The 113340-nt window shown below is 63.7% G+C and carries 109 protein-coding genes (2 of these 109 running past the window's edge); 56 read left to right on the top strand and 53 right to left on the bottom strand.

The features are described 5' to 3' along the window. The 3 genes from NO347_RS13570 to NO347_RS13560 form a co-directional block, all read left to right on the top strand. Positions 1-1119: the 3' portion of a methyl-accepting chemotaxis protein gene (locus tag NO347_RS13570; RefSeq protein WP_256290150.1), read on the top strand. It extends 210 nt beyond the left edge of the window; only the last 1119 of its 1329 coding nucleotides appear in the window; its start codon lies beyond the left edge, outside the window; the stop codon is at positions 1117-1119. Between the two features lie 192 nt (positions 1120-1311). Beyond that, positions 1312-1452, top strand: coding sequence for a hypothetical protein (locus tag NO347_RS13565; RefSeq protein WP_256290148.1), 141 nt, complete (start codon positions 1312-1314; stop codon positions 1450-1452). Positions 1453-1495: 43 nt separating this feature from the next. Continuing rightward, complete coding sequence (locus NO347_RS13560) at positions 1496-2503, top strand: YeiH family protein (protein WP_256290147.1); 1008 nt, start codon at positions 1496-1498, stop codon at positions 2501-2503. Between the two features lie 42 nt (positions 2504-2545). Here the strand turns inward: NO347_RS13560 and NO347_RS13555 are convergent, their stop codons facing one another. Further along, on the bottom strand, positions 2546-2920 hold the full coding sequence (locus tag NO347_RS13555) for a rhodanese-like domain-containing protein (RefSeq protein ID WP_256290146.1): 375 nt from the start codon (positions 2918-2920) through the stop codon (positions 2546-2548). A 225-nt stretch (positions 2921-3145) separates the two neighbouring features. Here NO347_RS13555 and NO347_RS13550 point away from each other — a divergent pair, with 225 nt between their 5' ends. From NO347_RS13550 to NO347_RS13540, 3 genes are all read left to right on the top strand, one after another. After that, positions 3146-4018: a universal stress protein gene (locus NO347_RS13550; RefSeq protein ID WP_256290145.1), complete on the top strand. Its 873-nt coding sequence runs from the start codon at positions 3146-3148 to the stop codon at positions 4016-4018. Between the two features lie 3 nt (positions 4019-4021). Continuing rightward, on the top strand, positions 4022-4186 hold the full coding sequence (locus NO347_RS13545) for a hypothetical protein (RefSeq protein ID WP_256290143.1): 165 nt from the start codon (positions 4022-4024) through the stop codon (positions 4184-4186). A gap of 61 nt (positions 4187-4247) precedes the next feature. Continuing rightward, positions 4248-4523, top strand: coding sequence for a hypothetical protein (locus NO347_RS13540; RefSeq protein WP_256290142.1), 276 nt, complete (start codon positions 4248-4250; stop codon positions 4521-4523). 26 nt (positions 4524-4549) lie between these two features. On the opposite strand, the gene NO347_RS13535 is transcribed toward NO347_RS13540, so the two are convergent. Together NO347_RS13535 and ppsA are read right to left on the bottom strand one after the other, a co-directional pair. Further along, positions 4550-5191 carry a phosphoribosyltransferase gene (locus NO347_RS13535; protein ID WP_256290140.1) on the bottom strand — a complete coding sequence of 214 codons (642 nt, stop codon included), beginning with the start codon at positions 5189-5191 and terminating at the stop codon, positions 4550-4552. Positions 5192-5300: 109 nt separating this feature from the next. Continuing rightward, a complete protein-coding gene (gene ppsA / locus NO347_RS13530; protein WP_256290139.1) occupies positions 5301-7583 on the bottom strand; it encodes a pyruvate, water dikinase in 2283 nt (760 codons plus the stop codon). Positions 7584-7713: 130 nt separating this feature from the next. Here ppsA and NO347_RS13525 point away from each other — a divergent pair, with 130 nt between their 5' ends. Next, the gene (locus NO347_RS13525) at positions 7714-9105 is read left to right on the top strand and encodes an ADP-dependent glucokinase/phosphofructokinase (RefSeq protein ID WP_256290138.1); all 1392 of its coding nucleotides are present in this window, start codon (positions 7714-7716) and stop codon (positions 9103-9105) included. A gap of 10 nt (positions 9106-9115) precedes the next feature. Here the strand turns inward: NO347_RS13525 and NO347_RS13520 are convergent, their stop codons facing one another. Continuing rightward, a complete protein-coding gene (locus NO347_RS13520; protein WP_256290137.1) occupies positions 9116-10690 on the bottom strand; it encodes a hypothetical protein in 1575 nt (524 codons plus the stop codon). A 201-nt stretch (positions 10691-10891) separates the two neighbouring features. On the opposite strand from NO347_RS13520, the gene NO347_RS13515 reads away from it, so the two are divergent. After that, the gene (locus NO347_RS13515) at positions 10892-11293 is read left to right on the top strand and encodes a high-potential iron-sulfur protein (RefSeq protein WP_256290136.1); all 402 of its coding nucleotides are present in this window, start codon (positions 10892-10894) and stop codon (positions 11291-11293) included. 178 nt (positions 11294-11471) lie between these two features. Then, the gene (locus tag NO347_RS13510) at positions 11472-11735 is read left to right on the top strand and encodes a DUF8152 family protein (protein WP_256290135.1); all 264 of its coding nucleotides are present in this window, start codon (positions 11472-11474) and stop codon (positions 11733-11735) included. A 171-nt stretch (positions 11736-11906) separates the two neighbouring features. Here NO347_RS13510 and NO347_RS13505 read toward each other — a convergent pair whose 3' ends face one another. Beyond that, positions 11907-13502, bottom strand: coding sequence for an aldehyde dehydrogenase family protein (locus tag NO347_RS13505; protein WP_256290134.1), 1596 nt, complete (start codon positions 13500-13502; stop codon positions 11907-11909). A gap of 223 nt (positions 13503-13725) precedes the next feature. Here NO347_RS13505 and NO347_RS13500 point away from each other — a divergent pair, with 223 nt between their 5' ends. Further along, positions 13726-15243 carry a phosphoenolpyruvate carboxykinase (ATP) gene (locus NO347_RS13500; protein WP_256290133.1) on the top strand — a complete coding sequence of 506 codons (1518 nt, stop codon included), beginning with the start codon at positions 13726-13728 and terminating at the stop codon, positions 15241-15243. Positions 15244-15360: 117 nt separating this feature from the next. On the opposite strand, the gene NO347_RS13495 is transcribed toward NO347_RS13500, so the two are convergent. The 3 genes from NO347_RS13495 to NO347_RS13485 form a co-directional block, all read right to left on the bottom strand. Further along, positions 15361-16383 carry a phosphotransferase family protein gene (locus tag NO347_RS13495; protein ID WP_256290132.1) on the bottom strand — a complete coding sequence of 341 codons (1023 nt, stop codon included), beginning with the start codon at positions 16381-16383 and terminating at the stop codon, positions 15361-15363. After that, a complete protein-coding gene (locus NO347_RS13490; RefSeq protein ID WP_256290131.1) occupies positions 16380-17051 on the bottom strand; it encodes an HAD family hydrolase in 672 nt (223 codons plus the stop codon). The genes NO347_RS13495 and NO347_RS13490 overlap by 4 nt, the downstream gene beginning before the upstream one ends. A gap of 100 nt (positions 17052-17151) precedes the next feature. Beyond that, positions 17152-17490 (bottom strand): rhodanese-like domain-containing protein, encoded by a 339-nt coding sequence (locus tag NO347_RS13485; protein WP_256290129.1) that lies wholly within the window; start codon positions 17488-17490, stop codon positions 17152-17154. Between the two features lie 199 nt (positions 17491-17689). Here NO347_RS13485 and NO347_RS13480 point away from each other — a divergent pair, with 199 nt between their 5' ends. The 4 genes from NO347_RS13480 (at position 17690) to NO347_RS13465 (ending at position 21449) form a co-directional block, all read left to right on the top strand. Next, entirely contained in the window at positions 17690-17908 is a 219-nt protein-coding gene (locus NO347_RS13480) for a YgaP family membrane protein (RefSeq protein ID WP_256290128.1), read from the top strand. Positions 17909-18502: 594 nt separating this feature from the next. Then, a complete protein-coding gene (gene proC, locus NO347_RS13475) occupies positions 18503-19288 on the top strand; it encodes a pyrroline-5-carboxylate reductase (protein WP_256290126.1) in 786 nt (261 codons plus the stop codon). Further along, a complete protein-coding gene (proB, locus tag NO347_RS13470; RefSeq protein WP_256290125.1) occupies positions 19285-20112 on the top strand; it encodes a glutamate 5-kinase in 828 nt (275 codons plus the stop codon). The genes proC and proB overlap by 4 nt, the downstream gene beginning before the upstream one ends. Beyond that, complete coding sequence (locus NO347_RS13465; protein WP_256290123.1) at positions 20112-21449, top strand: glutamate-5-semialdehyde dehydrogenase; 1338 nt, start codon at positions 20112-20114, stop codon at positions 21447-21449. The genes proB and NO347_RS13465 overlap by 1 nt, the downstream gene beginning before the upstream one ends. Before the next feature lie 119 nt (positions 21450-21568). On the opposite strand, the gene msrA is transcribed toward NO347_RS13465, so the two are convergent. Then, positions 21569-22096 (bottom strand): peptide-methionine (S)-S-oxide reductase MsrA, encoded by a 528-nt coding sequence (msrA, locus tag NO347_RS13460; RefSeq protein WP_256290121.1) that lies wholly within the window; start codon positions 22094-22096, stop codon positions 21569-21571. Positions 22097-22240: 144 nt separating this feature from the next. Then, positions 22241-22729, bottom strand: coding sequence for a dihydrofolate reductase (locus NO347_RS13455; RefSeq protein WP_256290119.1), 489 nt, complete (start codon positions 22727-22729; stop codon positions 22241-22243). A 176-nt stretch (positions 22730-22905) separates the two neighbouring features. On the opposite strand from NO347_RS13455, the gene NO347_RS13450 reads away from it, so the two are divergent. From NO347_RS13450 to NO347_RS13425, 6 genes are all read left to right on the top strand, one after another. Continuing rightward, positions 22906-23244, top strand: a complete 339-nt coding sequence (locus tag NO347_RS13450) for a rhodanese-like domain-containing protein (protein ID WP_121569646.1) — start codon at positions 22906-22908, stop codon at positions 23242-23244. Between the two features lie 42 nt (positions 23245-23286). Continuing rightward, entirely contained in the window at positions 23287-23700 is a 414-nt protein-coding gene (locus NO347_RS13445) for a desampylase (RefSeq protein WP_256290118.1), read from the top strand. Positions 23701-23949: 249 nt separating this feature from the next. After that, positions 23950-25254, top strand: coding sequence for an RNA-guided endonuclease InsQ/TnpB family protein (locus NO347_RS13440; RefSeq protein WP_256290117.1), 1305 nt, complete (start codon positions 23950-23952; stop codon positions 25252-25254). A 171-nt stretch (positions 25255-25425) separates the two neighbouring features. Then, the gene (locus tag NO347_RS13435; RefSeq protein WP_256290116.1) at positions 25426-26664 is read left to right on the top strand and encodes an MFS transporter; all 1239 of its coding nucleotides are present in this window, start codon (positions 25426-25428) and stop codon (positions 26662-26664) included. Between the two features lie 84 nt (positions 26665-26748). Then, positions 26749-27597 (top strand): SDR family oxidoreductase, encoded by an 849-nt coding sequence (locus NO347_RS13430; protein WP_256290114.1) that lies wholly within the window; start codon positions 26749-26751, stop codon positions 27595-27597. Between the two features lie 289 nt (positions 27598-27886). Next, positions 27887-29485: a class I adenylate-forming enzyme family protein gene (locus NO347_RS13425; RefSeq protein ID WP_256290112.1), complete on the top strand. Its 1599-nt coding sequence runs from the start codon at positions 27887-27889 to the stop codon at positions 29483-29485. A 140-nt stretch (positions 29486-29625) separates the two neighbouring features. On the opposite strand, the gene NO347_RS13420 is transcribed toward NO347_RS13425, so the two are convergent. From NO347_RS13420 to NO347_RS13410, 3 genes are read right to left on the bottom strand one after another with little or no spacing between them, the layout of a single operon-like run. Further along, the gene (locus NO347_RS13420; RefSeq protein WP_256290111.1) at positions 29626-30177 is read right to left on the bottom strand and encodes a Zn-ribbon domain-containing OB-fold protein; all 552 of its coding nucleotides are present in this window, start codon (positions 30175-30177) and stop codon (positions 29626-29628) included. Continuing rightward, on the bottom strand, positions 30174-31370 hold the full coding sequence (locus NO347_RS13415) for a thiolase family protein (protein ID WP_256290110.1): 1197 nt from the start codon (positions 31368-31370) through the stop codon (positions 30174-30176). Before NO347_RS13415 ends, NO347_RS13420 begins: the two co-directional genes overlap by 4 nt. Before the next feature lie 3 nt (positions 31371-31373). Beyond that, a complete protein-coding gene (locus tag NO347_RS13410) occupies positions 31374-33320 on the bottom strand; it encodes a 3-hydroxyacyl-CoA dehydrogenase/enoyl-CoA hydratase family protein (protein WP_256290108.1) in 1947 nt (648 codons plus the stop codon). A gap of 399 nt (positions 33321-33719) precedes the next feature. On the opposite strand from NO347_RS13410, the gene NO347_RS13405 reads away from it, so the two are divergent. The 5 genes from NO347_RS13405 to NO347_RS13385 are packed head-to-tail and all read left to right on the top strand — an operon-like array spanning position 33720 to position 38622. After that, positions 33720-34964, top strand: coding sequence for an ABC transporter substrate-binding protein (locus NO347_RS13405; protein ID WP_256290107.1), 1245 nt, complete (start codon positions 33720-33722; stop codon positions 34962-34964). An 8-nt stretch (positions 34965-34972) separates the two neighbouring features. Beyond that, the gene (locus NO347_RS13400; RefSeq protein WP_256290105.1) at positions 34973-35992 is read left to right on the top strand and encodes a branched-chain amino acid ABC transporter permease; all 1020 of its coding nucleotides are present in this window, start codon (positions 34973-34975) and stop codon (positions 35990-35992) included. Next, on the top strand, positions 35989-37113 hold the full coding sequence (locus NO347_RS13395) for a branched-chain amino acid ABC transporter permease (RefSeq protein WP_256290104.1): 1125 nt from the start codon (positions 35989-35991) through the stop codon (positions 37111-37113). Before NO347_RS13400 ends, NO347_RS13395 begins: the two co-directional genes overlap by 4 nt. Next, positions 37106-37918 carry an ABC transporter ATP-binding protein gene (locus NO347_RS13390; RefSeq protein WP_256290102.1) on the top strand — a complete coding sequence of 271 codons (813 nt, stop codon included), beginning with the start codon at positions 37106-37108 and terminating at the stop codon, positions 37916-37918. The genes NO347_RS13395 and NO347_RS13390 overlap by 8 nt, the downstream gene beginning before the upstream one ends. Next, positions 37915-38622, top strand: coding sequence for an ABC transporter ATP-binding protein (locus NO347_RS13385; protein ID WP_256290100.1), 708 nt, complete (start codon positions 37915-37917; stop codon positions 38620-38622). The genes NO347_RS13390 and NO347_RS13385 overlap by 4 nt, the downstream gene beginning before the upstream one ends. Positions 38623-38714: 92 nt before the next feature. Here NO347_RS13385 and NO347_RS13380 read toward each other — a convergent pair whose 3' ends face one another. The 10 genes from NO347_RS13380 to NO347_RS13335 form a co-directional block, all read right to left on the bottom strand. After that, on the bottom strand, positions 38715-39236 hold the full coding sequence (locus tag NO347_RS13380; RefSeq protein WP_256290098.1) for a winged helix-turn-helix domain-containing protein: 522 nt from the start codon (positions 39234-39236) through the stop codon (positions 38715-38717). A gap of 248 nt (positions 39237-39484) precedes the next feature. Next, the gene (locus NO347_RS13375; RefSeq protein ID WP_256290165.1) at positions 39485-40609 is read right to left on the bottom strand and encodes an MFS transporter; all 1125 of its coding nucleotides are present in this window, start codon (positions 40607-40609) and stop codon (positions 39485-39487) included. Positions 40610-40729: 120 nt separating this feature from the next. Then, positions 40730-41527: an SDR family oxidoreductase gene (locus NO347_RS13370; protein WP_256290096.1), complete on the bottom strand. Its 798-nt coding sequence runs from the start codon at positions 41525-41527 to the stop codon at positions 40730-40732. Positions 41528-41605: 78 nt separating this feature from the next. Beyond that, a complete protein-coding gene (locus tag NO347_RS13365) occupies positions 41606-41929 on the bottom strand; it encodes a hypothetical protein (RefSeq protein WP_256290094.1) in 324 nt (107 codons plus the stop codon). 107 nt (positions 41930-42036) lie between these two features. Beyond that, a complete protein-coding gene (locus tag NO347_RS13360; RefSeq protein WP_256290092.1) occupies positions 42037-43050 on the bottom strand; it encodes a CPBP family intramembrane glutamic endopeptidase in 1014 nt (337 codons plus the stop codon). Between the two features lie 33 nt (positions 43051-43083). Beyond that, the gene (locus NO347_RS13355; protein WP_256290091.1) at positions 43084-43980 is read right to left on the bottom strand and encodes a DMT family transporter; all 897 of its coding nucleotides are present in this window, start codon (positions 43978-43980) and stop codon (positions 43084-43086) included. Positions 43981-44127: 147 nt separating this feature from the next. After that, a complete protein-coding gene (locus NO347_RS17285) occupies positions 44128-44718 on the bottom strand; it encodes a universal stress protein (RefSeq protein WP_256290090.1) in 591 nt (196 codons plus the stop codon). Between the two features lie 34 nt (positions 44719-44752). Continuing rightward, positions 44753-45745 carry a hypothetical protein gene (locus NO347_RS13345; RefSeq protein ID WP_256290088.1) on the bottom strand — a complete coding sequence of 331 codons (993 nt, stop codon included), beginning with the start codon at positions 45743-45745 and terminating at the stop codon, positions 44753-44755. A gap of 375 nt (positions 45746-46120) precedes the next feature. Further along, entirely contained in the window at positions 46121-47203 is a 1083-nt protein-coding gene (locus NO347_RS13340; protein ID WP_256290086.1) for an AI-2E family transporter, read from the bottom strand. A gap of 120 nt (positions 47204-47323) precedes the next feature. Next, on the bottom strand, positions 47324-48073 hold the full coding sequence (locus NO347_RS13335) for a PGF-pre-PGF domain-containing protein (protein ID WP_256290084.1): 750 nt from the start codon (positions 48071-48073) through the stop codon (positions 47324-47326). Positions 48074-48266: 193 nt separating this feature from the next. Between NO347_RS13335 and NO347_RS13330 the strand changes: the two genes are divergently transcribed. Beyond that, complete coding sequence (locus NO347_RS13330; RefSeq protein WP_256290082.1) at positions 48267-48425, top strand: hypothetical protein; 159 nt, start codon at positions 48267-48269, stop codon at positions 48423-48425. Between the two features lie 575 nt (positions 48426-49000). Here NO347_RS13330 and NO347_RS13325 read toward each other — a convergent pair. The 3 genes from NO347_RS13325 to NO347_RS13315 all read right to left on the bottom strand — a co-directional run bounded on the left by NO347_RS13325 (position 49001) and on the right by NO347_RS13315 (position 51354). Continuing rightward, complete coding sequence (locus tag NO347_RS13325) at positions 49001-49786, bottom strand: IclR family transcriptional regulator (protein ID WP_256290080.1); 786 nt, start codon at positions 49784-49786, stop codon at positions 49001-49003. A gap of 75 nt (positions 49787-49861) precedes the next feature. Further along, the gene (locus NO347_RS13320) at positions 49862-50239 is read right to left on the bottom strand and encodes a Rieske (2Fe-2S) protein (RefSeq protein WP_256290078.1); all 378 of its coding nucleotides are present in this window, start codon (positions 50237-50239) and stop codon (positions 49862-49864) included. Beyond that, positions 50236-51354 (bottom strand): amidohydrolase family protein, encoded by a 1119-nt coding sequence (locus NO347_RS13315; RefSeq protein ID WP_256290077.1) that lies wholly within the window; start codon positions 51352-51354, stop codon positions 50236-50238. Before NO347_RS13315 ends, NO347_RS13320 begins: the two co-directional genes overlap by 4 nt. Before the next feature lie 669 nt (positions 51355-52023). On the opposite strand from NO347_RS13315, the gene NO347_RS13310 reads away from it, so the two are divergent. Together NO347_RS13310 and NO347_RS13305 are read left to right on the top strand one after the other, a co-directional pair. Then, on the top strand, positions 52024-52656 hold the full coding sequence (locus NO347_RS13310) for a TetR/AcrR family transcriptional regulator (protein WP_256290076.1): 633 nt from the start codon (positions 52024-52026) through the stop codon (positions 52654-52656). After that, positions 52653-54119: an MATE family efflux transporter gene (locus tag NO347_RS13305; protein ID WP_256290074.1), complete on the top strand. Its 1467-nt coding sequence runs from the start codon at positions 52653-52655 to the stop codon at positions 54117-54119. The genes NO347_RS13310 and NO347_RS13305 overlap by 4 nt, the downstream gene beginning before the upstream one ends. A gap of 58 nt (positions 54120-54177) precedes the next feature. Here NO347_RS13305 and NO347_RS13300 read toward each other — a convergent pair whose 3' ends face one another. The 3 genes from NO347_RS13300 to NO347_RS13290 all read right to left on the bottom strand — a co-directional run bounded on the left by NO347_RS13300 (position 54178) and on the right by NO347_RS13290 (position 55818). Continuing rightward, positions 54178-54417 (bottom strand): DUF7120 family protein, encoded by a 240-nt coding sequence (locus NO347_RS13300; protein WP_121569674.1) that lies wholly within the window; start codon positions 54415-54417, stop codon positions 54178-54180. A 122-nt stretch (positions 54418-54539) separates the two neighbouring features. Further along, complete coding sequence (locus tag NO347_RS13295; RefSeq protein WP_256290073.1) at positions 54540-55298, bottom strand: ZIP family metal transporter; 759 nt, start codon at positions 55296-55298, stop codon at positions 54540-54542. Between the two features lie 31 nt (positions 55299-55329). Continuing rightward, a complete protein-coding gene (locus tag NO347_RS13290; RefSeq protein WP_256290072.1) occupies positions 55330-55818 on the bottom strand; it encodes a DUF6789 family protein in 489 nt (162 codons plus the stop codon). Positions 55819-55967: 149 nt separating this feature from the next. Between NO347_RS13290 and mftA the strand changes: the two genes are divergently transcribed. From mftA to NO347_RS13270, 4 genes are read left to right on the top strand one after another with little or no spacing between them, the layout of a single operon-like run. Continuing rightward, positions 55968-56126, top strand: coding sequence for a mycofactocin precursor MftA (mftA, locus tag NO347_RS13285; RefSeq protein ID WP_256290071.1), 159 nt, complete (start codon positions 55968-55970; stop codon positions 56124-56126). 1 nt (position 56127) lies between these two features. After that, positions 56128-56370 carry a mycofactocin biosynthesis chaperone MftB2 gene (gene mftB2 / locus NO347_RS13280; RefSeq protein ID WP_256290070.1) on the top strand — a complete coding sequence of 81 codons (243 nt, stop codon included), beginning with the start codon at positions 56128-56130 and terminating at the stop codon, positions 56368-56370. Beyond that, positions 56360-57319 carry a mycofactocin radical SAM maturase gene (gene mftC, locus NO347_RS13275; protein WP_256290069.1) on the top strand — a complete coding sequence of 320 codons (960 nt, stop codon included), beginning with the start codon at positions 56360-56362 and terminating at the stop codon, positions 57317-57319. Before mftB2 ends, mftC begins: the two co-directional genes overlap by 11 nt. Before the next feature lie 8 nt (positions 57320-57327). Beyond that, entirely contained in the window at positions 57328-59061 is a 1734-nt protein-coding gene (locus NO347_RS13270; protein ID WP_256290068.1) for a glycosyltransferase, read from the top strand. Here NO347_RS13270 and NO347_RS13265 read toward each other — a convergent pair. The 6 genes from NO347_RS13265 to NO347_RS13240 form a co-directional block, all read right to left on the bottom strand. Continuing rightward, positions 59039-59902 carry an electron transfer flavoprotein subunit beta/FixA family protein gene (locus NO347_RS13265; RefSeq protein WP_256290067.1) on the bottom strand — a complete coding sequence of 288 codons (864 nt, stop codon included), beginning with the start codon at positions 59900-59902 and terminating at the stop codon, positions 59039-59041. The two genes, NO347_RS13270 and NO347_RS13265, sit on opposite strands and share 23 nt — an antisense overlap. Further along, a complete protein-coding gene (locus NO347_RS13260; protein ID WP_256290066.1) occupies positions 59899-60690 on the bottom strand; it encodes an SDR family NAD(P)-dependent oxidoreductase in 792 nt (263 codons plus the stop codon). The genes NO347_RS13265 and NO347_RS13260 overlap by 4 nt, the downstream gene beginning before the upstream one ends. A 2-nt stretch (positions 60691-60692) precedes the next feature. Next, positions 60693-60983 (bottom strand): ferredoxin family protein, encoded by a 291-nt coding sequence (locus NO347_RS13255; RefSeq protein ID WP_256290065.1) that lies wholly within the window; start codon positions 60981-60983, stop codon positions 60693-60695. Between the two features lie 106 nt (positions 60984-61089). Further along, a complete protein-coding gene (locus NO347_RS13250) occupies positions 61090-62403 on the bottom strand; it encodes an FAD-dependent oxidoreductase (protein WP_256290064.1) in 1314 nt (437 codons plus the stop codon). Further along, positions 62400-63473, bottom strand: coding sequence for an electron transfer flavoprotein subunit alpha/FixB family protein (locus NO347_RS13245; protein ID WP_256290063.1), 1074 nt, complete (start codon positions 63471-63473; stop codon positions 62400-62402). The genes NO347_RS13250 and NO347_RS13245 overlap by 4 nt, the downstream gene beginning before the upstream one ends. After that, positions 63470-65410, bottom strand: coding sequence for an oxidoreductase (locus NO347_RS13240; protein WP_256290061.1), 1941 nt, complete (start codon positions 65408-65410; stop codon positions 63470-63472). Before NO347_RS13240 ends, NO347_RS13245 begins: the two co-directional genes overlap by 4 nt. Positions 65411-65543: 133 nt before the next feature. On the opposite strand from NO347_RS13240, the gene NO347_RS13235 reads away from it, so the two are divergent. The 7 genes from NO347_RS13235 (at position 65544) to NO347_RS13205 (ending at position 73213) form a co-directional block, all read left to right on the top strand. Next, complete coding sequence (locus NO347_RS13235) at positions 65544-67544, top strand: VWA domain-containing protein (protein WP_256290060.1); 2001 nt, start codon at positions 65544-65546, stop codon at positions 67542-67544. Positions 67545-67668: 124 nt separating this feature from the next. Then, positions 67669-68760 (top strand): magnesium chelatase ATPase subunit I, encoded by a 1092-nt coding sequence (locus NO347_RS13230; protein WP_256290059.1) that lies wholly within the window; start codon positions 67669-67671, stop codon positions 68758-68760. 297 nt (positions 68761-69057) lie between these two features. Continuing rightward, positions 69058-69879, top strand: a complete 822-nt coding sequence (locus tag NO347_RS13225; protein WP_256290058.1) for a mycofactocin-coupled SDR family oxidoreductase — start codon at positions 69058-69060, stop codon at positions 69877-69879. A gap of 9 nt (positions 69880-69888) precedes the next feature. Next, positions 69889-70710 carry a mycofactocin-coupled SDR family oxidoreductase gene (locus NO347_RS13220; RefSeq protein ID WP_256290057.1) on the top strand — a complete coding sequence of 274 codons (822 nt, stop codon included), beginning with the start codon at positions 69889-69891 and terminating at the stop codon, positions 70708-70710. A gap of 7 nt (positions 70711-70717) precedes the next feature. Then, the gene (locus NO347_RS13215) at positions 70718-71545 is read left to right on the top strand and encodes a mycofactocin-coupled SDR family oxidoreductase (protein ID WP_256290056.1); all 828 of its coding nucleotides are present in this window, start codon (positions 70718-70720) and stop codon (positions 71543-71545) included. Between the two features lie 12 nt (positions 71546-71557). After that, positions 71558-72379, top strand: coding sequence for a mycofactocin-coupled SDR family oxidoreductase (locus tag NO347_RS13210; RefSeq protein ID WP_256290055.1), 822 nt, complete (start codon positions 71558-71560; stop codon positions 72377-72379). Between the two features lie 9 nt (positions 72380-72388). Further along, complete coding sequence (locus NO347_RS13205; RefSeq protein ID WP_256290053.1) at positions 72389-73213, top strand: mycofactocin-coupled SDR family oxidoreductase; 825 nt, start codon at positions 72389-72391, stop codon at positions 73211-73213. 37 nt (positions 73214-73250) lie between these two features. On the opposite strand, the gene NO347_RS13200 is transcribed toward NO347_RS13205, so the two are convergent. Together NO347_RS13200 and NO347_RS13195 are read right to left on the bottom strand one after the other, a co-directional pair. Further along, entirely contained in the window at positions 73251-73565 is a 315-nt protein-coding gene (locus tag NO347_RS13200; protein WP_256290052.1) for a hypothetical protein, read from the bottom strand. A gap of 18 nt (positions 73566-73583) precedes the next feature. Then, entirely contained in the window at positions 73584-73889 is a 306-nt protein-coding gene (locus NO347_RS13195; RefSeq protein WP_256290051.1) for a putative quinol monooxygenase, read from the bottom strand. Between the two features lie 57 nt (positions 73890-73946). On the opposite strand from NO347_RS13195, the gene NO347_RS13190 reads away from it, so the two are divergent. Beyond that, on the top strand, positions 73947-74792 hold the full coding sequence (locus NO347_RS13190; protein WP_256290050.1) for a mycofactocin-coupled SDR family oxidoreductase: 846 nt from the start codon (positions 73947-73949) through the stop codon (positions 74790-74792). A gap of 48 nt (positions 74793-74840) precedes the next feature. Here the strand turns inward: NO347_RS13190 and NO347_RS13185 are convergent, their stop codons facing one another. Next, a complete protein-coding gene (locus tag NO347_RS13185) occupies positions 74841-76781 on the bottom strand; it encodes an oxidoreductase (protein ID WP_256290049.1) in 1941 nt (646 codons plus the stop codon). A gap of 231 nt (positions 76782-77012) precedes the next feature. Between NO347_RS13185 and rdfA the strand changes: the two genes are divergently transcribed. From rdfA to NO347_RS13160, 5 genes are all read left to right on the top strand, one after another. After that, the gene (rdfA, locus tag NO347_RS13180) at positions 77013-77639 is read left to right on the top strand and encodes a rod-determining factor RdfA (RefSeq protein ID WP_256290047.1); all 627 of its coding nucleotides are present in this window, start codon (positions 77013-77015) and stop codon (positions 77637-77639) included. Positions 77640-78290: 651 nt separating this feature from the next. Beyond that, positions 78291-80306 (top strand): hydantoinase/oxoprolinase family protein, encoded by a 2016-nt coding sequence (locus tag NO347_RS13175; RefSeq protein WP_256290045.1) that lies wholly within the window; start codon positions 78291-78293, stop codon positions 80304-80306. Continuing rightward, a complete protein-coding gene (locus tag NO347_RS13170; protein ID WP_256290044.1) occupies positions 80303-81976 on the top strand; it encodes a hydantoinase B/oxoprolinase family protein in 1674 nt (557 codons plus the stop codon). Before NO347_RS13175 ends, NO347_RS13170 begins: the two co-directional genes overlap by 4 nt. Positions 81977-82041: 65 nt before the next feature. Beyond that, positions 82042-82737 carry a triose-phosphate isomerase gene (locus NO347_RS13165; RefSeq protein ID WP_256290043.1) on the top strand — a complete coding sequence of 232 codons (696 nt, stop codon included), beginning with the start codon at positions 82042-82044 and terminating at the stop codon, positions 82735-82737. A 76-nt stretch (positions 82738-82813) separates the two neighbouring features. Beyond that, complete coding sequence (locus NO347_RS13160; protein ID WP_256290041.1) at positions 82814-83509, top strand: HAD-IB family phosphatase; 696 nt, start codon at positions 82814-82816, stop codon at positions 83507-83509. Positions 83510-83607: 98 nt separating this feature from the next. Here NO347_RS13160 and NO347_RS13155 read toward each other — a convergent pair whose 3' ends face one another. Then, the gene (locus NO347_RS13155) at positions 83608-84678 is read right to left on the bottom strand and encodes a PEP/pyruvate-binding domain-containing protein (RefSeq protein WP_256290040.1); all 1071 of its coding nucleotides are present in this window, start codon (positions 84676-84678) and stop codon (positions 83608-83610) included. Positions 84679-84710: 32 nt separating this feature from the next. Continuing rightward, positions 84711-86621, bottom strand: a complete 1911-nt coding sequence (locus tag NO347_RS13150) for a PEP-utilizing enzyme (RefSeq protein WP_256290039.1) — start codon at positions 86619-86621, stop codon at positions 84711-84713. Positions 86622-86788: 167 nt separating this feature from the next. Here NO347_RS13150 and NO347_RS13145 point away from each other — a divergent pair, with 167 nt between their 5' ends. After that, positions 86789-87493: a metallophosphoesterase family protein gene (locus NO347_RS13145; protein WP_256290038.1), complete on the top strand. Its 705-nt coding sequence runs from the start codon at positions 86789-86791 to the stop codon at positions 87491-87493. A 45-nt stretch (positions 87494-87538) separates the two neighbouring features. Here NO347_RS13145 and NO347_RS13140 read toward each other — a convergent pair whose 3' ends face one another. The 4 genes from NO347_RS13140 to NO347_RS13125 all read right to left on the bottom strand — a co-directional run bounded on the left by NO347_RS13140 (position 87539) and on the right by NO347_RS13125 (position 91591). After that, positions 87539-89041 carry an aldehyde dehydrogenase family protein gene (locus NO347_RS13140; RefSeq protein WP_256290037.1) on the bottom strand — a complete coding sequence of 501 codons (1503 nt, stop codon included), beginning with the start codon at positions 89039-89041 and terminating at the stop codon, positions 87539-87541. 140 nt (positions 89042-89181) lie between these two features. Then, positions 89182-89664: a hypothetical protein gene (locus NO347_RS13135; RefSeq protein WP_256290036.1), complete on the bottom strand. Its 483-nt coding sequence runs from the start codon at positions 89662-89664 to the stop codon at positions 89182-89184. After that, complete coding sequence (locus NO347_RS13130) at positions 89661-90194, bottom strand: aromatic-ring-hydroxylating dioxygenase subunit beta (RefSeq protein ID WP_256290035.1); 534 nt, start codon at positions 90192-90194, stop codon at positions 89661-89663. The genes NO347_RS13135 and NO347_RS13130 overlap by 4 nt, the downstream gene beginning before the upstream one ends. Beyond that, positions 90194-91591 (bottom strand): aromatic ring-hydroxylating oxygenase subunit alpha, encoded by a 1398-nt coding sequence (locus NO347_RS13125; RefSeq protein WP_256290034.1) that lies wholly within the window; start codon positions 91589-91591, stop codon positions 90194-90196. The genes NO347_RS13130 and NO347_RS13125 overlap by 1 nt, the downstream gene beginning before the upstream one ends. 246 nt (positions 91592-91837) lie before the next feature. Here NO347_RS13125 and NO347_RS13120 point away from each other — a divergent pair, with 246 nt between their 5' ends. The 5 genes from NO347_RS13120 (at position 91838) to NO347_RS13100 (ending at position 96187) form a co-directional block, all read left to right on the top strand. Then, positions 91838-92932 (top strand): zinc-binding dehydrogenase, encoded by a 1095-nt coding sequence (locus tag NO347_RS13120; protein WP_256290033.1) that lies wholly within the window; start codon positions 91838-91840, stop codon positions 92930-92932. A gap of 181 nt (positions 92933-93113) precedes the next feature. Continuing rightward, positions 93114-93716 carry a helix-turn-helix domain-containing protein gene (locus tag NO347_RS13115; RefSeq protein WP_256290032.1) on the top strand — a complete coding sequence of 201 codons (603 nt, stop codon included), beginning with the start codon at positions 93114-93116 and terminating at the stop codon, positions 93714-93716. A 627-nt stretch (positions 93717-94343) separates the two neighbouring features. Further along, positions 94344-94484 (top strand): hypothetical protein, encoded by a 141-nt coding sequence (locus NO347_RS13110; RefSeq protein ID WP_256290031.1) that lies wholly within the window; start codon positions 94344-94346, stop codon positions 94482-94484. Positions 94485-94610: 126 nt separating this feature from the next. After that, complete coding sequence (locus NO347_RS13105; protein ID WP_256290030.1) at positions 94611-95378, top strand: proteasome assembly chaperone family protein; 768 nt, start codon at positions 94611-94613, stop codon at positions 95376-95378. Between the two features lie 386 nt (positions 95379-95764). Beyond that, the gene (locus NO347_RS13100; protein WP_121569712.1) at positions 95765-96187 is read left to right on the top strand and encodes a CBS domain-containing protein; all 423 of its coding nucleotides are present in this window, start codon (positions 95765-95767) and stop codon (positions 96185-96187) included. Positions 96188-96566: 379 nt separating this feature from the next. Here the strand turns inward: NO347_RS13100 and NO347_RS13095 are convergent, their stop codons facing one another. From NO347_RS13095 to NO347_RS13080, 4 genes are read right to left on the bottom strand one after another with little or no spacing between them, the layout of a single operon-like run. Further along, positions 96567-97466 carry a hypothetical protein gene (locus NO347_RS13095; RefSeq protein WP_256290029.1) on the bottom strand — a complete coding sequence of 300 codons (900 nt, stop codon included), beginning with the start codon at positions 97464-97466 and terminating at the stop codon, positions 96567-96569. A 59-nt stretch (positions 97467-97525) separates the two neighbouring features. Beyond that, positions 97526-100177, bottom strand: a complete 2652-nt coding sequence (locus NO347_RS13090; protein WP_256290028.1) for a PKD domain-containing protein — start codon at positions 100175-100177, stop codon at positions 97526-97528. Then, positions 100174-100494, bottom strand: coding sequence for a hypothetical protein (locus tag NO347_RS13085; RefSeq protein WP_256290026.1), 321 nt, complete (start codon positions 100492-100494; stop codon positions 100174-100176). Before NO347_RS13085 ends, NO347_RS13090 begins: the two co-directional genes overlap by 4 nt. 14 nt (positions 100495-100508) lie before the next feature. Beyond that, positions 100509-107507 (bottom strand): malectin domain-containing carbohydrate-binding protein, encoded by a 6999-nt coding sequence (locus tag NO347_RS13080; protein WP_256290025.1) that lies wholly within the window; start codon positions 107505-107507, stop codon positions 100509-100511. Between the two features lie 278 nt (positions 107508-107785). Here NO347_RS13080 and NO347_RS13075 point away from each other — a divergent pair, with 278 nt between their 5' ends. The 3 genes from NO347_RS13075 (at position 107786) to NO347_RS13065 (ending at position 109705) form a co-directional block, all read left to right on the top strand. Next, positions 107786-108238, top strand: coding sequence for an Hsp20/alpha crystallin family protein (locus NO347_RS13075; RefSeq protein WP_256290024.1), 453 nt, complete (start codon positions 107786-107788; stop codon positions 108236-108238). 489 nt (positions 108239-108727) lie between these two features. After that, positions 108728-109072: an ArsR/SmtB family transcription factor gene (locus NO347_RS13070; protein WP_121569717.1), complete on the top strand. Its 345-nt coding sequence runs from the start codon at positions 108728-108730 to the stop codon at positions 109070-109072. A gap of 15 nt (positions 109073-109087) precedes the next feature. Then, the gene (locus NO347_RS13065) at positions 109088-109705 is read left to right on the top strand and encodes a phosphoribosyltransferase (protein ID WP_256290023.1); all 618 of its coding nucleotides are present in this window, start codon (positions 109088-109090) and stop codon (positions 109703-109705) included. Between the two features lie 35 nt (positions 109706-109740). Here the strand turns inward: NO347_RS13065 and NO347_RS13060 are convergent, their stop codons facing one another. Together NO347_RS13060 and NO347_RS13055 are read right to left on the bottom strand one after the other, a co-directional pair. Continuing rightward, positions 109741-110115 carry an Hsp20/alpha crystallin family protein gene (locus tag NO347_RS13060; protein ID WP_256290022.1) on the bottom strand — a complete coding sequence of 125 codons (375 nt, stop codon included), beginning with the start codon at positions 110113-110115 and terminating at the stop codon, positions 109741-109743. 103 nt (positions 110116-110218) lie between these two features. Next, a complete protein-coding gene (locus NO347_RS13055; protein ID WP_256290021.1) occupies positions 110219-110383 on the bottom strand; it encodes a hypothetical protein in 165 nt (54 codons plus the stop codon). Positions 110384-110621: 238 nt separating this feature from the next. Between NO347_RS13055 and NO347_RS13050 the strand changes: the two genes are divergently transcribed. Next, positions 110622-111629 carry a pyridoxal phosphate-dependent aminotransferase gene (locus tag NO347_RS13050; RefSeq protein ID WP_256290019.1) on the top strand — a complete coding sequence of 336 codons (1008 nt, stop codon included), beginning with the start codon at positions 110622-110624 and terminating at the stop codon, positions 111627-111629. 70 nt (positions 111630-111699) lie between these two features. On the opposite strand, the gene NO347_RS13045 is transcribed toward NO347_RS13050, so the two are convergent. Both NO347_RS13045 and NO347_RS13040 read right to left on the bottom strand, forming a co-directional pair. Further along, a complete protein-coding gene (locus tag NO347_RS13045; RefSeq protein WP_256290017.1) occupies positions 111700-112308 on the bottom strand; it encodes a plastocyanin/azurin family copper-binding protein in 609 nt (202 codons plus the stop codon). A gap of 107 nt (positions 112309-112415) precedes the next feature. Next, positions 112416-112559 (bottom strand): DUF7557 family protein, encoded by a 144-nt coding sequence (locus NO347_RS13040; protein WP_256290016.1) that lies wholly within the window; start codon positions 112557-112559, stop codon positions 112416-112418. A gap of 140 nt (positions 112560-112699) precedes the next feature. On the opposite strand from NO347_RS13040, the gene NO347_RS13035 reads away from it, so the two are divergent. After that, positions 112700-113092, top strand: a complete 393-nt coding sequence (locus tag NO347_RS13035) for a secondary thiamine-phosphate synthase enzyme YjbQ (RefSeq protein ID WP_256290015.1) — start codon at positions 112700-112702, stop codon at positions 113090-113092. A 24-nt stretch (positions 113093-113116) separates the two neighbouring features. On the opposite strand, the gene NO347_RS13030 is transcribed toward NO347_RS13035, so the two are convergent. Continuing rightward, positions 113117-113340, bottom strand: the 3' end of a protein-coding gene (locus tag NO347_RS13030) for an ester cyclase (protein ID WP_256290014.1). 238 nt of this gene lie beyond the right edge of the window; only the last 224 of its 462 coding nucleotides appear in the window; the start codon falls outside the window, past its right edge; the stop codon is at positions 113117-113119.

Here is a 113340-nt window from a genome sequence, read left to right as displayed (position 1 = left end):
GTCGGCCAACAGGCCTACGACGTGTTCCAGACCGAGGGCGAGAGCGAAATACTCGCAGAGAAGGTCGCCAGAACGGGGGAGACCATTCGCGAAGACGACATCCGGACCGGCACGAACGCCGATGGAGACACGTGGCACATCCGAGCAGCCGCCTTTCCACTGACAGATTCGGACGGGACCGTGATCGGCGCGTTCGAGGTCACGCCGCAGGTCACCGAACTCGTCGAGCAGCGACTGTTGCTCGAAGACCTCCAAGCGCAGATGTCCGACGAAGTCGGGGCCGCAGTTGCGGAGTTACAGGACTCCGCCGAAAATGTCGCTGCAAGTTCCGAGGAGATCAGCGAGTACACGCAGGCGCAAGTGGACGACCTCGAAGAGGTCTCAAGCGAGATTGCGACGTTCAGCGCGACCATCGAGGAGATCGCTTCGAGCGCCGAGGAGGTGAACACCCAGAGCGACGAAGCACGGAAACTGGCCGAGGAGTCTCAAGAGGCCGGACAGGCTGTGTTGGACGTCACACAGCAAGTCGCGGAGGCCGGCGAAAACGTCGGCAGGAGTACCCAAAGTCTCGTCGCAAAGCTCGACGAGATCGACCAGCTCGTCGAGGTCATCACCGATATCGCAAACCAGACTAATCTCCTCGCGCTCAACGCGAACATCGAGGCCGCGCGCGCCGACAAGGACGGCAACGGGTTCGCCGTGGTCGCGAACGAGATCAAGGAACTCGCCGAACAGTCGAAGTCCGAGGTCGACGAAATCGAGCGAATCGTCTCGGAAATCCGCCAGTCGACAGACGAAGTGACGACGCACGTCGGGACGGCGAACACGCACGTTCAGGACGCCGTCGAGCACACCGAATCCCTCGTCGAGAACCAGGTCGCGATCGTCGAGACGATCCAAGAGACGGCTTCGGGGATGGACGAGATCGCCGACGCAACCGACGAACAAGCGGCGAGTGCCGAGGAACTCGCCGCCACGGTCGACACGGCGGTCGGTCGTGCGGAGACGATCTCGACAGAGATCGAAGACGTCGCTGCGGCCAACGAAGAGCAGACGGCGATGGTACAGGAGATCCGCGAGAGCATCGATCGGGTCGAACGCCAGCTCGATTCGAACTGATAGGGGTTATCGTAAGTCTCCATAGATTTCTCGCCGGACGGTACGGCGAGAATCTCCGAACAGTTACGATAACCCCTATGAGTCGCAAGCCCGTTCGTTTGCGGCGTCGCCGGACGCGTAGGTCATCGACGCTGATCTGTATCCCGCCAATTATTTCCGCTATCTCTGACACGGTAGAGATACCTGTAAGCGATGTCGAACGAAGACTCCTCGAACACGGCGGCCGGACCGGACCCGATCGATCTGGCGTTCGACCGGTGGACGGCACTGGATCGTGACTGGAAAGCAGTGATCCTTGGAACTCTCGTGCTCTCGGTCGTCCTTGTCTCGTAGCCAGGAATATAACTGATCTGACTGTACACAACCGATCATCTCAATGATAGCTCGAAACACGGCGCGAGTGGTCCCCGGAGTGGCAGTTCTCGTTGCTGGGGCGGCCGTCGCACACGTTCTCTCGACGGCCGTCGGCGTCAACAGACTGATTTTGGCCGTCGGGCTGGGGGTCGTCGTCGCCAACTCTGTCGGGACCCCCGAGTGGGCCGAAGACGGCCTCGCGACGCACAAACTCTGGCTGGAGACCGGTATCGTGCTGATGGGTGCGCGGATCGCGGTCGACCAGCTGCTCTCGGTCGGGCTCTCCTTACTGGTGCTCGTCGTCAGCTTCCTCGGCTTCAGTCTCCTGTTCGTCGAACTGGTAGCGCGGAACGTCTTCGAGATCCCGGACCGATTAGGCTCGCTGCTGGCCGCCGGATATTCCATCTGTGGCGTCTCTGCGATCGTCGCCGTCTCCAGCGGCGTCCGCGCGAAGAGCGAGCAGATCGCCTACGCGGTGGCGACGATTCTCCTGTTCGACGCGGTCACGCTGGCGACGTATCCGGCGATCGGTCGCCTGTTGGATCTCCCGGACATCGTCTTCGGTATCTGGGCCGGGATCAGTATGGTGAGTACGGGACCGGTCGTCGCGGCCGGATTCGCGTACTCGCCGACGGCCGGCCAGTGGGCGACGGTCACGAAACTCGGACGGAACGTCTTCATCGGCGTCGTCGCGATCCTCTATGCGGTCTACTACGCCCGGCAGAACGGCGGCGACGGCGAGACGTCGGTAGCGAGTTGGCGGTACTTCTGGGGCCAGTTCCCGAAGTTCGTCCTGGGATTCGTGCTCGTGGCCGGCGTCGCCAGCGCCGGTCTCCTCTCGGACGCGGAGGTTGCCCTGCTGGAACGCGGCTACCAACTGCTGTTCCTCGTCGCGTTCGTCGGTCTCGGAACGAGCATCGAAATTCAGGGGATGCGGCGAACCGGTATCAAACCGCTCTTGGTCGTCCTGAGCGCGCTCGTGGCCGTCAGCGTGCTGTCGCTCGGCGCCGCAATGCTCGTCTTCGCCTGAGACGACTCGGTGCCACCTCACGCGCTCGTTGCGATCCGCTCCCTACGAGAGTTTCCAGATGAGCGAGCGGAGCTTGTAGCCCAGGGAGCCCTTCTGATAGCCGTTCCACCCGCCCATCCCGCCGAGGAGCGTCATCGCGTCGTACCCCTCCTCACGGAGGATGCTCGTCGCCCGTTTCGCGACCATCCCCTGCTTGCACACGACGACGACGTCCTTGTCGGCGGGGATCTCGTCGAGGCGACCGCGTAGCGTGGAGTCGTCACCACTCCGCAGGTCCTCGTAGACCGGGACGTTCCGACTCCCGTCGATCGAACCTGCCCGATAGGCAGACGTCGGGCGGATGTCCACCACCAAAAGGTCCTCTGTCGACCCGGAGTCGAGTCGTTCGTCGAGTTCGGCCGGTCGGATCGTACTCATTGGATGTATATTGCGCTCAGAGTACAAAGCTAATCTGCTTCGGTCGATCGGCGGTCCGCGTCGGCGGCGAGTCGCCCGCTCGCGAGGATTAACAGTAAGCACGGGCTAACAAAACGACTTCCCCGCCTCTCGTCAGCCAGCGATGCGACCATCCCAGCCGGCGAACCGACGGCAGCACCCAGCGCGTGGGCAGTCTTCCTAGCCCGTGATCACGCAGGTCCATCTATGTACGACGACATCCTCATCCCGACCGACGGAAGCACTGGCGCAGAAAACGCAATCGCCCGAGCTCTGGACTTGGCACGGACGAGCGAAGCCACAGTCCATATCTTGCACGCCGTCGACACCGGTGCGGAGCCGGCGGGGCTGGAAGCGGCTGCTCGCGAGAAGCTCCGAGGACAGGCCGAGAAACGCGGCCGGGACGCGGCCGTTCGAATCCAGGAGCGAGCCGACGACCTCGGACTCGAAACGGTCCGGGTCGTCGAAACCGGGCGTCCGCACCGGGTGATCCGCCACTACGTCGACGAGAACGGGATCGACCTGGTGGTGATGGGAACGCACGGCCGCGCGGGTGCCGAACGGTCCCGACTCGGAAGTACGACAGAGCGTGTGGTGACGTCCACCAGCATCCCGGTGATGGCCGTCCGATTCTCTGCGGAACCGGCCCCGGAGTCAGGCTACGCGATGTATGACCACGTCGTGATCCCCACCGACGGCAGCGACGCCGCTGAACGGGCGGCGGAACACGGCCTCGGTATCGCCGAGCGGTACGGTGCCGACGTTCACGTCGTCTACGTCGTCGACACGACGACCTACGAATTCGACGACGTTCCGCAGAGCATCGTCGGGATGCTCAAGCAGGGTGGCGAGAACGCGGTCGAATCGATCGCCGCCGCGTCGCGCGAACGAAATCTGCCCGTGACGTCGAACGTGCTCCGCGGGGTCCCCCACGAAGAACTCCTCGACTACGCCGACGGGGTCGACGCCGACCTGGTCACGATGGGAACGCGCGGCCACGGGGAGGCCGACAGGTACCTCGGCAGTACGACCGCCCGCGTGCTCAGACGCTCGGAGATGCCGATCCTGACCAGCAATTGAACGATGAGCGTCGAAGGCCTCTGTCAGATCTGCGAGTCGGCTCCGGCCGAACACCAGTGTCGCCGGTGCGGCGCGCTCGTCTGTGATACGCATTACGACGCGGAGGCGGGACTGTGCACGGACTGTGCGGCGGCGGTCGACGGTGGCGAGTCCGACTCGATCAGGTGATGTGGACGCCACCGTCTCAGGCACTGGGACATTAATTAGCACGGCGCGCGTCTGTAACGGTATGGCGACTGTCTACTTCCGTGACGACGCCGAACCGGTCGAGAGCGAGCGCGTGTTCGTCGCCGAGAACGGTTGGGTCGCGGTGACCGACGAGGGTCGGGAGCCAGTGATGTATCCGGCGGACCGAGTCGCGCGGATCGAAGGAACCGACGACATCTACTACGACACAGCCGTCCTCACCGAGGAGGTCGGGTCCAGAACCGTCGACGACGGGGGACACGTGCTGCAGGAACCGACTGTCGTCCGGCGAATGGTGACCGAAATCGAGATTTACTGAGCCCAATCGGACACTCCTCGACGACGTCAGCGATCCGGCGATTCGAGGTACGCCATCGCCTCCCCGTCCGACACTTGGCTGAAGTTCTCGTAGAAGCCGCCGACGCCGATGAACCGACTCGGCGTTTCGAGACAGACGACCTCGTCAGCCATCGACTCTAACTCTCGGACCGTTTCGGGCGGTCCGACTGGAACCGCCAGCACGATCCGCGCTGCGTCTCCGTCTCGGAGCATCTGGAGGCAGGCTTTGGCGGTCGAGCCGGTGGCGACGCCGTCGTCGACGACCGCGACGGTCTTCCCCGCGAGATCGGGAGCCGGCCGGTCGCCCCGGTAGCGCTCGGCCTTCTGCTCGGCTTCCTCGGCGATTCGCTCGCGCTCGCGCTGGAAGTACTCTTCGTCGTACCGGTGGCGCGCGTCCTCGTTCCGCCAGACGGAGCCGTCGCTGGCGACGGCGCCGACCGCGAACTCCGGATTTCCCGGTGCTCCGATCTTCTTGGCGACGACGACGTCCAGGGGTGCATCGACCGCGTCGGCGACGGCCCGTCCGAGCGGGAGGCCACCGCGAGGGATGGCGAGCACGAGGTCGACGTCGGTGTCGCGCTCTTCGAGCGCCTCACCGAGCAGTTCTCCGGCCTCGGTGCGGTCTGCGAATCGACGGGTGGATGTCATAGCTATGTTCGAACTACGAACTCCACCGACCTGTAATGTGTGGGTGAACTCACAGGATCGAGATCGGGGTCGGGATGGGGACTAGTGCCGGAAGCCCGACTACCCGCCGTTACGACGGGGGGTTCTCGGCTTCGCTGACCTTCTGGATCGTTTCGATCGCGACGTCGGGCGTGACAGAGATCGAATCGACGTCGGCCTCCAGTAGGAGGTCGACGAAGCCGGGAACAGTCGAGGGAGCGTCGCCGCAGATACCGACGGGTCGGTCGTGCTCGTGCGCCTCCTTGACCAGCGACTCGATCGACCGCGCGACCGCCTCGTCGCGCTCGTCGAACAGCGAGGCGAGTTTCTCGGAGTTGCGGTCGACGCCCAAGAGGAGTTGCGTGAGGTCGTTCGAACCGATCGAGAAGCCGTCGAACAGCTCCGAAAAACGATCGGCGAGCACGACGTTCGACGGCACCTCGGCCATCACGAAGACATCGAGGTCAGTCTGGGAGAGGCCGTGTTCGTCCATCATATCGAGGACGCGTCTTCCCTCTTCCGGCGTCCGACAGAAAGGCACCAATACCGTCACGTTGTCGAGGCCGACCTCCTCGCGAACGCACCGCAGCGCCTCGCATTCGAGGCGGAACGCCTCCCGGAAATCCTCGTCGTAGTACCGCGAGGCACCACGCCAACCCAGCATCGGGTTCGCCTCGTCGAACTCGTACTTCCAGCCGCCTTCGAGCCGCTGATACTCGTCCGTCTTGAAGTCACTCAGTCGGACGACGACCCGATCGGGGTAGAATGCCGCCGCGATCTTCGCGATCCCGGTCTGGAGCGCGGTGATGTACTGCTCGCCCTCGCCGCGTTCGAGCATCGCGAGCGGGTGCGTGCCGACGTGGGAGGTGATGATGAACTCCTCTCGGACGAGTCCGACCCCGTCGACCGGCAGGCTGGCGAGCGAGAAGGCGCGACTGGGATCGCCCAGGATGAGCATCACGTCGGTCTCCGTCTCCGGCACGTCGGTGATCGTTTCCTCGCGGGTCTCGAATTCGAGTTCACCGTCGTACACGTACCCCGTTTCGCTGGTACAGTCCACCGTGACCGCGTCGCCGTCCCGGAGGACTTTCGTGGCGCGCTGGGTCCCGACGACCGCGGGCACGCCCAGCTCCCGCGAGACGATTGCCGCGTGGGAGGTCTTTCCACCGCGCTCGGTCACAATCGCGCTCGCCTTCTTCATAATCGGAACCCAGTCGGGAGCGGTCATCTCGGTGACGAGGACGTCGCCCGCCTGGAAGCGGTCCATCTGGCTGACGTCGTCGAGCAGCTTGACCCGGCCGGTGGCGATCGCACTGCCGATCGCGACGCCGTCGAGAAGCGTCTCGCCCTCCTCGAGGAGTCGATACGACCGGATCACGTTCGCCTCGGACGCGCCGTGAACGGTCTCGGGACGCGCCTGCACGACGAACAGTTGCCCGAGGTCGCCGTCCAAGAGCCACTCGACGTCCATCGGTCGGTCGAAGTGGTCCTCGATTCGCTCGGCGTACGTCGCCAGCGTCCGGATCTCGTCGTCCGAGAGCGCGTACTGGTTTCGTTCTGGCTCGGGAACGTCTTCGACCACTGTGTCGCCGTTCTGCCGGACCATTCGCTGTGCTTTCCCCCCGAGCCGTTTTTCGAGAATCCCGTTCGTCGGCTTGAATACGACGTACCGATCGGGATCGACCTCTCCCTGGACGATCAGTTCTCCGAAACCGTACGCGGCTTCGACGACGACGACGTTCTCGAAGCCCGAGTCGGGGTCCAGCGTGAACAGCACGCCCGAGGAGCCGAGGTCCGCCTGACCCATCTTCTGTACGACACAGGCGAGTCGTACGTCGAAGTGGTCGAAACCCTTGTTCTCCCGATAGACGATCGCCCGATCGGTAAAGAGCGAGGCGTAACAGCCCTTGACAGCGTCGAGTAACTCCTCCCGGCCGGTCACGTCCAGAAAGGTGTCCTGTTGGCCAGCGAACGATGCGGTCGGCAGGTCCTCTGCCGTCGCGGAGGACCGAACGGCGACCGCAGGATCGCGTGTGTCGAGTTCTCGCGCGACGGCCTCGTACTGTTCGGCGATTTGGGTTTCGAGGTCTGGCGGCATCGTCGCCTCCCGGATCAGCCGTCTGACCCGCTCGCCGCGCGACTGGAGGTCACTCACGTCGTCCACGTCCAGGCCATCGAGCGCCGATTCGATGTCCGAGCGGATGCCCGTCTCGTCGACGTAGTACTCGTAGGCCGCCGCAGTCGTCGTAAAGCCCGGCAGAACGGGGACGTCGAGGCCTGCGAGCTCGCCGAGGTTCGCGGCCTTCCCGCCGACTGAGCCCACGTCGTCGCCGCCGACGTCCTCAAGTGATCGAACGAATGGTTGGCTGGTCATCACTTGAGACTACGTGGTCATCCGTGTTAACGTTCGGCAGGAAATCGACAGGAGCGTCGCCGATGCCACAGCGGACGAGACACGGACTGTCGTTACTGATTTGTCACAACGGACGAAACACAGAACCAATATGTCCCCGCAAGACGACCTCGACGCCGACCTCAGCGCACTCCGTGACCTGCCGGTCTTTCTCGCGTACAACGCGAACGTCGACGCGGTCGTCGATGTCGGCCCGGCCCTCGAAGCCGAACTCCCGCGGCCTGACGAACCGGGCACGGCGGCCCCGCCCGCCCGCCTCGCTTCGGCGTCGGACCTCGCGACGGCGATCACACACACGATGGCGACGGGGGAAGGCGACGAAGTCGCGATGACGTCCGAACTCGCGGACGAACTGGAGACGCGACTGGAACCGGATGCGATGCAGATGGGCGGACAGGCGGGGATTATGACGAATCTCCTCTCGACGCTCGACGCCGCCCCGATACTGTACACGTATCTCCTGTCTGAGACCCAGCAGTCGATGTTCGAGCGACCCGAGGGCGTCAGATATCCACGCGTCGAAGACGGAACGGTCTCGTTCGTCCCGGTCGCCGAGGCGACGAACACCGAACGGACCAAGATCAACTGGATCTTCGAGTTCCGGGAGGGAGCAGAGTTGTTCGGCGTCCGCGCGACCGGCGACACCCGATTCATCGCGGCGTCGCGACCGCCGGAGTTCGACTTGCACGCCGGCGACCTAGATCCGGTCGTCGACCAGGTGGGTGCTGAGATCGACGGTGCCCTACTGGCGGGCTATCACAACCTGACGCCTGAGAACATCGACGACGGCTACGTGGAGACGCTACGACACGCCCGCGAGACCCTGGCTCGACTACGGTCCGGCGGCGACTTTCCGGTCCACGTCGAGTACGCCGTGACCCACGACGACGACCTCCGCGCGGCGATCACCGAGATAATCCTCCCGGAGGCGAACGTCATCGGTCTCGATCCGAACGAACTGGGGTTGTTGCGGGGTGACGTCGACCGCGACGGCGCGACGACGGATTCGTCGGCCTCCGGTGGGGATCTGCCGGATCGGGACTCGCCTGCGGCGGAGATCCTCGAACACTACCGAGTCCTGCAATCCCTCGTCGACCACCTCGGCGTCGACTGCATCCGACTGCACGCGATGGACTACCATCTCGCGGTGATGGACGAGTACCTCTCTCCGGACGCCGTCCGCCGGGGGCTCGAATTCGCCGCGATCAACGCGGCGACGAAGGCGGCCACCGGCCGTATCAGCGCCCCGGAGGATCTCGAAGCGGGGCTCGACTACGACCCCGCAGAGTCGGGAAAGCACGCGATCGAGACGCTCGCAGACGCTGTCGGTGCCAGCGCCGAAGACGGCGTGTTGACGACGCCGAGGGTCGTGGCCGCCCCCAACCGAGTCGTCGCAGACCCCGCGAGCACGGTCGGCATCGGCGACATCGTCTCCGCGGCCAGTTTCGCGCTCGAAGTGGCCGTCACAGGTGGGAAGAGGTGATTCGAGGTCGCTAGCTCGCCTGGGCGGTGGAGTTGTTCGCCGTCCGATCCCGGACGTTGATCGAGACGCCACCGCCCTCGGGGACAGTGACGTTCCGCGTGCCCACGATCTCGCCGTCGGCGTTCGTCACCACGACCGTGACTGTCGTCCCACCGGCCCGGTCGTCAGTCTCGTCCTGGACGTTCTCGAACTCCGACTGCGTCAGGAAGGCGTAGATCGGTTCCGTGCCTTCGACGAGCGTGACGTCGCCGCTCTCGGCGTTCACGAACGCCGTGTACACGACGCCGGAGCGGCTTCGCGGCACGACCTTGACGTGCCAGTAGAGAGTCTCTCCCTTCACGACTGGCACGGGCGCAATCGCGTCGGCGTTCGAGAGGCGATTGACCTGCGGCCGACGCTCGACGAAGTCGACCGCCTTCTGTGGCCCGATCTGGGACTCGTCGTAGCCCTGCACGCCGATCGCTCCGGTCTGGCCGTCGATCGTCCAGACCTCGTACACGCCGTTGCCGCTCCCGGTGGGTTCGGTGGCGACGAAGTACGTCAATTCGGGGTCGTCGCCGTCGGTCGGGACGACGATCGGCCACCTGTTGCCCGCTTCGGGGAGATCGGCGATCGCCAACACGTCCTCCTTCCAGAACCACTTGTTGAGCGCGCCGTTGACGTACTGCATCGACTCGACTTTGAACATCGTGAGTTCGTAGGGGTAGAAGTTCTGCCCGCGGAGGAGCGGCGACGACCGAGCCGCCTCGGGTGACAGACTCTCGATCGACCCATCGGAGCGCATTAGCTCGACGGACCCGTGTCGGGGGGTTGCATAGAGCTGTGGGATGGGTGCGAGCCGGAACTTCCAGTCGTAGACGGTCGTCGAGTGCGCGATGTAGGAGGTCCCGTTCGCTCGGGCGTTGAACGTCGTCTCCCAGTTGTGGCGCTTCAGCGGGGAGTGCAGCACCTGTTGGTACTGATAGGAGTCGAAAAAGAGCTGGCCGCGGCCGTGGGTGAACGTCCGCTCTTCCACTTGGACCCGCTTCTGCGTCGTCGTCATATCGACGTACAGCGCGCCTCTCTGTGTGCCGAACCACGCCACCATAAAGTTGTCAGGCGCGAGTCCGTGCGACCACGCGTACGAACCGTTGTGGTAGGCGATGTCCGAGCCCGTGAGCCGGTACTGCGGATACTGCATCGACGATTGCGCGTAGTTGTCGGAGACGCTCCGGGGCAGCACACGCACGTTCTCCGTGGACGTATTTGGCAACGTGTCCAACCGCGTCGCGTCCTGCTGCACCTGCGTCGCCATATCGGTGTGCGCGTAGACGCCGCCCACGACCGGGCCGACGAAGACGCCGAGGACGACGAAGACGACGACGCCGAGCAGCAGCAGTTCCTGCCGCTCACGCACCACCCCGACGGCAGCAATCACTGCCGACACTATGCCCCACTGGAGAATGCTGGGCGTGCCGACGAGGGCACCATAGAGTACGGACTGTACTGCTGGGAGGGTGAGTACCGCGCCGACGAGGGCGACGACCGCAGCAAGCCCCAACTGGGCCCGCGTCAGGTCGGAATCGAAGGTATCGGGGACACTCATACCTACGCCTCGGAGTGCCAGTTTTGAGTGCTTACTGGTATCGCGATCCATCAACCCGAGGCGAACGTCTGTCTGAGTGGCACCGCGCTCGCCCCTATGAGAACACGGTATTATGCTTCCTGACGTAATCAACGTATGGGTACTTCCCGTGCCGCAGGAACTGCCCGCAGCGGTAAGCCGATTCCAGCCTTCTGTGTGAGTATGGCAGACGGAAACGGTAACTCACGTCGACGGTTCTTGCAACTGACCGGCACGACAGCAGTGGTTGGTCTCGCTGGGTGTTCCGGTAACGGCGGCGGCGACGGAGGCGGCGAGGAAACGACCGAAGCACCGACGACGACGGCGCCGCCGTCTGACGACGACACCGTGCCCGAGCAGTACGCCACGGCAACGTCGCTGGGCGGGCAAGAGCGCGACCCCGACAGCCTGTCGGCTAAATCGGACGTACAGTACCAAGAGGAACCGAAAGAGGGCCAGCAGTGTTCCGGCTGTACGTTCTACATCGAGGACAAGAACGGCGACGGGTTAGGGGCCTGTGCCATCGTCGAGGGGACGATCGACCCCGAGGCGTGGTGTATAAGCTACGCACCGTACCAGGAATAGTAGCTACGCCGGCGACACGACGAACACCACGTCGGTCTTTCTGCGCCGACACGTCGAGAGCCGCTTGAATTCGGCCCCGCACCCATCCAGCAGGACCGCTCAGTGGGACAACGGACGATCGCGGGGCGACCGAGAACACCCGCAATGCTATTTCCGGCCCGGACTGTACCTCAGTTCGATGACTGCCGATCCACGCGTCGAATTGTACGAGTCACTGGCGGCGACGGCCGAACTTCCGGTCGACCGGACGCCCAGTCGTGTACTGGGTGAAGCTGAATCTATCGCGTCGGACCTCCGTGACATAGACGATCCGACCGTCGCCGCCGGCCGGGCACAGACGATCGTCGATCTCTTAGCTGAAATCGACGAAACGGGCAATTCAGAAGCGGACGCACACGTCGACCGGGCTCGTGAACTGGCCATCCAACTGTCCGACCAGTGACCTCGTCGATTCGAGATTACAAGCCGGGGCAACCCACCAGCCCGTACGGGACGGTCAGATCCGGCGTCTGAGCCGGGTAAGAGGTTCGACTCGTCGATAGGGTGCGTCTCGAGGGCCGGGAGTCGAGGGGCACCGCGAGCAGGTCGTCGAATTCGCTCTGTGCGACGCCGATCACTCCCGAGCGTCCCTCACGTGCGTCCGACTCTGTTCGCGCATAAACTGCGGGAGGTACCAGTAGCCGCCGGCGAACTTCCCGGTCGTCCCCGAGAACTTCCAACCGCCGAAGGGCTGAGCCTGGACGAGCGCGCCGGTCGTCGCGCTCTGGGCGCGATTGACGTAACACATCCCGGAGTCGATCCGATCGAACCACGTCTCGATCTCGCTCTCGTCCTCGGAGAAGAGGCCGGCACAGAGGCCGTAGTCGCTGTCGTTGGCCTTGTCGATTGCCTCCGCTAAGTCCGTGACCGGATGGACCGTCACGAACGGGAGGAAGTGTTCTTCACGCGCCAGCGCGTGGTCGTGCGGGACGTCGGTGACGACGGTCGGTTCGACGTATCGCCCGTCGGGGAGGTCGGAGGCGTCGACGACGTCGCCGCCCGTGTGGATCGTGCCCTCGGCGGCCGCCTGCTCGCAGATGTCGGCGTACCGTTCCAGTGCCCGGTCGTCGATGACCGGGGAGACGACCGTCTCCTCGGCCTCGGTGGGTCCGATTCCGAGCGACTCCGTTTTCTCGACTAGTCGGGAGAGGAACTGATCGAACACGTCTTCGTGGACGTAGACGCGGGAAGTCGCCGAACACTTCTGCCCGCTGAACGAGAACGCACCCATCGCCACGCCGGAGACGGCCTTCTGTATATCTGCCGCGGTGGTCACGATCACGGAGTTCTTCCCGCCGAGTTCGGCGATGACGGGGCCGCGCTTGCCGAGGTCTTGGAACGTCCGCTCGATCGAGAGCCCGACCTCTCGCGAGCCGGTGAAGACGATGCCTGCGACGTCCTCGTGTTCGACGAGGGGTTGGCCGACGGTGCTGCCGCCCCCGGTGACGAGATTGATGACGCCGTCGGGCAGGCCGGCGTCGGTCAGGATCTCGACGAATTTGTGCGCGATCAACGGTGTCGCACTCGCGGGTTTGACCACGGCGGTGTTGCCGGTGATGACTGCCCCCGTCGTCATCCCCGCGAGGATCGCGATCGGGAAGTTGAACGGCGCGATGACGCCGAACACGCCGTACGGTCGCAAGAGGTTGCGACAGTGCTGTCCCGGCGTCGGTTCGCCGGTATCGAACTCGTAGCCGTCGTGTCGTTCGAGTTCGCGGCTGTAGAACCGGAGGAAGTCGATCGCCTCGTCGACGTCCGCGATGGATTCGGTGCGGTTCTTGCCGTTTTCGAGCGAGACCGTCGCAGCGAGTTCGAACTTCCGTTCACGGAGCTCCTCGACAGCGTCGCGGAAGATCTCGACGCGCTCCTCGACAGCGGTGTGCCGCCACTCGTCGAACGCGGCGGCCGCCGCTCGGACCGCGCGATCGACGTCGTCGGGGGTCCCCGCAGCGAACTCCCCGATCGTGACGTCGAAGTCGCCCGGACTCGTGACTGTGAACTGCTCGTCGGCGTCGACGGGACCGCCGTCGACCCACAGCGGATGTGATTTCCCGAGCGTGGCTCGGACGTCCGTGACTGCGTCCTCGTACGACTGGTGGAACTCCTCGACGGTGTCGTTCTGGCGGTGTGTCTCGAACGTGAGCTCGTTCTCGAAGGGGACGGGGTCCATACGTTACGTTTCGCTCCGGAAGCTAATATTATTGCGCAGTCATATCATATATTATCTATTTTCGAGACAGGAGCCCCGTTTCCGACTCGAAGCCGCGGTCGCAGGCGTCCGCGGGCATCTATAGGAGAGCGATTATATAGTACTGAAGAAATAAAACGAATTTTATTATTTGATACACGGCATTCAACAATCTTATGAGAGCAAATCGCGGATCGTACCCTATATGGCAAATTCGACCCGCTGGCCGACAGTCGCCGACTTTCCTGATCCGGTGGCGGCGGACCACGTCACATACAACCCCTCGTTTGCGGACCTTCGGGAGTTCTCCGCGCCCCTCGAAACGACGACCGAGTTCGGAGCACCCTCCTACGTGAGTGAGTACCGCTCCCGGAGCGCAGACCGGACGGTAAACAACGTCGACGGGTCGTTCGATGCCGAGGACATCGACGTCTTCGAGCAGGGCATCGACTGGGTCAACGATGCCTCCAACGACGTCCTCTGTGTCGACCGGGTCGTCGGCCGACACGAGGAGGTCGCCGCCGTGTGTCGCCTCTTCGTCCCCAAGGAGTACGGACGAATCGCGCTGGCGTGGGCGAAACTCCTCGAACCGGCCCCGGAGGACGCGTCGCCCGACTTCGTCACCGTCCAACTACCTGACGCGACCGACGAGCCACGCATCCGCGTACTTCCCGACGAGGGGCTGACGACGGTGCTCGGAAGCGACTACACGGGCGAGGCGAAGAAGTCGTTCCTGCGGCTCTTTATGCGCCGCGCGAAGCAGGCGGGCGGTCTCGGACTGCACGCCGGCAGCAAACGCGTCACCCTCGACGACGAGGACGGCGATCGGGAGGTCGGGCAGTTGTTCCTCGGACTGTCCGGGACGGGCAAGTCCACGCTGACCAGTCACGGACTCTGGCTCGACGATCCCGAAGGTGCCGAGATGCTGCAGGACGACGTCTGTGCGCTGCTGCCCTCGGGCACCGTCGCTGGGAGTGAAGGAAGCGGGCTCTACATCAAGACCCTCGGCCTCGACGCCGACGAACAGCCCGAACTCCACAGCGCGGCGACCGACGAGAGCGCCGTCCTCGAAAACGTCGCCGTCGACGACGACGGAACGGTCCACTTCGACGAACCGCGGCACGGCCGCAACGCCCGCGCGGTGATCCGTCGCGACTACCTCGAAAGCTCGGCCGACGACATCGACCTTCAGGAGGTCGATCAGGTGTTCTTCATCACCCGCAACCCGCTGATGCCGCCGATCGCGAAACTCTCGGACGCGCAGGCGGCTGTCGCGTTTATGCTCGGCGAATCCGTCGAGACGAGCGCTGGCGACCCCTCGCGCATCGGTGAGTCGATCCGCGTCGTCGGCACGAACCCGTTCATCATCGGATCGGAGGGCGAAGAGGGCAACCGCTTCCGCGACCTGATCGCCGACCTCGACCTCGACTGTTTCGTCATCAACACCGGCGTCGTCGGGACCGACGACCCCGTCGACGTCGGTGTCGAAGAGACCGTCGCTATTCTCGAAGGCGTCGCGCGCGACACGATCGAATGGGCGGCCGACGACTCTCTCGGGCTGACCGTCCCCACAGAGGTCCCCGGCATCGACATCGACCGGTACGTCGTCGCCGATCACGTCGAGGACTTCGCGGACGCACACAGCGCGCTGCGCACGGAACGGCAGGAGTACCTCGCGCAGTTCGAGGCCCTCGACGACGATATCGTCGACGCGACGTACTGATCGGCGCACGGTTTCCACCCGCCGGAATCGAATCGTCGCGCTGACGATCAGATGGGCTGCCGGTCTGATGTGCTCTCTCAGCGTTCTATCTACCTGCACTCGCAGTCGCTAATCGCGTCACAGGACTCGTTCGAGCGCCCGCCGATGAAATTCGACGGCGGCCGCCCGCCCGACCGGCGGGTACTGCGGGTTCGTGACGACGCCGCGTGAGTCCACCGCAGCGCTCGCGATCGCACAGACGCGGTGTGCCGGTCTGATCTCCGGGATGTCGCGGACGGACGTATACCCTTCACGAAACGCCGCGCGGAGCCGATCGGCCCGCACTTCGGACACATACCAGTCCGCGACGAGGTACTCCGCCTTCGCTACCGACAGCGCAGGGTCGGCGGCGAGGGGATACTCCCAGTCGAGTACGGCCGTGACAGTGCCGTCGGCGACCAGTGCGTTCCCGGGTCGAAAGTCCCACGGGAACAACCGCGGTGCCGGTCCCGTCGTCGCCGGGAGGCTCGCGACCACATCGAGGAGCTCCGATCGGAGGTCGTCGAACTCAGAGGGCAGTCGAGCGACGTTCGCCCGTCCGTATGTGACCAGCCACTCGCGCCACTCCGCCGGCGTGGCGGCGGCGACACCGCCAGAAATCCCGTCTTCCAGGTCGAACTCGTCGCCAATCGGCGTGGACCGAGGGGATCGGATTTCGGTGACGAGATCGCCATTGTCGACCGCGAGCGGACCGTACCGGCCGAACTGGAAAACCTCGTGAAGTTCCGCGAGGAAGCGACCGAACGCGCCGGCGATTGCCTGCTGCGTGGCTGCGTCGATATCGACGAACGCCTCGTGGAGGTCGTCTCCGGCGAGGAGCGGCGTGACGAGCCACCCGTCGTCGCCGGTGTCGCCGCTGTCGATGGGGCGGGCGACCGGGACCGACGTCCGCTCGTCGATCGCCGCGAGCAGGCGTGCTTCGACCCGGGCACTCCTCGGGGTCGGCGTCTGCTGGACGACGATCGGGTCGGCGCCTGCGAACCGGACGACTGCGGTCCGTTTGCGGTTCCCTCGCTCGATCGAGTTCACGGAAGTGACGCTCTGACCGGGGGCGACTGCGGAGAGGACACTTCGGAGTGAGAGGTCGGGGCGCTCCGTCATTCTGTCGTGAGCACGTCGTGTAGCTCGGTCAGCGAATCGAGTTCGTACTCCGGGCGGTAGCGTCCGGCGTCCTCACCGTCGGGACGGAGCCAGGCGGCCTGGAGTCCGGCGTTGTGGGCGCCAGCAACGTCGTACTCCAGTGAGTCGCCGACGTAAACCGATCGTCCGGCACGGACGCCGAGTTCCTCGAGGACGATCTCGAATGGATCGACGTGCGGCTTTCGCCGCGGAAGGTCCCCAGCATAGACGATCGCGTCGACGGCATCTTCGAGGTCGAGCGCCCGGATCTTCGCTCGCTGCCGACGCCGCGGCCCGTTCGTGAGGATCGCGACCGGACCGTGGGATCGGGCGGTCTCGAGCACTCGCTCGGCACCCGGGAGGAAGGCTACTGCCGACGTGTCGATACCGTCGAGGAGCGCGCTCGCCAGGGCGATCGGATCGACGTCTCTCCGGTCGTACTGTGCGGCGACGCGGGCGAAGCCGGCACCCAGGTAGCCGATGCGGTCGTTCGGATCCGGGGAGCCATCGAGTGCACTCCACAGGTCTGCGGTCTCGCCAAACGGCTCGGTCCCGACCTGTTCGAACGCCTGCCGGTAGGCCGCCCCCACGTCACCGTCCTGCCGACAGAGCGTGTTGTCAAGGTCGAAGACGACTGCGTCGAACGCCATTAGAGAAATAACTACGGGACGAGAACAGAAAACCTCACGCCTCGATCTGGAATCCGGACTGCGAGTCTCAGACGCCCCCGGTGATAACGGAGCGTGGAACTTACGACGGAACGCTTGCGACCTGCTTCCAACTCCGCATTCCGCCCTGTAAGTTCTCGACGTCGAGACCGGCCTGATCTAAGATTCGCGTCGCGAAACTGCTCCGGTTACCCGAGCGGCAGACGGCGACGATCCGGTCGTCGGAGACGCTGTCGGGGAGTTGGTCCGGTCCCAGCGTCTGGAGTTCGTTCAGCGGGACGTTGATCGTCTCGACGTTCTCGGCTTCGATGTGGTTGTCTTCGAACTCGTGGGGTTGGCGCACGTCGAGAATCGTCAGTTCCTCGCCGTCCGCGATGGCTTCCTTCAGTTCCTGGGGTGTCGTGGCCGGGATCTGTGACATCGTGTGGGACAGAATACGGGATCCAGAGTACATTAGAATTCGATTACGATACAATATTGCAAGGGTTTTCGAAAGTTCCAGTAGATTAGAACCAAATTTGCTGCATCAGCGCCGTGGCGTGTTCAGCCCCAGTCAAAGAGACCAGTCGAGCGGTCGCAGTGGCAAGAACAACTATGTATGAACGGACCAATATACAGGTATGGAGACAAACGTCGGTCAGACAGACAGTCTCGTTCGAATCGTCCTCGGCGCATTCGCGGGAGTCATCTCGCTCGGCCTCCTTGGAAACCTCGTTCCGGGGCCGATGATCCTCTCTCCCATCCTCGGCGTAATCGCGCTGGTCCTCGTCGGGACCGCCGTGACCGGTTTCTGCGGGCTCTACTCGCTCATCGGCGTCGACACCTGTAGCGCGCGCTGAGTCGCGCTCCTGCTGTATCGTCGAGGACGCCGCAACTGATAGGGTCTATCGTAAGTCCTCGTAGATGTCTCGCCGGACGGGACGGGGAGACTCTCCGAACAGTTACGATAATCCCTATGACGTCCTCTCGCTCCCTTTTTCGTTTAATATTCCAGGTTTACCATTCCAAAATCTGCTGCCACGCGATGACTGCGTGGGGGCGTAGATTCACTCGCCATCCACCGTAACCAGCGAACACAATCGGAGAACATAGTTAGTGAACACAACTAATGAATGAATATATTGGATCATAGTTTTGAATACCGAGACGGAGGGCGTACTCACGTCTGGAGAGAGAATCGTGGTGAGGTGGATCGGATTCGCTATAGTAGCGTTTGCAAGTCTTCACGCACCGAATCGCACGCAGTCGTGCGATTGGCTGTGTAATCAGTTGCAAACGCTACTATAGCAAACCGTGGTCAGTATACGGCTGACCGAGCAGTTCGCGCTCTGTTTCCCGGATGATCGCCCGCGTGTGCGCCAAAGACAACATCGCTAGGAACCGATCGGAAACCAAAGTTCGTATATCGGCGGCCCCGTCTATAGAGTCACAAGATGATCGACGTCAGCGTAATCGGCTGCGGCAATATGGGGAGCGCTCTGATCACGGGGCTCTCTCAGGCCGACGGCTACACCATCACGGCCTACGACGTAGCGCCCGAGGCTCTCGAAGCGATCGAACAGTACGCCGACCGAACGACGACCGACATCGCGGACGTTCACGACTCCGAAGTCGTCGTCCTCGCGGTGAAGCCCGACATCGTCCCGCTCGTGCTCGACGACCTGGAACTCGACGCCGCCACGACGCTCGTGACAATCGCCGCCGGCGTCTCGACGGACGTCGTCCAGCCGCAGACCGACGCCACCGTCGTGCGTGTGATGCCGAATCTGGCCGCGGAGACGCGAAATATGGCTGCCGCCGTCTCCTGGGACGAGCCCGACGAGAACGTCGCACAGATGCTCTCGGACCTCGGCGAGTACGTCGAGATCGACGAGGATCTGATGGACGTCGCGACGGCACTGAACGGCAGCGGTCCCGCCTTCGTGTTCTATCTCCTCGGGGCGATGCAAAAGCGGGCCGTCGAGGAGGGACTCGACGAGGCGGACGCGGAAGTCCTCGCCGCACAGACGTTCAAGGGCGCCGCCGAGACAGTGCTCCGCTCCGACAAAGAGGTCGATGAACTGATCGACGCCGTCTGCTCGCCGAACGGGACGACGATCGAAGGGATGGAAGTCCTCTGGGACAGCGACGTCGAGGAAGTCGTCGGCGACGCGCTGAGTGCCGCGAGCCGGCGCTCCGCCGAGTTGGCCGAGGAGGCCGCGAAGGACGCCGAACAATGAGCGGCGCCGTCGAAGCGGCGGAAGTGGCTAAAGCACGCTCGCTCGCCGCGAGCGCCGGGCGCGTGGTCGTAAAGGCCGGCACCAACTCGCTCACCGACGACGAATCAAACCTCGACGACGGGAAACTCGACAAACTCGTCGACGACGTCGCCGGACTCGTCAAGCGCGACAAAGAGGTCATCCTCGTCTCCTCGGGGGCGATCGGGGCCGGGAAGGGCCGCATCGGCTTCGCGAGCGACGACACCGTCGAGGAGTCCCAGGCGCTCTCGACCATCGGGCAGAGTCACCTGATGCGGCGCTACACCGAGAGCTTCGAGCGCTACGGGCTGACCGTCGCGCAGATTCTCGTGACCGAACACGACCTCGAGAACCCCGAACGGTTCACCAACTTCAAGAACACGATCGAGACGCTCCTAGAGTGGGGCGTCGTCCCGATCGTCAACGAGAACGACGCCGTCGCGACCGAGGAGATCCGGATCGGCGACAACGATATGATCTCCGCGTCGATCGCGATCGGCGTCGACGCCGACCTGCTCGTCACGCTTACCGACGTCGGCGGCGTCTACACCGGAAACCCCAAAGAGGACGCGGACGCCGAACTGATCGAAGCCGTCGGTCGCAACTACGACGAAGTCGAGCAGATCGTCGATTCGAGTGCGAGCGGCTCCTTCGGCGGCATCCGCACGAAGGTGCAGGGCGCGCGGTCCGTGAGCGAACACGGCATTCCCGCGGTCATCGCCCGCTCGACGGAGGAAGACGTCCTCGAAAAGGTCGCCACCGAACAGGCCGTCGGAACCATCTTCACCCCTATCAACGATCACTGATGAGCCAGAAAGAAACTGAGGCGAAAGTCACCGAAGCACAGTCCGCAGCGTTAGAGCTGGCGAACCTCTCTGAATCGGCCCGCGACGACGCTCTGCACGCGATCGCAGACTCCATCGAGGAAAACAGCAAGGCAATTCTCGAAGCCAACGCGATCGACGTCGAAGAGGGCAAAGAGATGCTCGAAGCCGGGGAGTACACCCAGGCGTTCGTCGACCGCCTGAAACTCTCGGAGTCGAAGCTCGAAAGCATCGCCGAGATGGTCCGCAGCGTCGCTGGACAGGAAGATCCCCTCGGAAAGACGCTTGCAGCACGACGCCTCGACGAGGACCTGGAGCTCTACAAGCTGTCGGTCCCGATCGGCGTCATCGGCACGGTCTTCGAGTCCCGTCCCGACGCGCTGGTGCAGATCGCGGCGCTGAGCCTCAAATCGGGCAACGCCGTCATCCTCAAAGGCGGCAGCGAAGCGACGCACTCGAACCGCATTCTCTACGAAACGATCGTCGAGGCCGCCGCCAACATCCCCGACGGCTGGGCGCAGCACATCGAAGCCCGCGAGGACGTCGACACGATGCTCGGGATGGACGACGCCATCGACCTCCTGATGCCGCGCGGGAGTTCCGCCTTCGTGAGCTACGTCCAGGACAACACGAGCATCCCGGTCCTGGGCCACACAGAAGGCGTCTGCCACGTGTACGCCGACTCCGAGGCGGACCTCTCGATGGCGGCCGACATCGCCTTCGACGCGAAGGTCCAGTACCCAGCGGTCTGTAACGCCGTCGAGACGCTCTTGGTCGACGAGTCCGTCGCCGAAGACCTGCTGCCCGACCTCGTCGAGCGCTACCGCGAGGCGGGCGTCGAACTCCGCGGTGACGAACGCACGCGCGACATCGTCGAGATGGACGCTGCCAGTGAGGAAGACTGGTCGACAGAGTACGGCGATCTGATCCTGTCGGTGAAAGTCGTCGACTCGCTGGAGCACGCCATCGACCACATCAACACCTACGGCTCGAAGCACACCGAGTCGATCGTGACCGAGGAAGCAGACCGCGCCGCCGAATTTATGCAGCGGATCGACGCGGCGAGCGTCTTCCACAACGCGTCGACGCGCTTCAGCGACGGCTACCGGTTCGGACTCGGGGCGGAGGTCGGAATCAGCACGGGCAAGATCCACGCCCGCGGGCCCGTCGGTCTGGAGGGACTGACGACCTACAAGTACCATCTGGAAGGCGACGGCCAGCTCGTGGCGACGTACGCCGGCGAGAACGCGACGCCCTTCCTCCACGAGGACTTCGACGGCGAGTGGGTTCCCGGTCACCTGAGTGGCAGCGAGGAGTAACGGCACTCGTACCGCCGCCGGAACGGCCGGCGTCTGCTCGCGGTGGCGTCTCCCCGCTGTGGCATCTCCGAATCCGTCGCTGCGGCGAGTCCGACCGGAGTACAGACGACGCGAAGCCGTTATTGCGTTACCTTCGACGCGAACCGTTCGCGTACCTTCTCGACCTTCGGTTGCGCGTGCATCCGACAGTACGCGTCGTTGGGGTTCTTCTCGAAGTAGTCCTGGTGGTACTCCTCTGCGGGCCAGAAGCGTTCGAGCGGCTCGATTTCCGTCACGACGTCGTCGTCGTACTCCTCGTCGAGGGCCTCGACGTAGGCCTCGGCCTGCCGACGCTGTTCGTCGTCGTGATAGAGGACGATCGAGCGGTACTGCGAGCCGACGTCGGGGCCCTGACGGTTCAGCTGCGTCGGGTCGTGCGTCGCGAAGAACACCTCCAAGAGGTCGTCGTAGCCGATGACGTCGGGATCGTACTCGATTTGGACGACCTCCGCGTGGCCGGTGCTCCCCGAGCAGACTTCCCGGTACGTCGGATTCTCGGTGTGGCCGCCGGCGTACCCGGACGTGACAGACTCGACGCCGTCGAGTTCCTGCATCGCCGCCTCAGTACACCAGAAGCAGCCGCCACCGAACGTCGCTATCGCGGTCATTAGCCGTTAATTAGGCCCCCGACAGTATGTAATTGACGCGAGGATCAGGTAGAGAACAACGGAGATACGGAGAGCGGCGGGGCGGTCGGGTGGACGACGGGGCGATGCAGAGAGCGACGGGCTTCGCTCGGATAGCCAAACGTTTCAGTCCACGCGCTTCCGCCTGACCCACTCTTCGAGCGTGAAACCGTCCTCGTCCGACGTCGACACGAGTTCCCACTCCTCCTTGTCCCACACCGGGTAGTGGACGTCGCCCTCGTACTCGCCGGGCACGCGGCTCAGGAACATCCGGGAGACGTGCGGCTGGAAGAGGGCGTAGATCTCGGCCCCGCCGAGCACGTAGACGGTCTCCAAACCCAGCGACTCGGCGATTTCGACCGCCTCGTCGACGTCGCTTGCGTGCGTCGCCGTCGCGACGTCGTACTCGCGTTCCGTCCGACTCAGCACGATTTGGTGGGTCCCGGGAAGGTGATCGCGCATCGACTCGAACGTCTCGCGGCCGAGAACGACCGCGGAATCGGCGACGCGAGCGCGATACTGCCGTTTGTCCGCGGGAATGCTTTCCCACGGGAGTTCGCCGTCGAGGCCGATGACGTTGTTCTCGGCGACGGCGGCGACTGCGACGAGTTCCATCACCGGAGTGTAGGAACGGCGGCTACAAAAAGAGGCGAGGGAGCCGCCGCTCCGAAATGAGTTTGTTCCGGGAGGCAGTATATCACGAGGACGATGACACTTCAGCGACCGGGCAAACGCCCCGGAACGGACGCATTATCGACGTCCGACGCCGACTCTCGACGGGTGATCACCCGATGACAGTCGAGGAGATCAGCACCGACGAACTCAAGCGGAAGCTCGATGCGGGCGAGAACGTGCAGATCATCGACATCCGCTCGCCGTCGTCCTTCGATCAGGGTCACATCCCGGGCGCGGAGAACGTCCCGATGGCCGAACTCCACACCCGGATCGACGAGATCGAGTGGGGCGAGGACGTCGTCGTCGCGTGCCCGATCGGGCAGTCGTCGGTTCAGGCGGCCCGCCTAATCAGCAGCTACGAGGGCGTCGGCGCGGAGACGTCCGTCAGGAGTATGGCAGGCGGCTACAACGCCTGGGAGTACGAACTCGAAACGGACGCCGACAGCGACGCGTAAGCCGGGGCGAGAGTTTTTGCGGCGAGCGTCCCTAGAACGCACGTGCTTACCATTCGCCGCGACGCCTACGACGAGATCGTCCATCACGGGTACGCCGGCGGCGACGAGGAGGTCTGTGGCGTCCTCGCCGGAGAACACGGAGCCGACGCGAGTCGCGTCACAGACGTTTCCCGCGTCGAGAACGTCGCGGACGCGCCACAGATTCGCTACGCGATGGACCCCGAAGCGCAACTAGAACAGATCGACGAGATCGAATCCCGAGGACTCGACGTAGTCGGGTTCTATCACACGCACCCGACGGGGCCGGCGCGTCCGAGCGCCGTCGACGCCGACCGTGCAACGTGGCCGGGGTACTCCTACGTGATCTGTGCGTTCGACGGCCACCCGTATCTCGGCTCGTGGCGGTGGGACGGCGAGGAATTCGAACAGGAGACCGTCGCGATCGCCGAGGAGTAACCACGGGGCGTAATATAGTCGGGAAACTGATAGAGATACGAGCGCATACCCCCGCCTTCTCGTGAGTGACGAGTGTTCCGACGTCCTGTCGGAACTGAGGAACGAACAGGCGGGGGTCGAGCGGACACTATTGTGGACTAATCCGTTCTAGCAGTGCTGGGTTTCCCACGGTTTCGCTTTTACTTTCACTTTCACTCTGGACGGCTGAGCTATATATCGATGCCATCCGAGAAATAGAGTACGGCGACGATGGGCGAGGTCACGAAAACGCTCGAACTGAAGCTTGTGGACCCAAACGTCCACAAGCGTCAGAAGCTTCGTGAGACACGGGACACTTACCAGCAGGCACTTCAATCCGCCTTCGCCGCTGGCTGTGACACACAGTCAGCGGCCAACGACGTGGTTGTCGAGTACGACCTGAGTGGCTACGCGAAAAACGCCCTCAAGAAGTACGTCCCACAACTCCACACCAGCTACGACACCGACGAGCTTCACGACGACCACCCGGTACGGTTCACCAACGAAGGGCTGCAACTCGACCATCAACCACAGAACGCTATCGAGTGGTACGTCAAAGTCCCGCATCACGAAGATTACCACCTCTGGATTCCAGCACGCGCCAATCCCGAACAGCGGGAGTGGCTCGAAGCGGCGTACGCAGACGACGCCGAGATGGGCGAAAGTCGGCTGTTCGAGCGCGAGGGAACGTGGTATCTCCATATCACCGTTACCCGCGACGTGGCCGAGCAATCTGTGGCATCCGCCGACGAGCGGACGCCACCAGACGAGTCTGGCGAGCCCTGTCTCGCTGGGCTCGCTAGAACGCCCATCGGCGTGGATATCGGAGAAGCGAGTCTCGTTACGGTGTGTCACCGCGACGAGAGCGGTTCTCCTGTTCGCCCCCGACTGTGGGCCGACGACGGCAAGGCCGTTCGTCGGCTCCGCAAAACGTACTTCACCGCCAAGAGACGGCTTCAGAAGCGTGGCAGTGAGCGAATCGCAGACTCGTTCGGTGACGCACTGTGGGACCGGATTGACGATGTGTTCCACCGTGTGACCCGCGAGGTCGTGAAGTACGCCGAGTCCGTCGAGAATCCGGTATTGGTGCTGGAAGACCTGACGTACATCCGCGAGAATATGGACTACGGCGAGTATATGAATCGGCGGTTGCACGGATGGGGCTTTGCCAAGCTCCACGCACAGGTTCGCTACAAAGCCGCCGAGAAGGGGATTCCCGTCGAGACGGTGAATCCCCGGAACACGTCGAAGGCGTGCCACGCCTGCGGTGAAGTTGGCTCCCGGCCACGACAGGCGACGTTCAGATGCTCGAACGACGGCTGTTGGGTCGGTGAGTATCAAGCCGACGTGAACGGGGCGATAAACATTGCAGACCGCTACCGTAGTGGAGAGAGTCACCGCCGAAGCGACCGGACTTCCCGGCAGAAGGCCGGTGACGATGACTCGGCTACGGATGGGGCCTCTTTGACTGGGCCACAAGACAGCCACGCGGATGCTGAAACCCAGCAAGTGACGCGTGGACCGTATGCGTCTTGAAACCAACAGGCCACAACGCTGGGCCTGAAATCCCGTGGCGGGATTCCTCCGCGTTCACGCGGAGGAGGAGGTCAATGGTTGTGGATGCTCCGGTCGTGTAGTAACAATGTCCCGGCAGACGGAGCCGACACCACTGCTTTCTATACAACTGACGAACACGTCCGAGCACTGATGGCTACCGAACGGAGTGACGGCCGATCAGACCGAGATCGGTCGGGGCGAGCGTCGGGACGGGACTGGACGACGTACGGTCTCGTCGCGGGCGCGAGTCTGATTTCGGTGGGACTGGCGGCCTACGAAATCGTCCCAGCGAGCGTCACTCCGCTGATCCGTGAGTCCCTGAACATCGGGCCGGCGATCGCCGGACTCCTGGTGAGCGTAATGTTCGGGACCGCCGTGGTTGCGAGTCTGCCAGCCGGTGCCCTCTTGGATCGAACGGACTCACGACGTGTGATGGTGACCGCCGTGTTCGTGTTGTTCGCGGCCGGCATCTGGGGATGGATCGGCGGGCGAGGAGGGAGCTACCGGTCGGTGATCGCCTCGCGTGCAGTCGGTGGCATCGCGTACGTGGTCGTCTGGAACGCGGGCATCGATATCGTGAGCCGCGCAGTGACCGGCGACCACCTCGCGACGGCAGTCGGTATCTTCACCGCGAGCGGTCCGGTCGGCTTCGCGATCGGGCAGGGAACGGGGCCAATCATCGCCGCGCGGTTCGGCTGGCCAGCTATATTTGTCGCGTTCACCGGCGTCGCGCTCGTCGGCTTGCTCATATTTTGGCCGACGAGTCGCGGGCTCGGCGGTCGCGACGGCGACGCCCCCACGCTGGGGGAGTTCGGGACCGTTCTCCGCGACCAGACCGTCTGGCTCGTCGCGACGCTCGGCTTTCTCAGCTACGCGCTGTATCTCTTCATCAACAGTTGGGGGTCGTCGTATCTCACCCAGGAGATCGGGCTTTCACTGGCGGTGAGTGGCATCCTCCTGGCCGTGTTCCCCGGCATTGGCGTCGTTTCGCGAATCAGCAGCGGTCTCCTCTCGGACCGCGTCTTCGACGGGCGGCGACAGCCGGTCCTGCTGGGTTCGTTCGGCCTCGCTGCGCCGCTCGTGTTGCTCTTCGCGTACCTGGGATCGGTCCCACTGCTCGTCGGCGTCCTGCTGCTTTCGGGCTTTGCGATCCAGCTCACGCTCGGGCTCTCGTTTACCTACGTGCGCGAGGTGGTCGATCCGCGCGTTGCCGCGACGGCCGTCGCATTTCAGACGAGCATCGGTCTCGCTGGGGCGTTTCTGGCTCCGATCGTCGGTGGTGCCGTCGTCGACGCCGCGGGCTTCGACGCGGCGTTCCTTCTCGCGGGCGCACTCGCGGGAGCCGGAACCGTGCTCGCGTGGCGCGCACCCGAGCCGCAGGCGACGTGATTCGCTGGCGACGAACTCACTGCGCCGCCTGTGTTGTATCCCGTCGATAGAATATTGTGGCCTCGTATCTCACATCGAAAAAAGATGCTTAAAAATGAAGTTTACATCGTAACAGGGAGCAGGGGCGGGCTCGGGCGAGCGACCGCGCGAGAGTTAACCTCTCACGGCGCGACCGTCGTCCTCAACGACCTAGGGGGAGAGGGCGAATCCGATGCCGTCACTCTGCAGGAGGAACTAGAAGGGAGAACAGGATCCGCGACGGCCCACCTCGGGGACGTCACGGAGATGGAATACGCCGAGGAGTTGATCGACGACACCGTCACCAAACACGGTCGACTCGACGGCGTCGTCAACTTCGCCGGCATCCTCCGTGATTCGTATCTCACCGAGATGACCGAATCCAAGTGGGACCAGGTGATCGACGTCCACCTCCGCGGTCACTTCAATCTCCTCCGGAGTGCCGCGCGCCGGTGGAAAGAGGCGGCCGAAGCCCGATCAACAGGTCGCTCGTTTCTGACAGTGGCGAGCCCGTCAGCGTTCGGCAACAGCGGACAGGCGAACTACTCGGCGGCGAAAGCAGGGGTGCTCGGGCTGACCCGCACGGCCGCGATCGAACTACAGCGGTACGACGTTCGCGTGAACGCGTTGGTTCCGATCGCGCATACGCAGATGACCGAAGCGTTTCTCGACGCGGCGGAGTACCCCCCGGAGAACGTCGCGCCGGTCGCGGCGTTTCTACTGAGTGAGGCGGCCGCGGGCGTCACCGGCTGTACCGTCGAAGCGGCGGGCGACGGCGTCGGGCTGCGCTCGAACCCGGAGATCGAACGGATCGCGTTCGAGGACGGCGGCTGGTCCCTCGAAGACCTCGCAGACAGATTCGAGGCGACGTTGGGGAGACAGACCAGCCTCGAACGGACCGAGACACAAACCTGACGCGGGCGAGTCGAGTCAGCGTCTGGAATCGACGTACGGGAGCGGTGGGCGGCCAGTGACGGGAGAGGTGCGGCAGACATCGAGAGTCTGACCCGGACTTGATAACCAAGTTGTCTCCATTCACTGATTTCGTATATAATGGTAATTTTTGGGGAACTATTATATACTAATGTAAATTATTGATCTGTGATGCCATACCAGGGCGGTCGTCGGGTGCGCAGACCGCAAGACGAGCGGAGTCTCCCCGCCAGCGACGCACTGGTGTGACCTGCTAAATGGAACGAAACCAATGCACAGGCCACTACTCACGACTGACTTCTTGGACAGGGCGACGGAACTCTACGGCGACGATGTCGGGGTCATCGCAGACGACGGGACCGAGTTCACTTACGGCGAACTCGGAGCGCGAGTCAATCGGCTCTCGAACGCGCTCCGCGAGTGGGGCGTCGAAAAGGGGGATCGGGTCGCGTTGCTCTCGCCCAACTCGCATTACTTCATCGAGACGCTCTACGCGACGATGCAACTGGGCGCGCTGTTCGTCCCGCTGAACTTCCGCCTCCAACCCGGAGAGTACGATTACCTACTGGGTGACTGCGAGCCGAGCGTGCTGATCGCCGATTACGAGTACGCCGAAAAGCTCCAGCACCTGAAAGAGGGCGGCGAGACAAGCGTCTCGCAGTGGATCGCATACGACGCCGACCGCGTCGAGGGCGACTGGGACGACTACGAGAACGTCCTCAGTGACGCGTCGCCCGCACAACCCGAACGGCCGGACATCAGCGAGGACGACGACGCGACGATCCTCTACACGAGCGGGACGACCGGCGATCCGAAGGGCGTCGTCCACACCCACCGCATCCAGCACTACCACGCGATGATTCACGCCCATCACGTGGAGTTCGAGGACAACGACACGCTGCTTTGGACCTCGCCGATGTTCCACATCAACGGCTGGGGCCACATCTACGGGCTGACCGGCATCGGTGGAAAGCACGTGATACTCCGGGACTTCGACCCCGCGACCGTGTTCGAGCGGATCTACGACTACGACGTCTCGTATCTCGGCGGCGCCCCGACGGTCCTCAATATGCTGCTCGAATACCACGAGGAAGCGGACGTCCCGACGACCGGCGAGATGCCCGTCCGCGTCGAAACCGCTGCCAGTCCCCCGCCGAAACGGACGATCAAGCGGACCGAAGACGAACTCGGCTGGCGGATCATCCACGCCTACGGGGCGACCGAGACGGGGCCGCTCATCACCACGAGTAACTCGAAACGGAAGATCGAACAGGGGAACAAGTACGACATCATCAACAAACCCGGGTTCGCGACGCTCAACACGGAGATCCGTGTCGTCGACGAGGACGGCGAAGACGTCCCCCTCGACGACCAGACCAAAGGCGAGGTCGTCGCCCGCGGGAATCAGGTCCTCGATCGTTACTGGAACAAGCCCGAACAGACAGAGCAGGCCTTCCACGACCGGGTCGACGGCTGGTTCCACACGGGCGACATCGCCACGATGGACGAAAACCGGATGCTCACGATCGTCGATCGAAAGAAGGACATTATCATCTCGGGCGGCGAGAACATCTCCAGCATCGAGGTGCAAGACACCATCTTCGATCACCCCGACGTGAAGGTCGCCGCTGTCATCGGCGTCCCACACGAGAAGTGGGGCGAGACGCCGAAGGCGCTCGTCGTTACGCGCGAGGGGTCAGACCTCACGGAGGAGGAGTTGATCGAGTTCTGCCGCGAGAAGTTGGCCCACTACAAGTGCCCGACGAGCGTCGAGTTCCGCGAAGAGCTCCCGCAGACCTCGACGGGGAAGATCCAGAAGTACGAACTGCGAGCGGAACACTGGGACGACGCCGAGCGCGACGTCAACTGATAGGGATTATCGTAACTGTTCGGAGAGTCTCGCCGTACCGTCCGGCGAGACATCTATGCGGACTTACGATAAGCCCTTTGACGGCGCTCGGAGCGACGCGTCTCCGATAACGAACGGAAAACCGCCGTCGCGAACTGTTTTCAGAGAGGCTCGAATCGGTAGAAGACGCGGTCCTGCTCGGTCGGTCCGTCGATGTCCATCACCTTCAGTTGGACGGCATCACCCGTCTCCAGTTCGTCGTAGGTGGCGTTGTCGACCCGCGCAGAGAGCCTGACAGGTCCCAGATCGACCACGCCGACGACGAACGGCGGGTCGTCGCTCATCCCGATAGCCGCGGTCCCTCGGACCTCGGTGAACGAGGTGAGCGTCCCCTCGTGCGGCAGGTCAGTGTACGTGAGGTCGTCGCTCAGACACTCCGGACAGACGACGCGCGGCGGGAAGTGAATCGCGTCGCAGTCGGTGCACTGTGTCGTCGTGAGCGATCCCGCACGGAGGTTGTCGTAGAACTCGTGGATCCGGGTGTGTTCTGGGTCCTGGAGATCGTAGAAGTCGAGCAGCCGCGGGAGTTCGACTTCGTCCGGAAGGGTGATCGTTCCGCGTGGCGGGTCGCTGTGCTCACCGCCGTCCGTACGGAGGAGGTCGTCGGTCGGGGCGTCTGCGTCTTTCGGGCCGGTGTGGTCGGGTCGAGTCATTGTGGGTCCCTCGCGAGAGTCATCACGCTGTGCACTGAGGCGCTGCCGCTCAGATTGTGAATGAGTCCGGTCTCCGGATCGTCGGGCACCTGCCGGGCACTGGACACGTCGCCGGCGAACTGTCGGTACACCTCCAGCGCCTGGCAGACACCGGTCGCACCGAGCGGATGCCCGCACCCGAGAAGACCGCCGCGCGGATTGACCGCGACGTCGCCGTCGAGTTCGCTGCGCCCGTCCTCGATGAACTGTCCGCCTTCGCCCTCCTCGGCGAACCCGAGTTGTTCGTACTCGATGATCTCACTGATCGAGAAGCAGTCGTGGACCTCCGCGACGTCGATCTCCTCAAGCGGGTCCTCGATCCCGGCCTGCTCGTAGGCCTGCTGGGAGGCCTCTCGAGCCTGCGGCCACGTCGTCATCGACGGGATGTTGTTGACGGAGTTGCTCGCCATACACGACTGACCGCTGCCGGTGATGTAGGCAGCCGTCTCGACGCCCAGTTCCGCGGCCTTCTCCTCGCTGACGACGAGCACGCCCGCAGCGCCGTCGGTGATACCGCTGCAGTCGAGCAGACGGAGCGGCGGGGCGATGGGGTACGAATCGAGGACGTCGTCGACGTCCACGTGCTCTCGGTAGTGTGCGAAGTCGGTCTCGGCGGCGAGACTCTTGTTCTTCGCGCTCACCATCGCGAGTTGTTCCTGGGTCGTCCCGTGTTCTTCCATATGCCGCTGGGCGTACTGGGCGAAGTACGACGGTCCGTTGAGGCCGTTGACGCCGTCGAACTCCCGGTCGAGCACGTTCGTCATATTCGACTGGATCTCCGGCATATGCTCGCGGTCGATGTTCATCTTCTCGACGCCGAGCACAAGCGCGACGTCGAGTTGGCCGGCGGCGATAGCCAGCCAGGCGTAGCGGAGTGCGGCCTGCCCGCTCGCGCAGGCGAGTTCGGTGCGGGCTAACATCCCGTTCACGTCGATGCCGAGTAGTTCGGCGACCATCGGCGCGACGTGGCTCTGGAACGCGAACCGTTCGGGTTGCACCGCTCCGACGAACAGCCCCTCGACGTCTGCGGGCTCAATCCCGTCGACGTCGTCGAACGTCGCTTTGCCGGCTTCCTGTGCGAGATCCTTCCACGTGGCGTCGCGCTCGCCCCATTCGGTGAGCCCGCCGCCGACGATGGCTGCATTGTGTGGCATTTCTCAGTCCTCGAAGTTCGGTTCGCGGTCGTTTCTGAACGCCTGGACGCCTTCGAGCATATCGTCGGTCGTCGTCAGCAGGCCGAAGCCCTGGCTCTCCATCTTCAGCCCGGCGTCGAGACTGGCGTCGTCGCCCTCGTTGATGACCTGCTTTGCGACTTTCAGCGCCGTCTTGGGCCCCGAGGCGACGTCGCCGACGAACTCCTCGACGGTCTCGTCGAACTCGTCTGTCGGAACGGCGCGGTTGATGATTCCCCACTCCTCGGCACGCTCAGCGCCGAAGTGGTTTCCGCGGAAGATGATCTCCTTCGCGCGTGGCTTGCCGACGAGGCGGGTGAGACGTTGGGTGCCGCCGCCACCCGGGATCAACCCCAGATCGACTTCGGGACTGCCGAACGTGGAGTTCTCGGTCGCGAGCCGGAGGTCACAGGCGAGCATCAACTCGAAACCGCCGCCGAGACAGAATCCGTCGATCGCGGCGATCGTGGGTCGATCGAAGTCGTAGATCCGCTCGATGGATTCCTCGACGTCCATAATCTCGGTCGGCGCGTTGGCGGTGAAGCCCGTGATGTCCGCACCGGCGGAGAACGCTCGGTCGCCGGCGCCCTCGAATACCACGCAAGACACTTCGTCCGTGTCGGCGTCCTCGAGCGCGTGGCCGACTTCTGCGAACATCTCCTCGCTGAAGGCGTTGAGCCGCTCGGTGCGGTCGAACTCGATCGAGAGCACGCCCCGCTCGTCGAGATCGACGTTCAGGAACTGATAGGGGTACTCGCCCGTGTAATCGTAGAACCCCGCGCCCGCGTCGACGCCAGTCTCGCCGGCCTCGACCAGTTCGATCAAGTAGTCAGCGGGTTCGTATCGCGCGGCACCGGTCTCCTCGTAGAGCGCTTGGAGTTTGTCGAGGACGGTATCGAGCCCGATCGAGTCGCCGACGCGACAGGTCCCCAGCGGGAACCGGCCGCCGAGACGAACGCCGAGGTCGATGTCTTCGGGCGTCGCCACCTCGTCGCCGACCAACTTCGCCGCCTCGTTGATCATCCGGGCTTCGATGCGGAGCGTGTCGAAGCCCTCGCCGTCGCCGGGTTCGTAGTCGACGCCGTCGTCGTCCTCGTAGTCGTAGAAGCCCGTGCCTGTCTTGCGGCCGAGCGTCTCGTCGTCCACCATCGCGGCGATCGACGGCGGCACGTCGTACGCGGAAGCTTCGAGGAAGTCGTAGGCGATATCGATGCCGCCGTAGTCGTTGAGTTCGAAGGGCCCCATCGGGTACCCGCGGTTGAACACCATCCCAGCGTCGGCCTCCTGGATCGTGCACTCCTCGCGGTCGAGCATCCACGCGGCCTCGCCCATAAACGGCACGAGGACGTTGTTCACGACGAAGCCGTGGACGTCCTTCTTGACGTCGATGCCCGTCTTGCCGATCGAGTCGACGTAGGCGTGTGCGCGCTCGATGGTCTCGTCGCTGGTCGCGTCGCCGTGGACGACTTCGACGAGGTCCATCCGCACGGGCGGATTGAAATAGTGCGTCCCGACGACCTGTTCGGGTCGGTCGGTGGCCTTAGCCATCTCGGTGATCGAGAGTCCCGAAGTGTTGCTCGCGAGGATCGCTTCTTCGGGGGCGTACTCGTCGACTTCGGCGAAGGTGTCCTTCTTGAGTTCCATCCGTTCGGGCACCGCCTCGACGACGAGGTCGGCGTTCTCGACCGCCGCTTCGAGGTCGGTGAAGCCCTCGACTCGGTCGAAGACGTCCTCAGCCGATTCGTCGATCTGTCCTTTCTCCGCGAGTTTGCCGAGGCTCCACTCGATGTTGTCGAGACCGTCGTCGACGAACTCCTGCTCGATATCTCGAATAGAGACAGTGTAGCCCGCAATCGCAGCAACCTCGGCAATGCCGTGGCCCATACTTCCGGCGCCGAGTACCGCGACGTGTTGGATGTTCGCTTCCTGCATCGCTTACCCAAGAGTTAACGTTGCTATTCAATCTTCTGGTATTTTAGACACAGTGTTTAGAATTAGCTAGTATAGAGACATTGTGGTGAAATTTTAGGCAGATAAGACACCATCTGTAATTTCATTCGCCGGGACTGTGTCTGGGGAGCTATGCGGTCACCAGACGTGTAGTACGTCCTCCCACTGCGTACAGAGCGGCCCGCTATCGTGAAGTGTGGTAACATACGCGTTCTAACAAGATTTCTGAATGGGCGCTGCTTCGTTTACTATTTCACCACAATCGATCTCAATACTTAACGAAAGTATTATCAAGTTCGGCTCTAAGGTGTGGAGCGAGCTATGAGATCACCTACCAGACGCAAGGTGCTGAAGACGGGTGGCGCAGCCTCAGTAATCGCAATGTCCGGACTCGCCGGTTGTTCAGGTGGCGGCGGAGGCGACGGAGACAACAGTGGTGGGGACGGCGGTGGCGACTCGGGGACGACGGGTGGCTCGACGAGCCAGGACACAGGTCCGAGTTCGTTCCACGTCGGCGTTTTCAACCCCCAGAGCGGTCCGTTCGCGCCGTGGGGACCCGCACTCCGAACGGGTGCCGAACTCGCAGCGGAGGACCTCGAGAGCGAACTCGGCGTCGACATCGAGATCAGCACCTACGACACCGAAGTCAATCCCAGCGCGTCGCTGGAGCGAATGAAACGAGCCGTGACGGCGGATGGCATCGACTTCGCGCAGGGCGCGCTCTCGTCGGCCGTCTGTACGAAGATCGGGACGTGGGCCTCCGACAACGGCGTCTCCTACATCGCAGACGGCGCGTCTGACACGCTGACGGGATCGAGCTGTCAGCCGCATATGTTCAGCACGTACTCTTCGAACACGATGCTGGTCAAGTCCATCGGGGCGCGAATGGCCGACATCGCCGACAAGTGGTACCTGCTGTACTCCGATTACATCTGGGGACAGAACGCCCAGGAGCTCTACATCGAAGAGATCGAGGCCAACGGCGGCACCGTGGTGGAGTCGGAAGCGACGCCGTTCCCCAACGACGACTACACGTCGTACCTCAACAACGTCGCTAACTCCGACGCGACCGGCCTCGGTCTCGTCCTCCCCGCGCTCGACAAGCGACTGGCGATGAAGCAGCTCCGGAACAAAGGAATGCACGAGAACTTCAAGCTGATGGGTCACCAGGCCGAAGACATCGCGTTCTGGGGGCTCAGCCAGGAGTCCGCGGCGATGATGGACATCGCCTCGACCGGCTGGACGAACGCGATCGACAGCGCAGAGGAGTTCAAGATGCGGGTCGCAGACCGCGATCAGAACCCGTACGTACGCCACGCCAACGCGTACATCGCGATGGATCAGCAGGTCCGCGCGGCCGTCCGCGCCGGCTCGACAGACGGGGAAGCGATCCGCAGCGAGCTCGAAGGCCACACCGTCGAGAGCGAGACGGCGCTGAGCATTATGCCGGGCGACCTCGAATGGCGGGCCTGCGACCACCAACTCGTGCACCCGACCTGGGCGATCTCGGGGCGCTCGATGGGCGATATGCAGACCGATCCCTACAACGCGTGGTTCCAGGTCGAGGGATCGAGCGCCGGGAAAGACGTAATGCGTAGCTGCGACGCGACGGGCTGCTCGCTGTGAACTCACGTATGAACGCCATTCCCATTCCGGGAACGCAGCGCAGCATCACGCCCGCTGGAGGTATCGTCTGGGGCGTCCTGGTGCTGTTGACGGTGATGAGTGCCATCGTTCGCCCCGGCCTGTTCGTCGATCAGGTCATCGGCGGCCTCGTGTACGGACTCGTCTTGGTGCTGATCGCGCTCGGCCTGTCAATCGTCCTGGGGCTGCTCGGCATCGTGAACTTCGCCCACGGCGCCCTGTTTATGCTGGGCGCGTACTTCACTTTCCAACTGATGGAAGTCTGGGGAGTCTCGTTCTGGGTGGCGCTGATCGTCGCACCGCTCGGAGTCGGACTCGTTGGCGTCGCGATCGAACGCGGCGTCCTCCGGCATCTCTACGACAAGAACCCCCTGAACGGACTGCTCGCGACGTTCGGCATCGCGTTGATGCTCGGTGAGGCGACGCGCGCCATCTGGGGGGGGACGCCGCGAAGCGTCGTGGCTCCGCAAATCCTCTCGATGAGCTTCGATCTGGGAGTCACGACCGTCTCGCGGATCCGCCTGTTCACCGTCGCCGTGGCGGTCGTCGTCATCGCGGCCGTCTACCTGCTCATCGAGCGCACCGACTTCGGTCTCTCCGTTCGCGCGGGCGTGCTCGACCGCGAGATGGCCGAGTTCCTCGGCGTGAATATGAACGTCCGATTCATTTCGATGTTCGTGCTCGGCGCGGCCATCGCGGGTCTCGGCGGCGTCCTCCGGGGTGCCGCAGTCGGAATGGACGTCGGGATGGCGAATCAGTTCATCATCCTCGCGTTCGTCGTCGTCGTTGTCGGCGGGATCGGGAGCCTGTTCGGGAGTGTCGTCGCCGGCCTCCTGATCGGCGGCGCGAGCTATCTGACGCCACTGTACCTCTCGACGCTGGCCGAGGTGACGACGCTGGAGTTCATCAATATTCCCGGGATCGGCGGACTGGTCCCGTATCTGGTGATGATCGTCGTGCTGCTCGCACGGCCACGCGGGCTGTTCGGACAGGAGGGCTTCCTCGAATGAGCGACGAATCCGCCACGAACCGAACCGGAGAGGGCCTCGTCTCGGGGCTCCCGCTCGGGGCGCTGAATCGGTACAAGGTTCCAATCGGGTCGGTCCTGTTGGTCATCTTGCTCCGTCCACTAGTGTCGATGGAGTTCCTCCTCGGATACGGGTCGGTTGCGAACACCATCCTCATCTGGATGCTGTTTGCGGCCTCGTTCAACCTCCTCTTGGGGTACACGGGGCTGCTGTCGTTCGGCCACGCGATGTTCCTCGGGATCGGGGCGTACGTCACGGCGATCGGGCTGTCACGGTTCAGTTCGTCGTTCGTCCTGTCAGCGGTCGTCGCGCTCGCGCTCGCGGGGGTCGCCGCCTATCTCATCGGCCGGATCACCGTCCAGAAAGGGGAGATTTACTTCGCGATGCTCACGCTCGCGTTCGGGACGACCGCGCACTTCATCGCCAACTACAACCCTGCCGGACTGACCGGCGGGACGACCGGCATCGCGGGCGGTGCGGTCCCGGCGTGGATCGAGACAGAACGCGGTCTCAAGTACGTGAACCTCGGCGGCTTCCAGTTCGACTGGTACTGGCTCGTCGCAGCGGCGGTCCTCGTCGGCCTCGTGGTTCTCTGGCAGATCGTCCGCTCGCCGTTCGGTCGGACGCTCATCGCAATCCGCGAAAACAAAGAGCTGGCCCGCGCGATGGGGATCAACACCTACCGGTACAAGGTGTGGGCGTTCACCCTGAGCGGGGTCGTCGCCGCCTACGCCGGCACGATCCTCGAAATCAACGAACAGGGCGCGACGCTCTCGCTCCTGACCGTCGAGACCAGCGGCGACGTCATCCTGATGACGGTGCTCGGCGGTGCGAACTACTTCTTCGGCCCCGTCGCCGGCGCGTTCGTCTGGCTGTTCGCCGAAGATTACCTGACCGACTTCGAGATGCTCGTCCTGCCGCTGAAGGAGGTCCCGATCGTCAGTCTCGAACTCGCGGGCGTGTTGGCGTACTGGCAGTTCTTCCTCGGGCTGCTGTTCGTCATCGCGGTGCTGATCGCGCCACGCGAGGGGATCTGGGGACTCCTCAGAGACAGTATCGAAACGCTCTACGACCGACTGCGGACCGGTGAAGAAGATGTCTGAAACAGATACGTCTACGACCGAGCGAACGGACACAGGCGACGCCCAGACGGCAGCGCTTGGCTCGACGGGCCTCACGAAGCGGTTCGGCGGCATCGTCGCCGTCGACGACGTCGATCTGGCCGTTCCCGAGGGCGAACTGCGAGCGATTATCGGTCCGAACGGGGCCGGCAAGACGACGCTTTTCAACGTGCTCACGCACGCGCTCGCCCCGACCGACGGGACGGTGTATCTCCACGGCGAGGAGATCACGGACCTCTCACAGGAACAGCGTCCCCACCGCGGCCTCGCCCGCTCGTTTCAGTCGAATCAGTTGTTCAACGAGTTGAGCGTCCTCGAAAACGTCCGGGTGGTCGTCCAGACGATCGAATCAGGACCGTTCTCGTTCGATCTTCTCGGCGAGGGGCGGTCCCAGCACCGCGAGCAAGCGCTGGACATTCTGGACTCTGTCGGGCTGACTGACAAACGCGAAGTCACTGCGAAGAACCTCTCGCACGGCGACCAGCGTCGCCTGGGTATCGCGATGGCGCTGGCGACGGATCCTTCGGTACTCCTGCTCGACGAGCCGACGAGTGGTCTCGGAACGAACGAGACGGGACTCGTCACCGACCTCATCGAATCGGTGCATCAGGACCTCGGCCTGACGCTGCTCTTGATCGAACACGATATGGATATCGTCCTCTCGATAAGCGACCGCGTCACCGTCCTCGATCAGGGGCGCGTCCTCGCGACGGGCACGCCCGACGAGGTCAGAGGCGACGAGGAGGTCCAGGAAGCGTACCTCGGCGGAATGCGGGAGGAACTATGAGCCTCCTCGACGTCTCCGAACTGGAAGCCGGATACGAGACCGGACAGGTGCTGTTCGGCGTCGATCTCTCGGTCGACGAGAACGAGGTCGTCTCGCTGCTCGGCCGCAACGGCGCGGGCAAGACGACGACGATGCACGCACTCGTCGGTGCAGACGTTCCTCGGGTGTTCGGTGGGTCGATGACGTTCAACGGCGAAGACCTCCGTGCGCACCGAAATTACCAGATCTCGGACCTCGGGCTGTCTCTCGTTCCCGAAGGACGCCGGTGCTTCCGAGACCTCACGGTCAAAGAGAATCTCCGGCTCGCGGCGGATCACGCCGGCGATCCGCTGCCCGTCGAAGAGGTGCTGGATCAGTTCCCCGAACTCGACGATATGCGGGATCGCCCCTCGAAGAATATGAGCGGCGGCGAACAGCAGATGCTGGCGATCGCGCGAAGCCTCGTCACGAACCCGAAGCTGATGCTCCTCGACGAGCCCTGCGAGGGGCTGGCTCCGTACATCGTCCGACGGATCGAGTCGATCATCCAAGAGATCAACGAGAAACAGGACGTGAGCGTCCTCCTGGTAGAGCAGAACGTCGCCGTGGCGGTCGCTGTCGCCGAACGGCACTACATTCTCGACGAGGGCGAAATCGTCGAGGAAGTCTCGACGGCGCAACTCCGCGAGGACGACGAGCTCAGACAGGAGTACCTGGGCGTGTAATCCGCTTCGTCAGTCGCCGACCGTCAGCTGTCGCCGAACCGTCCCCTGTCGGAGGAAACGGTCGCATACGTGTCCTGTCGCTCAGAGCTGAATCACTCACCGCCGTCTGATTCGAGGTGATCGAAGAGTCCCGGCGTCGTCCCGAACTTCAGCACGTTCGTCATCGTGGAGCTACGGACGTTGCTGACGGCTTGCCCGTGCTCTTTGTAGAACTCGTGGAGCCACTTCGACTCCGCCTCCTGGCTGGGGAACATCATCACCGATTTCCACTGGTACTCCCCGTCCGAGAGGAAGTAGAAGATGGAGTACTGACTCGATCTGATGTGTTCCATCGTGTCACGCCAGTGCTCTTTGAAGTTCTCGGGGTTGAACTTGAACTCCATCAGCGCGAACGTGAAGTACGACTCGTTCGGGATTATCGCTTCGCGGAAGACGCCCGCTTCACGCATATTCCGGATCGCTTTGCTCACCGTGACGTGGCTGACGTCGATTCCGTGTTCTTCTTCCAAGACGTCGGTGAGTTCACGGGCGGAGAGTTGTGGATCCCGCGCGAGCTCTCTGAGGATGACGACGTCTCGCTCTTTGAAGTCCCACGCTGGTCTGCTGTCGCTCATTCTGCGTTCTGCCTCAAAGCCGGTTGTCGGGGAGAACGTTTCGATAGGACGGCCCGCCAGCGACGGTCTCGCCGCAACTCAAACATTTGGTAACACACTCACCGCTAATAGAAAATGTGTGGTAAAATAATTACCGTGTGGCGTAGTTGGTGTTAATTGGCGCTGAGGCACGTATCGTCTGTCGAGAAACGACGAATACCCGTCGAGACACACCGATCGGCGCGGGTCCCAGTCCAGTGGCGCACAGGTTACCGGTTGCGGAACAGCAGCCACGCCGCGACGAGCAGACAGACGACGAATCCGCCGAACGCGAGGTCGTAGCTGCCGTAGGTGGCGACGATCCCGACGTACGCCGGGCCGACCGCGTTCGCGCCGAGAAAGAGCGCCCGCGCTGCACCGAGGTCGGCACCCATCCCGCCGTCGGGCGCGTCGTCGACGATGATCGCGTCGGCGAGTGGGAAGCCCGCCTTGTACCCGAGCGCGAGAAACGCCACTGTGAACCAAATCGCGACGGTCGCGGACGCGACGACGAGAGCCGTCAGGCCCGTCGCGGCGACGAGCAGCCCGGCGACAGCGATCCCACGCCGCGAGAACCGATCGCCAAGCGACCCAGCCAGCGGCTTCACTGCGAGTCCGATCGCGAAGACGATCGCGAACGTCAGGCCCGCAAGGCTCTGGGAGAATCCCTTCGTCTGGGCGAGGTACGTCGGAATGAAGTTGATGATCCCGCCGACCATAAAGTAAAACAGCGAAAAAGCGACGAGCGTCTCCCGCTGCTGGGAACTCTCGACGAGTCGACCGACAGTACCGGAGACGTCGAGTGAGGTCTCGCCGACGTGGTAGCCGTCTCTCGTGGTCGCGGCGTAGGCGGCCGTGAGCAGCCCGAGGCCGATCGCGACAGGGAAGAAGGGCGTCCGCCAACTCGCGTACGTCAGCGCGAGGATCGCCACGCCGGAGGAAATCAGTCCCCCGGCGTCGGTGCCGGCGGCGTAGATGCCGAGCGCGCGACCGCGCTGCTTCGTGAAGAGATCCGAGAGCAGCGCTCGCGACGGGATCGCAAAGAGCCCTTTCCCGATGCCGACGACCGTCGCGGCGACGAAAAACAGCACGACACCGTTCGTCAGCCCGAACAGTGCGAATCCGACGGCGAGGACGACCAATCCGGGGACGATGAGCGTCGCCCGGTTCCAGCGGTCGGAGTACTCGCCGCTCGGATACTGGACGAGCGCGTACGAGCCCCCGAAGATAGAGAGCGCGATGCCAGCAGTCGCCTCGGTGATCCCGAGGTCCGCGATGATCGTCGGCAAGAGCGGTGAGATGAGAAACCGACCGGTCTGGAGTATGGCCCACCCAAGCGAGACGGCCACCAGCATCCGCCGCGCGTAGCCGGTCATCTCGGTCGTCGTGTCGGTCACGGTGCCGACTCGGACGCGGAGCGTGACGTGGGTTCCGATTCGGCTCGGATGGACGAATCAGCAGACTGGGGCCGGCTGCTACAGATTCGAGGCGCTTTCGCCGCCGTCGATCGGTATCGCGACACCCGAGAGATAACTCGACTGTGGTGAGGAGAGGAACGCGACGGTTCGTCCCAGGTCCATCGGGTCGCCGAGATGTTCGACGGGGATCTCTCGGGCCCAGTCTTCGAGGCCCTCATCGTAAGAGTCGTACTCGCCGTCTTCGATGCCCTCCTCGACGAGGGCCTCGACTCGCGGCGTCTCGTGGGTTCCGGGGAGTACCGCGTTCGCGCGGACCTCCGGGGCGAGTTCCTTCGAGAGCGTCTTCTCGAGGCCGACGACGCCCATCCGGACCGAGTTCGAGAGCACGAGGTCGTCGACGGCTTCCTTGACGCTGATCGACGCGATAGTGACGATCGTTCCGCCGCCGTCGGCGCGGAGATGCGGTGCGGCCGCCCGGACCGCCCGGACGACACTCATCACGAGGAGGTCGAACGCCTCGTACCACTCCTCGTCTGTCGTTTCGAGGAACGATTCGGCCGGCGGACCGCCGGCGGAGGTCACGAGGTGATCGAGACCGCCGAACTCCTCGATGGGGCGTCGGACGAGCGCGTCGACGTCGTCGGGGTCGGTCAGATCCGCGGCGTGCCCGACGACGGTCGCCTCGGCCGCCGCGTCAGCCCGGACGTCAGCGACGGCTTCTTCGAGCCGGTCTTCGTCGCGTCCGTTGAGCACGACGTTCGCGCCCTCTGCAGCGAGCGCCCGTGCAGACGCCTTCCCGAGGCCGCTACTCGATGCCGTCACGAGTGCCGAATCGCCCGCAATTTCGAGATCCATAGCTGTTCGACAGACCCCGAAACCAAAAGCGTTCAGCAGACCGGGAGGCGGTGCCGAGACGATCTCCCGACGGCGGCCTCACTCGGCCAGTGTCCAGTACGGCGCGGTGTCGAGCCGTGAGGTCGCGGTCTGGACTTCCGAACGGGTCGTTCCGTAGAATCGCTCGCGACCGACCGGCGTGCGCAAACACAAGATCACGGTGTTGCTCGTCACCTCGAAGACCGAGAGCGTCCAGGGACTTCCAGCGTGTTCCCATCGGCTTCGGAGCGTAGCCTCCTCGTCGTCGACGACGCGCGTTCCCAGCTCCCAGCTGAGTCGTGTGAGGTAGGTGAGGTCGAACGGCACGACGTCGGGAAGATCGGTCGTCGGCTCCCCGTCTTTCTGAGTGCTATGAGCCGCCATACCAATCCGAACTCCATCTTTGATTAAAAACGCAACTATTTCGATGTCGGATCGGACGAGTCAGCCGCGTCGGGGTCGCGAGACCGGTGCGCGGCAGTCAGTGGGGGTCACTCGTCGCTGGAGACGCGGAGGTGCGGATCGACGAGCGACTCCGCGAGTCGTATCGTTCCCTCGCGCCACTGGACCCATCCGACGGTGAGGACGAGGCCGACGACGGAGGCAGCGAGGCCGAGCAGTCCCGCTTCCGGGCCGAACGCGCCGCCGGTGAGGAGACGGGGGCCGGACTGCGTGGTCGCGATCAGCGATACGCCGTTCGAGGTGCCGCTGACGGGGAAGCCGTAGACGACGCCCTGAAAGAAGTTCCAGGTCGTATGCAGGCCGATCGGAATCGCCAGTTCGCCGGTCAGTATGTAACCCGCCGCGAGCATCACGGCAGCGAGCACGATTCCGACCGTGCTGGCGAGCGTCGCGTTCGGGTTGGTCGCGTGCGCGACGCCGAAGAGGACCGAGGTTACGAGGACAGCCAGCGCGATCGCACCGCGGGTGCCAATCCGGTCGAACCACGTGAACCCCTCCGAGAGGTTGGTTACGAGGTAGCCCCGAAACAGGAGTTCCTCGTAGACACCCACGGCGACGAACGTGAGAAGACCCCAGAAGAACCACGGCCAGAAGTCGAACCCCGAGCGAGCGACGTAAAAGACGTCTCTAATGGAGATCCACCCAGCCAGCAGTTCGACTGCGAAGATCACCGTCATTAACGCGCCCCCGAGCGCGAGTCCGAAGCCGAGATCCGCCCACCACGAGCGGTCGACGCGAAAGCCGAAGTCGCGGAACCAACGACGGTCTGCGAACCGGCCGGCCAGATAGACACCGCCGACGATCACGACGATCTGGGTCGAGACGAAGAGCAGATTTCGGATTGCGACAGCCGTCTGCTCTGCCGACTGCGACTGCGTGAGCACGAGGAGCGCACGCGACGGCCGCGCCGCGAGCGCCGTGACGACGAGCGAAGTGAGAAGCCCCAACACTGCAAGGACGACCACGAGCGCGACCAGCCGCCACGGCAGTCGCAGTCGGTGTGCGCTGTCGTTCCACAGGAGGGCTTTGAGGCGAGGAAACATCGCGTGTAACTGTCGGAGAGACGAACGTTAACTCTATCTCTGCGTGCGGGCGAGTCGCCGGAGTAACCCGACCGGGTCCTCGATCTGCGAGAGGAGGACGCCGCCGACGACGAGAAGTCCGCCGAGGGCCGTCTCGACCGTCAGCGACTCGCCGAGCAGGAGCACGCCCAGTGCGACGGTCGTCACCGGCTCGGCCGTCCCGAGGACGCTCGCGCGGTTCGCTTGCAGGAACCCGAGGCCCTCGTAGAGTAACACCAGCGGGACGCCCGTGCCGAGGACGCCGATTCCGACGACGACCCCCCACTGAGTCGGACTGGTCGGGAGCGTCGCCCCCTCGGCGTACCACCGAAGACCCAGCAGAGCGGTCGCGACCGTCAGTACGTGGGCCGTGAGCACGCTCGCTTTCGCGCTCGTCGACAGCACGCGACCGCCGACGATGTAGACGGCGTATCCAATCGCGGCCGCAAGGAGCAGCACGACGCCCAGCGGCGTCGCACCCCGCGTGTCGGCGCCGAGGATGAGCCCGAGGCCCGCCAACGCGAGGACGAGCGAGACGACGAGTCGAAGTGTGACCCGCTCGTCGAGGAAGGCTGCAGAGAGCACCAGCACGTACACGGGGTACGTGAAGAACACCACCGCCGAGAGCCCCGCCGTAAGGTGAGTGAGCCCCGTGAAGTACGCGATCGTCAGGACGGCGTACATCGTTCCGAGTCCGGCCGCAGACCAGGCCGGCCGCCCAGAGAGGAGCCTCACGTCGCCGCGGAGGGCGAGAAACGCCCAGACGAGCACGCCGCCGCCGAGGAAGCGAAAGAAGAGCAACGGCGGCCGCCCGAGTCCCGCCGCTTCCGCGAACTTCCCGAAGATTGCCAGCGTCCCGAATCCGACCGCCGACCCCATCACGAGAAGTGCGCCGACGGTTTCCTCACGCATCGTATGCAGATTTGCCGGTCCGTTTTTTAACGGTTGTGGACCGGTCACGTGGTCGAGAAGTCACAGCTACGGAGTGTCAGCCGGACGCACCCGGCCGACAGGGCCACGCGCGGAAGACCGACGAACGTGCGAGCACCTACGAGGAGCTCATCTGACGATCAGCACCGGCATCGGGGCGCGCTGGAGGACCGTCTCGGCGACCGAGCCGAGGAGGACGCGGGTGAGCAGTGCGCGCCCGTGGCTGCCGAGTACGATCGTATCGGCGTCGTGTTCTTCTGCGTACGCGACGATTTCGCGGCCCGGCTTGCCGAGCCTCGTCGCTGTCGACACCGTTCGGCCGTGATCGGCGGCGATAGCCTCGGCCGCGGCGAGTAATTCCGTCGAGCGGGCGTGCGCGCGCTCACGAATTTCTTCGGCACCGAGGCGAGAACCGGCGACCATCAAAAACAGTTGTGCGTCGGTGACGATCCCGTTTCCGAATAGCGACACCGACAGCGCAGCGACGATCGAACCGTTAGTCAGCACGTACGTGGCGAGCCAGCTCACGCCCAGCGCTTGGGCATCGCCGGAGACGTGATGAGCAAAGAACTGCCGGAGCGGCACGGTCGCCGCTTCAGTGGCAATGTCGAGCAACTGAACCGCGAACAGAAACAGCGCTACGGACGCGAGGGCACCGATCCAGAGCGGGGCCGAGGCGCGAACCCGCGCGAAGGCGTGATCCGCGGTGCACGTAGACACACGCCCACGACACAAATATTACGCCGACAGCGCGTTAGCTCTCCTCTCCCCCGTCGTCCGGCCCGCTCTGTTGGTTCGATTCGAGCGCCTCCCAGAGGACGGTACCCTCGCTGGCGATGTTCGATGGTTCGAGCGCTGGATCAGTCAGTGTGACCCTGGCCAGTCCGACCGGTCCCGCCCGTGGTTCGAGGAGGTTCGCGGGATTCGAGGTCTCGAATTCCGTCTCCGTGACGTCGCCCACGACGACTCGCATCGCCATTCCGTATCCCTCGTGCGGCGAGCAGAGGAGGTCGTAGACGCCCGGTGTCTCGAAGGCGTGGAGCCACGTATCCGGAACGGGCCCCTCGCCGTCGCTGTCGTCTCCGTCGTCCCCATCGTCGTCGGTACCGTTGCTTCCGTCGTCACTCTCGTCGTCGGTGCCGTCATCAGCGCCGTCATCCTCCTCATCGCCGCCGTCAGCGTCGTCATCCTCCTCATCGCCGCCGTCAGCGTCGTCATCCTCCTCATCGCCGCCGTCAGCGTCGTCATCCTCCTCATCGCCGCCGTCAGCGTCGTCATCCTCCTCATCGCCGCCGTCAGCGTCGTCATCCTCCTCATCGCCGCCGTCAGCGTCGTCATCCTCCTCATCGCCACTCATCTCGGCTGGCGGTTCGATCTGATCGCCGGGGACAGACTCCGGCCGCCAACCGAGGAGTGGAGAGGAGAACGCGGTGACGCCGATCGGGACGCGCCGCCGCATCCCGAATGCCGGGTGGTAGGCGACGACGTTGTGATCGGGTGTTCGGAACACGAACTTCACCACGTCCCCCGGTTCGATGTGGAGTCCCGTGGGCTGAAAGAAGAAGTCCACTGGTCGGTTTTGATTCGTCGGCGGGGCGCGAATCAGCGTCTCGACGGTATGGACCGTACCTGTGCCGTTCATCGCTTCGTCGTCGCTACTCTCCTCGTCGTCCATCTCGTCATCTTCTTGGGCGACGGTCGAGCCGCCGAGCACCGAGATGGCCGCACCGGCACCGAACGCCTTCATCAGGGGCCGTCGGTGCAAACTGAGTGTGCCGTTTCGGGACATACCGTGCAAACGTATGACACGATCTCGAATTGTTATTCACGTTCTATCTGAGTGATAACTCGTTCTCCCGTCGAGACCGTATCGAACGCCCGTCGTACCCGTCCGTTGGATAGGAATACCCAGATTGTGTGTCACATTACTGCAATACGTCTCCGATGCCAAGAGCGTGCCAGAGGCGCCAGTAAGGGCGGCGAATAGCGAGCGTGGCAGTCGTCAAGGGAGACTTACTGCAACCGGAAACAACGCAATCGAGAGTGAACGCGCCGAGCGACTCGAAGAGCCGGAGCGGGCATCGCAGGCGAGACTTCCGACGCGAGCAGGTCGCGAGAGACCTCACTGGTCCAGTGCTGGCGGCTCCTCCGTTTCCGACGCGCCCAGGAGACGCGGCAGCGCCGTATTCGCGAACGTCAGCCCGACGACGAGCAGGATCGGCGCGAAAAACAGGCCGTAGAAGCCCAGTACGACCGGACCCAGCGTGTACGCGAGCATCAGGAGACCGACGTGGGTTTCCTCGCCGCTGAGAAGCGGCCGAAGCACCACGTCGGGGATCGTGTCGACGACGACGACGGCGACAGCGAAGAACCCCCCCACGTACACCAGACTCGATAGCGTCCCACCGAGGACGATCGGGAGTGCGGTGAGGAGTGTCAGCGGGACGTAGACGATTTTCATTCCGACGACCGGAATCAGACTCGCGATGCCAGTGAGCGCACCGGCGAGCGCGGGATAGGGAACCTCCGCGGCGGGCGGTACGAACGCATTATACGTGCTGAACGACCCGATAGCGATCAGCGAGACCGCGAGGACGTTCAGGAGATTTCCAAACAGCACCGCTTCGAGTTCCCTGTCGACGGCTTCGAGGTACTCTCGAATGATGGCCTCGTCGTCGAAGTTGAGCAGCCACTGACTGATGCGGTTGCCGTCGACTAAGAGGTAGTACGTGACGATGACGACGACGAACAGATTCAACATAAACTCCGAGACGAGCGTCGTGAAGAACGTGGCGTGCTGGGTCGCAAAGTCGATGAACGGGGCCAGATCGCCGGATTGGTACGCTCCGTAGAGCCCCTCGATGGTGAACTTGGGGATCTCGTTGATGCCCCCGAACCACTCGAAGTTCTCGTTTGCGACGTCGACGAGCGCGTACTGGTCGATGAAGCGGCGGGCCTCGATCGCCAAGAGCACTGTAGCGTAACTGATCAGTAAGATGAGTGGGACGGCGAGCGAGAACATCACGACCACCGCTCTGGCGTTCGCTGGAAGGTGGAACCGTCGGAGCATCCGGTGGTAGCGGCGCGTCGAGTAGTACAGGAAGACAGAGATGGTCAACGGAGCGATAAATTGGTACGCGAGTGCACCGATGACGACCGAGACGATGATCCCAAACAACGCCACGGCGAAGCGGTTCCCATCCATACAAACTGACCTTTCGCCACAGTAACACAAAAATATGGCCTTGTACGGGCGTCCTGTGGGCGGTGAGTTCACTTAAACGGAAGAACGATGGACGCTCGACGGAGTGCCGGTACGATAGGGTCAGTGCAGCCACAGACGGCTGGCGAATACCACTATAGCGAGTACGGCTATACCCGGACCAAATCCGGGTGTGTTGGTCGAGGACGTCTCCTCCGTGACAGTCACGGTGGCTGTCGAGGCATCGGCGACCGGAGCGACAGCGAACTCGGAGAGACCCGGCGACTCCGCACGGAAGGCCACCTGCGTGGCGTTCTGCTCGGTCACTCTGGTTTGCAGTCGGTTCCAAGACCGGTTCTGTGCGTTGTACCGATACAGAGCGACGCGCTCGGCTGAGACGTTCCGCTCGCGCAACCGCGTGCGGTTCACAGCAAACGTCATCGACGCGTTCGTGACGTTCTCGTTCGGGAATTGGTGTGTGATATTGAAGTACCCGAACGGCGCGGGGCCAGAGAACGCACCGACGCCGGCACTCGCGTTGGCGGCCGTTCGAAGGGCGAACTGGTAGTCGCCGCTCCGGTTGGTTCTAACCGCCATCTCGCGCATTCGAACGCCGACGTCGAGGGACTCGGCCCGGTAACGGAACTGCACGCGAATCGTCTGATTCGCGCCGACGTTCTCCACTCGCATCGAGTGGCTTCCGTTCTGATGTTGACCGGCTGTGACGTTCGGGCTGGGGCCGGGTCCAGAGCCGTGCATCCCATCACCGTTACCCTGTGCGGCGACAGTCGTAGCCAGAATCGGTGCAGCACCTGCGGAAGTGACGACGAACACGATGAAGACCGCAAGGAGAGGTTCTTTTCCAATCCTCATACATTAGTATATAAATATTAATAATCATAAGTGTTCAGAATGGGATAAGTAAGTGGCAATAATCTGTGTCGCCTTAGAGGCCGGCATAGTCCCTGCTGCGTCGTTCTCGACCCCCTCCAGCGAGCGAAACCCGAGTCCAGAACACGAGGCGTCGTTGAATATATATTGATCGAACGTCATATACGAGAACGCTATGAGTGACTCAGACGGGATCGACGAGGCGGTCCAGCGCGTTCGCGACGCATTCGACACGGCCGCCGAAGAAGCAGAGCAGATGACCGACGAAGCGCGTGGCGAAGTCGACGAAGCGATCGAGGAACTCGAAAAACGGATCGAAGAACTTCGAAGCTGACGACAGAAACCACTACAGTGAGAGTCGGCAGCGGTACTACAGTACCGCTTACAACTGATACTGTCGGACAGAACTCTGTGAAGCGTATCGGCACCCCGTGGGTGCCACATCATTCACGAACTGCTGTCCGACAGTATGAGTACACATTCGATCGCACGCTGTCCGATCAGATACGCGAAAGCGTGCAAACGCTGTTCTAATTCTTACGGGGCACGTGGCGAATACGTTCAGAGACAGAATCGTAATTGATCAGTCATATACTCTGGAATGACATCAATAATAGTATTTATATTTCTTATTTTCTGTTGGTTAAAACCACTTCTTACGTATTTAGCGCCATTTATTATCACATTATTTCGCAATAGGGAATAGAAAGTAGTAACCTTCAACCACAATATCATAATTTATAATATATTCTATATGCTACTACATCCAATACTAGTTCGGCAGTTGTAACTTCCAAACGTTTCCGAGTCGATGTCCTCGCACTGCGGTGTCACCATATGGGAGCTTCCGGCCGACCCCTGCGGGAATAGTGAGGTACCCCGGCGAGAAACAGGTCGAAGTCAGTCGAGTTACGTCGGGCCAGTCGTGCTGCGTGGCTGCGGCGTCCGGCTGCTGCCCTCTCCGGACGCGAGCACGTCTTCGACGCGGTCGACAGCCGAAGCGAGATACTCGAGCGTCTCGTCGCGGTCGTCGGTGACGAGTGCGTCCGAGGGGCTGGCGACCGACAACGACCCGAAGACGCGTTCGTCAGCCACGACCGGCATTCCGATGGCGTAGATCCCAGAGATGTCTTCGCCCTGATTGACGGCGTAGCCGCGGGAACGGACGTATTCGAGTTCTTTACGGAGGTCAGTAGGACTGAGAGAGTCGTCGGCGGCCGGGTCGGCGTCGATGATTTCGGAGAGTCGGTCTTCCGGGAGGTGCGCGAGGATGGCTTTGCCGGCGGCCGTATGTGTGATCGACGACCAGTCGCCGACGAGCAAATCCGGGTTGTGCGTCGGGTTCGATCCAGCACCGTTGACGAACATCAGTTTTCCGTTCTCCTCGATCGCACACCAGGCGGTTTTCTGGGTTCGATCTGCGAGATTCTCGACAGCCTCTTTCGAGGCCGCGTAGAATGGCTGTCGGGTCTTGACCGCGGTCCCGATGTGGAACCACTGGTGCGACAGCCGGTACGTGCCGCTGTCGTTGACGGCGTAGCCGCGGGCTTCGAGCGTCTGGAGGTGCCGGTGCGCCGTGCTCTTGGTGAGATCGAGCCGTTTAGCGACCTCCGTCACGCCGACCGGCCCCGCCTCAGCCATCGCTTCGACGATCCGAAAGAGCGTTTCGTCGGCCCCGACGAGATTTCCGGTCATAGATCACGTTGACGTTGCGGCAAAATAAAGATGCGGTATAAGATCGAACGTCGGGGGCGTTCCCCTCGTCGAGAGCTAGTTCTTCTGGCCGCCGACGTAGACGACGCCGTCTTCCACGACGACCTCGTAGGTCGGCAGGGAGATGTCGTCGTTGGCGAGGTGGTCACCGGACTCGATGTCGTAGGACCACCCGTGCCACGGGCAGGAGATCACGCACTCGTCTTCGGAGTACGACTTCTCGACGCGCTGACCCGGCTCTTTGAACTCGCCGAGGAGCTTCCGGTGGGTCTTCCCGCTGCAGACGGGGCCGCCGTCGTGCATACAGTAGTTCTGCAGCGCGTAGAACTCGTCTTCGACCTGCAGCACGCCGACCTCGACGCCGCCGACGTCGACGAACTCGCGGTCGCCGTTCTCGAACTCGTCGGCGGGTTTGACTTCGACGAGATCGCTCATAGGCCGAACACCTCCTGGGCGTTCTTCGAGAGGACCATCTCGACTTCCTCCTCGGAGAGGAACGGCAGGTCCATCACGGTCGTCGGGCGGTCGTAGTCCCAGTGCGGGTAGTCGGAGGCGAACATCAGCTGGTCCGCGCCGACCATATCGATACACTTCTCGAGGTACGCGGGGTCGGCCGAGATCTCGAGCGGCTGGGTGCCGTAGTAGAAGTCGGTGATGTACTCACCGGGCTTCTTCTCGAGGAGCGGCGCTTCCTCGGGGCGCTTGAGGTACTCCTCGTCGAGGCGCGTCATCAGACCCGGGAGGTACGTCACGCCGGACTCCATGAAGGAGATGTCGAGATCGGGGAACTTCTCGGGGACGCCCTGCACGACGAGGCTCACGATCTGGGACATATTGGATTCGAGGAAGCCCAGCGTGTGCGTTTCGAGCATCTCCTGGTAGCCGCCGCGGACGTACTCGTCGAGGCCCGCGCCGCCGGTGTGGAACACGGCCGCGAGATCCATATCCTCACAGCGCTCGTAGATCGGGTCGTACTTGCGGTTGCCGAGCGGGGGCGTCGCGCCAGCAGTGACGAAACACGCGCCCACGTACTCGTCGCGGTCCTCGATCCGGTCGAGGATCTCCATCGAGGCGTCGACGTCGTAGTACGGGATCGGGGCCAGACCGTGGATTCCGTCGTCGGGGTCGAGAACCTCCTCGCTCATATACTCGACGTACGCCTTCGCGAACGCGGACTGACGGGTGTCGTCCGCGATCGTCCCGGCGCCGGCGAGGATGAGGTGCGAGATCAGGAGCGTCTCGTCGACGCCGATCGACTCCATCCCCTCGCGGATCCGCTCCGGTGTCTCGGGGTCGTCGGGGTACGAGGAGTGTTCGCGCGTGATCTTGCCGTGCGCCTGACGGTCACCCGTCGAGAAGGGGAAGAACGAGCTGAGGTTCTGCTTGGCCCCTTTCTCGTCGAAGTTGCTACCCTCGAACTTCGTCTTCCAGGGTTCTTCCATATACTCTGCGACGTCGTTGAACGACTCCATATAGTGGCAGTCGCAGTCGATTACGTGATACGCGTCGAGGTCTTCTTGCCGTCTCGACTCGGTATCTGCCTGGGACATACCCTTACCTTCGATCAATATGTAATAAAACTACTGGTAGCGCGCTGTTCTCGTTTCAGATTGACACCCCGAATCGTCAACTTTGGAACGCAGTCGTGCAGTTATCGAGGACCAAAACCCGACCAAAGACAGAGCTATCCGATCTGCAACAGTTGTCCCGTGATCCGGGACGGTATCTGACGATGGATTTACCGTGAGACGTCCTGTTTCTAACAGTCGTACCTTTGTTAGGGTTATTCGGACGCCGGATCGTATATTTGATCCGGGAAGTAGTATAAGAAAAATTAAACTACAAGAGAATATAATATTTTCTTATACTATATTCCTGAGTCGTTGCCCAATAGAGTTCAAAAAACTCCGCTTTGTGTATTATCGTTATAATTTTTATATGTATATTATATTTTAGATATTTATTTTAATACATTTGTGAAAGTATAGATTGTCGACAGAAATCGCAGTGAATGCACTCACAGCCGACTATCTGACATCAGATTGTCCCGTGATGCGGGATTTTTGGATCAGTTCGTTCCGAACACTGCGGTTCGAATCGCGGGGCAAAGCGTGCTTTGACGTCGCATACGGGAGAGACAGACACGCGACGACCTGCCGATTCGAACTTTTTTTGACTGACCGGACAGTCAGTTCGAACAACGAAATGGAGCGCCCCGAATGACGACGGAGACGGCGACTCAAATACTGCACGCGACACACAGCGCACTCTGCAAGCACGGCTACGCAGAGCTCACGATGCAGGACATCGCCGACGAGACCGATCTGTGTAAGGCGTCTATTCACTATCACTACGACGGGAAGCACGATCTTCTCGTAGCGTATCTCGACCACCTCTACGAGCAGTTCGAAGACCGTATCGCGGAGCCGGCCGGTGAAACACCCGCAGAGCGACTCCGGGGTCTCGTCGTCGCACTCGTTACAGACCGATCCGACGCGCCGGCGTTTCAGACTGCCCTGTTAGAGATCAAGGCACAGTCGCCGTACGACGACGCGTTTCGAAGCCGACTGCAACGCTTCGACCACGCGTTTACCGCTGCGGTCCGCGAGGTCGTCGCCGAGGGTGTCGCAGACGGGACGTTCCACGAGGAGGTCGATCCGGACGCAGTCGCGTCGTTCCTCACGACGTACGTCAACGGCGCGCAGACGCGCCACGCCGCAGTCGGGCACCCGCTCGACGATTCGGCCGCGGCCGTCGACGCCTACATCGACGAGGCACTACGGGCAGACCAAGCTGCCAGCACGGGGGGCGGTCCATCGTCCGAGACCGCGAACGTAGGAGGCACTGAATGAGCCTCGGTGAGCGACTGGGTTCGCTCTTCAAGGGTCCCGACGAGCTAAACCTGACGAGCGGCGGCATCGGTCGCCCGCTGTTCTTCCTATCGCTTCCGATCGTCATCACGAACCTCCTGCAGACGGCCTACAACCTCGCAGACACCTTCTGGGTCGGCCAGTACAGCACGGAAGCGCTGGCGGCGATCAGTTTCGCGTTTCCGATGGTGTTCTTGCTCATCTCACTCGGGATGGGCCTGTCCGTGGCCGGGAGCGTCCTCGTCGCACAACACATCGGCGCCGACGAGGAGTCCGAAGCGGGGTACGCCGCATCCCAGACGGTCATCTTCTCGATACTCGGGTCGATACTGCTGGGGGCGCTGGGCTACGTCGCAGTCGGCCCGTTCATCCGCTTCCTCGGTGCCTCGCCGGCGGTCCACCCGCTCGCGACAGGCTATATGCAGGTGATCGCAGCCGGGCTGCCGTTTATGTTCGGCTTCTTCGTCTTTATCGCGCTGATGCGCGGCTACGGCGACACCGTCACGCCGATGCTCGTGATGTTCGGGTCCGTCGTGCTGAACATCGCGCTCGATCCGATCCTCATCTTCGGATTCGACGGAAATCCGCTGTTCGGAATGCTGGGCCTCCGCGGGCTGGAAGCCTCGCTGTTCGCGACGACCGGATACACGGGCTCTGGGATCACTGGCGCAGCGATCGCGACGGTGTTCTCACGCGCGCTGGCGTTCGTCGTCGGCATCGCGGTGATGATCGAAGGGGTCCGCGGGGTCCGAATCCGACCGAGTCAGATGCGGCCGGACGTCGAGTACCTGCGACGGCTACTCGACATCGGCGTGCCGGCGTCCATCGAGGGAACTGGCCGGGCGCTCTCGGTGAACTTGCTGCTCCTCGTAGTGGGGATGTTCCCGACGACTGTGGTCGCCGCCTACGGTATCGGCGTGCGCATATTCTCGGTCATCTTCCTCCCCGCAATCGCTGTCGCCCGCGGGGTCGAGACGATGACTGGCCAGAATATCGGTGCGGAAAAGCCCGAGCGCGCCGGCGCAGCGGCCGACTTCGCCGCGAAGTGGATGCTCGTGATCCTGTCGGGCGCGGGCGTCGTCGCCCTGCTCGTGCCGCGGCCGATCATCGCCGTCTTCACGAACGATCCGGAGGTCGTTCGCGTCGGCGTTGACTTCCTCCGATTCGTGGCTCCCTCCTTCGGATTCATCGGCGTAATGCGGGCTTACACGGGGAGTTTCCGCGGTGCGGGGAAGACGCTGATCGCGGCCGCGATCTCGGTGATTATGCTAGGCTTCATTCGAATCCCGGTCGCCTACGTCGCCTCGCTCAACCTCGGATCGACGGGAATCTGGCTGGCGTTTCCCATCTCCAACGTCGCCGGAGCCCTCATCGCCTACGCGTGGTACCGCCGCGACACGTGGCGAACGGGGTCGGTTCGTCGGCCGACGCCGGCCGACGATTGAAGAGCGGACACTGACAGGGCGAAAATAAGCAGACGTGCAGCAGAAACGAAGTCGCGACCTACAGCGTGTCGTCGTCGAGCCCGCCGGGGTCCGACGCGGTGTCGAAGAGGTTGTTCTCTGCGCCTTCCATAAAGTCGTCACCGGGCTCGCCCTCGTCGACGACGTCGACGTTGTAGGCGTCGATGCCCATACTGAGCAGTTCCTCGACGGCCTGTTCTTCGGTTACGAACTCTTCGTCGACCAGTTGCTCGAACTCGCTCAGCAGTTCGTCGGGGAGCGTCACTTCAACGATTGGCATTGGAGACTGCTTCGTACTCAGGGTACTTGAGTGGCAGGCTTCTCACCGCATCGCGACAGCGGGCACTCTGTGAGGAGATCGGGATCGTCACGGTTGTGCGCCGTCATCCCGTCGACTGTATATTACCGGAGGACGCCGTCGAGCAAGCGGACACCGAGCATCAGGACGATGCCGCCGAGAAAGACGAGGAAGTAAAGTATCGAGCGGCGAACTCCAGTTTCCTGTTTGATTTCGGGGATCAGGTCAGAACTCGCGATGTAGATGAAGTTCCCCGCCGCGAACGATAGCAGTACCGACGGTAATCCGGTGACGACGTCCCCGAGAAAGAAGCCGACGACGCCGCCGAGGATCACGGTCGCCTGCGTGAGATAGTTGAGAACGAGCGCGCGCCGCCGCCCGAAGCCACCGTACACGAGCACGCCGAAATCTCCGATCTCCTGTGGGATCTCGTGGAGCGCGATCGCCAGTGTCGTGACGATTCCGAGCGGCGTGCCGAGGAGGAACGCCCCGGCGATCACGAGGCCGTCGATGAAGTTGTGAAGCGTATCGGAGACCAAGACCAGATACGAGACGGGTTCGTGCTCGTGCGTCGCCGCGTGGTGGTGATGCCAGTGAAGAAACTGTTCGAGTACGTAGAACAGACAGAAGCCGCCGATAAGAAATAGAAACAGAGGGAGCGTATCCGCCGATCCCGACTCGGCGATCGCACGCGGAAGCAAGTGGAGGAACGCGCCACCGATGAGACTGCCCGCGGCGAGCGCGACCAGGCCGAGCAACACCTGATCCACCAGTTCGTCGCGGAGGAACAGCGTGAGAACGCCGATCCAGGCGGTGAAACTGATACTGACGGTCGCGACGACGATAGCGCTGAGCGTGTCCATTCGTAGTTCCAGTAGCAGTCACATACGTCGGTTAAGCGGTCGATTCCTCGCTCAAGAAGGTCCGGTGGTGAGCGAGATAATCGTAGCCACCACCCAAGACGAGCCCATACACGACGTACGAGAGGAGCGTGATGCCGAGAAACGGGAGGTTCGCCCGCAGCGACTCCCCACCGAAGCCGACCGCGAAGAGCACGATGACGAGGTAGCCCGACCAGAGGATCAAGCCGTAGATCACGCCGTGCGTGAGGCCCGATTCGCCGGGGAGCCCCCACGTGAAGCCGCCGAACAGGAGCGGCCACGCCACGGCGAAGAGCAGCACGAACCACGTGAGCGTCAGGATGGTCGCTGTCAGCGTTTGCGGTCGACAGTACGGCGGACCACCGACGGCACACAGGCTGGTGAAGGTGGCGAACACGAACAGGTCCGTGCCAGCGAGGAGCATATCGAACACAAGCAGAAGCGCCAAGAGGACGATGGTGGCTGCGATTCCGCCACCGAGGCTACTGCGAACTGGGTCCATACCGCCGAGTTCGCACGTACGTTAGAAAAGTATACACCGATTTACAAGTGACAAAGAGCGACATCGCCCACCGTGCCGTCTCCTGGTTCACGGACGTTTTGTCAATCCTCCCAAACGTATTTGTAGACAGACGGGTTTGTTGCTATCGTATGTCACAGACAGCCGCGGATGCGGAAACTGAGGAGACGGCCACCGAGGTCGCGACGGATGTCGACGCCGACGCGGACTCGGAGACAGACGAGCCAACGATCGAGGAAGACCTCTTCGAGGAGGAGCTCAAGATCGACGGCATCTGTGGCGTGTACTGAGATGCCGACGACCGTCTCAAAGCCCGCACACATCAAATTCCGGCGGGAGGCCGACGGCGGGCTCGTGTACGACCACGAGAACTACGGGTACGAGGACGCCTCGATGTACGCCGTCAGCGACACCGTCATCGACATGCTCGAATTCGTCGACGGCGAGCGGTCGCGCGAAGCCGTCGAAGCGGAGTTCTCGCCGGACGTCGTCGAGACACTCCTACAGCGGGGGGTGCTCAGCGATGGCGAGTGAGCCCCTATCGGCTCCGGTCACGATCACGTGGGAGGTCACGCTGGGCTGTAACCTCCACTGCGATCACTGTCTGTCGGGGAGCGGCCCCGGTCATCAGATGCCGAACGAACTCACCACCGCGGAGGCCAAATCGTTCATCGCCGAACTCGACGAGATGGACGTCTTCCAGGTGAACATCGGCGGCGGCGAGCCGTTCGTCCGTCCCGATATGCTGGAACTCCTCGAAGCACTCACGGCGCGGGACATCTCGACGTGCGTGAGCACGAACGGGACCCAGTTGGACGAGACGACGCTCGACCGCCTGGAGGCGATGGATCCGCTGTTCCTCCAAGTGAGTATGGACGGCCTGCGCGCCGAAAACGACGCCATCCGCGGAGAGGGCGTCTACGATCAGGTCGTCGACGCGCTCGAACGGTTGGAGGACCGCGACATCGGTACCACCGTCAACACGGTGGTCACCCGGCAGAACGTCGCCGACCTCCCCGAGATATACGAGTTCGCCGACGCACACGGCGCGGGCCTGCGTCTGAACCGCTTCCGTCCGAGCGGCCGCGGCGAGGACGCCTGGGACGAGTTCCGCCTCGAAGCCGAGCAGATCCGGTTCCTCCACGAGTGGCTCGAAGACCACCAGGACGTCCGGACCGGCGATTCGTTCTTCTATCTGAACGCGCTCGGCGAGGTCAGAAACGACACGCTCAAACAGTGCGGTGCGGGCTCGATGACGTGTCTGGTCGACCCCGCGGGCGACGTCTACCCGTGTGCGTTCACCCAATGGGACCACCTCGCATCCGGGAACGTGATCGAGGACGGTTTCGAGACGGCGTGGAGCGAGATCGCGAACCTCCGGAGCCGGATCGACGACCACGAGGGATGTCCCGCGGTCGCGATGGGCAGTTCGGACCCGAACGGCGAGGATCCACAACTGCGGGCGATCCTCTCCGGTGACTGACCCGAGCGATGGAACCGTCCCACTCCTCGTCCGACGCAGGCGCCGAAGTCACCCGCAATTCGCCGCGGAGACGGAACGGGGCGAACGAACCCGATCCCATCGGCGACGACACGACACCGGCGCCAGAGCGTACCGATCAAAGCGCACCCGACCCGAGCGGGGAGTATCGACTGCGGGACGGTGTCGGCCTCGTCGACGACATCCTCGTCTCGAAGCGTCCGCTCACGGCGACGCGACTCAACGACGCCGCGGTCCACGTCGTCGACGCGCTAGGTCGCGAGAGCGCGTTCCGCGCACCTGAGGCAATCGCCCAGGAAACCGGGACGCGTCCGTCGTCGATTCGAACCCTGTGTGAGCGGCTTCACCAGCGCGGATTCCTGGAGTGGCGACCCGCGCGGGACCCCACTCACACGCCGCCGGTATCGGTCGTCGTCACGGTCCGAAACGATCGCGAACACCTGCGGGCGTGTCTGAACGCGCTCGCAGAGCTGGCGTATCCGACCTACGAGGTCGTCGTCGTCGACGACGGATCGACCGACGGCACTCCGGACGCTGCTGTGAACCATCGACTCGCCGACGAGCGGCGTATCCGAGTGGTCTCCGTCGGAACGGCGGACGAGCCGCTGGGTATCGGTGCTTCCCGAAATCGCGGCGTCGAGGTCACCGCCTACGGGGTCGTCGCGTTCACCGACGCCGACTGCCGACCGCGGCCGTCGTGGCTCGCCGATCTCGTGCCGCATCTTGCCGCGCACGACCTCGTCGGCGGGCGGATTCGTCCCGCAGGGGACGGCCCCGCGAGCGTCTACGAGGGGCACAACTCCTCGCTCGATATGGGGCCGCGGGCCTCCCGCGTCGATCCCGGGGGCGAGACGCCGTACCTCGCGACGGCGAACCTCGTCGGGCGGCGGGCGGTCTTCGAGGCGGTGCCTTTCCCCGAACGAAACGTCGCCGAGGACGTCGCCGTGTGTTGGGGCGCGCTGGAAGCGGGGTTCGACGTCGTCTACACGCCCGACGGCGTCGTCGAGCACGTGTATCGAACCGGAGTCCGGTCGTTCGCCCGACGGCGGACGGCGTACGGTGCGTCGGAAGCGCTCCTCGCGCGTGAGCGGGGACGCGAGGGGATGGACAGCGTCGAGATCTCGGCAATCGGCCTCACCGTCGTCGTGCTCGCGAGTGCCGGAATGGCAGCGACGGTCGCGGCTCCGCTTCCGGACTGGCTCACGGCAGCCGTGGTCGGAGTCGGTATCGCGCTCGCTGGCGTGGGCGCAATCGCTGGCGGTGCTGCCCGGTGGCGACAGTTCCGACGGCTCTCGCCGGCAATCACGCCAGGTGACGTCGTCGAGAGTTGGGCACGGGGACGTCTCTCGTCGGCGTACGCGCTCGCCCGCGAACTCACGCGGTACTACACCGGACCGCTGGTGACACTCGGCGGAGTCGGTGTGTTCGCCGGAGCGACCGGCGTGATCAATGGCGCCGAAGTGGGTGGGGCGATCCTCCTGTGTGCTGTCGCCGTCGCGATGACGCTCCCGCTGGGAGTCGAGTACCGCGTCTCGAATCCTGAGACGTCGGTTCTCGCCTACAGCACGTACTATCTCGCGGATCACCTCGGCTACCAGCGCGGCGTGTACAGGGGGGCGGTCGAACACCGAACGCTTTCGCACCTCCGCCCGACAGCCCGGTTCAGGCTCTCGGGAATCGGTGTGAAGGCGCTCAGACGCCTCAGAGCAGCTCGTTCTCCCTGAGGAACGCGACGACGCGGTCGGCAGCCTCCTCGGGGGGCGCGTCGATACGCTCGCCGGCGCTCTTGGTGTCGCCGCTGCCGCGGCCGAGCATCCGATAGATGCGTTCTTCGACGGTCCCCTGACGAGGCGGTCGCCCGCGACCCCAGCGCTCGTTCGGCCGGACGTTCTCGACGGTCGCGTTGCCGATGCTCATCGAGAACCGAGTTTCGCCGGGCACGACGGCTTCGAGGTCGCGCGTTTCGATCTCCGCGCGGCGTCCGGCGATGACGGTGTCCAGCGACGCCCGATCGGGGTCGGTGAATCCCGCGTCGACGCCGAGCACTGTCGGAAGCGCGGTGACGACGACCTCCTGCCGGCCGATCGCGAGCTTTCGCTGGACCACGAGTTCGTCGTCGTCCGCCTCGATATCCCCGTCGACGTCGATGTTCTCGGCCCCGAGGGCCGTGGCCCGCGTCGCGCAGGGCCAGTCGATGCGGGCAGCCGCGAGCGATGCAACCTCCGATCCGGCGAACGAGGACGTTTCGCCGACGAAGACGGCGTCCGGCGACTCGCGAGCCGCAATGCGGGCGAGCGCCGTCGCATACTTCTCGCCGGCGATCTCTTCGATCGGGTCGAACGCGACGTGGATCCCACGATTGGCACCGCGTTCGAGCGCGGATCGGACGCTCGCGCGCGCCGGGTCGCCGCCGATGCCCACGGCGACGACGTCGTCTGCGACGTCGAGGGCGGCTTCCAGCGCCACGCGGTCGTCGATGCTGAGTTGCCAGCGGTACGGTTCGGCGTTGCCGTCGTCGTCGACGACGCGGTGCGGTTCGGGTCGTGCAGTGACGAGTGCCTTCATCGTGCGGTGTACCCCCCGTCGACTGGGATCGTCGCACCTGTGATGGCTTTCGCGTCGGACGAGGCCAGGAAGGCGACCGTGTGCGCGACGTCCGCGGGATCGGCCATCCCGAGCGGCGTCTCCTCGATCATCCGGTCGAGCGTGTCCGGAACGTCGCCGTCGTCCTCTGTGCCCGCTCCGCTGTCCATCGCCGCTTCGAGCATCGGCGTCTCGACGACGCCCGGACAGACCGTGTTCGCCCGGATCTCGGGCGCGTACTCGATGGCGATCGAACGCGTGAGCGACACCAGCGCACCTTTCGTCGCGGTGTAGATGTCCATTCCCGGTTCGGCGACGAGCGCCGCGATAGAGGCGTTGTTCACGACGACGCCGTGGCCGTCGCCGGTGTCCTGCATCGCCGGAATCGCGTGTTTGCACGCGTACATCGACCCCCGGAGATTGACGCCGGTGAGGAAGTCGTAGGCGTCGTCCGCGAGGTCGGTGACCGGACCGTCAGCCTCGCGAGAAGCGACGGCAGCGTTGTTGACGAGGACGTCCAGGCGTCCGAACTCCGCCTCGGCGTGGTCGACCATCCCGGCGACGGCGTCTTCGTCGCTCACGTCCGTCTCGACGAACGACGCGCCGCCGTCGCGCTCGCGGTCGATCTCGTCCACGAGTTCTGCGCCCTGCTCTTCGTCGAGGTCGGCGACGACGACGTCGGCCCCGCGCTCGGCGAGCACGCGGCAGGTCGCCGCGCCGATCCCGCTCGCGCCGCCTGTCACGACGGCGGTTCGATTGTCGAGGCGCATCGTCACCCGAAGTCGAACTCGACGCCCTTGCCGCCCTCTGATTTTGACCAGGAGACGGCCCCCTTCTCGGGGTCGTTCGCACAGAACACCATACACGCACCGCACTCGATGCAGGGCTCGTACGCGAAGTAGATCCCGCCTTCCTGATCCTCTTGGTAGTCGAAACACTGCGCCGGGCAGAGGTGGAGACAGGGCTTGTCCTCACAGGTGACGCACAGCTCGTTGTCGACGGTGATGTGGGCCTCCTCGCTCACGTCCCAGTTCACCGTCTCCAGGCTGTCCTGTACGCTCATCGCTCTCTCCCTCCGTGGATCGCCGTCGTTCGTGTGGTGTGTGAACTCATACCTGTTACCGGTGTCTCATTGGTGTCGAAAGGCATTGCTTTTTGGGTCGCTTCGGTCATAGCGAGCGGAACCCCCGGAAACCGTCTTTGAGTAGGTCCGTGACGCCCGCATCGCTCTGCTGGAAGGCGCGGAAGGCTTGTTTCCAGGTGAGACCCTCCGCGTCGCTGCCGGCGGAGTACATACCGCGGAGCGTCTCGATCGCGATCCCGGGATACGCCCCGTACATCCGCTCGTTCTTCAGGAATTCGGGGAGGTGACGGTGTTGCTTCATATCTTCGAGGACGTAGGAGTTCTCCAGGCGCTCGTCGTAACGTCGGCCGAACGCGTCCCAGTTGCCGTCGCGCGTGCGCTCGATGGCGGCCTCGGCGGCCTCCAGCCCGCTCTTGATGCCGTAATCGAGCCCGCGGAAGGTGTAGCCCTTGTTCAAGACGAGACCCGCGGCGTCGCCGACGAGCGCCACGCGGCGGTCGTAGCGGTCCGGGAGCGTGTCGTAGGAGTGCTCGGGGACTAAGATCCCCTGGTACTCTTCGAGCGCGTCGCCCTTGACGTACGGGCGGACCGTGTCGAGTTCCATAAATTCCTCTAAGAGACCGTACAGCGGCGTTCCCGTCCCGCCGTAGCCCTGCTCACCGAGCCACCGAAGGGTTTCGAGGCCGCCGACCGCGCCGACAGAGAGGTACTCCTCGAAGGTGTAGATGAAGTAGCCGATCGTCGGCGCGTCCTCGGGGTAGCCGGTGTAGATGTACGCCGCGCCCTCGTCGCTGTCGAGGTTGAACCGCTCGTCGATAGTGTCGCGGCCCACGTCGAGGACCTTCTTCACCGAGAGCGCCATATCCTCGTTTCGCATCGTCCGCTGGATCCCGGTCGCGCGGCCGACCGTGGTGTTCACGCCGTCCGCACCGATGACCGCGTGACACGAGAGGTCGCCGTTCGGGCGGTCCGTGTGGACCACAGCGCGGTCGGAATGCTGGCTGACGTCCTTCACCGTCGTCTCCGGGAGAAAGATCGTTCCCTCGTCGACGGCGCGCTCGACGAACCACTGATCGAACTTCCCGAGCATCAGGGTGTAGTTCGGTTCCTCGCGCAGCGACAGGTCTCGGTAGCCGATCGAGACCTCGGCGTCGCCGTGGAGGAGTTTGATGTTGTGTTCGACGACGTGCCGCTCCAAGGGCGCTTCCTCGGGGAACTCCGGGACGAGTTCGTCGAGGATCTGTCCGTAGAGGACGCCGCCGGTGATGTTCTTCATCCCCGGCTGTTTAGCGCGTTCGACGAGGGCGACGTCGAGGCCCTCGGTCGCGAGTTTGTACGCCGCCGCGGTCCCGGCCCGTCCCGATCCGACGACCACGACGTCGAAGTCGACGTCGGTCATTCCCGCACCTCCTCGGGGGAGCCCTCAGCACCAGGATCGACGACGCGCTCGCCACCGTCGCCGACCGCCTCTGTCTCGCCCGTCCCCGGTTCGCTCTCGGCTTCGGCTTTCGCGTCTCGGATCGCGTTCGCGAGCGCCGGCGCGTACTCGTACGCGTCGCCAACGATGCCGATATCAGCGAAGTTGAAGATGCGAGCGTCGGGATCGGAGTTGATCGGGATCAGGTACTCCGCGTTCACCGAGCGCATATGGTAGGAGTCACCGGAGATAGCACACGGAACGTACAGTTCGACGTCGATCTCCTTTCCCGTGACGCCGATCTGTCGATCGTAGGCTACCCAGCCCTCGTCGGAGGGCGGCCGAGACGCGCCCACCGCCGCCCCGACGGCGTCGGCGAGGTCCTCGATAACCTCGAAGCCGTCGGGGCCGCCGAGGCCGAACCCGCCGGCGACGATGCGGCGTGCCTTCGCTAAGTCCGCTTCTGGCACGTCGAACGTCTCGACGTGCCGGAGTCGGTCGTCGTCCGCGACGCTCACCTCGACTTCGCGAACCGATGGGGAGCCGGTCGGCGGGGCCGCCGGCGACCCGAGTGCCTCGGTGTTCAGCGTCACGACGGGCGGGCCGCCCTCGAAGGAGAGTTCGGCGTAGGCGCGCCCGCCGTAGGCCTGCCGCCCCGCAGTCAGTTCGCCGTCGCGGACCCGGAGCAGGCAGTCGGTGACGCAGCCACCCCGGAGCCGCCGCGCCGTCGCCGCCGCGAGGTCGGCGCCGTCGGCGGTATCAGGCAGTAGAACGACACGGGGGTCGTCTGCGACCGCCACGAGCGCCTCGGCACGGGCCCGAACACCGGCGGCCCCAGCAGCGAACTGCTCGTCGCCGTCGCGTACGACGTGGACGACTTCGTCCGGGTTCGCACTCGCCAGTTCGTCCGGATCGACGAGGCCCTCGAAGGCGACGGTGACGACGGCCGGTGAGTCGCCGTCGGTCTCCGCAAGTTCCTCAGCCAGCCGGTGTGCTTCCTCGAGCAGCGCCACGTCGTCGGATTCGGGGACGATGAGTATTGCACCTGTCATACCGAAAGCTCCCGTGCGAGCATCTCGCCGTCGTAGATCGCCTTGTCGATCAGTCGGGGGGCGACGCAGTCGCCGATGCGGTGGACCGCGTCCCCGTCGACGCCCTGCTCGCGAATCGATTCGGCGAGGCCGGTCCGGGCCTCGCGGCGCGCTGCGACCACGAGCGAGTCGGCCTCGACCGTCGTCATCTCTTCTGAGTAGACGTTGAGCAACTGCGCGGCGTTGTCCTCGAAGCCGATGACGGTCGTGTGAGTCACGATGTCGACGTCGTTCTCGTAGAGCGTCTCCAGGAAGGGCGGGACGTTCGTCCCCTCAAGTTGGTCGCCCGGATGGTAGGAGGTCGTCACGAACGTCACGTCGCGGTCGGCGTCGACGAGGTACTCCGCGACGCCGACGCCCGCGGCGTGCTTGTTGTTGTCGAAGACGACGACGCTGTCTCCGACCGACTCGCCCTGGAGCACGTCCCACGAGCGGTGGACGTCCGGGCCGGCGAGTTCGGGTTGCTTTTCGGTCGCGCCGGTGGCGATCACGATCTCGTCCCACGACTCGCCGGCGACGTCCGCCGCCGTGACCTCTGTGTCGGTCTCGACGGTGACGTCCCGGTTCCCCAACTGATTGAGGAGGTTGCGGACGGCGTCGCCGAACTCCCGGCGGGAGTCGACCTGCGTGGCGATGTTCGATTGGCCGCCGAGTTCCGACTCCCGCTCGCGGATTGTCACGTGGTGGCCGAGATCGGCCGCCGTCACCGCGAAGGAAAGCCCTGCCGGCCCACCGCCGACGACCAGCACCCGTCTCGGGGCCGGGGCGTCGTCGACGTCCTCGACGTGCGGAATCTTCGTCTCCCGCCCGGACCGCGGGGTCTGGATGCACCCGACGTGTCCGTTGGTGTGGATGCCGCCGAGGCAGTTCTGATTGCACGCGATACAGTGTGTCACTTCCTCGTCCTCGCCGCGGCGGACCTTCCGGACGGTGTCGGCGTCACAGATGAGCTGTCGGCACATCCCGATGAAGTCCGCGCGTCCCTCTTCGAGGACGTCGTTGGCCTTCGTGAGGTCGTTGATCCGCCCGGCGGCGATGACGGGAATGTCGAGCAGTTCGCGGGCCGCGCCGTAGTACTCCGAAGTATACCCCAAGGGGGCGTGCATCGGCGCGTCGGTGATGTGGAGTTTCGAGATGGTGGCGATGTCCGAATCGAGGAAGTCGAGGCTCGGGTGGAGTCGGCGGAGGACCTCGACCGCGTAGTCGTAGTCGTAGCCGCCTTCCTCCATCTCGTCCAGCGTCAGGCGGATCCCGACCGGGAAATCGTCGCCGACGCGGTCGCGGATCGCCTCGACGACCTCGTTCACCAGTCGGACGCGGTTGTCGATCGAGCCACCGTACTTGTCGGATCGGGTGTTGTACTTCGGCGAGAGGAACTGTCGGAGGATGCCGTCGTGGCCGGCTTTGAGTTCGATACCGTCGAGGCCGCCTTCCTTGACGTGGTCGGCAGTCTTCGCGAACCCGAGTTTGACCTCCTCGATGTCTTCGAGTTCCATCCGTTTCGGCATCTCGTAGCCGAACTCGGAGGGCACTGCCGAGGGGGCCCAGGTCTCGCGCATCGCGTGTTCGCCGGAGTCTTCGCCGCCGGTGTGCTGGAGTTGGGCGAACACTTTCGTCCCGTGCTCGTGGCAGGCGGCGCCGATTTCCTTTAATCGCGGTACGACGTCCGGATCGTAGCCCGCAGCGTACATCGGGTTCGAGGCGCTCGGGTGGACGAGCATACTTGACGGGCCGATGATAAGTCCGACGCCCCCGCGGGCCCTCGCCTCGTAGTACGCGGCGTCTCGCTCCGTCGGGAGTCCGTCTTCGGCGAACCCCGTCTCGTGGGCGAGAAACACCGTCCGGTTCGGGATGGTGACGGACCCGATCCGTCGCGGCGTGAAGAGCATATCTGTCATAATTTTGATTGAGTGACGTTACCTAACATACAATAGTGAGAGAGACGATAAAGATGTACCGCTCGTGACACGGGGTCGTGACCATCTTGACCGCTAATTGTTTAAGATACCGTATCTTGTGTGTATTATTGTTATGGACGTATCGTACCCGTTCACCGCTGTCGTCGATCAGGCCGCGATGATGCGCGCGCTGCTCGTCAACGCGATCAACCCGGACGTCAGCGGCGTGCTCATCCGCGGCGAACGCGGGACGGGAAAGTCGACCGCAGTCCGTGCGCTCACCGAGGTCCTCCCGGAACAAGCGGTCGTCTCGGACTGTCCGTACGGGTGCCCGCCGGACGACTACGAACGGATGTGTTCGGAATGTCGCGAGCGTGTCGACGCCGGCGAGAAGCTCCCGACCGGGACCCAACGGATTCGGGTGGTCGACCTCCCGCTCAACGCCTCCGGAGACCGCGTCGTCGGCAGCATCGACCTCCAGACCGCCGTCCGGGAGGGTCGCCCGCGATTCGAGCCGGGGATTCTCGCTGAAGCGAACCGGAACATCCTCTACGTCGACGAGGTGAACCTCCTCGACGACCACATCGTCGACGTGCTCTTGGACGCCGCCGCGATGGGCGAGAACATCGTCGAACGCGAGGGCGTCTCCGTCCGCCATCCGGCGGAGTTCGTCCTCGTCGGCACGATGAACCCCGAAGAAGGCGGCCTCCGTCCCCAACTCCTTGATCGGTTCGACGTCGTCGTCGACGTCACCGCGAGCGACGACATCGACGAGCGCGTCGAGATCGCCGCGCGCCGCGAGCGGTTCGACGCCGACCCCGAAGCGTTCCGAGCGGACTACCGCGAGGAGCAACGCGCGCTCGCCGACCGACTGCGGGCGGCACGGGATCGCCTCGGCGACGTTCAGATCGACGAAGAACTGCTCAGGGACGCGTCCTACGAGGCACTTCGCCAGCGCGCCCACGGGATGCGAGCGGACATCGCAGTCGAGCGCGTGGCGCGGTCGATCGCGGCTCTCGAAGGGGCGTCGGAGGCGACGTCCGCCCACGTGAAAGAAGCGCAGTACTTCGTGTTCCCGCACCGCGTCGAGGGCGTCGCCGAGATGAGCTTCGGCGAAGGGGTGCTCTCGACCGGCGGCGACGAGGAGCCGGAGGCGGGCGAAGAAGACGACGAGAGCGACACCGAAGGCGACGAGAGCCTCGACACCGAGGCCGGCGGGATTCCGATCGCCGAGGGCGAGGACTCCTACACGATCGATCGAACGGCGATCGACCCGACGAAGGACCGGACGATGCGCGACGCACTCGCCCGGCGGACGCCCTCGCGCGTGGACGTGAGAAGCGGACGGTACGTCCGGTCGCGACTGCAGGAGGACGTCGACGACGTCGCGATCGACGCGACCGTTCGGGCGGCCGCGCCGCATCAGCACCGGCGTACCGAGGGCCGACGCGGCGGCCTCGTGATCGAACCGCGGGACCTCCGCCAGAAGATCCGCGAGCGGACCGCCCGCGCACTCGTCGTGTTCGTCGTCGACGCGAGCGGGAGCGTGATGAGCGGGCGGCAGATGATGGAGACGAAGCGGGGGCTGCTCTCGCTCGTCGAGGACGCGTATCGGGCGCGGGACCGCGTCGCCGTCGTCGTCTTCCGCGGCGAAGACGCGTTCACGCTCGTCGAGCCGACCCGGAACCACCGAATGGCCCGCGACGCCGTCTCGAAGCTGACGGTCGGCGGGAACACGCCGCTGGCACACGGTCTCGTCGAAGCGTACCGTCTCGTACAGCGCGAGCGACGTCGCGATCAGGACCTCTACCCGCTCGTCGTGCTGCTATCTGACGGCCAGACGAACGTCGAGTACCGCGAGGACGGGGACGCGAAGGAGGACGCCTTCCGCGCGGCCGCGCTGTTCGACGAAGACGACATCCCCTCGGTGTTCGTCGACACCGGCTACGAACTCGACACGACGCCCGACCAGATCTGGACCGACCGGAAGGCAGAGCGGATGAAGCGCAAGCGGTTCGAGCGGAACCTCACCTTCGCGGAGACGATGGGCGCGGACTACCTGCCGCTGGTCGAACTCCCACGGGACGCGACGCTGCCGACGGAAGTCGAAGAAGAGGAGGGACAGTTCGCGTGAGCAGCCGAGAGGCAAGTGCGGCGACGCGGCCGCGGGCCGACCGACGCACCGGCCCCGACCGAGACGGCGACCGACGAATCGACCGGAAACCGACGACGTAGACGAAGCACGCTGACGAAGACCAATGACGAATCACGAAACCACACACGAGGCGGCGGCGACCGAGGGACAGGAGACCACGAACCAGACGTTCCCCTTCACCGCGATCGTCGACCAAGAGGAGATGAAGCGTGCGCTCGTGCTCAACGCGATCAACCCCGACATCGGCGGCGTGCTCATCCGCGGGGAGCGTGGCACGGCGAAGTCGACGGCCGTCCGGGCGCTCGCGGACGTGCTGCCCGATCACGAGGTCGTCTCGGACTGTCCGTACGGCTGTCCGCCGGACGACTACGAACGGATGTGCTCGGAATGTCGCGAGCGCGTCGACACCGGCGAGGAGCTACCGACGCGGACCCAACCGATGCGGGTCGTCGACTTGCCGCTCAACGCCTCCGAGGACCGCGTCGTCGGCAGTATCGACCTCGAACGCGCGGTCCAAGAAGGTGAACGACAGTTCGAGCCGGGGATTCTCGCAGAGTCGAATCGAAATATCCTCTACGTCGACGAGGTGAACCTCCTCGACGATCACATCGTCGACGTGCTCTTAGACGCCGCCGCGATGGGCGAGAACATCGTCGAACGCGAGGGCGTCTCGTTCCGCCATCCGGCGGAGTTCATCCTCGTCGGCACGATGAACCCCGAGGAGGGGGACCTGCGGCCACAACTGCTCGATCGGTTCGGACTGGTCGTCGACGTCGCGGGCGTCAACGAAGTCGACGACCGCGTGGAGATCAGCCAGCGGCGCGCCGCGTTCGACGCCGATCCCGACGAGTTCAGGGCGGAATACGCCGGGGCGCAGCGGGAGTTGCGAGCAGATATCGTCACTGCGGAGGAACGGCTCCCGGACGTGACGCTCGACGACGCCATCGCGCGGCTGATCGCGGGAATGAACATCGAACTCGACGTCGACGGCCACCGCGGCGACATCACGCTCCGGCGCGCCGCGCGGACGCTAGCGGCCTTCGAGGGCGACAGCGAGGTGTCGGCGCGCACCGTGCGGCGAGTCGCGCGGATGTCGCTGGAGCACCGGCTACAGCGACTCCCGTTCGAGGAAGAAGAGCAAGACGTAATGAGCGTTTTCCACGAGGTCCGGCGGGAACTCGGCCTCGAAGACTGATACTGTCGGACAGAAGTCCGTGAACCGTTTTGACCCCCACGGGGTGGCGATACGCTTCACGTAGTTCTGTCCGGCAGTGTGACCACGGTTCGACGAGGGACCCCCGAGCGACATCGGAAAGCATCGATTATCGACTGAGGCCCACGCGAGGAGCGTCGAGAGCCGCTCTCTATTCTGTGTTCATAACAACATAACGGTTTATAGTTAGTTGTCCCACATTCTTATTATCCGTGAAATTGAAATTTGGATGGGGATGGATAGCACAAGTCGTGACTAGTTCCATTCCCGGAGCCAACAATGCCAGAGTACGACTTCAGCGGGAAAGTCGCGTTCGTCACCGGCGCCGGGCGCGCCCAGGGACGGTCACACGCACAGCACTACGCCAGACACGGTGCCGACGTCGTCGTCACCGACATCTGTGAGAACATCGAGACGAACCCCTACGACCTCAGTTCGTCAGACGACCTCGCAGAGACAGCCAGTCTCGTCGAAGACGAGGGCCAAGAAGCCCTGAAGATCGAGATGGACGTACGCGAGGAGGCGGAAGTAGAGGCTGCCGTCGAGGAGGCGATCGACGGGATGGGAAAGATCGACTTCCTCGCCAACAACGCGGGGATCTTCAACGCGGCCGATATGACGGAGATGCCCGAACAACAGTGGGACGAGATGATCGATACGAACCTGAAAGGCGTGTGGCTCTGCAGCAAGCACGTCGGCCAGCACTTCATCGAGCGAGGAGACGGCGGGAAAATCGTCTCGACCTCCTCGGCTGCTGGACTGGTCGGGAGTCCCTCTGCCGGACACTACGTGGCGACCAAGCACGGCGTCATCGGCCTGACGAAGACGCTGGCGCTCGAACTCGCCGAGTACGACGTCAACGTCAACGCCGTCTGCCCGACCGGCGTCGACACCGAGATGATCTCGGGGTTCGCGGAAGCCTACGGCCAAGAGATGATGGACGAGATGGGAGCGTTCAGCGGCCCCTGGAGCGTCTTCGAAGGCGTCGATATGATCGAGGAGACGGACATCAGCGAGGCGTATATGTGGCTCTCCAGCGACGCCGCCCGCTACGTCACTGGTATCGCACTCCCGGTAGACGCGGGTATGACCGCAAAATAGAGCAGAACAATGGTAGAATACGACTTCAGCGGCAAGGTGGCGTTCGTCACCGGCGCCGCACACGGCCAAGGCAGATCGCACGCACAGCACTACGCGAAGCACGGCGCCGACGTCGTCGTCACCGACATCGGCCACAACGTGGACTCGGTTCCCTACGACCTCGGGACGAGCGACGAACTCGACGAAACGGCCAGTCTCGTCGAGGACGAGGGGCAAGAAGCCCTCGCGATCGAGATGGACGTCCGCGACGAGAGCCAAGTCGAGGCCGCCGTCGAGGAAGCCGTCGACGAGATGGGGAAAATCGACATCCTCGCGAACAACGCCGGCATCGAGTCGATCGCCGACGGTGTCGAGATGGACGAGATGACGTGGGACGAGATGATCGACACGAATCTCAAGGGCGTGTGGCTCTGCTCGAAGCACGTCGGGCAGCACTTCATCGAGCGTGGCGACGGCGGGAAAATCGTCTCGACCTCCTCGACCGCCGGCCAAGTCGGCATTCCGGGCAACGCGCACTACGTGTCGGCCAAGCACGGCGTCGTCGGCCTCACGAAGACGCTGGCACTCGAACTCGCCGAGTACGACGTCAACGTCAACTGCATCGGCCCGACGGGCATCGAGACGCCGATGATTGCGGGGATGACCGAAGCCTACGGCGACGAGGTCCTCGAAGAGATCGGCGCGATGACCGGTCCGTGGAACGTCTTCGGCGACGGCGGGATGCTCGACGCATCGGACATCAGTGAGGCGTATATGTGGCTCTCCAGCGACGCCGCACGCTACGTGACCGGGATTTACCTCCCGGTCGACGCTGGATTCCTCGCGAAATAGAGAACAGATGCCAGAATACGACTTCAGCGGCAAGGTGGCGTTCGTCACCGGTGCCGCACACGGCCAAGGGCGCTCGCACGCACAGCACTACGCCAAACACGGCGCCGACGTCGTTGCGCTCGACATCAACCACAACAAGGACACAGTCCCCTACGATCTCGGCACGAGCGACGAACTCGACGAAACAGCCAGTCTCGTCGAAGACGAGGGACAGGAGGCACTCACCGTCGAAGCAGACGTCTCCGACGAAGCAGAGGTGGAAGCCGCCGTCGAGGCTGCGATCGACGAGTTCGGCCGGATCGACATCCTCGCCAACAACGCCGGCATCGAGTCGATGGCCGAAGCCACGGAGATGGACGAGGCCATCTGGGACGAATTGATCGATACGAACCTGAAAGGCGTCTGGCTCTGTGCGAAGCACGTCGGCAAGCACTTCATCGATCGAGGGGATGGCGGCAAGATCGTCAACACGGCCTCGGTGTCCGGATTCACCGGGATCCCGCTCGGGAACGCCCACTACATCTCCGCGAAGCACGGCGTCCGCGGACTGACGAAGACGCTGGCGCTCGAACTCGCCGAGTACGACGTCAACGTCAACGCCGTCGCACCGACGGCTATCGACACGCCGATGGTGAGCGGGATGCTCGAAGCCTACGGCGAGGAGGTGCTCGACGAAGGGGGCTCGGCCCTCTCCGGCCCGTTCAACATCTTCGATGAAGGCGCGATGCTCGAATCGAGAGACATTACTGAGGCGTACCTGTGGCTCTCCAGCGACGCCGCACGCTACGTCACCGGCATCACTCTCCCAGTCGATGCCGGGTTCCTCGCGAAATAAGAGAGAAAGACAATGGTAGAATACGACTTCAGCGGCCAGGTGGCGTTCGTCACCGGTGCCGCACACGGCCAAGGACGCTCGCACGCACAACACTACGCCAAACACGGCGCCGACGTCGTACTCACGGACATCAACGAAAATATGGACACCGTGAAGTACGACCTCGGCACGCCCGAGGAACTCGAAGAGACGGCTAGCATCGTCGAGGACGAGGGGCAAGAGGCCCTCACGGTTCAGATGGACGTCCGCGACGAAGCCGAGGTGGAAGCCGCAGTCGACGAGGCGCTCGACGAGTTCGGACACATCGACATCCTCGCCAACAACGCCGGCATCGCGCACTTCGGCGACCTCGTCGAGATGGACGAGGCGATGTGGGACGAGATGCTGGACACGAACCTCAAAGGCGTCTGGCTCTGCTCGAAGCACGTCGGCAAACACTTCATAGAGCGCGGCGACGGCGGCAAGATCGTCTCCACGTCGTCGATCTACGGCAAGGTCGCCGGTCCCGGATCTGGCCACTACATCGCTGCCAAACACGGCGTACTCGGACTGACGAAGACGCTGGCGCTCGAACTCGCCGAGTACGACGTCAACGTCAACGCCGTCTGCCCGACCGGCGTGAACACGCCGATGATCGACGGCGTGATGGAAGCCTACGGTGAGGAGGCCCTCGAAGAAGCGACGGAGATGACCGGCCCGTGGAACATCTTCGAAGACGGCGGGATGATCGAGGCGAGCGACATCAGCGAGGCGTATATGTGGCTCTCCAGCGACGCCGCCCGCTACGTGACCGGCATCGGCCTGCCCGTCGACGCCGGAATGCTCGCGAAATAGGTGAGAGGGATGGTAGAATACGACTTCAGCGGCCAGGTGGCGTTCGTCACCGGCGCCGCACACGGCCAAGGCAGATCGCACGCACAGCACTACGCCAAACACGGCGCCGACGTCGTCGTCACCGACATCGGCCACAACACCGAGACAGTGCCGTACGACCTCGGCACGAGCGACGAACTCGACGAGACCGCGAGCCTGGTAGAGGACGAAGGGCAAAACGCGCTCGCCATCGAAGTCGACGTCCGCGATGAGAGCCAGGTCGAGGCCGCCGTCGAGGAGGCCATCGACGAGTTCGGACACATCGACATCCTCGCCAACAACGCCGGCATCGTGACCATCTCGGATCTGGTCGAGATGGACGAGGCGACGTGGGACGAGATGATCGACACGAACCTGAAGGGCGTCTGGCTCCCCTCGAAGCACGTCGGCAAGCACTTCGTCGAGCGCGGCGACGGCGGCAAGATCGTCTCGACCTCCTCGACCGCAGGGCTCGTCGCCTCAGTCGGCGCCGGGCACTACACGGCCGCGAAACACGGCGTTCTCGGGCTGACGAAGACGCTGGCGCTCGAACTCGCCGAGTACGACGTCAACGTCAACGCCGTCTGTCCGACGGTCGTGAACACGCCGATGATCTCGGGGATGACCGAGGCCTACGGCGAGGAAGTCCTCGCGTCGATGGGCGAACTGACGGGGCCGTTCAACGTCTTCGACACCGAAGACCCCGGAATCGAGGCGAGCGACATCAGCGAGGCGTATATGTGGCTCTCCAGCGACGCCGCCCGCTACGTCACCGGTATCGGCCTCCCCGTCGACGCCGGCTTCTCCTCGAAGTAGGAGCGAGCGCGACGGGTCGCAGGCTTTTTTATGCTTTTCAGTCGGCAGATTCCCACGGGAGCCGTGGGTTCTCCGCGCTCCAGAACGACGCCAGCCCGACAGCCAGCGCGACGCCGGCCAGAAACGCGGCCGCGAGCGTCGCTCCACTGATCGCGTCGCGAAAGAGCCACGCGAGCGCACCTGCGATGGCGGCGTTCACACTCCCCCAGAGCACGTTCAGCACGGCGCTGGAGTCGGACCCGAACGGCGTCATATGTCGCTGCCCGGTGATCCCTTGCACGAAGTGCGGGATCGCATTCGTGCCGAATAAGCCGACGACGACGAAGACGACGAGCGAATCGAGAGTCGCCATAGGACTACGAGTAGTCCCTCAGACCTCTATTTCGGTCACATCGCTGATCTCGTACTGCGTGATTGTGGGTTCACCGGCGAGCAGTTCGGGGAGTTTCGCTTCCAGTTCGTGGTAGTGGTCCGTCTGCGCGTGTGCCTCGAAGGCTTCGGCGTCCTCGTACCGTTCGATGAATCGGATCGTGTTCTCTTCTTGGAGGTCGGCCGCGGCCCGGTATTCGAGGATTCCCGGTTCCTGGTTCGACTCCTCGACCATCGTCTCGAAGAGATCGAGCGCTTCTGCACGGCGATCCGGGTCAATCGGGAAATACGCGTGGACGACGAGCATCACGGTGCTATATCCATTGGAATGTTGAAATATATTTGGGAGATGATCACAAGCTAGATGCGGCCGGGAATCCAACACCGGAACGTGCCGACCTACGACTTCAGCGGTCAGGTCGCCTTCGTGACCGGCGCCGGACGCGGGCAGGGGCGCTCGCACGCCGTCGCCTACGCCGAACACGGCGCCGACGTCGTCGTCACCGGACTGAGTCGCGGGATCGAGACCTCACAGTACCCGCTAGCGACCGCGGACGACTTAGACGAGACGGTCCGTCGCGTCGAAGCCACCGGACAGCGAGCACTACGGCTTCGAGTCGACGTCCGCGACGAGGCGGCGGTCGAAGCCGCCGTCGGGAGGGCCGTCGACGAAATGGGAAAGATCGACATCCTCGCCAACAACGCCGGGATCTGGAACGTCACCGACCTCGTCGAGATGGACGAACGCCGGTGGGACGAGCTGGTCGACTCGAACCTCAAGGGTGCGTGGCTCTGTGCGAAGCACGTCGGCCAGCACTTCATCGACCGCGGCGAGGGAGGGAGGATCGTCTCGACGGCGTCGACCGCCGGCCTCGTCGGGTCGAAGGGATCAGGGCACTACGCGGCGGCGAAACACGGCGTCGTCGGATTGACGAAGGCGCTCGCGCTCGAACTCGCCGAGTACGACGTCACCGTCAACGCGGTTGCCCCGACCGGGGTCGCCACGCCGATGATCGACGGCATCCTCGAAACCGTCGGCGAGGCGGCACTGAACGCCGTCTCCGACGCCAGCGGGTCGATGAATGTCTTGGACGAACAGCTTATCGACCCGCGCGACGTGACCGAGGCGTACCTGTGGCTCGCAAGCGACGCCGCCCGTTACGTCACCGGCGTGACGCTCCCGGTCGACGCCGGGATGCTCGCAAAGTGAATGCGCGCTCGCGCCAACCGTGCCGTCGAATGCGGCGCTCTCGTCGGCTCACAGCCGCCGTGCAAGCACTTCGCCGTCGTAGTAGGCGCGGTCGAGTTTGCGCGGCGAGACGGCGTCGCCGACGCGGTAGACGTCGTCGCGTCGCTCGTCGAGCTCGAGATAGAGACCTTCGTCTGCCTGTCGGCGGCCGACCACGACGACCGAGTCCGGCCGCCGGGTCGTCGTCTCGCCCGTGAGCGTATTTCGGAGCGTGACGGTTCCAGCAGCGTCGACGGCGTCGAGAGCGTGGTTCCCAGTGAACGTCGCGCCCCGCGCCTGCAGCGCCGCGACGAAGCCCGGAAGGTTCGGTTGCTCCGTCCGGAACGCCGGGTAGTGGTCTCTCGACACCATCTCGACGGACTCCGCGTGGTCGAGCAGCGCGAGGCCCGTCTGGACGGTGATGACCCAGCGGTTGTCGTCCACGAGGAGGACGTCCGCGCCGAGATCGAGGTCCGACGGCCCACCTGCGCCGCGTGCGCTTTCGAGCACGTCGAACGCGTCGACGACGTCGCCCTCGAACCCGAGCGCCGACGTGTCAGGCCGACTCGCACCGGTCGCGACGACGACCGAGTCCCACTCGGGGCCGACGTCGTCGGCAGAGACGGGCGCTTCGAGTTCCACCGTCACGCCTGCCTCGTGGACGGCGGCCTCAAGGTCTTCTACGGCGCGACCGAACGGTTCGAGCGGCCTCTGTGCGGCCAGATTCAACTGCCCGCCGAGGCTGTCGCTCGCCTCTCGAAGAGTGACGTCGTGGCCGCGGTCGGCCGCGACAGCGGCGAATCGGAGCCCCGCCGGTCCGCCACCGACGACCAGAATGCGCTGGGGAAGGGCCGCCGGTTCAGCCTCCGTGAGCGCGTACAGTTCGGTCTCACGCCCCGTTCTGGGGTCAACGACGCACTCGACGTGGCTCCCGTGCGCGTGGCCGTAGACGGCTTCCAGGCACTTCTGGTTGCACTGGATACAGCGGTCGTATCGTCTGTCGGCAGCGGCTTTCGAGAGCGTCTCGGCGTCGGCCAGGAGTTGGCGAGTGAAACTGACGAAGTCGACACCTGCATCGAACAGCGTGTCGGCGTCGTCGATTGTCGTGAACGGCAGCCGTCCGATAACGGGAGTGTCGACGTGTTCGGCGGCCGTCGTAATCGGGTCCAGGAGGTCCGGAGCCGAGGCAGAAACCCCCGCGTGCGTTTGATTGTAGGTCGCCCGCGTGCCGACGGTACAGGAGAGATAATCGAACCCCTCGACGGCGTCTAAGATGTCCGGAACGTCTCCGAACTCGTAGCCGCCGTACTCCAGTTCCGCCAGGGAGAGGTGTAGTCCCACTGGCCCGGACGACTGCTCTGAAACGGTCGCGAGCGCCTCGTTTACGAACCGTGCGCGGTCGTCCCAGTCGCCGCCGTACGCGTCATCGCGGGCGTTGTAGCGCGGCGAGAGGAACTGTCGGAGGACCGAAAACGGGCCGGCGGCGAGTTCGACGCCGTCGAAGCCGGCCGCATCGAGATTTTTCGCGGCGGTCGCGAAACCGTCGAGAACGTCGTCGATGTCCGCGCGCGTCATCGTCTTGGGCATCTCGTAGGCCGCATCGGACGGGGACGCGGAGGGAGCGAGTTGGGGTTGCATCTCCCAGTCGCCCCGCGATTCGGCCCCCGTGTGCGTCAGTTGCCCGAAGATACGGGCGTCGTGGTCGTGGACGGCGTCGACGACGTCTGTGAGCCCCGAGACGGCGCTCTCGTCGTAGGCGTCGAGGAACGCGGCGCCGCTCGCAGACGGGTGGACGAGCATCTGGGCCGGCCCGACAACGAGACCCGCGCCGCCGGCGGCCCGCGCGGCCAGGTGGGCGGCGAGTTCGGTCGTCGGTCGTCCGTCGTCGACGAACCGCGTTCGGACGGGGCGGAACACCCCGCGGTTGGGTATCGTGAGGTCTCGGATCTCTCCTGGGTCGAAGATTTCCATACCAACAAATATCAATCAAAATTACTTGAAGATAGCGCACAGTCGCTTCGGTAGCGTCCGTCGGTTCGATCTTTCGACGAGGCAGTCGCTAAACGGAAAGAGTCGCGATATTTGTAGAAGCTGTCTACCGCGTAGTATACACAGACTACTCCGGACATCGCGGTGTGTCGACCGACTCCTCAGCCCGGCCAATGCTGAGGGTTTTAAACGACGGCCCGGTTACGTGGGGGTATGTCAGAACAGCCTGATCAGACCCGTTCGAAGGTCGGACGGCTCATTCAGGAGTACGAGATGGACGGCGTCGGCCAAGAGCTCGAAGACCGCTGGCTGGGTCGGGGCTACGAGAGCCAGAGCCTCCGGTCGCTCGCCGACTGGTTCAACGAGCGGCTCCTTCGCGCGAAAATCGAACGCGGCGGCGGGACCCCTCTCGACGGTGAAGTCGCGAACCTCTATCGCCTGCTCTCTCAGGACGACGTCACTGCGGGGATGCGAGTTGATGCCGAAGCCGCACTCGAACGCAACGACATCGACCCGGAGACGCTCCAGGACGAGTTCGTCTCCCACCAGGCGGTACACACCTACCTGACGGAATTCAGGGGCGTCTCCAAAGAACAGGCGACGACCGACACCGATCGCATCGAAAAGGCTCGCACGACGATCCAGCGACTTCAGAGCCGCCTCATCGCCGTCATCGAGAGCAATCTGACGCAGTTGCGCAATAGTGGTCGGCTCGCGCTGGGCGATTTCAACGTTCTCGTGGACGTACAGGTGCTCTGTACCGACTGCGGGACGAGCTATCCGATTACGGACCTGCTCGACAACGGCGGCTGTGAGTGTCAGATAGAAAATAAAGATTAATTATTATTTGATTTACAACAGATAGAGGCGAGAACGGGATGGAGCCTCACTCCGAATCACAGTCCGGAGGCGGAGACGAGATCGTTTGGTCCAATCGTTCGACAACCAAGCGTTCGTTCGGATTACAGCAGTAATTTTGTAACAGAACGGTCGACGCGGCGGGTTCCTACAGACTGGTGAGACTACCCGTCGATGCAACGTGGGACGATCAATATCTCATAGGGATTATCGTAAGTCTGCATAGATGTCTCGCCGGACGGTACGGCGAGAATCTCTGAACAGTTACGATAATCCCTATCAGTTGTTACTTAGTCTAATGTAATATATTTAGCGCAGTTCAGAATTGACTTCCGCGGTCGGGTCAGCTTCGCCGAAATGAGTACCAAGTACCGTCGAAACCACTGAAAGTCAGGAAATTTTTTGATTAGCCAGCAGACAGCCCGCGCCAGTCATATTTCCAGTTAAATTTAATAATCATAATAATATACTACTAATATATCTTATATATTGCGGCCAAGAGGCGGGGGCGTCAGCACGACGTGCAAAATCGTGCTCGAATAGGAGTCTACCCCCTACGCGGTGTCGCTCCGGTCGCCGCTCGTGCCCTCCGCTTTGTAACCCTTATAATGCGCGCAGAAAGTACCGTCCAGTATGACAGGCCGAATCAGGCTCGGTGCCGACGTCGGGGGGACCTTTACCGACGTCGTGCTCGCCACGGGCGAGGATCTCGTGACGGCGAAGGTGCCGAGCACGGCGGACCAGAGCGTGGGGGTGTTACACGGCATCGAGAAGGCGTGCGAGGACGCCGGGATCGATCCGACGGCGGTCGACGAGTTCACGCACGCGATGACTGTCTCTGTCAACGCGCTCTTGGAACGCGACGGGGCGAAGACGGCGCTCGTCACGACCGACGGCTTCCGAGACGTCCTCGAAATCGGCCGGCAGGACCGCCCGGACCTTTACGACCCCTCCGCTGAACGGCCGGAGCCGCTCGTCCCCCGGCGGCGCCGCTTCGAGATCCCCGAGCGTTCGACGCCCGAAGGAATCGAAGCCGGCGTCGACGAGGACGCCGTCCGCGACGTCGCAGCGGAGATCCGGGCGTGCGACGCAGAGAGCGTCGCCGTCTCGCTGTTGCACGCCTATGCGGACCCCCGGAACGAGCAGCGAGTGGTCGAGATCCTGAAGACGGAGCTCGACGTTCCGATCTCGGCCTCACACGAAGTACTCGCGGAGTTTCGCGAGTACGAACGAACGTCGACGACGGTCGTCGACGCCTACGTGACGCCGGCGATCGATCGGTACCTCGGTCGGCTCTCTCAGCGCGCGGCTGAGATAGGGCTCCCGGAACCGCTCGTGATGCAGGCCAACGGTGGCATCGCCGCCGTCGACACGGTCCGGGAACACGCCGTCACGACGACGATGTCGGGCCCCGCAGCGGGCGTCGTCGGCGCGAACGCTGCGGCCGGTGGAGTAGCCGAAGAACGTGGCCTCCACGGACTCGTCACCTTCGATATGGGTGGCACGTCGAGCGACGTGAGTCTCATTCGCGACGGGGAGGCCGAGCGGACGACCGACGCCGAGATCAACGGCCAACCGGTCCGCACGCCGATGGTCGACGTGACCACCGTCGGCGCGGGCGGCGGGTCGATCGCGTGGGTCGACAGCGGCGGTGCGCTCCGGGTCGGACCGGAGTCCGCCGGGTCGGACCCCGGACCAGCCTGTTACGGGAACGGCGGCACCGACCCGACGGTCACCGACGCGAACCTCGTCCTCGGGTACATCGGCGAGAGCACGGCCCTGGGGGGCGAGCTCGCGCTCGATGCCGACGCCGCATTCGACGTGCTGGCGGACCTCGCCGAGGAAGCGGGTCTCGGTGGGCCACTCGACGCCGCGCGCGGCGTCTATCGCGTCGCGAACGCGAATATGGCGCGGGCGATCCGGTCGGCGACGGTCGAACGGGGCCACGACCCGCGCGAGTTCGGCCTCGTCGCGTTCGGCGGCGCAGGGCCGATGCACGCCTGCGCACTCGCCGACGACCTCGACATCGGAACGGTCGTTGTCCCGCCTGCCTGCGGCGTTCTCTCCGCGTACGGACTGCTCGCGGCCGACGAGAAACACGACGCCGTGCGGACTCACCGCGTCGGTCTCGCCGACGTAGACCCCGCGGTCGTCGACGAGCGATACGACGAACTGGAGGGAGACGTGCTCGCAGACGCTCGCGACCCCGACGCGGCGACGGTTCGCCGGCGCGCCGACCTCCGCTACGCCGGACAGAGTTTCGAGCTCACCGTCGACGTGGGGGAACCCTTCGATGCGGATCGCGTCGAAGAGCGGTTCCACGAGGCGCACGCCTCGACCTACGGCTACCGGATGGACGAGCCGGTCGACCTCGTCAACCTTCGGGTGTCGGCGACGACGCCCCGGCGCGACCCGGCCACCGCATACGAAGCCGAAGGCGGCGCTCATACGGGCGAACGCGAAGCGACGTTCGGCGGAGAACGGACGTACGAGACGCCAGTGTACGATCGCGCAGGACTCGAAGTCGGACGGTCGATCGGCGGGCCGGCCGTGATCGAACAGGCCGAAAGCACCGTCGTCGTCCCGCCGATCTGGGACGCCGAAGTGCGCGAGGACGGATCGGTCGTGCTTGTGGAGGAAGATCGATGACCCGAGACGACACACCCAGCGACGATGCAGGTCGCACCGGCGTGAAAGCGAACGGGAGCAGTGTCGACCCTGTCACGCTCGAAATCCTCCGGAATCAATTGGAGGGCGTCGCCGAGGAGATGGGCGAGGTGCTGATCCGCAGCGCGTACTCGCCGAACATCAAGGAGCGACAGGACTGCTCGACGGCGCTCTTCGACGCGGAGGGCCGGATGGTCGCGCAGGCAGAGCACATCCCGGTCCACCTCGGCGCGATGCCGGAAGCCGTCGACGCGATCCGGCAGTACGATCCAGAACCCGGCGACGTCTGGGCGTTGAACGATCCGTTCGAGGGCGGCACGCACTTGCCGGACATCACGCTCGTCTCGCCGCTCGCGCCCGACGTCGAGGGAGGCCCCGGCGACGGCGAGGAGATCCTCGGCTACGCGGTATCGCGCGCGCATCACGCCGACGTCGGCGGGTCGACGCCCGGAAGTATGCCCGCCGGGGCGCGCGAAATCTACGAGGAAGGGCTTCGTCTCCCCGGCGTCCGTCTCGTCCGCGACGGCGAACTCGTCGACGACGTCTTCGCGATGCTCCTGGCAAACGTCAGAACACCAAGCGAGCGACGGGCCGACATCCGCGCTCAACTCGCCGCGCACGACCGCGCCGATGAACGCCTCGCCGACCTCCTCGAACGCTCCGGAGAGACCGTGCTCGACGCGTTCGGAGCGATCATCGACTACTCGCGAGACCGGATCGAAACCGAACTCGATGCGATCCCTGACGGGGTCTATACGTCCGAAGACGTTCTCGAAGGAGACGGTGTCAGCGACGACGACGTGCCGATCGAAGTGACCGTCACCGTCGATGGGACCAAAATCGACGTCGACTTCGCGGGCACTGCGGAGCAGGTCCCGGGGAACCTCAACGCACCGCTGGCGGTCGCAAAGAGCGCCGTCTACTTCGTCGTGCGGAGCCTGACCGATCCCGAGATCCCGCCGAATCAAGGCTGTTACGACCCAGTCTCCGTCTCGGCCCCCGTGGGGTCGCTCCTGAATCCCGAATCGCCCGCCGCCGTCGTCGGCGGCAACGTCGAGACCAGCCAGCGCGTCACGGACGTCGTGTTCGCGGCCCTGGCCGAAGCAGTCCCCGAGCGCGCGCCCGCACAGGGCCAGGGAACGATGAACAACCTCATCGTCGGCTCCCGCGAGGGGGCGTTCACCTACTACGAGACGATCGGCGGCGGCGCGGGAGCGACCGCCGAAAGCGACGGCATCGACGGCGCACAGGTGGGGATGACGAACACGCTGAACACGCCGGTGGAAGTGCTCGAAGCGGAGTATCCGCTCACCGTCGAGCGCTACGCGCTCCGGCCGGGCACCGGCGGTGACGGGGAGCACCGCGGGGGGCTCGGTCTCGAACGGGCGCTGACCATCGAGTGCGACGCCACCGTGTCGCTGCTCACCGAACGCAGGCGCACACGACCGCGAGGCGTCGCCGGCGGCGCTGACGGCGCGACGGGCGAGAACCTCGTCGACGGCGAGGCGGTGGCCGCGAAGACGACCGTCGACGTGGACGCTGGGACGACAGTCACGATACGGACGCCCGGCGGTGGCGGCCACGGGTCGCCCGACGACCGCGACCCGGACGCACGGGCGGCCGATCGGCGCGACGGGAAACGCGACGAGTGAACCGGAGCGCTGGGACGCAGAAGGGACAACGCTGAAATCGCTCTGCCGTCTCGGTTAAGACACCGATGGCGCTCACCTATCCGCATTTTCTCATCAACTTCAAGCTCTACGAGGGGACGACAGGAGCCGACGGACTAGCGTTAGCGAGGACGATCGAGACCGTACAGCGACGGACGGGCGCGACGTTCGTCATCGCGCCACAGACGCCTGACATCTATCGGATCGCTACGGAGACGTCCCTGTCGGTCGTCGCACAGTCCGTCGACGCGCTGGACGCCGGACGGGGGAACGGGCAGGTCTCGATCGACGCAGTCGATTCGGCGGGGGCCGACGGCGTGCTCGTCAACCACCCCGAGAGCCCGTATTCGTTCGGCGACGTCGCGGAGACGGTGGCTCGCTGTGCAGAGCGCGACCTCGAATCGATTGTCTGCGTCGACAGCGTAGAGATGGGCCGGGCGGCGCTTTCGTTCGACCCGGACTGTCTCCTGTTCGAGAATCCGGCAGACATCGCGAGCGGTCGGGCACTCGCGCGAACGGATCCTGCGCGCGTCGAGACGTTCGTCTCGATGGTCGAAGCGGAGAATCCTCGGACCCGCGTCCTGCTCGGCGGCGGGATCAGTACCGGGGCAGACGTGAAAGCGAGTCTCGAACACGGTGCCGACGCGGCCGGCGCGGCCTCTGCGTTCGTCGGCGCGAGCGATCGAGAAGCATGGCTCACCGCTGTGGCGGAGGCGCTCGAAGCAGGCGACGAGAGCGGATGAAATCGGTCGACGGGAGCGGGACCGAACGGGATGACATCCCAGCGTATTATAGTGGGGTCTGACGTACTTCCGGTAGATGGACGATACGACGTACGAACTCGTCGTCTTCGACGGCGACGAGACGCTCATCGACGGCGACATCGTCGATGCGCTCGCCGAACACGTGGGCGTGACTGACGAAGTAGAGCGCGTGAAGACAGACGTCTGGGAACACGACCTCGACGCGATGGAGGCGCTCTCCGAACAGATCTTCCCGCTCTTCGAGGGCGTCTCGGCGGCGGAGCTCGAACGTCTGGTGCAGTCGCTCCCGTTCGCGCCGGGCGCGAAGGCAGTCGCCAGCAACGTCACCTGTCAGACCGCGATTTTCACGGCGCTGACTCCCCTCGCGGACCACATCGCCGACGAACTGGGGTTCGACTGGAAGCGCGCGAACGATCCCGTCGTCGAGGGCGGCGTCCTCACGGGCGAAATCCGCGGCGACATCATCGACCGCGGCAAAGGGCCCGTGCTCGACGACCTCCTCGAGCAGTTAGGAATCGATCACGACCAGGTCATCGCCGTCGGCGACGGCCCGCACGACATCCCTCTGTTCGAGCGCGCCGGGTTCTCGATCGCGATGGCGCCGAGACCGGCCGTTCGCGACGTCCCCGACGTCGCCACGGACCAACAGAACTTCTTCGAGATCGTTCCGCACCTCGAAGCGCGAGGCGTACTGGACGTCGAGGGCGTGCAGAGAAACGCGGACGAGCCGGTCGACCTTACAATCGACTGAGCCGGCAGCAGCGACGCTGTCGGGGAAACGAGAAAAGAACGCTCGGCGAAAGCGAGAAAACGGCCAGAAGAGCGACGGGCCGTGACCGGCGCAGTCGCCTACAGTCGGTCGAGGATCCGCTCGGCCGTGCTCGACGACGACGTACTGGTCGCGTTCGCGCTCGCCTCGTCGTCCTCGTTCCACGTCGTTTCGGGGCGGCTCTGCAGGATGTAGAACCGCTTGTCGTCGCCGTCTTCCTCGATCGCCCACTCGATGTCCTGTGGCTCGTCGTAGTGTCGTTCGATGGACTTCGCGAGGTCGGTTAGTTTGACGATCTCGTCGGCGGTTACAGAGGGGACGTCCCGCTTGTCGTCGTCGATCTCGACCTCCTCGGTCCCCGCGTCGGTCGGGACCGTCATCACGTCCTTTTGCTTGACGTTGCGGTCGACGATCTTGTAGACGGGTTTGTCGACCAGGAAGCTATCGGGGGTGACCGTCCCGCTCACGACGGCCTCTCCCAGCCCCCAGTTCGCTTCGATCCGAACTTTCGATTGGTCGCCGTTCGCCGGGTTTAGGGTGAACATCACGCCGGAGGTCCGCGCTTCGACCATCTTCTGGATGCCGACGCTGATGAGGACCTCGTCGCGGTCGAATCCGTGCTTCTCGCGGTACGTGATCGCACGCGCGGTGAACAGACTGGCCATACACTCCTTGGTGCGCTGTTTGACCGACTCGAAGTCGGTGACGTTGAGGTAGGTGTCCTGTTGGCCCGCGAAACTGGCGTCGGGCAGGTCCTCGGCGGTCGCGGAGGACCGAACGGCGACCTGCAGGTCGTCAGTGCCGGCCTCGGACTGGAGCTTCTGCCACGACGATTCGAGTTCGTCGGCGAGAAAGTCCGGGAAGTCTGCGCTCTCGATGTGGTCGCGAATATCCTCGCTCGCCGCGGCGACAGCGTTGTCGTCGTCGATATCCACGGTGGACAGTCGCTCGCTTATGTACTCGCCGAGCGATTGCTCTTCGATGAAGGCCTCGTAGAAATCCGTCGTGACGGCGAAGCCCGGCGGGACCTGAACCCCCTCGCCCGCCTCCATCAGTTCGCCCAGCGAGGCGTTCTTCCCGCCGACGAGACCGATGTTCGCTTTGGTGCAGTCCGGAGACTCGAAGTGCAGTGTGTACGTTGGGTCAGCCATATTTTTGTAATTAGTGATGGTCTATTTAGGGGTTACTCTGCCTTCTCGAGAATCTCGACCTCGCCCGTCTCACCATCGAGGCGGATCAGATCGCCAGTCTCGATGACCGAGGTGGCGTGACCGGTGCCGGTGACCGCGGGGAGACCGTACTCGCGGCACACGATGGCGGCGTGGCTCGTGATGCCGCCGTCGTCGGTCACGGCACCCGCCGCGCGGGGGAAGATAGGGGCCCACGCCGGGTTGGTGAGCGGTGCGACGAGCACCTCGCCCTCCTCGAGTTTGTCGATGTCGCTGGAATCGTTGATCACGCGGGCCGGTCCCTCGACTTGGCCGGACGACGACCCGAACCCTTCGAGGTTCGTTTCGTCACCCGCCTCCGACTCGATGTCGAGCCAGTTTTCGACCTTCTCGGTGGTGATGCCCCACAGCATCTGCATCAGCGGGTCGGTGACCTCCTCCGGCGGTTCGCCGAGTGCGGGAGAGGGGTCCCACTCCTTTGCGGCCTCGAACATCTGTCGGCGCTCCTCGGCGCGGTCCTGCCAGCGCTCGGAGACGAACGCGCCCCTCCCGAGCGCCCACGTCTCGCAGGCCTCTTCGAGGAGTTCTGCGACCTCGAAGCGGTTGAAGAGGAAGATGTCCGCTTCGTCTTCCAGCAGTCCGTGGTTGACGAGCAACTGACCGAACTCCCGCATCTTGCGGAAGATGATGGTGTGCAGCCAGTTCTCGATCCAGAACTGGTGGTTCTCGGCGTACTCGTAAACGGTCATACACGTTTCGTAGGCGTGGTCGAACTCCTCGCGTTCCTCGGGGTCCAGATACCGGCGGTACTCGTCGACGATTTCGTCGCGTTCGTCCTGTAGGGCCTCGAAGTCGCGGCCCAGTTCCTCTCCGTCCTGCAGTCGATCGATCTTGGATTCGAGGTGGTCGAAGGGCGCTTTGAAGTCCTCGATCCACGAGCCCTTGTAGCTGTGGAAGCCGTCGCCGTAGGTCATATAGAACCACGGATCTTTGACCTCGTCGAATCGGTCCATAAATTCGCTTCCAGCCTCGGTCTCCCGGAGGCGCTCCATCTTCTCGTCGGGCGAGGCGTCGGACGTCAGAACGTCGATGACGTCATCGCCAAGTTCCACAGCGAGTTCGGCCAGTTCGTTCAGTTCCTGGTCCGGGCGGAACACGTCGGCTTCGACGGCCGAGACCATCTTCCCGATGGCGTCGTCGGAGATGTCGGGGAACAGTTCGCGGCTCGTCTCGGTGAACTGCATATACGCGAGGTACGCGAGATAAAGGAACTCGAAGTGCCGCTGCCAGCCTTCGAGCGCGAGTTCGGTGAGTCGGTTGTAGTTCCGGATGACGTCGAGGGTCGATTGACTCTGGCCTTTGGCTTCGGTGATAACGTCATCAGGGACGTATTCGGGGAGTTCCGCAGGGACGTCGAGGGAATCGATCTCGTTGCCGATTTCCTTGACAGCGGGGAGCCAGATACCGTTGTACAGGGCGTCGTAATTCTCGTAGTAGTACTCGCTGCGCTCTGCGAAGATCTGGGCGCGTTCCTGCAGGAGCTCTTCGTCTTCGACGTTGATCCCGGTGAAGTACGCGTAGCCAGCGACGACGCGGATGTCGACCGACATCGACGGCGGGATCGCGAACACCCGGCTCGTGTTTTGTGCCATCGCGATCTGCCACGCCTGCGCGCTGATCGTCATATCCCACGGCATCACCGGTTCGGTGGTGTCCTTCTTGTCCCAGAACCAGAACCGGTCCCGCTCGTAGTCGGTCCGGTCGTCGGTGAGTTCGAACTGGAAGTACTCGGGGTACATATCCTCCCATCCGTCCAGTTCTTCGGGAAGTTCTAGTTCACCGGCGTGTGGAAACCGTTCGCGGGACTCTACTGTGCCACTGGGGTCTTCTCCCGCAGTTGCGGGTGCGCCCTGATCTGATCCCATGGGAATAGACAGCGTGACACAGCTATTTATAATTAACGAAGGTTCATTTGGTATTGTAATCTATTTCTCGTAGTGCGGGATCTATTGTATCCCAAATATAGGATCCGAAGAAGAATACAGTTGTAGAAAGGAGTAGATTGATTACACCATAATTACGATGTATTTCTATGCAAGTCGGACTCATCAGTGACGTACACGCCAATCGACCGGCCCTCGAAGCCGTTCTCGAAGATATGCCCGACGTCGACGCGATCGTACACGCGGGCGACGTGGTCGGATACGGGCCGTTCCCCAGTGAGGTCATCGAGATGTTCAGGGAGAACGGCATCGTCTCGATCCAGGGGAACCACGACCGCGGGGTGCTGGGGGACTTCCACGACAACTTCCACGAGATTCCGAAGTCGGCCGCGCTCTGGACGACCGAACAGTTGACCGACGACGAACTCGGATACATCGGGTCGCTCCCGATCGAGCGCGAGCTGTACGACGGACAGGTCAAAGTGGCACACGGCGCCCCCGACAAGCCGAACACCTACACCTATCCCGAGGATTTCAGTCCCGACCTCCTCGGCGAGGAGTCCGTGCTCGTCATCGGCCACACCCACATTCAGGCGGAGTCCGAATTCGACGAAGGCGTCGTCGTCAATCCGGGAAGCGTTGGGCTCCCACGCGACGGCGACTGGCGCGCCGGCTACGCCGTCCTCGACGTGGAGGCGGGAACCGTCGATCTCCACCGCGTCGAGTATCCTAAAGCGGAGACGCAAGAGAAAATCGACGAATATGGCCTCCCCGAGGTCCTGATCGATGGCCTCGAAAACGGCGAGTTGGTGTTCGGCCGGGCGAAGCGGTCGGTCAACGACTCCGTCGAATAACTCTCCGCGCTCTTTCTTCGAGCGATCCTCGACGCACCAGAACCCTCAGAACGGATAGTCCCGGGGCTGGTGCTGGATCGACGTCCACTTCGTCTCTGTGAGTTCCTCGATGATCCACTCGCCGTTGTAGCGGCCCATCCCGGAGGCCTTCGTCCCGCCGAAGGGGACGTGCGGCTCGTTGTTGATCGGCTGATCGTTGATGTGGACCATCCCGGCGTCGATTCGATCGGCGACGTCGCGGGCGCGTGAGATCCGCTCGGAGTGGACCGACGCCGAGAGGCCGTACTCGGTGTCGTTCGCGAGTTCGACCGCCTCGTCGTCGTTGCTGAACGGGACAACCGGCGCGACGGGGCCGAAGTGTTCGTTACACGCCGCGGCCATATCGTTCTCCATATCCGAGAGGACGGTGGGTTCGACCAGCAGTCCCTCTGCGCTGCCGCCGAGTTCGAGCGTCGCGCCCTGCTCGACGGACTGCTCGACGTACGCGAGGATGTCGTCGCGCTCGGCCTCGTTGATGATCGGGCCGACGATCGTATCCGCCTCCAGTGGGTCGCCAACCTTCAGTTCGGCCGCGCGTTCGACCAACCGCTCGACGTACTCGTCGTAGATGTCCTCGTGGACGAGGTGGCGGTTGATCGAGATGCAGATCTGTCCCTGATGCATAAACGACCCGAAAATGCCCGCGTCGACGGCGCGTTCGACGTCTGCGTCGTCAAGCACGACGTGGGGGTTGTTGCCGCCGAGTTCCATCGCTGGGAGCGCGAACGCTCCGGCCGCGTTGCGCGCGACGCGCCGGCCGACCGAGGTAGACCCCGTGAACGCTACCGCGGACATCTCGGGGTGGGAGGCGACCCGGTTGCCGATCTCCGAGCCGTGACCGGTGACGACGTTCAGGACGCCCTCGGGGAGCCCAGCGGCCTCGAACAGCCGTGCGATGAGGAGGCCACCGGTGATCGGCGTCTCGGTGGCGGGCTTGAGCACGACGCTGTTCCCGAGTGCGATCGCCGGCGCGACCGCGCGCAGCGAGAGCTGGAACGGGAAATTCCACGGCGAGATGACGCTGACGACGCCGACGGGTTCGCGCTTGACGATATTTTCTTTCCCCGCGACCTTCGATTGGCTGTGACTGCCCGTCATCCGGAAGGGGTAGGTCGCGACGTCGTGCATCATCTCCCCCGTCGAGGTGAACTCTCGGGAGGCTTTCGGGCGTGCGCTCCCGGACTCGATCGCCAGTAGTTCTGTCAGTTCCTCGTGGTAGGTCTCGATGAGGTGTTGGACGTCGCGGATGATCTCACCGCGTTCCTGGGGGAGCACCTCTTTCCACTCCTCTTGGGCCCGCGCGGCTGCCTCGAACGCCTCGTCGACGTCAGCGACGGTGCCGGCGGGGACCTCGCTCACGACGTTGCGAGTGGCGGGGTTCTCGACGGGGATCGCCTCGTCCCCCGCTGCGGGTCGCCACTCGCCGTCGATGAACAGGCCGTTCCAGTCCGCGTCGATCGAGAAGTCGCTCGCCTCTACCTGTGCTGTCTGTGGTGACTGCTGTGTCATTGTCTCGGTGAATGTGCTGTCGTTTCGGTGTCTGTCCGTACTGCGTCGACGCCCCGAGGGTCGCGCGACGAGTGTCGGCGACCCCAGGATCGTCAGTGTGCGTGATCCCGAGGTCGTCAGTGCGGTCGGTCACGCGGCCCTCAGTGCGCGTGACCACCCGGGCCGTGCGGCGTTTCGAGGAACTCCGAGAAGATGCTCGTGTCCTGTGCGGCGAGGCCTTCGAGCCCCTCGGCGTCGACGCGGATGCTGAAGTGCTTCTTCGGCGCTTCGATGACGAGCCGGTCGCCATCCGGCGACGTGACGCTGCGGACGACGATGTCCGCGTACTCGTTACTCAGTGTGAACTCGCAGTCGACCGCGTCGTCGGCGTCCGACTCCGGTTCTGACCGTGCCGCGAGGTCGTACTCGTACCCGAGGAACTCCGAGAAGACGTCCAGGTCCTGCCACGAGAGGCTCTCCAAGCCGAGCGCGTCCGCCCGAAGCACCTCGTCGCCGGCGCGGACCTCCAGCCGTTCGCCCTTCGGCGTCTTGATCTGCCGGACGGTCACCGCCGCGTCGTCGCCGCGGATCTCGGTCTCCTCGGCAATCTCGAGGTGGGGCGCTGATTCAGTTGCGTCCGTCATAGGAATATCGAGATGTTGTCGGTGCTCAGGACCGTCTGATCCAGTCGGATCTCCCGGTCTGCGATCTCGAATGTGTCCCCGCGTCGCCGGAGGACGTCCTCGCGCCGCGCCGAGAAGAACGTGTGTTTCTCACTGTCCCCGCGGCTCAGGTACACGAGGAGGTTGGCCTCGACGAACAGTTCGTCCTCGGCGAGTGCCTCGTCGTCCCGGGTGACGCGCACGTTGGTGACGTAGCGGCGTGTCCGGGTGGGCGGGCGTTCCGCCCAGGCGTACTCGGAGTCGAAGCGCTCGACGCGGGCCTTCAGCGAGCCGTAGTCCTCGTTGAAGTAGTACCCTCGTTCGCTGAACACGCTGGCGGTGTTCTCGCGCATCAGCCGCCGTGGCATCCGGTAGTTGATGTCGTCGGCGACGTGGTCGAACCACTCGTGGAGTTCGCGGTTGTCGAGCAGTTCGGCCTCGTAGTAGAGGAACTGCTCGACTTCCCGTTCGACGAGGAGGGCTTCCAGCTGCTCTTCGCGTTCGGCCAACATCACTGGTCCTCCTGGACGTTCATCGGCGTGCCCGTGGCGTCGGTCCTATCGTTGCCCGCGAGCATCTCGTACCACTGCTCGTGGAACAGGCGCATCCCGCCCTCTTCGAGATTCTCCGAGTAGGCGAAGCCGGGGCCGAGCCACTCGTCGTCGAGTTCCATCTCGCTCATCCACTCGAGGCCCATCTGGTAGTTCAACTGGAGGTTCTGACTGCTGGCGAACTGCCCGTTGGCGGATTCAGTGATGCCCTTCCAGATCGGCACGTCGTCCTGTTCGAAGTTCCCGGTCGGGCCGAAGTTCGAGGTGTACATCTTGTACATCCGTTCTTTGAACTCCTCGGGCGCGTTCTTCGGGGCCAGTCCCCAACTCCACAGTTCCATCTTGTCGGGACCGAGCGGTCGCCACTTCCGGATGGTGAAAAACGGCGCGACGTCTTTCTCGGGGTCGTCTGTGGTGTCGCCGAAGTGGAGGAACCCGAAGTTCGGGAAGATCGCACCGGTGAACGAGAGCGCCTGACGGGCCAGTTTCCACTGGGCGTCCGAGAGATCCTCCTTCGTGAACAGGTCCTCGACGACCCCCTCGGGGTAGGTGAGGAAGACGTCTTCGTCCTCGAACCCGCGCATACTCGTCGTGTGGCCGTCACAGTGGATGTGTCGGTCGAGGCTGTCGCCGGTTCCAGCGTGGCCGACTGTCTCCTCGCCGCCGAGTTCCAGATCGAGGACCGAGCCGTGTGCCCACGCGGTGTGGTAGCTGTCGCCGTTGAAGTTGTCCGCGATGGTCTTCCAGTTGGCGTCGATGACCCAGCGGTGCGGTTCGCCGATGACCTCCATTCCGCCCTCGGGAAGCTTCATGTGGACGTCGAAGTACCATTTGAAGTCGCCGAGCCACTCCTCGAACGACGGTCCCTCCTCGGCGAGCGAGGCGAAGACGAGCCCCTCGTAGGTTTCGAGTCGGGGGACGTGCGCCAGGCCGTACTCCTCTCGATCGAGGTTCTTGAACGCCTTCGACTTCTGCGGTATGCCGGCCGCGTCGCCGTCGTTCTTGTACGTCCAGCCGTGATACGGACACCGGAAGTGCGAGGTGTTCCCCTGTTCGGCACGGCAGACCTGCGCGCCGCGGTGGCGGCAACTGTCGAACAGCAGATTCACCTCGCCGCTCTCGTCGCGGACGAAGATGAACGCGTCGTCGCCGATGTACCGGCGGGCGTAATCGCCCGGCTCCGGGATCTCCGATTCGTGACCGATGAACACCCACGCCTGCCCGAAGATGCGCTCCATCTCGAGGTCGTGGAGGTTCTCGTCGTGGAAGAACTCGAGCGGGAAGAACCCCTCATCGAGCGAGTCGCGAGCGTCCTGCAGCGCTTGTTCCGTCACGCTGGGTTTGTCACCTGCTGCCATACTTATACGTCGACTTCAGAGTATAGATACTTAAATATTCCGAATATAGGAGTATTTGTAATTTGAAAGTGGCTCAGTTTGCTTGATTGTATTCTGCTAAGGCAAAATTATATTACGCTGCCTTCTATAGGGTCGAGCGAATGAGTCAGTCCACATCGAATCGGGGCACCGGTACGTCAGGGTCGCGAGACAACGTCGCACGGCTCACGGACACGGCGTCGCGCGATCGCGTACGCAGTGATATCGATGCGTGAGATCGAAGCGGCAGTCGTCCGCGGGCCAGAAGAACACGCGGTCGAGACAGTCACACTCGACGATCCCGAACCGGGTGAGGTTCTGGTAGACGTGCGCGCGACGGGCGTGTGTCACACCGATTATCACGCCTACACGAGTGACGACACCGATTTCCCGGTCGTGCTGGGCCACGAAGGCGCGGGCGTCGTCGAGGCCGTCGGCGACGGCGTCTCGACGGTGGAGCCGGGCGACCACGTCGTGCTCTGGGTGCTGCCCTCCTGTGGCGACTGTGAGTACTGTCGGAGCGGCCAGCCGTATCTCTGCCAGGCTCGACGCGAGACCCGGGGGCAGATGATGGACGGGACGCATCGCCTCAGTCAGGACGGCGAGCCGATCGACCACTTCTACGCCCAGTCGTCGTTCGCGAGTATGGCTGTCGTCCCCGAGCGACAGGTGGTTCCCGTCGCCGACGACGTCCCGTTCGAGATCGGGGCGCTGCTCGGTTGCGGCGTCACGACCGGCCTCGGAGCCGTCTCGAACATCACCGACGTCGACGGCGGCGAGACGGTCGCGGTATTCGGCTGTGGCGGCGTCGGCGCCGGGGCCGTCCTCGCGGCCAACGCCGTCAGCGCGGGCACGATCGTTGCCGTCGACCTCGATGCCGACACGCTCGACACGATGGCGGAAATCGGCGCGACACATACTGTGAACGCCGGCGAGGAAGACCCCGTCGAACGGATCGAAGAGCTCACCGGCGGCGTCGACTACGCCTTCGAGTGCATCGGCGCGCCCCAGACCGTCCAGCAGGCCATCGCATCGCTGAGACCGGGCGGCACCGCGGCGATCACCGGAACGAGCGACACGCCGCCCGCCGAGATCGACCTCGGACGGTTCACGAAGGGGATCTCCGTCGTCGGCAACATCGTCGGCTTCACGCAACCGCGGGTCGACATCCCGCGGTACGTCAGGATGTATCAGAACGGCGATCTCGATCTCGACGCGATCCTCACACGCCGCTACGAACTGGGGGAACTCGACGAGGCGTTCGCCGCGCTCGACGCGGGCGAAGTGATCCGAAGCGTCGTTCAGTTCGAAGAGGGGGCGTGATACTGTCGGAAATTGGAAATCTCTCGGCATCCACGGGTGTCGCACTGCTTCAGTGGCATCTGTCCGAAGCACGGGCGTCTGTCCGATAGTCTGAAGGCGTCACAGCGACGCCCACAGTCCGGGCGACGAGCAACTTCTCGCAGCCCTTTTGAAGGCTGCCCGAAAAGAGTCGGAAAACACGATGACCAATGACACGCTGGCCGAAATCGGCCCCCGAGATCTCATCCTTCTGCAGGCACGCATCGCGAATCCGACCGCGTCGAGTCGCGAACTCAGCGAGATCCTCAAAGAGGAGTACGGCATCTCACTGTCCCACAACCACGTGAACACGCTGCTTCGGGAGATGGAGACTGAGGGGCTGTTCCGAAAAACCGTCGTCCCGCGACGGACGCTGTTCAAGCACTACGTGTTCCGCATCGCCTTCCACTACCCGAACTTCAGAGACCACTGGGAGGACTGTTACGACACCCTCGTCGAGGACCCGCACGTGTTGATGTTTTTCAACGCGGATCACAAGTACCGCTGGCAGCTCATCACCCAGTTCCGAAGCACCGAGCAGATGGACGAGTGGGTGACAGCGTTTTTCGAAGACCACGGCGAGGTGATCGACGAGTTCGAGACGACATCCGTCCACAACCTCCACAAATTCAAGACGGACGCAGCCATCTTCGACGACCTGATCGCCGAAACCGAGGAAGGACAAGAATACTTGGAGCGGCGAGGCGATCTCGGGCCTGATGCCGAGACCGACGCCGCGGAGAACGGCGCTACAGAGATAGAGTAATTCGGTCGGGGATTGGTCCTATTTTTGAGTGTTTAGACCATTATGAATTATATTTTATCTTCTACTGAGCGACAGCGGTCTCGCTTCGAGATCCGGAATAAGACGTGGAGCGCGCTGTGGAAAAACACAAAAAGGGGTTAGCAGAGTTTTGATGCTTGTTTTTGCATAGTTCACTAGAGACGAGAAAGGGATTCCGAGATAGCTATACGTTGGATACGGATTGGAGAGTAGAGAAATAGTAAATAAGATATGAATAATTGGATTCTTATATTTATTTGACGAGGAGGGGTTTCGAGCAGCGAGTCGGTGGACGTCGGCCTACGATTCGCTCCGCCGTCGCGGACGGTGGCCGAGCGCGGTTTCGACCGCCGCGACGCGGTCGTCGATGTGTTGCTCTCGGCCGCGCTGTTCGTCGATCTCAAGTGAGGAGGTCACTCGATCGCCGTCGGCAGCGACGTGGGCGGCTTGCCTCGAGGCGGGCGATGGCTGTCATAGTGGATCGCTCCGTACACCGGCCGCTCGCGTACAAACACGACGGCCAGCCGGTGAGTTGAACCACGAGCACGCAAAAAAGGACACGCCGAGAGGGGATACTATCTTGGTACTGCCCCGTGATGTAGGAATCGTATGCCGGGGAAATGTCCCTACTGTGAAGAAGAGATTACGCCCGTGAGCGGCGGCGAGCCGCAGGATCACTCCGGGATTGCCACTGTCTGGGTCTGCCCGATCTGTGAGAAGATCCTCGGAATCACGGAGTGGATGGATTGATATGGGCTCGTGTTTACTGAGTAATATGTTTGGTCACATCCAGACACGTGATCGAATGGACCATCGAGCCCAAACACCACGCACCGCCGATTCGAAACACCAGACCCCCCCACGGAGTTAACAAAGATGCCACGAGAAAGCCCATCAGTAACGTTCGATCGAGTGAGCGAAATCAACGGCGACGCGACGACGCTCATCGAAGGATTACCCGGTCACGGATTAGTTGCCGCCATCACAGTCGACGTCATCACGAGACAGTTGTCACTCGAACACCACGGGAACATCGTCTCGGAAGATTTTCCGCCCGTAACGTCGTTCAAAGACGGTCGCGTGCGAGATCTCGTCCGGGTGTACGCCCGCGACGATCCAGCCGTAATGACGCTGCAAAGCGACGTCGCACTGCCTGGACAGGCGTTCAAAGCGCTCAGTCAGTGCATCCTCGACGACCTCGCCCAAGAGTTCGAGCGAGCGGTCTTCCTCGCAGGAGCACCGGCGGAGAGCGAAGACCAGATCGGTAACGTCGTCGGCGTTGGGACCACAGCAACGATCGAATCGCAACTTCGCGACGCCGGGATCCAACCGGCTGATGGGCCCGGGTTGATTGGCGGGATCACCGGAGCGCTCGTCTCGAAGTGCCACCACGCCGACGTTCCCGCGGCAGTGCTGGTGGTGAAGGCGAATCCGTACTTGCCTGACCCAGCCGCCGCGCGCTCTGTCATCGAAAACGCCCTCGAACCGCTGGTCGACTTCGACATCGACACGACTGAACTCGAAGAGCAAGCCGACCAGATCAGACAGCAGATGGAACAGATCGCACAGCACTACCGGCAGATGACCGAGGCCCAGCAACAACAGGAGCTCGATGAACCCCCAGGTTTGACGATGTATCAGTAGCGGCGGCGCACCGGCGGAGCGAACCCACCATTCTCGCGAATCCGACGAAGTAGTACGATGATTTCATAACGCCTTCACACGCCGAATACGTCGCCACTCGCTATTCACTCTCTGGGACCCCGTAGTGATCTCATAACAAATAGCACTAACAGACGTACAGTTGTTATATTAATTGCTTCCTGACCGGTCGTAGCAGCTTTTTACTCCGTGAGACAACGTCGGGTTGCGCCCACAGAGAGCGGAGGACTGGGGAGAGCAGTCATCCGGAATCGGGGGCGAGAGACAGTTAGATCACGAGGGGGCGTGCAGAACGGCGGCGTGCGGCGAAAGCGTGCAGCCACAGATACAATTATACAACAGGCATCCGATATCTCCGGTGGAGGACAATGCCTGTAGTAGACGTCGCTCGGACAGGAGTAATGACAGCGCAGCGAGACCAATCCGCAGGGAACCTCGCGACCGTGATGAAAGAAGAGAACGTCGGGAGCGTGATCATCGAAGAGGACGATCGTCCCGTCGGAATCGTCACCGATCGCGACCTCGTCGTCGAGGTCCTCGAACCCCGTGCCGACCCGACGACAGTGACGGCGGCCGACGTGATGACCGAGACGCCAGTTACGGTCGATACCGACGCCGGCGTCTTCGAGGCGATCAGACAGATGCACGAACACTCGGTTCGCCGGATGCCCGTCACCGAGACCGACGGCAATCTGGCGGGGATCGTGACGCTGGACGATCTGTTGATCCTGCTCTCTGACGAACTGGACAACCTGGCTGGCGTCATCGAAACCGAATCGCCCCCGTACTGAACGACAGCCCCGATTGGGGGACCGGCGTCGAAAAAACGGCCGAGGCCGTGGTCAATCGAGTGCCGTCGAGATTCGGAGGGCACCGCGAGAGTACGGTCGCCTCACAGTGCGTCCGCAGACACACAGGATCCGGAGGCCCGGTGATACCTGCCACTATTTTTTGATCGGCCCAGTCGAGGCCTTTGAGTTCCACCTCGCTCCAGCCGTGGATACCACAGATGAGGAGCAAAGGCAGAGCAGAAAGCGAAGAGCGAGTCACCACCGACGGCTGCGGCCGACCCTCAATCGGCGGCAATGCTCGTCCGATCGGTCGGGACTGTGACGAACGGTTCGCAACCCCGAGGTTGCGAGGTGCGTCACAGACGTGCAGCCGACGTGATCAGCCCGACCACCGACGAACCAGCACGAGGACGCCGATGGCGGCGAGCACAGCCACGACGCCCATCCCACTCACCGGTACCGGACTGGAGTCGGCGTCCGTGACGGAGTCGGAACCGGCCGTCCCGAGATCGTCTACCGTCGCTGGATCGGTCACGGTACCAGCGTCACCGTCAGCGACGTCCGCCGCTGCGCCAGCGTCGTTACCGTCGGCGGTGCCGTCACCAGCGTCGGCTGTCGTCTGGAGTTCGCTCTCAGTCGTGTCTGCTGGGCTCGATTGCTCGTCGGCGTCGTCACTCGAGTCCGCAGAGTCGCTGGCGTCCGAACCGTCGTTGTCGTCGTCGCCCTGGCTCGGATCCGTGGGATCGTCTTCGACCGACTCCTGCGTCGACGAGACGACTCGCACGCGCGTGTCGGCGTCGTAGGGATCACCCTGCTCGTCACCGAGTGCGTTGACCGTGAGCGTCGTGTCGGCTGACTCGGCGTCCGCACCGCTGAGTGTGAGCGAGCCGATCCGTACGCGCCCCGTATCGGTGGTGTTCATCAGCGCGACCGTCGCGACGACCCGCGATCCGTCCGCCGATATCGTGGTGTTCGCCAGATCGGCGGTCTCGTGCGGATCGAAGCCGGTGATCCGCGCAGACGACGAGTCCGCGAGCGAGACGGTGACGTTGTACGCGCCGACGCCGTCGGTCGCGTCCTCGACGACGACGTCGTAGGCGTCGGCGTCCGCGTCCGCGTCTTCGATCGGCGGTCCGCCGTTTCCGGAGTCGAGTTTTTCCGTTGCCGCTACTCCGGTGCCGGTCACGACCAGAACCGCGGCCACTACCGCGAGACCCGCGCGGAGCGCGCGTCTACGTTGGGCGGTCGAAGTCAGGTCGCCGAGCAGTGTCGTGATCATTACTGTCCTCTGTGTATGTTTTTGATTGGTGGTGGCTCGAAACGGAAAGAGAGGCGTAGTTAGGTAGTCAATTCGTTGAAGAGAGCCTGGACGTCGACGACGTCGACAGTACCATCACCGTTGAAGTCGAAGTAGGACGGGTTGTCCTGGACGGCCTCGTCGTCGAGGTTGACGAACAGGCCCTGGATGTCGACGATGTTGAACTCGCCGTCGCCGTTGATGTCCTCGTAGACACCGTCGTCGTCGACGTCAGTGACCGGACTGGTGTAGTTGCCGACGGTGATTTCGGTGACGGTGAGGGACGCACCGTTCGTACCGGTGACGGCGTAAGTGGTCGCGTCTTCGTCGGCAATCGCTTCGACAGCGGTCGAGAGGGAAGTCGAGCCGGCTGCCTCACCCTGGACGGTTATCGTCGCAACGACCACGCTTCCGGAGTCGGCCGTATTCATCAGTGCAGCGTCGATCGCGACTGAGGAGCCGTCGGCCGCGATGTTGGCCTCCGAAGTCCCCTCAGCCGGATCTCCTTGCAGTTCCACGTCGGTGATGGATCCGACAGACGGATCGTCGACGGAGACGGTCGCCGTGTACGCACCGACGCCGCCTTCCGCGTTGTCGACGACGAGGTCGAACGTCGTCGTGTCGCCGGTGGCGACCTCGTTGCTCGTCGGCGAGAGGCTCACCGACGTCGACTTCTCAGTCACAGAGAGCGAAGCGCCTTGCGTGCCGGTGACTGTGTAGCTGTTTCCGGCTTCGTTGCCGAGTGCCGAGACGGAGGCACTCAGATCGGTCGCGCCAGCGGCGTCCCCCTGAACGGTGATCGTCGCCACGGGAACACTACCGGAGTCTGCCGTGTCCATCAGTGCAGCGTCGATCTCGACCGAGGAGCCGTCCGACGCGACATCGACGTTGGTCGTCTGTCCGGCCGGGCTGCCCTGCAGCGACACGTCGGTAATCGAGCCGACAGACGGGTCGTCGAGAGAGACAGTCGCCTCGTACGCGCCGACGCCGCCCTGCGCGTCGTCGACCACGAGTTCGTACGTCGTCGCCCCGCCGACGAAGGTCTCACCGTTCGCTGGCGAGAGGCTCACCGACGTCTCAAGGTCGTCTGCTGGGGGTTCCGGTTCGGTCACCGTCAGCTGTCCGCTCGCGGAGTCGTTCGCAGTCGAAAGGTCGACGTCGTGGTCGCCGACGGAGAGACTGTCAGTAGCAACCTCGAAGGTGACGTCGTCGCTCGCACCGCCCGCGAGCGTCACGTCCTGACTGTCGACCGTCGCACCGTCGACGGCGACAACTACTGTCTGCGTCCCTTCGTCGCCGGTGTTCTCGACAGTCGCCGAGACGGTCGCCGTGTCGCCCTGCGTGACCGGCGATTCGACGTCGATCGCCGAAATTTGGAAGTTAGCGGGAGCGGCCGTCTCGGCGACTGAGACCGTCTGCGTCGTGGTGTCGGTCGCGCCGTCGTCGTCGGTCACCGTCAGTTCGACGTCGTAGTCGCCGGGCGAACTGAAGGTGTGCGTGACCGACTCACCGGAGTCAGTCGAACCGTCGCCGAAGTCCCACTCGTAGCTCGCGATCGAGCCGCCGGAGTCCTCGGACGCCGAGGCGTCGAACGTCACGTCCTCACCGACTTCCGGATCGGTGGGCGAGTGGGAGAACGCGGCCGTTGGGGACTGGTTCGGTAGCTCTTCGACGGTGAGCTGGAAGCTCTCGGTCGTAGTGGCCTGGCCGTCGTCGGCGGTCACCTCGACCGTGTACGTGCCCGCGTCGCCGGACTGCGAGGCGATGGTTAGCTCGCCGTTCGCGAGGCTGACGAAGTCGGGTGCCTGGCTCAGCGACAGCGACACCGTGTCGCCGTCGGGGTCGTCGGCGCTGACCGGGACAGTCGCCGAGTCGCCCTCAGTCACCGTCTGGTCGGAAATCGCGTCGATCGTCGGCGCCTGATTCGCGGGCTGGGTCGGCTGAACGGTCACACTCACCGAGTCGGAGTCGGTGCCGTCGTTGCCGTCTGCGACCTCGATCTGGAAGCTGAGCGTCGTCTCGCTGTCGACGCTGGGCGCGGTGAACGTCGGCGTCGCCGTGTCGGCGTCCGAGAGGCTCACCGAGGTCCCCGCGTCGTCGGCAACCGTCCACGAGTAGCTCAGCGAGTCGCCGTCCGGATCGCTGGATTCGGATGCGTCGAGCGTCACGGTGTCGCCCTCCTCGACCGTCTGATCGTCGCCCGCGTCCGCGGTGGGCGCGGTGTTCGTCTGCTCGGGCTCGACCGAGATGGTTGTCGTATCGGTGGTACTCGCCTCGCCGTCGGACGTCGACGCCGTCACGGAGATGTCGTAATCCCCGCTCTCGGCGTCACTCGGGACTTCGACCGTGTACTGCACAGTGTCGGAGCCCGAGACGCCGGTAGTGCTGAACCACAGCCACCCATCGGGCCCGTGCCCAAGGAACTCACCGTTCTGCCTGGTGATCTCCCAGCCGTCGGGGCGGTCCGTCTGGAGTCCGATACTCGACGTTTCGATCTGCTCGTTATCGACGCTCACGTCCGTCGTGAACGTCATCGTATCGCCGGGGGTGACTGTCGTACTGTCCGCCTGTTGTGTGACGGTGATGCCGTCTACCGCCGCGACCATCCCGATCGGTGAGAGCACCGACAGGACGAGCATAAGCGCGGCGAGCGCGGCTACCGTCCGAGTGAATCGTTTCTGAGCGTTTTTCATAGCTGATTGCTGTTTTGTCGACTGTGTTCGTGCTGCTCGGCTCGCGTGAGGTCGGTCAGCGCACTTGCGCCCCGACGCCCCGCGATCGGGAACTGGGAGGTCCTCGGGCCGTGTTGCGTCCGCTGACCGCCGGGACACCCTCCGACCGGCGCGATTCGGTCTCTGTGGTTACCCCCGAAGGGCACCGGTCGGTGATCGACGACGAGATGCCGCGTCGTCCGGTCGTCATTGGACCGCAGGCACGCGTCGCTGGCGGGGCCGGCCTCGGGGGCCGACTCCGGGCGTCCATCGACGGCGGGTGCGGGATTCTCATTCATCGGGCTGGATGTCGCTACTGCGAGCTGCTGTCCGACGATTCAAGCATCTCGATGGCGCGGATCTCTGGATTCTCGACCGCGCCCTTCTCGAAGGCGACCGTGATCGTCCCGTCGCCGTCGTCGGTGACGGTGAAGTTCTTCATCGTTCCCGTCGCGTGGCCGACGTCAGCCACAGGGTCGTACTGCGTCAGGACCTGCTGGCCCTCGACAGAGACGTTGAACTGACGATCACCGGGCTCGCTGGCGCCGTCGAAGGAGTTCCCGAGGTAGAGTCGGACCTCGACCTGCTGACCGGAGTCCACGGAGAACTCCCACGTGGAGTTCCCGTAGCGCTCGCAGTCCCACACGCCGTCAGGGGTGGACGAGGGAACCGTGCTGTCTGGCGTGATGTCATCGCCGCCGCAGTAGTTGTTATCAGCGGCGTCGGCCGACGTGAGATACGGCGAACTCGTGTCAGCCACACCGGTCCAGTCGGGGCCGTCGTCGGTCGCAGAGAGCGTCGTGCTCTCGCCCGCGTTCACGCGGTGAAGCAGCTGGGCCTCGGCCTCCTCAACGGCCACCTCGAAGCTCTCGGTGGTCGTGGTGGTGCCGTCGTCGGCCGTCACTTCGACAGTGTAAGTTCCGGCGTCGCCGTCTTTGGGAGCGATGTCAAGCGTCCCGGTCCCGTCGCCGTCGTCCGTCAGGTCGACGAAGTCCGGTCCGTCGACCGACAGCGTCAGCGAGTCGCCGTCGTCGTCGGAGGCGTTGACGGTGACCTGGGCAGTCTCGCCCGCGGTGACGGTCTGGTTGTCGATTGAGTCGATCGTCGGCGCGGCGTTGTCGTCGCCGTCTTCGTTGACGGGGTCGATCTCAATTGCCGACACCTTCGCGTTGTCTTCGACGGTGCTGAAGTCGACGTTCAGTTCGCCGTCGGTGACCTCGGTGGTAAACGTCTCGGTGACGGCGGCGTGCGCACCACCGGCTTCCGCGTAGATGTCGTACTCGTCGAGGACCTTCTGCCCCTCGATCGAGACATTGAACAGGCGGTCGCCTTCGCCACCGTCGTTCGCCACGCCCTGGTAGATCTCCACGAAGTGCAGAGTGACCTCGTACTCGCCGTCTTCGAGAGGCACATCGTAGCTGAAGTCGCCGTACCGCTCGGTGTAGTACAGCTCATCGTCCTCGGTGTTCGAGATCTCGGGATTCGAGGGCGTCCCCGAGTTCCCCGTCGTGAACGTCGAGCCGCCGTCGAAGTTAGCGTCAGCCTGGAACTCTGTGCCGTCCGCGGCAGTGTAGGCGTCACCGCCGGCGTTCACGGCGAAGCTGGTGACGCCGTCGTCGTCACCACCGTCGCCGGCGCTCTCCTCGTACTTCAGGACGACCACGTTCGAGTCGAGGCCGGTGTCGGAACCGGGCTCGCCCTGGGTCGCCACGAAGTAGTTGTAGCCGCCGACTGCGGTCGTGTTGAGCAGCGTGACAGGCACTTCGGCCTCCCCGTTCGAGTCGAGGGGGACCGTCTGATAGTCGACGTTCTCGATCTTGTTCGCCTCATAGGCCTCGATGTCGTAACCGGGCGTACCGTCGTACTCGGGCACGTTGTCGAGTTCGAGTTCGCTCTCGAAGTGCAGCAGCGTGACCGTCTCGCCGGGCTGGCCAGTGACGGTCACGGTCTGGTCGGCTTCGTTCACGGTGGCCGCGCTGTGGTGGTCGCGGAGCACGCCGTCGTTGAGGTCGACGTCCTGCACGTCGATGGTCGGTGCCGGTGCGACCGACTCGTCGAGCGTCGCCTGTGCGCCGCCCGCGCTGCCGTCACCGAACAGCTGCGTCTCCTGGGCACTTCCGTCCGCGTACTCGACGCTCACGCTGGAGCGGGCGAGTTCGAGACCGGAGACCGGACCGGCCTCCTGGGAGGAAACGGTCGCGTCCTTGATGCTCGTCGGGTCGTTGTCCGCTGAGAACGAGACCGACTCGCCGGGGTCGAAGTCGGTGAACTCGATCGTCAGCACGTCGTAGCCGTCGGAGCCGTTCACGCCGTTGTGCGGCTGGCTGAACACGTCGTCGTCCGCCGTGCTCACGACGCCGACGCCGTCACCCGATTGGGAGTCGATGTTCAGGCCCTTCGCAGCCTGGTCGCCGGCGGTGCCCGCCGGATCGAACACCATATCGGGCATCGCCGACTCCGAGAGGTCGAAGGTGACCGACGATATCTGCTGGTCGCCGGTGTTCTCGACGGTAAACGAGCCACCGCCGTAGGTGCTCGCCTCGGTTCCGCTGTCGGGCGTGATCGCGACCTGCGCCGAGCCGGTGGCTGCACTGGGCTCGTTGACGGTGAGCTGGAAGCTCTCGGTCGTGGTGGCCTGGCCGTCGTCGGCCGTGACCTCGACCGTGTAGGTGCCGGCGTCGCCCGACTGCGGGGCGATGGTAAGCTCGCTGTTCGAGAGGCTGACGAAGTCGGGACCGCTGACCGACAGCGACACAGCGTCGCCGTCGAGGTCGTTCGCGTTGACCGGGACGGTCGCCGAGTCGCCCTCGGTGACCGTCTGGTCCGAGATGGGGTCGATCGTCGGAGCGGTGTTGTCACCGCCGTCGCCGACGGTCGCGCCGGTCGACCACATATTGATCAACTGCTGGATCTCCTGGAGGGAGATCGTCTCCCCGCCAGTGTTCGGGACTTCCGTACCAGTCGACCACCAGTTGATGCCCGTCTGGATCTCCTGCAGACTGATCGTAGAGTCGTCGCCGTCACCGTAGCTCGCGACTGCCTCCGCGACGGTCATCTCGCCGTCGGGTTCCTCTCCGACTGCGACGATCTTGATCGCCGATATCTTCGCGTTGTCGTAGTTATCCGAGTCCCAGGGGAACGCGACGTTCAGTTCACCGTCGGTGACCTCGACAGTGAACGTCTCGTCGGTCGCGTTCAGCGGACCGACCTCCGCATAGAGGTCCTTGTTCTCGATGACCTGCTGTCCCTCGATGGTCACGTCGAACACGCGGTCGTTCTCGTTTGTACCGTCGTCAGGACCCGTCGAGTCCGGCGAGTCCTGGGGAGAGACCCCCTGGTAGATCTCGGCGAACTTCAGGGTGACCTGGTACGTGCCGTTCTCCAGCGGGATGTCGTAGCTGAAGTTCTGTCCGTACCGTTCGGTGTGGTACAGCGGGTCGTTCTGCGTGTCGTTGATCGGCTGCGAGACGTTGTACGTCGAGCCGCCGTCAAAGTTCGTGTCGGCCTGGTAGACTGTGCCGCCAGTGGCCGTGTACTCCGAGCCGCCGGAGTTCACCGCGAACACGACGTCACCGGTCGCCACGTCCGTGTCCTGCACCGTGACGTCGACCGTGTCGGTGTCGGTCGCCTCGCCGTCGGAGACTTCGACCTCGAAGGTGAGCGTCTCGTCAGCGCCGATGTCGGGCGCAGTGAACGTCGGCGTCGCCGTGTCGGCGTCCGAGAGGGTCACCGACGGACCGGCCGTCTGGGTCCACGAGTAGCTCATAGAGTCACCGTCAGGATCGCTGGATTCGGAGCCGTCAAGCGTGACCTGCTGGCCCTCGTCGACCGTCTGGTCGGAGCCCGCGTCGGCGGTCGGCGGCTGGTTTGCGGGCGGAGTGACGTATTCGACACTGATGTCGGTCCACGTCGCGTCGAACGTCGAACTCGCACCGTTCGACGTCGAGATGACGCCCACCGCGAGGCCGGTGCCGTCGGAGGTGTCGAGCCAGGACGCCGGAATCGCGGCCGTCCCGACTTCCTTCGTCTCACCGTCGACCTCGTACTCGGCGGTGAGGGCGACTTCGTCCTCGCCGTTGTCCGGCATCGGGTCGGTCGTCGGATCGACCGTCAGCCGGAGCGTCGTGTCCGCGCCGGTGACGTTACTATCGCTGACGATGTTCGGTGAGGTCTGGTGCGTGAACGAGTCGCCCTCCTCCTGGGCGAACTCGATGCCGCCGTTGCCGCCGTCGGCCGCGACGACGAGCTTCGAGTAGTTGGACTGGTCGCCGGTGCCGACGTAGATGCCGGCGGACTGGAAGTCCTTGGGGTTCTCCGGGAAGGAGGCGACCGTCGACTCGACCGTGAACGGCTCGTCCGGCGGGTTGACGCCGAACTGGAACGCGTACTGCTGCGTGTTCGTGCCCGCGTGGGCGTCACCCTGAGGGACGTTCTCGACCGTCAGGACCTCCGCCGCGCCGCCGACCGTCATCTGCGTCGGGTCGTAGAGGTTCTGATAGTCGGTGCCATTCACCATCAGCCCGGTCCAGCCCTGGCCGTTCTCGCCGAACAGGCTCAGTTCGGAGAGGTCGTGCTGGACGGGGAGGGTCGTGTCAAGCCCGTTGTCCGGATCAACCGCGAACGGGTCCTCGGTGTCGTCGAGTCCGTCGTTGTCGTCGTCGGGATCGAGCTCGTTCGGATTGCCGTCGTCGTCGAAGTCGGCCGGCGTGGAGGCCGACGAACAGGGATCGGTTCCCACGGCGAGTTCGTCTTCGTTGGTGTAGCCGTCACCGTCCGCGTCGCTCTCCGGGTCGAGGTTGTCGGGGTCGCACTGCTCGCCCGTGTCGCCGTCGCCGTAGTCGACCGGCTCGAAGATGGTGACGTCGTTACCGCCGTGGTTGGCGGTCCAGATCGTCCCGGGGAAGACCTCGCCGTCGTCCTGCGCGGAGATACCGAGCGCGCCGCCGGTGTTGCCGATCTGTTCGACGTTCGTGACCGTCTCACCGTCGGCGCTCAGTTCCACGCGGTAAATGTTACCGCTGAGTTCGACCTGCAGGAGGTCGCCCTCCATCGCGCCGCCGAAGTTCGAGGCGGTGTACTGTCCGGTCCCACCGGTCGGCCCGAAGAGGACCTTGCTGCCGTCCTCGAACTCCATCGTGTTGGCGCTACCCGCGGGCGCGCCTGGATCGGGCGAGCCGCTGGTCGGTGGGATGTAGTCGGCCTGCCGCGGGTCGACCAGACTCTCCGGAACGGGGGAGTTTGACGCGTCGATGTCGAGAATCACCTCTCCGTCCGCGTTGTAGATGTCCGCACCGGTCGGGTTCGCACGGATGGGCGCGGCGTGGCCGGCATAGTCGCCCTCGTCGGCCGCGATGAGCTGGTCACTCGTCGTGAAGCTACCGTCCTCGTTCGGGTGGTTAGTCACGCTCGACGCCTCGGCCACGGTGTTGCCGTTCGCGTCGGCCGGCTGGCCGCCCCAACCGCCGTTCGGACCGTGGTCGCTGACGTAGAGCTGGCCGCTCTCCGCGAGGACCAGGTCGTAGGGGTTCCGGTAGCCGGGCGAGAATATCTGCACCGGACCGCCCTCGACGAGCTTCGCCTGGTTGATGCCGTCGTTACCGCCGAACGGCAGGTCGCCGCCCTGGATGGTCGGGAGGGCGTACAGGTAGTCGAGGTCCAGGTACTCGCTGTTGTGCGTCTGCAGGCTCGTCGCCTGGTGGTTGTTCTCGATCTGTGCCAGGTCGATCTCGAGGACCGCCGCCGACAGCGCGTACTCCGGCGTGTGGCCGAAGTTGTCGCCCGGCGCGCCCTTGTTGGTGTGGCCGCCCTGGGCGACGTAGAGCGTGTCGCCGTCGGGAGTCAGGTCGAGGCCGTTCGTCGCGTGGTTCTCCTCGGAGCGCGGAAGCCCGAGGACCATCACAGTGTGGTCGACTTCGCTCGCTTGAAGCACGCCGTCGCTCCCGGGCGCGATCGTCAGTCGGGAGATGGCACCGGAATTGGTGTCCGTGTCGTCGTCGTCCTGCCCCACGTCGATCTCGGGGTCGCTCGAGGAGACGTAGACGACGGGCTGGTCGGCGGTACCGCCGACGGTCAGCCCGGTGATCTGGCGGTTGTCCTCGCCGGTGTCGATGTTCCCGAAGTCGTCGTGGTTCGGGATGTCCTTGATGGCATCAATCTCGACCTCGTTTTCGACTTCGTAGCTGTTCTCGCCGGTTCGAGTGACGTTCAGCGCGTACACCGTTCCGCCCTGCGTCGAGACGTAGGCCCGGCCGTCGGGCCCGAAGTCGATGGCCGTCGGGCTACCCGCACTGAAGCCCTCCAGCTTGCTCTTCTGGAAGCTTGGGTCGACCGCGCTCGCGCCCTCGCCCGAGAGGTCCACCGTCAGCGGGGAGTTGGACCCAGAGTGGCTGATCTCGAGCGTCGCGCTCATCGGGTCGACACTGGACGGCGAGAAGCTTACCGGAATGTTAGAAGAGTCGCCGGGCGCGAGCGACGTATCGGACGCCGCTCCAGCCGTGAACTCGTCCGCGTCTGACCCGGTGACCGAGACGTCTGTGATGTCGATGCTCGGGTCGCCGTCACCGCCGAGATTCGTCACGGTGACCGTCTCCTGCTCGGAGTTGTCGACCAGCACCTGACCGAAGTCGACCGAGCCCGGTCCACCGAGCGTATCGGACTGTGGTTCGGCCGAGACAATCTCGATCGCGTTGACCTGGGGGTTCTCCGTCACGTGACCGAAGTCGACGTCGATCGTGCCGTCGCTCGTGACGGTGAACGACTCCATCGCACCCGTGTCGTCGCCGTACGTCTCGATAATGTCGAAGTCGTCGAGGACCGTCTGTCCCTCGATGCTGACGTCGAATACCCGGTCACCGACGCTGCTGGTGCCCGAGTAGCCGTCGTAGAAGTACAGTCGGACCTCGACCTGCTGGCCGCTCGCGACATCGAACTCGTACTGCATCTCTTCTCCGTCGCTCGGGTCCCAGCGTTCGGTCTCCCAGATCTGACTGGGTGTCCCCGCGGGGACCGAACTGTGGATCGTGCTGGGCTGGCCGTGAGAAGAGGTCTCGTCTTCCCCGGCGACCTGGTAGTCCACGAGCGGGTCCCACTGGTTACCGTCCGCAGTGAAGCTTCCGCCCGCGTTCGCGCGGTACAGAACATCGCCAGCGGCTGCGGTCACCGCGGCCTGCTCACCCGAGCCGATACTCGCTGTCGGCTGCGATTCCACTTCCGCTACTGAGCTCGGACTCCCCGCAGCGAATCCTGTTCCGGCGACCGAGAACAGCATCAGCGCGACGAGTACGAGCGCTGTCGCTTGTCGTTGCCTGTTCATCGTCGATTCCTGTCTGGATCTCCCATCTGTTGCATATCGATCACGGGGGCTCTCGCGCCCGTTGGAGACAACCACATACGACAAAACAATAAGTAATCAGACGCTGAGCCAGCTAACGTTGTGTTTGTACAGCTAATACGGTAATAACAGACACAAGGGTCGCATAATAGCCGATCGGTCAGCGTCACTGATCCAAAGCGATGGCCGGTCGAGTGTTTACCGCCTGACCCGAGATTATTTGCTGATGGCCGTCGTACTACCTCTTGGAGTGACTCACTATGAGCGCACGCAGTAACCCATTCGAAGAGCTCGAACGCCTGTTCGAGCGGATGAGTAGACAGTTCGACAACTCGTCTCGGATCTGGGAGTCCGAGGGGCCGCTCAGCCGATGGTCCACGGAGTTCGAATCGATGGCGCTCGACCTCGTCGAGCACGACGACGAATTCCTCGTCACCGTCGATCTCCCAGGGTTCGAGCGAGACGACGTCAGCCTTCAGGTGACAGATCACACGCTCCGGATCGAAGCCGAGCGCGAATCTGACGTCGAGAAAGAAGAAGAGCAGTACCTCCGGCACGAGCGACGCCAGCAGTCGATGCACCGATCGATCCGACTACCCGACGATATCGACAAGGAGAACGTAAGCGCGCGGATGAAAAACGGCGTGCTGACGGTCACACTCCCGAAACTCGAAATCGAAGAAGCCCGCACGATAGACATCGAAGAAGAGTAGGGAGACGGACCGCAGTTCATAACAGCTTTAGTAGCATTTGCACGTCTTCACGCACCCGCTCGCACGACAGCGTGTGGTCCGGTGTGCAATCGGTTGCAAATGCTACTACAGGACGCCGCTCGTCAGAAACTGGACGCGGAGCCACTTTCTCGTCGAATACGTCGGACGTTTGCAACGGAGTACACAGGCGTCGCACACGCCGTGCCAGCGAGACGAACCGCAGTCGAGCAGTCCGCTATTGTAGCGTTTGCAACTGATAGGGATTATCGTCACTGTTCGGAGAGTCTCGCCGTCCCGTCCGGCGAGAAATCTATGAGGACGTACGATAGTCCCTATGATTACACAGCCAATCGCACGACTGCGTGCGATTAGGTGAGTGAAGACGTGCAAACGCTACCATAGCCACCGGGCGGTGTCCCGGTGTATGAACACCTTCGAGGACCAAGCCGAAGCACTATAAACGCTTGTTGAACAGTATAACGCGGTACTATGGTTCCGAAGTCAGCGGAGTCGACAGTGGAATTTGGCGACGTCGACGAACAGACGCAGGAGGCACTCACCGCGCTGAGCGATCCGAAGTGTCGAGCGATACTCGCCTCGACGTCCGAGCAGTCGTTGACCGCACGTGAACTGTCCGAACGATTGAATCTTCCACTCTCGACCGTCTATCGCAAACTCGATCAGCTCAGCGCGGTGCCGCTCCTGGAGGAGGCGGTCCAATTTTCCACCGACGGCAAACACCCGCACCAGTACGCGTGTCCGATCGATCAGATACAGGTCACGATTTCCCCACAGGAGACGCGTGCGACCGACGTCGGGGTCTCGTTCAAATGAGTGGGTGAGCCTCGAATGTTCGAAGATCGAGCCGACGCCGGTCGACAGCTCGCCGACGTCCTCGAAACGCGAGGCGTCGATGCGGACATCGTCCTCGCGATCCCGCGCGGTGGCCTGCCCGTCGGACGCGCCGTCGCCGATGCGCTCGGCCTCCCGCTCGACATCGTCGCAGCCCGAAAGATCGGTGCGCCGCAGAGCCCGGAACTGGCGATCGGCGCCGTCGCCAGCGACGGCACCGTCTGGCTGAACGAGTCACTGATCGGCGACCTGCGGGTCCCGGACCCCTACGTCGACGAGCGGATCGAACGCGAGCGCGAGGCGGCACAGGAGAAGGTCGAACGCTACCGCGGCGATCGGTCGGCACCCGATCTTCGGGGGAAGACGGTGCTGGTCGTCGACGACGGCGTCGCGACCGGCGCCACGACGACCGCCTGCATCCGGCAAGTCGAGCAGTCGGGGGCCGAACGCGTGATTTTGGCGGTCCCGGTCGCACCGCCCGACACGGCCGAGCGGTTGCGTTCGGAAGCCGACGAAGTGATCTGCGTCGCCGAGCCGTCACACTTCGGGGCCGTCGGGCAGTTCTACGACTCGTTCGTGCAGGTCACCGACGACGAAGCGAGATCGTACCTGTAGTCGAAGCACACAGGGGGCGCCGAGGCGCCCGGCAGTCACTGGATCTCGACGTGCGTCGGTTGGTCCCGTTTCTGCAGCGTGACCCACAGAATCCCGTCGTTGTAGGACGCGGAGACGTGTTTCTCGTCGACCGCTTCGGGGAGATGAATTACGCGCCGGAGCGTCCCCGAGTCACGCTCACGCCGGCGGTACGTGCCGTCCGTCTCCGTCGTGGGTTCGGCGACGATCTGGAGTTTGTTCTTACGGACCGTGACGTCGATCTCTTGAGTTCGTAGGCCCGGGAGTTCGGCCGACACGAGAAAGCGGTCACCGCGGTCGGCCACGTCGACGGGGAACGATCGCGATCGGTCGGTCGCAGGACGACCGCGAGGCTGTGCGCTGGCGAGTGTGGATCGAGTGCGGTCTGGCATACTTCCACCACGTGTACACTCGCCTGCAGGAACTATAAATTCGGACGGTACGAGCAGCTGCGGAGGGACAGCAGTGACGAATCGGGGATCGATGCGAGAACGGCTACTCGTCGTCTGCGAGTTCGGCTTCGGCCTCCTCCGCTCCGTGTTCCTCGCGCCGTTCCTCGGCGGCTTCTTCGTACTCGCGTTCGGTTTCGAGTTCGTGCTCGCGTTGGCGCTGTTCCTCGTCGAGACCTTGTTTATCGCGGCCCTCTTTCGTGTCTCCCATAGTGTGTTCCACGCACCGGTACGTCGAGTCTGGACTCGCCTGGGCGAGCGCGACTGCGTGGATACGTCCCGGTGCTGACGGATGTTTCGTGGGCCGAAACTAATAGGGATTATCGTAAGTCTCCATAGATTTCTCGCCGGACGGGACGGCGAGAATCTACGAACAGTGACGATAATCCCTATAAGCTATTGCGCTCGGCAAACGTTTGTTATCCTCCATTGTGAACCGAAGCAGTAGTATGACCCAAGAATCGACGACGGAGAAAGGTGGATCCGGTTTCGAGGGCGTCAGACTCCTGCTCTGTGAGAATCCGCTGCCACCGATCGACGAAGCGATCGACGCCGCGCGTGCAGAACTGCCGCGGAGTAATCACTACACAGAGGCGTACTCGGAACCGCTCAGGGATCGCCTCGCCGACCGCGCGGGCGTTTCGGCGGAGCACATCCACGTCAACGCCGGCTCAGAGCTGATTCTGCGACAGTTGTTCGATCGGTTCGGCGAGCAGGTGCACCTGTTGACGCCGACGTACCCGCTGTTTCCCGAAATCGCCGACAGATACACCGAAACGCGACTGCGCCCCGAAGACGACTTTCAGTTCGATCTCCGGGACCTCGAGATCCCAGAGGAAACGACGCTCGCGGTGATCGTCAACCCGAACAATCCGAACGGGAGCGGCTTCGATATGGAAGCCCTCCCCGGGTTACTGGAGCAATACCCCGAGACACGGTTTCTCGTCGACGAGGCGTTCGTCGACTTCGTCGAGAATCCGGTCGCGAATCTCGTCCCGGAGTACGACAATCTGTTCGTGACGCGGACGCTCTCGAAAGCCCACAGCCTGGCGGGATTCCGGATCGGGTACGCGGTGCTCCCCGAGTCAGTCGCCGCCGAGTTGAACGCGAGCAACGACGCCTACCCGCTGGCGCGTCCGAGCCAGGCGGCCGCGATTGCAACGCTCGATCACCACCAGAAGATCGAGCAACGGGTCGATCGCCTGCGCTCGTGGGCCGACCAGTTGGCGTCGGAGTTAGAGTCGGTGGGCGTCACGACGTTCCCGAGTCAGACGTACTTCTTCCTCGCCGACGTGAGCCCGCACGACGCAGACGAGGTCGCTGCGAAACTCCGAGAGCGGAAGATCTTCATCAAACCACTCGGCGACGACCGACTCGGCGCTGGATACCTACGCGTGATGACGGCGCGGCCAGAGGACAACGAGCGCGTCGTGGAGGCGTTCCGCGAGATTCTGTAATGTGCTCGGGCCGCTATCCAGTCGCCGTTCGGAGGTGATCCTCGCTCTGGTGGTCCTCGCTCGCTTCAGGTTATTGCTCTTCGTCCATCATTTCGTAGTCCCCGCCGTACTTCAGGAAGAAGTACGCGAGAGCGAGGACGGCGACGAACGCGCCGGTGACCGTCACGAGAAGCGTCTTGGCAGCGTCCGGGACAGTCGGGGCAGCCGGTCCACTCGGGGTGGGAGTGGCACCGCCGGGGACGACGTCGACGGCCGCAATCATCCCGACACTCTCGTGTGGGACACAGAAGTAATCGTAGGTGCCCTCTACCTCGAAGGTGTGCTGATAGGACTCGCCGCCGGCGACGTCGCCGCTGTCAGGGTCGCCCGCCGAATAGGCCCCTCGGGCGGGTTCCTCCGCGTCGAATCCCCCCGAAGCGAAGTATTCGGCCTCGTCTGGGATGTCGTCCTCGTAGGCGGTGATCGAGTGGCCGATCGTCCCGACGTTCTCCCAGACGATGGTGTCGCCGGGAGCGATCGTTATCGAATCGGGAGCGAAGACCAACTCGTCGGTCATATCTACGGTGTGAGTAGTGCCTTCCTGCGCCGCTGCCCCCCCAGTCGCACCGGCGGCGGCACCGGCCCCGACGGCCGCCCGGAGGAGTCCGCGTCGCGAAATTCCGTTCGCAGTCCGATCCATAGTCGCGCTAGACCCCCTCACAAGATAGTAAGTCGGAGACTTCCACGCCCGGTGCTGTCCGTAATCAGCCATTTCCACCACGGAAAGGGTCTGCGCTGTCGGTCGGTTTAGGCCCCTTCCTGCAGGAACCGGCCCTCCTGTTCGTAGATCGAGACCAGTTCCTCGATGAATTCGGGAATCGTTTCGTCCTCTTCGAGATGGCCGTCGATGCGCTCGGCGAGGTCGTCGCTGATCTCGATTGTTTCGGTCATCGTCCGCACAGACGCACGTCAGGTCAATAAATCCACCCGTGGATCGATCGCACCGAGCGACCGATCGTAGGAGACGCGAGGACAGGTGAGGGCACGCGAGCACAAGTAGACTCATCAGCCTCTCGGTCCTACGAGCACCTATGTCGATCCAAGTCAGCACGAGTGAGCGCGTCGCGGTCGTCGACGTGACGGCGAAAGTCGCCCAAGCAGTCCCCGACGACGTGAATCGTGGCGTGTGCACGGCCTTCGTTCCGCACACGACGGCGGGCGTCGTCGTCAACGAAAACGAGACGCGACTTCTGGGCGACGTCGAACGCGCGCTCGACCGAATCGTCCCCCGGGAGGGTGGCTACGAGCACGATACGATCGACGACAACGCCGACGCACACCTCCGGGCGATGCTCCTCGGAGAGAGCGTCTCCGTCCCCGTCGTCGACGGCGAGCTCGACCTCGGCACGTGGCAGTCGATCCTCTTCGTCGAGTGCGACGGGCCGCGAACGCGCTCGCTAGAGGTGACGACGACACCCGCCTGACCACCGCCTAGGCCTGACCACCGCCTAGTCGTCGGCGGCCGGTGCCATCGCCGAGAGGTCCTCGGGAAGCACCCCGAGCCCCTGTAGTAGACCGAGCGCGTCCCACGTCGACCAGCCCTCGACGACCTGCCCGTCTTCGATACGGTACGTGATGTGGCCGGGGGTCGGAGTGCCCGCTGGCTCACTCCCGCTCGGTGGGATCCCCATAAACTCTCCTTCGTGACTCCCGTCTCCGGTGAACCCGATGG

This window comes from Halobellus inordinatus (genome assembly GCF_024464655.1).
In the GTDB taxonomy this organism is placed as follows: Archaea; Halobacteriota; Halobacteria; order Halobacteriales; family Haloferacaceae; genus Haloquadratum; species Haloquadratum inordinatus.
Note: the sequence above shows the minus strand (reverse complement) of the source record. Positions and strands in the feature narration are given on the sequence as shown.

Coding starts and splice junctions, on each gene's coding strand:
- NO347_RS13045 (WP_256290017.1), bottom strand. CDS start 112,308: ATGGATCGGACTGCGAACGGAATTTCGCGACGCGGACTCCTCCGGGCG.
- NO347_RS13555 (WP_256290146.1), bottom strand. CDS start 2,920: ATGAGTACGATCCGACCGGCCGAACTCGACGAACGACTCGACTCCGGG.
- NO347_RS13415 (WP_256290110.1), bottom strand. CDS start 31,370: ATGCCACACAATGCAGCCATCGTCGGCGGCGGGCTCACCGAATGGGGC.
- NO347_RS13050 (WP_256290019.1), top strand. CDS start 110,622: ATGACCCAAGAATCGACGACGGAGAAAGGTGGATCCGGTTTCGAGGGC.
- NO347_RS13430 (WP_256290114.1), top strand. CDS start 26,749: ATGCTTAAAAATGAAGTTTACATCGTAACAGGGAGCAGGGGCGGGCTC.
- NO347_RS13465 (WP_256290123.1), top strand. CDS start 20,112: ATGAGCCAGAAAGAAACTGAGGCGAAAGTCACCGAAGCACAGTCCGCA.
- NO347_RS13370 (WP_256290096.1), bottom strand. CDS start 41,527: ATGGATCTCGAAATTGCGGGCGATTCGGCACTCGTGACGGCATCGAGT.
- NO347_RS13495 (WP_256290132.1), bottom strand. CDS start 16,383: ATGACGGAGCGCCCCGACCTCTCACTCCGAAGTGTCCTCTCCGCAGTC.
- NO347_RS13095 (WP_256290029.1), bottom strand. CDS start 97,466: ATGATCACGACACTGCTCGGCGACCTGACTTCGACCGCCCAACGTAGA.
- NO347_RS13145 (WP_256290038.1), top strand. CDS start 86,789: ATGCAAGTCGGACTCATCAGTGACGTACACGCCAATCGACCGGCCCTC.
- NO347_RS13420 (WP_256290111.1), bottom strand. CDS start 30,177: ATGACTCGACCCGACCACACCGGCCCGAAAGACGCAGACGCCCCGACC.
- proC (WP_256290126.1), top strand. CDS start 18,503: ATGATCGACGTCAGCGTAATCGGCTGCGGCAATATGGGGAGCGCTCTG.
- NO347_RS13340 (WP_256290086.1), bottom strand. CDS start 47,203: ATGGATGGGAACCGCTTCGCCGTGGCGTTGTTTGGGATCATCGTCTCG.
- NO347_RS13365 (WP_256290094.1), bottom strand. CDS start 41,929: ATGGCGGCTCATAGCACTCAGAAAGACGGGGAGCCGACGACCGATCTT.
- NO347_RS13040 (WP_256290016.1), bottom strand. CDS start 112,559: ATGACCGAAACAATCGAGATCAGCGACGACCTCGCCGAGCGCATCGAC.
- NO347_RS13210 (WP_256290055.1), top strand. CDS start 71,558: ATGGTAGAATACGACTTCAGCGGCCAGGTGGCGTTCGTCACCGGTGCC.
- NO347_RS13510 (WP_256290135.1), top strand. CDS start 11,472: ATGACTGCCGATCCACGCGTCGAATTGTACGAGTCACTGGCGGCGACG.
- NO347_RS13455 (WP_256290119.1), bottom strand. CDS start 22,729: ATGGAACTCGTCGCAGTCGCCGCCGTCGCCGAGAACAACGTCATCGGC.
- NO347_RS13565 (WP_256290148.1), top strand. CDS start 1,312: ATGTCGAACGAAGACTCCTCGAACACGGCGGCCGGACCGGACCCGATC.
- mftC (WP_256290069.1), top strand. CDS start 56,360: ATGGCGAGTGAGCCCCTATCGGCTCCGGTCACGATCACGTGGGAGGTC.
- NO347_RS13295 (WP_256290073.1), bottom strand. CDS start 55,298: ATGGACACGCTCAGCGCTATCGTCGTCGCGACCGTCAGTATCAGTTTC.
- NO347_RS13190 (WP_256290050.1), top strand. CDS start 73,947: ATGCGGCCGGGAATCCAACACCGGAACGTGCCGACCTACGACTTCAGC.
- NO347_RS13160 (WP_256290041.1), top strand. CDS start 82,814: ATGGACGATACGACGTACGAACTCGTCGTCTTCGACGGCGACGAGACG.
- NO347_RS13535 (WP_256290140.1), bottom strand. CDS start 5,191: ATGACATCCACCCGTCGATTCGCAGACCGCACCGAGGCCGGAGAACTG.
- NO347_RS13515 (WP_256290136.1), top strand. CDS start 10,892: ATGGCAGACGGAAACGGTAACTCACGTCGACGGTTCTTGCAACTGACC.
- NO347_RS13400 (WP_256290105.1), top strand. CDS start 34,973: ATGAACGCCATTCCCATTCCGGGAACGCAGCGCAGCATCACGCCCGCT.
- mftA (WP_256290071.1), top strand. CDS start 55,968: ATGTCACAGACAGCCGCGGATGCGGAAACTGAGGAGACGGCCACCGAG.
- NO347_RS13440 (WP_256290117.1), top strand. CDS start 23,950: ATGGGCGAGGTCACGAAAACGCTCGAACTGAAGCTTGTGGACCCAAAC.
- NO347_RS13390 (WP_256290102.1), top strand. CDS start 37,106: ATGTCTGAAACAGATACGTCTACGACCGAGCGAACGGACACAGGCGAC.
- NO347_RS13135 (WP_256290036.1), bottom strand. CDS start 89,664: ATGACGGACGCAACTGAATCAGCGCCCCACCTCGAGATTGCCGAGGAG.
- NO347_RS13325 (WP_256290080.1), bottom strand. CDS start 49,786: ATGACCGGAAATCTCGTCGGGGCCGACGAAACGCTCTTTCGGATCGTC.
- NO347_RS13175 (WP_256290045.1), top strand. CDS start 78,291: ATGACAGGCCGAATCAGGCTCGGTGCCGACGTCGGGGGGACCTTTACC.
- NO347_RS13435 (WP_256290116.1), top strand. CDS start 25,426: ATGGCTACCGAACGGAGTGACGGCCGATCAGACCGAGATCGGTCGGGG.
- NO347_RS13035 (WP_256290015.1), top strand. CDS start 112,700: ATGTCGATCCAAGTCAGCACGAGTGAGCGCGTCGCGGTCGTCGACGTG.
- NO347_RS13300 (WP_121569674.1), bottom strand. CDS start 54,417: ATGCCAATCGTTGAAGTGACGCTCCCCGACGAACTGCTGAGCGAGTTC.
- NO347_RS13380 (WP_256290098.1), bottom strand. CDS start 39,236: ATGAGCGACAGCAGACCAGCGTGGGACTTCAAAGAGCGAGACGTCGTC.
- NO347_RS13100 (WP_121569712.1), top strand. CDS start 95,765: ATGCCTGTAGTAGACGTCGCTCGGACAGGAGTAATGACAGCGCAGCGA.
- NO347_RS13355 (WP_256290091.1), bottom strand. CDS start 43,980: ATGCGTGAGGAAACCGTCGGCGCACTTCTCGTGATGGGGTCGGCGGTC.
- NO347_RS13320 (WP_256290078.1), bottom strand. CDS start 50,239: ATGAGCGATCTCGTCGAAGTCAAACCCGCCGACGAGTTCGAGAACGGC.
- NO347_RS13080 (WP_256290025.1), bottom strand. CDS start 107,507: ATGAACAGGCAACGACAAGCGACAGCGCTCGTACTCGTCGCGCTGATG.
- NO347_RS13070 (WP_121569717.1), top strand. CDS start 108,728: ATGGTTCCGAAGTCAGCGGAGTCGACAGTGGAATTTGGCGACGTCGAC.
- proB (WP_256290125.1), top strand. CDS start 19,285: ATGAGCGGCGCCGTCGAAGCGGCGGAAGTGGCTAAAGCACGCTCGCTC.
- NO347_RS13505 (WP_256290134.1), bottom strand. CDS start 13,502: ATGGACCCCGTCCCCTTCGAGAACGAGCTCACGTTCGAGACACACCGC.
- NO347_RS13155 (WP_256290040.1), bottom strand. CDS start 84,678: ATGGCTGACCCAACGTACACACTGCACTTCGAGTCTCCGGACTGCACC.
- NO347_RS13240 (WP_256290061.1), bottom strand. CDS start 65,410: ATGACAGATATGCTCTTCACGCCGCGACGGATCGGGTCCGTCACCATC.
- NO347_RS13335 (WP_256290084.1), bottom strand. CDS start 48,073: ATGAGGATTGGAAAAGAACCTCTCCTTGCGGTCTTCATCGTGTTCGTC.
- NO347_RS13525 (WP_256290138.1), top strand. CDS start 7,714: ATGTCCCCGCAAGACGACCTCGACGCCGACCTCAGCGCACTCCGTGAC.
- NO347_RS13060 (WP_256290022.1), bottom strand. CDS start 110,115: ATGCCAGACCGCACTCGATCCACACTCGCCAGCGCACAGCCTCGCGGT.
- msrA (WP_256290121.1), bottom strand. CDS start 22,096: ATGACCGCGATAGCGACGTTCGGTGGCGGCTGCTTCTGGTGTACTGAG.
- NO347_RS13560 (WP_256290147.1), top strand. CDS start 1,496: ATGATAGCTCGAAACACGGCGCGAGTGGTCCCCGGAGTGGCAGTTCTC.
- NO347_RS13345 (WP_256290088.1), bottom strand. CDS start 45,745: ATGAAGGCGTTCGGTGCCGGTGCGGCCATCTCGGTGCTCGGCGGCTCG.
- NO347_RS13215 (WP_256290056.1), top strand. CDS start 70,718: ATGCCAGAATACGACTTCAGCGGCAAGGTGGCGTTCGTCACCGGTGCC.
- NO347_RS13265 (WP_256290067.1), bottom strand. CDS start 59,902: ATGAAGGCACTCGTCACTGCACGACCCGAACCGCACCGCGTCGTCGAC.
- NO347_RS13250 (WP_256290064.1), bottom strand. CDS start 62,403: ATGACCGACGTCGACTTCGACGTCGTGGTCGTCGGATCGGGACGGGCC.
- NO347_RS13330 (WP_256290082.1), top strand. CDS start 48,267: ATGAGTGACTCAGACGGGATCGACGAGGCGGTCCAGCGCGTTCGCGAC.
- NO347_RS13545 (WP_256290143.1), top strand. CDS start 4,022: ATGAGCGTCGAAGGCCTCTGTCAGATCTGCGAGTCGGCTCCGGCCGAA.
- NO347_RS13305 (WP_256290074.1), top strand. CDS start 52,653: ATGAGCCTCGGTGAGCGACTGGGTTCGCTCTTCAAGGGTCCCGACGAG.
- NO347_RS13260 (WP_256290066.1), bottom strand. CDS start 60,690: ATGCGCCTCGACAATCGAACCGCCGTCGTGACAGGCGGCGCGAGCGGG.
- NO347_RS13315 (WP_256290077.1), bottom strand. CDS start 51,354: ATGTCCCAGGCAGATACCGAGTCGAGACGGCAAGAAGACCTCGACGCG.
- NO347_RS13290 (WP_256290072.1), bottom strand. CDS start 55,818: ATGGACCCAGTTCGCAGTAGCCTCGGTGGCGGAATCGCAGCCACCATC.
- NO347_RS13205 (WP_256290053.1), top strand. CDS start 72,389: ATGGTAGAATACGACTTCAGCGGCCAGGTGGCGTTCGTCACCGGCGCC.
- NO347_RS13150 (WP_256290039.1), bottom strand. CDS start 86,621: ATGGGATCAGATCAGGGCGCACCCGCAACTGCGGGAGAAGACCCCAGT.
- NO347_RS13075 (WP_256290024.1), top strand. CDS start 107,786: ATGAGCGCACGCAGTAACCCATTCGAAGAGCTCGAACGCCTGTTCGAG.
- NO347_RS13195 (WP_256290051.1), bottom strand. CDS start 73,889: ATGCTCGTCGTCCACGCGTATTTCCCGATTGACCCGGATCGCCGTGCA.
- rdfA (WP_256290047.1), top strand. CDS start 77,013: ATGTCAGAACAGCCTGATCAGACCCGTTCGAAGGTCGGACGGCTCATT.
- NO347_RS13385 (WP_256290100.1), top strand. CDS start 37,915: ATGAGCCTCCTCGACGTCTCCGAACTGGAAGCCGGATACGAGACCGGA.
- ppsA (WP_256290139.1), bottom strand. CDS start 7,583: ATGACCAGCCAACCATTCGTTCGATCACTTGAGGACGTCGGCGGCGAC.
- NO347_RS13235 (WP_256290060.1), top strand. CDS start 65,544: ATGGACGTATCGTACCCGTTCACCGCTGTCGTCGATCAGGCCGCGATG.
- NO347_RS13395 (WP_256290104.1), top strand. CDS start 35,989: ATGAGCGACGAATCCGCCACGAACCGAACCGGAGAGGGCCTCGTCTCG.
- NO347_RS13105 (WP_256290030.1), top strand. CDS start 94,611: ATGCCACGAGAAAGCCCATCAGTAACGTTCGATCGAGTGAGCGAAATC.
- NO347_RS13405 (WP_256290107.1), top strand. CDS start 33,720: ATGTCCGGACTCGCCGGTTGTTCAGGTGGCGGCGGAGGCGACGGAGAC.
- NO347_RS13410 (WP_256290108.1), bottom strand. CDS start 33,320: ATGCAGGAAGCGAACATCCAACACGTCGCGGTACTCGGCGCCGGAAGT.
- NO347_RS13170 (WP_256290044.1), top strand. CDS start 80,303: ATGACCCGAGACGACACACCCAGCGACGATGCAGGTCGCACCGGCGTG.
- NO347_RS13270 (WP_256290068.1), top strand. CDS start 57,328: ATGGAACCGTCCCACTCCTCGTCCGACGCAGGCGCCGAAGTCACCCGC.
- NO347_RS13450 (WP_121569646.1), top strand. CDS start 22,906: ATGACAGTCGAGGAGATCAGCACCGACGAACTCAAGCGGAAGCTCGAT.
- NO347_RS13120 (WP_256290033.1), top strand. CDS start 91,838: ATGCGTGAGATCGAAGCGGCAGTCGTCCGCGGGCCAGAAGAACACGCG.
- NO347_RS13245 (WP_256290063.1), bottom strand. CDS start 63,473: ATGACAGGTGCAATACTCATCGTCCCCGAATCCGACGACGTGGCGCTG.
- NO347_RS13140 (WP_256290037.1), bottom strand. CDS start 89,041: ATGACACAGCAGTCACCACAGACAGCACAGGTAGAGGCGAGCGACTTC.
- NO347_RS13375 (WP_256290165.1), bottom strand. CDS start 40,609: ATGCTGGTGGCCGTCTCGCTTGGGTGGGCCATACTCCAGACCGGTCGG.
- NO347_RS13550 (WP_256290145.1), top strand. CDS start 3,146: ATGTACGACGACATCCTCATCCCGACCGACGGAAGCACTGGCGCAGAA.
- NO347_RS13185 (WP_256290049.1), bottom strand. CDS start 76,781: ATGGAAATCTTCGACCCAGGAGAGATCCGAGACCTCACGATACCCAAC.
- NO347_RS13220 (WP_256290057.1), top strand. CDS start 69,889: ATGGTAGAATACGACTTCAGCGGCAAGGTGGCGTTCGTCACCGGCGCC.
- NO347_RS13490 (WP_256290131.1), bottom strand. CDS start 17,051: ATGGCGTTCGACGCAGTCGTCTTCGACCTTGACAACACGCTCTGTCGG.
- NO347_RS13485 (WP_256290129.1), bottom strand. CDS start 17,490: ATGTCACAGATCCCGGCCACGACACCCCAGGAACTGAAGGAAGCCATC.
- NO347_RS13310 (WP_256290076.1), top strand. CDS start 52,024: ATGACGACGGAGACGGCGACTCAAATACTGCACGCGACACACAGCGCA.
- NO347_RS13125 (WP_256290034.1), bottom strand. CDS start 91,591: ATGGCAGCAGGTGACAAACCCAGCGTGACGGAACAAGCGCTGCAGGAC.
- NO347_RS13480 (WP_256290128.1), top strand. CDS start 17,690: ATGGAGACAAACGTCGGTCAGACAGACAGTCTCGTTCGAATCGTCCTC.
- NO347_RS13165 (WP_256290043.1), top strand. CDS start 82,042: ATGGCGCTCACCTATCCGCATTTTCTCATCAACTTCAAGCTCTACGAG.
- NO347_RS13130 (WP_256290035.1), bottom strand. CDS start 90,194: ATGTTGGCCGAACGCGAAGAGCAGCTGGAAGCCCTCCTCGTCGAACGG.
- NO347_RS13085 (WP_256290026.1), bottom strand. CDS start 100,494: ATGAATGAGAATCCCGCACCCGCCGTCGATGGACGCCCGGAGTCGGCC.
- NO347_RS13425 (WP_256290112.1), top strand. CDS start 27,887: ATGCACAGGCCACTACTCACGACTGACTTCTTGGACAGGGCGACGGAA.
- NO347_RS13225 (WP_256290058.1), top strand. CDS start 69,058: ATGCCAGAGTACGACTTCAGCGGGAAAGTCGCGTTCGTCACCGGCGCC.
- NO347_RS13055 (WP_256290021.1), bottom strand. CDS start 110,383: ATGGGAGACACGAAAGAGGGCCGCGATAAACAAGGTCTCGACGAGGAA.
- NO347_RS13540 (WP_256290142.1), top strand. CDS start 4,248: ATGGCGACTGTCTACTTCCGTGACGACGCCGAACCGGTCGAGAGCGAG.
- NO347_RS13520 (WP_256290137.1), bottom strand. CDS start 10,690: ATGAGTGTCCCCGATACCTTCGATTCCGACCTGACGCGGGCCCAGTTG.
- NO347_RS13500 (WP_256290133.1), top strand. CDS start 13,726: ATGGCAAATTCGACCCGCTGGCCGACAGTCGCCGACTTTCCTGATCCG.
- NO347_RS13110 (WP_256290031.1), top strand. CDS start 94,344: ATGCCGGGGAAATGTCCCTACTGTGAAGAAGAGATTACGCCCGTGAGC.
- NO347_RS13115 (WP_256290032.1), top strand. CDS start 93,114: ATGACCAATGACACGCTGGCCGAAATCGGCCCCCGAGATCTCATCCTT.
- NO347_RS13255 (WP_256290065.1), bottom strand. CDS start 60,983: ATGAGCGTACAGGACAGCCTGGAGACGGTGAACTGGGACGTGAGCGAG.
- NO347_RS13065 (WP_256290023.1), top strand. CDS start 109,088: ATGTTCGAAGATCGAGCCGACGCCGGTCGACAGCTCGCCGACGTCCTC.
- NO347_RS13090 (WP_256290028.1), bottom strand. CDS start 100,177: ATGAAAAACGCTCAGAAACGATTCACTCGGACGGTAGCCGCGCTCGCC.
- NO347_RS13230 (WP_256290059.1), top strand. CDS start 67,669: ATGACGAATCACGAAACCACACACGAGGCGGCGGCGACCGAGGGACAG.
- NO347_RS13200 (WP_256290052.1), bottom strand. CDS start 73,565: ATGGCGACTCTCGATTCGCTCGTCGTCTTCGTCGTCGTCGGCTTATTC.
- mftB2 (WP_256290070.1), top strand. CDS start 56,128: ATGCCGACGACCGTCTCAAAGCCCGCACACATCAAATTCCGGCGGGAG.
- NO347_RS13360 (WP_256290092.1), bottom strand. CDS start 43,050: ATGTTTCCTCGCCTCAAAGCCCTCCTGTGGAACGACAGCGCACACCGA.